The 115,343-nt window shown below is 45.6% G+C and carries 92 protein-coding genes and 2 tRNA genes (1 of these 94 only partly in view); 49 read left to right on the top strand and 45 right to left on the bottom strand.

The genetic code is table 11. From position 1 onward, the window contains the following. The first annotated feature begins 107 nt into the window (after window positions 1-107). From HB364_RS04865 to HB364_RS04845, 5 genes are all read left to right on the top strand, one after another. Entirely contained in the window at window positions 108-1,274 is a 1,167-nt protein-coding gene (locus HB364_RS04865; protein ID WP_167286751.1) for a Gfo/Idh/MocA family protein, read from the top strand. A gap of 12 nt (window positions 1,275-1,286) precedes the next feature. Then, complete coding sequence (locus HB364_RS04860; protein ID WP_167286750.1) at window positions 1,287-2,339, top strand: sugar phosphate isomerase/epimerase family protein; 1,053 nt, start codon at window positions 1,287-1,289, stop codon at window positions 2,337-2,339. A gap of 57 nt (window positions 2,340-2,396) precedes the next feature. Continuing rightward, window positions 2,397-2,771 carry a c-type cytochrome gene (locus tag HB364_RS04855; protein WP_167286749.1) on the top strand — a complete coding sequence of 125 codons (375 nt, stop codon included), beginning with the start codon at window positions 2,397-2,399 and terminating at the stop codon, window positions 2,769-2,771. A 270-nt stretch (window positions 2,772-3,041) separates the two neighbouring features. Further along, a complete protein-coding gene (locus HB364_RS04850) occupies window positions 3,042-3,779 on the top strand; it encodes a 3-keto-disaccharide hydrolase (protein WP_167286748.1) in 738 nt (245 codons plus the stop codon). 417 nt (window positions 3,780-4,196) lie between these two features. Continuing rightward, on the top strand, window positions 4,197-4,985 hold the full coding sequence (locus tag HB364_RS04845; protein WP_167286747.1) for a 3-keto-disaccharide hydrolase: 789 nt from the start codon (window positions 4,197-4,199) through the stop codon (window positions 4,983-4,985). A gap of 71 nt (window positions 4,986-5,056) precedes the next feature. Here HB364_RS04845 and HB364_RS04840 read toward each other — a convergent pair whose 3' ends face one another. From HB364_RS04840 to HB364_RS04825, 4 genes are all read right to left on the bottom strand, one after another. After that, entirely contained in the window at window positions 5,057-6,388 is a 1,332-nt protein-coding gene (locus tag HB364_RS04840) for a Gfo/Idh/MocA family protein (protein WP_167286746.1), read from the bottom strand. A gap of 30 nt (window positions 6,389-6,418) precedes the next feature. Beyond that, window positions 6,419-7,291 carry a sugar phosphate isomerase/epimerase family protein gene (locus HB364_RS04835; protein ID WP_167286745.1) on the bottom strand — a complete coding sequence of 291 codons (873 nt, stop codon included), beginning with the start codon at window positions 7,289-7,291 and terminating at the stop codon, window positions 6,419-6,421. 69 nt (window positions 7,292-7,360) lie between these two features. Beyond that, window positions 7,361-8,035, bottom strand: a complete 675-nt coding sequence (locus tag HB364_RS04830; RefSeq protein ID WP_167286744.1) for a hypothetical protein — start codon at window positions 8,033-8,035, stop codon at window positions 7,361-7,363. Continuing rightward, on the bottom strand, window positions 8,022-8,504 hold the full coding sequence (locus HB364_RS04825) for an RNA polymerase sigma factor (protein WP_317170690.1): 483 nt from the start codon (window positions 8,502-8,504) through the stop codon (window positions 8,022-8,024). Before HB364_RS04825 ends, HB364_RS04830 begins: the two co-directional genes overlap by 14 nt. Window positions 8,505-8,738: 234 nt before the next feature. Here HB364_RS04825 and HB364_RS04820 point away from each other — a divergent pair, with 234 nt between their 5' ends. After that, window positions 8,739-9,092 (top strand): arsenate reductase family protein, encoded by a 354-nt coding sequence (locus tag HB364_RS04820; RefSeq protein WP_167286742.1) that lies wholly within the window; start codon window positions 8,739-8,741, stop codon window positions 9,090-9,092. A gap of 102 nt (window positions 9,093-9,194) precedes the next feature. Here HB364_RS04820 and HB364_RS04815 read toward each other — a convergent pair whose 3' ends face one another. Beyond that, a complete protein-coding gene (locus HB364_RS04815; protein WP_167286741.1) occupies window positions 9,195-9,791 on the bottom strand; it encodes a transposase in 597 nt (198 codons plus the stop codon). Window positions 9,792-10,057: 266 nt separating this feature from the next. On the opposite strand from HB364_RS04815, the gene HB364_RS04810 reads away from it, so the two are divergent. Next, window positions 10,058-10,657 (top strand): hypothetical protein, encoded by a 600-nt coding sequence (locus HB364_RS04810; protein ID WP_167286740.1) that lies wholly within the window; start codon window positions 10,058-10,060, stop codon window positions 10,655-10,657. Between the two features lie 354 nt (window positions 10,658-11,011). Next, entirely contained in the window at window positions 11,012-11,365 is a 354-nt protein-coding gene (locus HB364_RS04805) for a hypothetical protein (RefSeq protein ID WP_167286739.1), read from the top strand. Between the two features lie 104 nt (window positions 11,366-11,469). Here HB364_RS04805 and HB364_RS04800 read toward each other — a convergent pair whose 3' ends face one another. The 4 genes from HB364_RS04800 to HB364_RS04785 are packed head-to-tail and all read right to left on the bottom strand — an operon-like array spanning window position 11,470 to window position 17,763. Beyond that, complete coding sequence (locus HB364_RS04800; protein ID WP_167286738.1) at window positions 11,470-12,540, bottom strand: DUF4421 domain-containing protein; 1,071 nt, start codon at window positions 12,538-12,540, stop codon at window positions 11,470-11,472. 27 nt (window positions 12,541-12,567) lie between these two features. Beyond that, window positions 12,568-14,289 carry a ComEC/Rec2 family competence protein gene (locus HB364_RS04795; protein WP_167285853.1) on the bottom strand — a complete coding sequence of 574 codons (1,722 nt, stop codon included), beginning with the start codon at window positions 14,287-14,289 and terminating at the stop codon, window positions 12,568-12,570. Window positions 14,290-14,296: 7 nt separating this feature from the next. Then, on the bottom strand, window positions 14,297-16,459 hold the full coding sequence (locus HB364_RS04790) for a gluzincin family metallopeptidase (protein ID WP_167286737.1): 2,163 nt from the start codon (window positions 16,457-16,459) through the stop codon (window positions 14,297-14,299). Further along, window positions 16,456-17,763 (bottom strand): patatin-like phospholipase family protein, encoded by a 1,308-nt coding sequence (locus HB364_RS04785; RefSeq protein ID WP_167286736.1) that lies wholly within the window; start codon window positions 17,761-17,763, stop codon window positions 16,456-16,458. Before HB364_RS04785 ends, HB364_RS04790 begins: the two co-directional genes overlap by 4 nt. 664 nt (window positions 17,764-18,427) lie before the next feature. Here HB364_RS04785 and HB364_RS04780 point away from each other — a divergent pair. Continuing rightward, on the top strand, window positions 18,428-19,177 hold the full coding sequence (locus tag HB364_RS04780) for a murein L,D-transpeptidase catalytic domain family protein (protein ID WP_317170675.1): 750 nt from the start codon (window positions 18,428-18,430) through the stop codon (window positions 19,175-19,177). 53 nt (window positions 19,178-19,230) lie between these two features. On the opposite strand, the gene HB364_RS04775 is transcribed toward HB364_RS04780, so the two are convergent. Next, window positions 19,231-20,865: a L,D-transpeptidase family protein gene (locus HB364_RS04775; protein WP_167286735.1), complete on the bottom strand. Its 1,635-nt coding sequence runs from the start codon at window positions 20,863-20,865 to the stop codon at window positions 19,231-19,233. Between the two features lie 74 nt (window positions 20,866-20,939). Here HB364_RS04775 and HB364_RS04770 point away from each other — a divergent pair, with 74 nt between their 5' ends. From HB364_RS04770 to HB364_RS04760, 3 genes are all read left to right on the top strand, one after another. Next, a complete protein-coding gene (locus tag HB364_RS04770; protein ID WP_167286734.1) occupies window positions 20,940-21,515 on the top strand; it encodes a peptidylprolyl isomerase in 576 nt (191 codons plus the stop codon). A 792-nt stretch (window positions 21,516-22,307) separates the two neighbouring features. Continuing rightward, window positions 22,308-22,454 (top strand): hypothetical protein, encoded by a 147-nt coding sequence (locus HB364_RS04765; protein WP_167286733.1) that lies wholly within the window; start codon window positions 22,308-22,310, stop codon window positions 22,452-22,454. 132 nt (window positions 22,455-22,586) lie between these two features. After that, window positions 22,587-22,937, top strand: a complete 351-nt coding sequence (locus HB364_RS04760; protein ID WP_167286732.1) for a DUF3127 domain-containing protein — start codon at window positions 22,587-22,589, stop codon at window positions 22,935-22,937. Between the two features lie 87 nt (window positions 22,938-23,024). Here HB364_RS04760 and HB364_RS04755 read toward each other — a convergent pair whose 3' ends face one another. Then, complete coding sequence (locus HB364_RS04755) at window positions 23,025-23,168, bottom strand: hypothetical protein (protein ID WP_167286731.1); 144 nt, start codon at window positions 23,166-23,168, stop codon at window positions 23,025-23,027. 178 nt (window positions 23,169-23,346) lie between these two features. Between HB364_RS04755 and HB364_RS04750 the strand changes: the two genes are divergently transcribed. Beyond that, complete coding sequence (locus HB364_RS04750) at window positions 23,347-23,829, top strand: hypothetical protein (RefSeq protein WP_167286730.1); 483 nt, start codon at window positions 23,347-23,349, stop codon at window positions 23,827-23,829. Window positions 23,830-24,006: 177 nt separating this feature from the next. On the opposite strand, the gene HB364_RS04745 is transcribed toward HB364_RS04750, so the two are convergent. Together HB364_RS04745 and HB364_RS04740 are read right to left on the bottom strand one after the other, a co-directional pair. Beyond that, the gene (locus tag HB364_RS04745) at window positions 24,007-25,023 is read right to left on the bottom strand and encodes a hypothetical protein (protein WP_167286729.1); all 1,017 of its coding nucleotides are present in this window, start codon (window positions 25,021-25,023) and stop codon (window positions 24,007-24,009) included. 69 nt (window positions 25,024-25,092) lie between these two features. Beyond that, on the bottom strand, window positions 25,093-25,851 hold the full coding sequence (locus HB364_RS04740; RefSeq protein ID WP_167286728.1) for a hypothetical protein: 759 nt from the start codon (window positions 25,849-25,851) through the stop codon (window positions 25,093-25,095). A 590-nt stretch (window positions 25,852-26,441) separates the two neighbouring features. Between HB364_RS04740 and HB364_RS04735 the strand changes: the two genes are divergently transcribed. The 5 genes from HB364_RS04735 to HB364_RS04715 all read left to right on the top strand — a co-directional run bounded on the left by HB364_RS04735 (window position 26,442) and on the right by HB364_RS04715 (window position 32,566). Further along, window positions 26,442-27,218 (top strand): HNH endonuclease, encoded by a 777-nt coding sequence (locus tag HB364_RS04735; protein WP_167286727.1) that lies wholly within the window; start codon window positions 26,442-26,444, stop codon window positions 27,216-27,218. A gap of 28 nt (window positions 27,219-27,246) precedes the next feature. Continuing rightward, window positions 27,247-28,134 carry a DNA cytosine methyltransferase gene (locus HB364_RS04730; RefSeq protein WP_208419852.1) on the top strand — a complete coding sequence of 296 codons (888 nt, stop codon included), beginning with the start codon at window positions 27,247-27,249 and terminating at the stop codon, window positions 28,132-28,134. 240 nt (window positions 28,135-28,374) lie between these two features. Further along, window positions 28,375-30,798 carry a hypothetical protein gene (locus HB364_RS04725; protein WP_167286726.1) on the top strand — a complete coding sequence of 808 codons (2,424 nt, stop codon included), beginning with the start codon at window positions 28,375-28,377 and terminating at the stop codon, window positions 30,796-30,798. A gap of 2 nt (window positions 30,799-30,800) precedes the next feature. Further along, entirely contained in the window at window positions 30,801-31,328 is a 528-nt protein-coding gene (locus HB364_RS04720) for a GIY-YIG nuclease family protein (RefSeq protein ID WP_167286725.1), read from the top strand. Continuing rightward, entirely contained in the window at window positions 31,325-32,566 is a 1,242-nt protein-coding gene (locus tag HB364_RS04715; RefSeq protein ID WP_167286724.1) for a DNA sulfur modification protein DndB, read from the top strand. The genes HB364_RS04720 and HB364_RS04715 overlap by 4 nt, the downstream gene beginning before the upstream one ends. Here the strand turns inward: HB364_RS04715 and HB364_RS04710 are convergent. The 3 genes from HB364_RS04710 to HB364_RS04700 are packed head-to-tail and all read right to left on the bottom strand — an operon-like array spanning window position 32,559 to window position 37,765. Further along, on the bottom strand, window positions 32,559-33,665 hold the full coding sequence (locus HB364_RS04710) for a phosphoadenosine phosphosulfate reductase family protein (RefSeq protein ID WP_167286723.1): 1,107 nt from the start codon (window positions 33,663-33,665) through the stop codon (window positions 32,559-32,561). The genes HB364_RS04715 and HB364_RS04710 overlap by 8 nt on opposite strands. Further along, a complete protein-coding gene (locus HB364_RS04705) occupies window positions 33,658-36,903 on the bottom strand; it encodes a hypothetical protein (protein WP_167286722.1) in 3,246 nt (1,081 codons plus the stop codon). Before HB364_RS04705 ends, HB364_RS04710 begins: the two co-directional genes overlap by 8 nt. Further along, entirely contained in the window at window positions 36,884-37,765 is an 882-nt protein-coding gene (locus tag HB364_RS04700) for a DUF4007 family protein (protein ID WP_167286721.1), read from the bottom strand. Before HB364_RS04700 ends, HB364_RS04705 begins: the two co-directional genes overlap by 20 nt. 752 nt (window positions 37,766-38,517) lie before the next feature. Here HB364_RS04700 and HB364_RS04695 point away from each other — a divergent pair. Then, window positions 38,518-38,889, top strand: a complete 372-nt coding sequence (locus tag HB364_RS04695; protein WP_167286720.1) for a hypothetical protein — start codon at window positions 38,518-38,520, stop codon at window positions 38,887-38,889. 107 nt (window positions 38,890-38,996) lie between these two features. On the opposite strand, the gene HB364_RS04690 is transcribed toward HB364_RS04695, so the two are convergent. Continuing rightward, the gene (locus HB364_RS04690; RefSeq protein WP_167286719.1) at window positions 38,997-40,400 is read right to left on the bottom strand and encodes a tetratricopeptide repeat protein; all 1,404 of its coding nucleotides are present in this window, start codon (window positions 40,398-40,400) and stop codon (window positions 38,997-38,999) included. A 5-nt stretch (window positions 40,401-40,405) separates the two neighbouring features. Next, window positions 40,406-42,484, bottom strand: coding sequence for a hypothetical protein (locus HB364_RS04685; RefSeq protein ID WP_167286718.1), 2,079 nt, complete (start codon window positions 42,482-42,484; stop codon window positions 40,406-40,408). 193 nt (window positions 42,485-42,677) lie between these two features. Here HB364_RS04685 and HB364_RS04680 point away from each other — a divergent pair, with 193 nt between their 5' ends. After that, entirely contained in the window at window positions 42,678-43,274 is a 597-nt protein-coding gene (locus tag HB364_RS04680; protein WP_167286717.1) for a hypothetical protein, read from the top strand. 8 nt (window positions 43,275-43,282) lie between these two features. On the opposite strand, the gene HB364_RS04675 is transcribed toward HB364_RS04680, so the two are convergent. Next, on the bottom strand, window positions 43,283-46,078 hold the full coding sequence (locus HB364_RS04675; protein WP_167286716.1) for a T9SS type A sorting domain-containing protein: 2,796 nt from the start codon (window positions 46,076-46,078) through the stop codon (window positions 43,283-43,285). A gap of 76 nt (window positions 46,079-46,154) precedes the next feature. Here HB364_RS04675 and HB364_RS04670 point away from each other — a divergent pair, with 76 nt between their 5' ends. Next, window positions 46,155-46,721, top strand: coding sequence for a DUF6934 family protein (locus tag HB364_RS04670; protein ID WP_167286715.1), 567 nt, complete (start codon window positions 46,155-46,157; stop codon window positions 46,719-46,721). A 43-nt stretch (window positions 46,722-46,764) separates the two neighbouring features. Further along, on the top strand, window positions 46,765-46,926 hold the full coding sequence (locus tag HB364_RS04665; protein ID WP_167286714.1) for a hypothetical protein: 162 nt from the start codon (window positions 46,765-46,767) through the stop codon (window positions 46,924-46,926). Window positions 46,927-46,970: 44 nt separating this feature from the next. On the opposite strand, the gene HB364_RS04660 is transcribed toward HB364_RS04665, so the two are convergent. Beyond that, window positions 46,971-48,179: an outer membrane protein assembly factor BamB family protein gene (locus HB364_RS04660; protein ID WP_167286713.1), complete on the bottom strand. Its 1,209-nt coding sequence runs from the start codon at window positions 48,177-48,179 to the stop codon at window positions 46,971-46,973. 79 nt (window positions 48,180-48,258) lie between these two features. Here HB364_RS04660 and HB364_RS04655 point away from each other — a divergent pair, with 79 nt between their 5' ends. Next, window positions 48,259-49,665, top strand: a complete 1,407-nt coding sequence (locus HB364_RS04655) for a DNA recombination protein RmuC (RefSeq protein ID WP_167286712.1) — start codon at window positions 48,259-48,261, stop codon at window positions 49,663-49,665. A gap of 5 nt (window positions 49,666-49,670) precedes the next feature. On the opposite strand, the gene HB364_RS04650 is transcribed toward HB364_RS04655, so the two are convergent. From HB364_RS04650 to HB364_RS04635, 4 genes are all read right to left on the bottom strand, one after another. Further along, a complete protein-coding gene (locus HB364_RS04650; protein ID WP_167286711.1) occupies window positions 49,671-53,102 on the bottom strand; it encodes an ATP-binding protein in 3,432 nt (1,143 codons plus the stop codon). After that, a complete protein-coding gene (locus tag HB364_RS04645) occupies window positions 53,086-53,667 on the bottom strand; it encodes a DUF4194 domain-containing protein (protein ID WP_167286710.1) in 582 nt (193 codons plus the stop codon). The genes HB364_RS04650 and HB364_RS04645 overlap by 17 nt, the downstream gene beginning before the upstream one ends. Continuing rightward, the gene (locus HB364_RS04640; RefSeq protein WP_167286709.1) at window positions 53,664-55,139 is read right to left on the bottom strand and encodes a DUF3375 domain-containing protein; all 1,476 of its coding nucleotides are present in this window, start codon (window positions 55,137-55,139) and stop codon (window positions 53,664-53,666) included. The genes HB364_RS04645 and HB364_RS04640 overlap by 4 nt, the downstream gene beginning before the upstream one ends. A 194-nt stretch (window positions 55,140-55,333) precedes the next feature. After that, window positions 55,334-56,023, bottom strand: a complete 690-nt coding sequence (locus tag HB364_RS04635) for an arylesterase (RefSeq protein ID WP_208419851.1) — start codon at window positions 56,021-56,023, stop codon at window positions 55,334-55,336. Window positions 56,024-56,192: 169 nt separating this feature from the next. On the opposite strand from HB364_RS04635, the gene HB364_RS04630 reads away from it, so the two are divergent. The 3 genes from HB364_RS04630 (at window position 56,193) to HB364_RS04620 (ending at window position 60,801) form a co-directional block, all read left to right on the top strand. Then, window positions 56,193-56,873 carry an ABC transporter ATP-binding protein gene (locus HB364_RS04630; protein WP_167286708.1) on the top strand — a complete coding sequence of 227 codons (681 nt, stop codon included), beginning with the start codon at window positions 56,193-56,195 and terminating at the stop codon, window positions 56,871-56,873. 63 nt (window positions 56,874-56,936) lie between these two features. Next, a complete protein-coding gene (locus HB364_RS04625) occupies window positions 56,937-59,498 on the top strand; it encodes an ABC transporter permease (RefSeq protein ID WP_167286707.1) in 2,562 nt (853 codons plus the stop codon). A 256-nt stretch (window positions 59,499-59,754) separates the two neighbouring features. Further along, a complete protein-coding gene (locus HB364_RS04620) occupies window positions 59,755-60,801 on the top strand; it encodes an LLM class flavin-dependent oxidoreductase (RefSeq protein WP_167286706.1) in 1,047 nt (348 codons plus the stop codon). 221 nt (window positions 60,802-61,022) lie between these two features. On the opposite strand, the gene HB364_RS04615 is transcribed toward HB364_RS04620, so the two are convergent. The 7 genes from HB364_RS04615 to HB364_RS04585 form a co-directional block, all read right to left on the bottom strand. Continuing rightward, a complete protein-coding gene (locus tag HB364_RS04615) occupies window positions 61,023-61,919 on the bottom strand; it encodes a DUF1266 domain-containing protein (RefSeq protein ID WP_167286705.1) in 897 nt (298 codons plus the stop codon). Between the two features lie 86 nt (window positions 61,920-62,005). After that, a complete protein-coding gene (locus HB364_RS04610; protein WP_167286704.1) occupies window positions 62,006-62,473 on the bottom strand; it encodes a hypothetical protein in 468 nt (155 codons plus the stop codon). A gap of 22 nt (window positions 62,474-62,495) precedes the next feature. Then, on the bottom strand, window positions 62,496-62,837 hold the full coding sequence (locus HB364_RS04605) for a hypothetical protein (protein WP_167286703.1): 342 nt from the start codon (window positions 62,835-62,837) through the stop codon (window positions 62,496-62,498). A gap of 97 nt (window positions 62,838-62,934) precedes the next feature. Further along, entirely contained in the window at window positions 62,935-63,507 is a 573-nt protein-coding gene (locus HB364_RS04600; RefSeq protein WP_167286702.1) for a hypothetical protein, read from the bottom strand. Between the two features lie 86 nt (window positions 63,508-63,593). After that, window positions 63,594-65,525, bottom strand: a complete 1,932-nt coding sequence (locus HB364_RS04595; RefSeq protein ID WP_167286701.1) for a histidine kinase — start codon at window positions 65,523-65,525, stop codon at window positions 63,594-63,596. Window positions 65,526-65,541: 16 nt separating this feature from the next. Continuing rightward, window positions 65,542-66,276: a LytR/AlgR family response regulator transcription factor gene (locus HB364_RS04590; protein ID WP_167286700.1), complete on the bottom strand. Its 735-nt coding sequence runs from the start codon at window positions 66,274-66,276 to the stop codon at window positions 65,542-65,544. Window positions 66,277-66,346: 70 nt separating this feature from the next. Then, window positions 66,347-66,772, bottom strand: a complete 426-nt coding sequence (locus tag HB364_RS04585) for a VOC family protein (protein ID WP_167286699.1) — start codon at window positions 66,770-66,772, stop codon at window positions 66,347-66,349. 257 nt (window positions 66,773-67,029) lie between these two features. Here HB364_RS04585 and HB364_RS04580 point away from each other — a divergent pair, with 257 nt between their 5' ends. The 5 genes from HB364_RS04580 (at window position 67,030) to HB364_RS04560 (ending at window position 72,734) form a co-directional block, all read left to right on the top strand. Continuing rightward, a complete protein-coding gene (locus tag HB364_RS04580; protein WP_167286698.1) occupies window positions 67,030-68,325 on the top strand; it encodes a T9SS type A sorting domain-containing protein in 1,296 nt (431 codons plus the stop codon). Window positions 68,326-68,547: 222 nt separating this feature from the next. After that, on the top strand, window positions 68,548-69,420 hold the full coding sequence (locus tag HB364_RS04575) for an AraC family transcriptional regulator (protein WP_167286697.1): 873 nt from the start codon (window positions 68,548-68,550) through the stop codon (window positions 69,418-69,420). Between the two features lie 82 nt (window positions 69,421-69,502). Beyond that, a complete protein-coding gene (locus HB364_RS04570; RefSeq protein WP_208419850.1) occupies window positions 69,503-70,366 on the top strand; it encodes a nuclear transport factor 2 family protein in 864 nt (287 codons plus the stop codon). Between the two features lie 305 nt (window positions 70,367-70,671). Continuing rightward, on the top strand, window positions 70,672-70,809 hold the full coding sequence (locus HB364_RS33635; protein ID WP_208419849.1) for a helix-turn-helix domain-containing protein: 138 nt from the start codon (window positions 70,672-70,674) through the stop codon (window positions 70,807-70,809). Between the two features lie 116 nt (window positions 70,810-70,925). Then, a complete protein-coding gene (locus HB364_RS04560; protein WP_167286696.1) occupies window positions 70,926-72,734 on the top strand; it encodes a serine hydrolase in 1,809 nt (602 codons plus the stop codon). Window positions 72,735-72,820: 86 nt separating this feature from the next. Here the strand turns inward: HB364_RS04560 and HB364_RS04555 are convergent, their stop codons facing one another. From HB364_RS04555 to HB364_RS04545, 3 genes are read right to left on the bottom strand one after another with little or no spacing between them, the layout of a single operon-like run. Next, window positions 72,821-73,522 carry a family 16 glycoside hydrolase gene (locus HB364_RS04555; RefSeq protein ID WP_246228316.1) on the bottom strand — a complete coding sequence of 234 codons (702 nt, stop codon included), beginning with the start codon at window positions 73,520-73,522 and terminating at the stop codon, window positions 72,821-72,823. Between the two features lie 32 nt (window positions 73,523-73,554). Then, window positions 73,555-76,239 carry an ABC transporter permease gene (locus tag HB364_RS04550; protein ID WP_262889745.1) on the bottom strand — a complete coding sequence of 895 codons (2,685 nt, stop codon included), beginning with the start codon at window positions 76,237-76,239 and terminating at the stop codon, window positions 73,555-73,557. Next, window positions 76,236-76,565 carry a PadR family transcriptional regulator gene (locus HB364_RS04545; RefSeq protein ID WP_167286695.1) on the bottom strand — a complete coding sequence of 110 codons (330 nt, stop codon included), beginning with the start codon at window positions 76,563-76,565 and terminating at the stop codon, window positions 76,236-76,238. The genes HB364_RS04550 and HB364_RS04545 overlap by 4 nt, the downstream gene beginning before the upstream one ends. 344 nt (window positions 76,566-76,909) lie before the next feature. Here HB364_RS04545 and HB364_RS04540 point away from each other — a divergent pair, with 344 nt between their 5' ends. The 3 genes from HB364_RS04540 (at window position 76,910) to HB364_RS04530 (ending at window position 80,064) form a co-directional block, all read left to right on the top strand. Beyond that, window positions 76,910-77,965: a Fic family protein gene (locus tag HB364_RS04540; protein WP_208419848.1), complete on the top strand. Its 1,056-nt coding sequence runs from the start codon at window positions 76,910-76,912 to the stop codon at window positions 77,963-77,965. A gap of 57 nt (window positions 77,966-78,022) precedes the next feature. Beyond that, the gene (locus tag HB364_RS04535; protein ID WP_167286693.1) at window positions 78,023-78,442 is read left to right on the top strand and encodes a DUF4145 domain-containing protein; all 420 of its coding nucleotides are present in this window, start codon (window positions 78,023-78,025) and stop codon (window positions 78,440-78,442) included. A 518-nt stretch (window positions 78,443-78,960) separates the two neighbouring features. Continuing rightward, window positions 78,961-80,064 (top strand): DUF4238 domain-containing protein, encoded by a 1,104-nt coding sequence (locus HB364_RS04530; protein ID WP_167286692.1) that lies wholly within the window; start codon window positions 78,961-78,963, stop codon window positions 80,062-80,064. A 196-nt stretch (window positions 80,065-80,260) separates the two neighbouring features. On the opposite strand, the gene HB364_RS04525 is transcribed toward HB364_RS04530, so the two are convergent. Next, window positions 80,261-80,334, bottom strand: a tRNA-Asn gene (locus tag HB364_RS04525). Between the two features lie 285 nt (window positions 80,335-80,619). Between HB364_RS04525 and HB364_RS04520 the strand changes: the two genes are divergently transcribed. Both HB364_RS04520 and HB364_RS04515 read left to right on the top strand, forming a co-directional pair. Beyond that, a complete protein-coding gene (locus HB364_RS04520) occupies window positions 80,620-83,601 on the top strand; it encodes a PAS domain S-box protein (protein WP_167286691.1) in 2,982 nt (993 codons plus the stop codon). A gap of 263 nt (window positions 83,602-83,864) precedes the next feature. Beyond that, window positions 83,865-85,022, top strand: a complete 1,158-nt coding sequence (locus tag HB364_RS04515; RefSeq protein WP_208419847.1) for a glycosyltransferase family 9 protein — start codon at window positions 83,865-83,867, stop codon at window positions 85,020-85,022. On the opposite strand, the gene HB364_RS04510 is transcribed toward HB364_RS04515, so the two are convergent. The 6 genes from HB364_RS04510 to HB364_RS04485 form a co-directional block, all read right to left on the bottom strand. Beyond that, window positions 84,951-86,633: an ArnT family glycosyltransferase gene (locus HB364_RS04510; RefSeq protein ID WP_167286689.1), complete on the bottom strand. Its 1,683-nt coding sequence runs from the start codon at window positions 86,631-86,633 to the stop codon at window positions 84,951-84,953. The genes HB364_RS04515 and HB364_RS04510 overlap by 72 nt on opposite strands. Window positions 86,634-86,635: 2 nt before the next feature. Further along, entirely contained in the window at window positions 86,636-87,238 is a 603-nt protein-coding gene (locus HB364_RS04505; protein WP_167286688.1) for a phosphatase PAP2 family protein, read from the bottom strand. A 142-nt stretch (window positions 87,239-87,380) separates the two neighbouring features. Next, entirely contained in the window at window positions 87,381-87,737 is a 357-nt protein-coding gene (locus HB364_RS04500) for a Rieske (2Fe-2S) protein (RefSeq protein ID WP_167286687.1), read from the bottom strand. A gap of 13 nt (window positions 87,738-87,750) precedes the next feature. Beyond that, window positions 87,751-88,938 (bottom strand): GTPase HflX, encoded by a 1,188-nt coding sequence (hflX, locus tag HB364_RS04495; RefSeq protein WP_167286686.1) that lies wholly within the window; start codon window positions 88,936-88,938, stop codon window positions 87,751-87,753. A 144-nt stretch (window positions 88,939-89,082) separates the two neighbouring features. Next, on the bottom strand, window positions 89,083-89,835 hold the full coding sequence (locus HB364_RS04490) for an outer membrane beta-barrel protein (protein WP_167286685.1): 753 nt from the start codon (window positions 89,833-89,835) through the stop codon (window positions 89,083-89,085). 101 nt (window positions 89,836-89,936) lie between these two features. Next, window positions 89,937-90,010, bottom strand: a tRNA-Ile gene (locus tag HB364_RS04485). A 178-nt stretch (window positions 90,011-90,188) separates the two neighbouring features. On the opposite strand from HB364_RS04485, the gene HB364_RS04480 reads away from it, so the two are divergent. The 13 genes from HB364_RS04480 to HB364_RS04420 all read left to right on the top strand — a co-directional run bounded on the left by HB364_RS04480 (window position 90,189) and on the right by HB364_RS04420 (window position 108,894). Then, window positions 90,189-90,761 carry an RNA polymerase sigma-70 factor gene (locus HB364_RS04480; RefSeq protein WP_167286684.1) on the top strand — a complete coding sequence of 191 codons (573 nt, stop codon included), beginning with the start codon at window positions 90,189-90,191 and terminating at the stop codon, window positions 90,759-90,761. 394 nt (window positions 90,762-91,155) lie between these two features. Then, window positions 91,156-92,286: a FecR family protein gene (locus HB364_RS04475; RefSeq protein ID WP_167286683.1), complete on the top strand. Its 1,131-nt coding sequence runs from the start codon at window positions 91,156-91,158 to the stop codon at window positions 92,284-92,286. 249 nt (window positions 92,287-92,535) lie between these two features. After that, on the top strand, window positions 92,536-95,823 hold the full coding sequence (locus tag HB364_RS04470; protein ID WP_208419846.1) for a TonB-dependent receptor: 3,288 nt from the start codon (window positions 92,536-92,538) through the stop codon (window positions 95,821-95,823). Window positions 95,824-95,844: 21 nt separating this feature from the next. Further along, window positions 95,845-97,332 (top strand): RagB/SusD family nutrient uptake outer membrane protein, encoded by a 1,488-nt coding sequence (locus HB364_RS04465; protein ID WP_167286682.1) that lies wholly within the window; start codon window positions 95,845-95,847, stop codon window positions 97,330-97,332. Between the two features lie 68 nt (window positions 97,333-97,400). After that, window positions 97,401-98,270, top strand: a complete 870-nt coding sequence (locus HB364_RS04460) for a LamG domain-containing protein (RefSeq protein ID WP_167286681.1) — start codon at window positions 97,401-97,403, stop codon at window positions 98,268-98,270. Between the two features lie 163 nt (window positions 98,271-98,433). After that, window positions 98,434-100,113: a glucoamylase family protein gene (locus HB364_RS04455; protein WP_246228312.1), complete on the top strand. Its 1,680-nt coding sequence runs from the start codon at window positions 98,434-98,436 to the stop codon at window positions 100,111-100,113. 79 nt (window positions 100,114-100,192) lie between these two features. Beyond that, window positions 100,193-101,590: a glucoamylase family protein gene (locus HB364_RS04450; RefSeq protein WP_167286680.1), complete on the top strand. Its 1,398-nt coding sequence runs from the start codon at window positions 100,193-100,195 to the stop codon at window positions 101,588-101,590. Window positions 101,591-101,605: 15 nt separating this feature from the next. After that, the gene (locus HB364_RS04445; RefSeq protein WP_167286679.1) at window positions 101,606-102,772 is read left to right on the top strand and encodes a Gfo/Idh/MocA family protein; all 1,167 of its coding nucleotides are present in this window, start codon (window positions 101,606-101,608) and stop codon (window positions 102,770-102,772) included. Window positions 102,773-102,794: 22 nt separating this feature from the next. Further along, window positions 102,795-103,622, top strand: a complete 828-nt coding sequence (locus tag HB364_RS04440; RefSeq protein WP_167286678.1) for a phytanoyl-CoA dioxygenase family protein — start codon at window positions 102,795-102,797, stop codon at window positions 103,620-103,622. A 17-nt stretch (window positions 103,623-103,639) separates the two neighbouring features. Beyond that, the gene (locus tag HB364_RS04435) at window positions 103,640-105,424 is read left to right on the top strand and encodes a family 43 glycosylhydrolase (RefSeq protein ID WP_167286677.1); all 1,785 of its coding nucleotides are present in this window, start codon (window positions 103,640-103,642) and stop codon (window positions 105,422-105,424) included. A gap of 28 nt (window positions 105,425-105,452) precedes the next feature. Then, window positions 105,453-106,202 (top strand): GDSL-type esterase/lipase family protein, encoded by a 750-nt coding sequence (locus HB364_RS04430; protein ID WP_167286676.1) that lies wholly within the window; start codon window positions 105,453-105,455, stop codon window positions 106,200-106,202. 62 nt (window positions 106,203-106,264) lie between these two features. Next, window positions 106,265-108,532, top strand: a complete 2,268-nt coding sequence (bglX, locus tag HB364_RS04425) for a beta-glucosidase BglX (protein WP_167286675.1) — start codon at window positions 106,265-106,267, stop codon at window positions 108,530-108,532. 146 nt (window positions 108,533-108,678) lie between these two features. After that, the gene (locus HB364_RS04420; RefSeq protein ID WP_167286674.1) at window positions 108,679-108,894 is read left to right on the top strand and encodes a DUF3185 family protein; all 216 of its coding nucleotides are present in this window, start codon (window positions 108,679-108,681) and stop codon (window positions 108,892-108,894) included. A 62-nt stretch (window positions 108,895-108,956) separates the two neighbouring features. Here the strand turns inward: HB364_RS04420 and HB364_RS04415 are convergent, their stop codons facing one another. The 4 genes in view from HB364_RS04415 to HB364_RS04400 are tightly spaced (at most 39 nt apart) and all read right to left on the bottom strand, a layout consistent with a single transcriptional unit that may run on beyond the window. Beyond that, complete coding sequence (locus tag HB364_RS04415) at window positions 108,957-109,784, bottom strand: hypothetical protein (RefSeq protein WP_208419844.1); 828 nt, start codon at window positions 109,782-109,784, stop codon at window positions 108,957-108,959. Between the two features lie 39 nt (window positions 109,785-109,823). After that, on the bottom strand, window positions 109,824-111,257 hold the full coding sequence (locus HB364_RS04410) for a glycoside hydrolase family 30 protein (protein WP_167286673.1): 1,434 nt from the start codon (window positions 111,255-111,257) through the stop codon (window positions 109,824-109,826). Between the two features lie 21 nt (window positions 111,258-111,278). Further along, entirely contained in the window at window positions 111,279-112,676 is a 1,398-nt protein-coding gene (locus tag HB364_RS04405) for a RagB/SusD family nutrient uptake outer membrane protein (protein ID WP_167286672.1), read from the bottom strand. Between the two features lie 23 nt (window positions 112,677-112,699). Further along, a protein-coding gene (locus HB364_RS04400) for a TonB-dependent receptor (RefSeq protein ID WP_167286671.1) crosses the window boundary here: on the bottom strand, window positions 112,700-115,343 show its 3' portion. 602 nt of this gene lie beyond the right edge of the window; 2,644 of the gene's 3,246 nt are visible here — the last part of the coding sequence; its start codon lies off the right edge, out of view; the stop codon is at window positions 112,700-112,702.

Here is a 115,343-nt window from a genome sequence, read left to right as displayed (position 1 = left end):
TTGCGGGTTATTGAATAAAATTCAATATACGGTCGTAAATGTAAATTTTTTATTTTTAAAACCGATTCTTCTTTTAACAATTTATAATACTTTCTAATCATTTTTACATGAACAGAAAATTACGAATGGGAATGGTAGGTGGCGGAAAAGACGCCTTCATCGGTGCCATTCACCGCATTGCAGCCAATATGGATGGTCTCATAGAACTCGCTGCAGGAGCGCTTAGCATCAATCCCGACATTGCAGTGGAGTCCGGAAAAGCTTTATTCCTGCCCGAAGATCGTACCTACCTCAATTATGAGGACATGATCAAAAAAGAAAGCCAGCTGCCTGCCGACAAACGCATTGATTTCATTACCATTGTTACGCCCAACTTCGCACACTTTGCACCTGCTATGATGGCGCTCGATCATGGCTTTCACGTAGTCATCGAAAAGCCCATCACCTTTACACTCGATGAAGCGAAACAACTAAAAAAGAAAGTAGACGAAACAGGTCTCATACTCGCCCTCACGCATACCTATTCCGGCTACCCGCTTGTAAAACAGGCGCGCGCCATGGTGCAGGAGGGTGTTTTCGGTAAGGTCCGGAAAATATGGGTGGAATATCCCCAGGGCTGGTTAAGCAAACTCAGCGAACGCGAAGGCAATGCCCAGGCCGCCTGGAGAACAGATCCCAAAAAATCAGGCAAGAGTGGTTGCATGGGCGATATCGGCACCCATGCTGCTCACCTCGCAGAATACATCTCCGGCTTGAAGATCACGCACCTCTGCGCCGACCTCAACGTCATGGTGCCGGGTCGTGCATTGGATGATGATGGCAATGTACTCCTGAAATTCGACAATGGCGCTGCCGGTGTGCTCATGGCTTCCCAGGTAGCAGCAGGAGAAGAAAATGCTCTTAAGATCCGCATCTATGGTGAAAAAGGAGGAATAGAATGGGCGCAACATGAACCCAATACCCTGCTGGTAAAATGGTTGGATCAGCCTACTCAGATACTGCGCGCTGGCGGTAACTACGCCGACCGGCTCTCCAGCTTTGCCACACACAACTGCCGCACGCCGGGTGGTCACCCCGAAGGGTATCTCGAAGCATTCGGCAACATCTACCGCAACTTTGCACTCACCTTATCTGCCCGCATCGATGGTAAAGAAGCTACCAAAGAAATGCTCGACTTCCCCCGTGTGGAAGAAGGTATCCGCGGCATGGCATTCATTGATAACGTCGTAGAAAGCAGCGCTTCTACCACTAAATGGACTGAATTTAAAGTATAATTGCTAAGCTATATGAAGACAATCAAAGGACCTGGTATCTTCCTCGCCCAGTTCATGGGCGATAAACCGCCTTTCAATTCGCTCAAATCCATTTGCCAGTGGGCAAAAGGACTGGGTTTCATCGGCGTGCAGATCCCTACCTGGGACAGCCGCTGCATTGACCTGCAAAAAGTGGCCGAAAGCAAAACCTTTGCCGATGAATACAAAGGGACCATTGAAGAAACCGGCATGCAGATCACTGAACTGTCTACGCACCTGCAGGGACAGCTCATAGCTGTGCACCCTGCTTATGATACCTTGTTTGATGGCTTTGCACCCGAAGCAGTGCGCAACAATCCCAAAGCAAGGACCGAATGGGCCGTGCAGCAACTGAAATGGGCTGCCAAAGCCTCACAGAACCTGGGACTCAATGCACATGCCACCTTCAGCGGTGCACTCCTGTGGCCTACAGTTTACCCTTGGCCACAACGTCCGGCCGGACTCGTGGAAACAGGGTTCAAAGAGCTGGCCAACCGCTGGCTGCCGATCCTCAATCATTTTGATACTTGCGGGGTTGACCTCTGCTATGAAATACATCCCGGCGAGGACCTCCACGATGGTATCTCCTATGAAATGTTCCTGGAGCATACCAACAACCATGCAAGGGCCTGCCTGCTCTACGATCCTTCACACTTTGTATTACAATGCCTCGATTACCTCGAATACATTGATAACTACCACGAACGCATTCGCATGTTCCATGTAAAAGATGCCGAATTCAATCCCACTGGCAAACAGGGGGTATATGGTGGCTACCAGTCCTGGATCAACCGGGCAGGACGTTTCCGTTCCCTGGGTGATGGACAGGTAGACTTCAAATCCATTTTCAGCAAGCTCACTGCCTATGATTATGCCGGCTGGGCTGTCATGGAATGGGAATGCTGTATCAAACATCCGGAGGATGGTGCTGCCGAAGGGGCGCCCTTCATCAAGGACCACATCATCCGGGTAACAGAAAAAGCATTTGATGACTTTGCGGGTACCGGCAGCGATGAAAAATTTAATCGCTCAGTATTGGGTTTGTAAAGTAAATTGCGCCCGCTTGCGTCATCTAATCGTCATAATTCTAAATTTAGTTGCATAATGAAAAAGCTGATCATTGCTTTTTTGATCTCCGGCACCATCGCAGCCTGCGGCGGAGAAGAAAAAAAGCCTGCTGAAGAAAAAAAGGAAGAGAAAAAAGATGCCTTGGCTGTTGAAAACCAAAAAGGTCTTGAGCTCATTGGTGCCAGTGACTGTACTACCTGTCACAGGATCAATGAAAAAAACATCGGCCCTGCTTATATAGATGTAGCTGCTAAATATGAAGCCACACAAGCCAACATTGATACGCTGGTAAATAAGGTCATCAATGGCGGACAAGGTGTTTGGGGCACTGTTGCCATGACACCGCATCCTACAATCAGTAAAGAAGACGCTACAGAGATGGTGAAATACATCCTCTCGCTGAAGAAATAGAAATAACAGAACACCAGGCCAATACATTTTCACAGGTTTTGCCGTATGCCAGTGCCCTCACCCGCATACCGCAAAACCTGTCTCTTTACCTACCTTATGCTGGCGCGACTTGTCCCGCTCCGCGGAGCCTGTCCCGTTTTACGGGAAAGTATGCAGCCCAGCTCTGCGCCCGGCGTACTTGTGCCAATGCAGCAAATTCTTAACAAACACTCCCATTATTTTAATCCGCAATTCGTAATTTTCCCGTACTTTCAATCCAAATTTTTTCCAATGCTCAAACGGTTTTGCTTACTGCTCGCCATATCCGGCGCTATCGCCTGCAGCTCCTCTAAAAATACCACCGGCACCCCAGCCCTCAACACCCTCTCTAAAGCAGAGAAAAAAGACGGCTGGCAACAGCTCTTTGATGGTACCTCTAAAAATGGCTGGCATATCTATAACAACCGTACCGATGGTTCGGCCTGGAAAGTGGAAGAAGGCGCCCTCTACTATGATCCGGCTGCCCGTGGCCCCAAAGGAGAAGGCTCCGGTGAACTCATCACGACCGACTCTTTTGAGAACTTTCACCTCAAATTGGAATGGAAGCTTACGGAAGGCGGCAATAGCGGCATCATCTTCCTGGCCCGCGAAGACGCCAAATACCGTTACGCATACATTACCGGCCCCGAAATGCAGATCATAGACAACGACAAGCACCCGGATGCCAAAAACATCAAGCACCGCGCCGGCGACCTCTATGATTTTATAACTGCAAAACCCGAAAACGTAAAGCCCATTGGCGAATGGAACCAGGTGGAGATCGTGCTCAACAAAGGCAAACTCGACCTCTACCAGAATGGGGTCAATGTTGTATCCACTACCATGTGGGATGCTAACTGGGAAGCCATGAAGGCGCAGAGCAAATTCAAGAACACGCCCGACTTTGGCGCCTTCCGTAAAGGCCACATTGTTCTACAGGATCACGGCAACAAAGTTTTCTTCCGCAACATAAAAATCAAGACCCTCTAAGAGGTCCCCCAAAGCATAAAAAAGAGCGGCTGTTCCCGTACCAGGAGCAGCCGCTCTTTTTTGTCAATAACTGCTATTTTGGCACAAGGCTGAAAAAGTAGCCCCCAAAATCTATCGATCAGATAGGGCAAGCGGCGGGATAAAGGCAGCTTACAATATAGATACTATCCAGATACTGTATCTAAAAGCTAAACGAAAGCTAAACTTAAGCTAAACCAAAGCTAAGCGGACCACTTTTTTGAGTTGATGTTAGGGGAGTTGTTGCTCCTGGACTCGGAGACAGAGGGAAGAAACGCAATTGGTATAATAGACCAATTTTCATGCTTAAATATACTGACAAAATATCAGTTTAACTTCATTTACCCATTAAAAATTATCCGCAATCATGTATCTTCAGCACACAAAAAAATCACATTTATGCGATTCCTGCCTGTTGCATTTCTCCTGGCATTGATTTTTAGTGCCTGCCAGTCAAACGAACAATCAGCCTCAACCGACGCTACTAAAAAAGATACTATGGCGGCATCTCCCACCACGCCCCCTGAAAACAATAGCTTAACCGTAACCGAACAGGCCAATGGCTGGCAGTTACTCTTTGACGGTACTTCCAAAAGCAACTGGCATGTCTTTAAAAATACGTCCGACGGCTCCGCCTGGAAAGCGGTGGATGGTGCGCTTCACCTCGATCCCGCACAGAAAAAGGATGATAAAACAGTGGGTGGTGGCGACCTGGTGACGAATGAGGAATACAGCAACTTCCACCTGAAGCTTGAGTGGAAAGTAGACTCTGCCGGCAATAGTGGGATCATGTTCTACGTGAAAGAAGACCCGAAAATCGAAAGGACCTTCCATACCGGCCCCGAAATGCAGGTGCTGGACAATGCTGCCCATCCCGATGCAAAGATCAACAAGCACCGCGCCGGCGATCTTTATGACCTCATCAGCAGCTCACCGGAAATAGCAAGGCCTGCCGGCCAATGGAATGAAGCAGAGATCATCGCCCAGGACAGTACCCTTACATTTTACCTCAATGGCAGCAAAGTAGTGACCACCAAAATGTGGGATGACAACTGGCGCAAAATGATCGCACGCAGTAAATTCAAAGAATGGCCCACCTTTGGCGCCTTTACAGCAGGCCGCATCGCTCTCCAGGACCACGGCGATCCCGTCTGGTACCGCAACATCAAAATCAGAAGACTGAAATAAACAAAAACGGTGGGTCGCCTTTCAAAGGCGGCTCACCGTTTTTGTTTTGCTCTGCGACGGCTTGTTGCCTCTTACACCTTCGGCAACTTATACCCATTCTGATACTCCTTCACCAGGTAACTCTTATTCACCTTCCCATCTGTAAACTCACCCTTCGCCTTATCCCAGCTCAGCTTCTGTCCGGTGCGGAAGGCAATATTACCCATTTGCGCCACCGTAGCTACATGCGAGCCTGCCTGGATAGAGCAGTGCAGGTCTTCCATCTTGCGCGACTTCACCACGGCCAGGAAATTCTCAAAATGTTTATTTAAGCCATTATCGGAAGATTTCACCAGTGGTTTGGATACCTTATTCTTGCTTTGCTTTTCTTCGATCACTTCCCATCCGCCACGGTCCAGTACCAGCGTACCATTATTACCAATAAAAGCAATGCCGTGATTACGGCCATAAGAACCGTTATCAATACCCATCGCTGAATCCCATACCAGGTTAAAGCCGTCAAACTCATACAAAGTAGTCAGTGTATCAGGCGTCTCCTGGTACAGGTCAGGGTAGGCAAACTTACCGCCCAATGCAGCAATCGTTTTGGGCGTTTCGGCCTTCATACCCAGTAATGCATAATCCAGCAAATGCACGCCCCAGTCGGTCATCAGGCCGCCTGCATAATCCCAGAACCAACGGAAATGAAAATGAAAGCGGCTGGCATTAAAAGGTCTTTTGGGAGCAGGTCCCAGCCAGGCGGCATAATCTACGCCGGCCGGTGGTTCACTGTCGGGGCGTACAGGCTCGGGGCGCATCCATCCCTGGTAGCACCAAACCTTCGTGGTGCGGATATTACCAAGCTGACCGCTATGTACAAAATCAACAGCATCCCGGAAATGTTGCTGGCTGCGTTGCCATTGACCGGCCTGCACCACCTTATTATAGCGCTGCTGGGCGGCAACCATCGTTCTGCATTCCACAATAGAATTGCCTACCGGCTTTTCTACATACACATCCTTACCGGCTTCACAGGCATGTATCATCTGCAGGGCATGCCAGTGGTCGGGTGTGCCGATAATCACCACATCAATGTCTTTTTGTTCCAGCAGCTTACGGTAATCGGTATATACGCTCACCTTGGAAGCATCCACATTCATCTTGGCCAGATCTGCCTTGCGTTTGTCCAGTACGTTCTTGTCTACATCACAGATCGCTACCAGGTTTACGCCCGGCACCTTTAAGGCGGCATTCACATTGGCCCAGCCCATGCCATTAATACCAATGGCGCCTATATTAACCTGGTCGGCTGGTGAAATACGATGGCGGAAAATGGAAAACGTCCGGTTGTCAAAAGAAGATAATACAGTGGCCCCCGTAACCAGGGCGGCTGTTTGCTGCAGAAACTTTCTGCGATGGCTCATAATCGTTGGTTTTTATAAAAAAAGGGAGGTTTACTTCAGTACATTACCATTCAAATAAGCAATGCTCTTCGCAATGCTGTCAAACGGTGAACCGGGGCATACGTCCTGCTCCACAAAAAAATACTTCATGCCGCTCAGCTTCGCTTGCTTGAAAATAGACTTAAAATCAATCACACCACTGCCCACTTCTGTAAAGAATTGCTTGGGTGTATTATCCATATCCTTCACATGCCACATACAAATGCGGCCGGGGTGTTGTGCAAACAACTTTACCGGGTCATGCCCTGCCTTCACCGCCCAATACAGGTCCAGTTCAAAATACACCAGCTTGGGATCTGTATCCTTGGTAAGGATATCAAAACCCGACTGGCCATCCAGGGCAGCAAACTCAAAATCATGATTGTGATAGGCCACCTTCATCTTGCCGGCCTGGGCAATCTCGCCGGCCTTATTCAGGCCTGCGGCAATCTTCTTATAATTATCAGCGCTATTGCGGTACGATTCTTCCAGCCAGGGGATAGTAATAAACTCCTGGCCAAGCGCTTTGGCGTCTTCTACAGCTCTTTTCCACTCATCTTCCCAGCCATCTTTCAGGAAAAAGCTGCCGGGATAAGTGTGGCCGCTCGGTGAGCTAAGGCCATTATTTTTTAAAACAGCGGATAATTCAGTGGGAGAGAGGTTGAACCACTTGCGGTTGCCATAACCAAATGTTTCTACCTGCTTATAGCCCAGTTGAGCTACCTTTTCAAGGGTGCCCCTGGCATCTTTGGCAATCTCATTACGGAGCGTGTACAATTGTACGCCAACAGGTTTCTTCTTCTTAAAGAGGTCTTCTTTATCCAGGAAAAAGCCGGCAGCAAGCAGAGAGGATTGTTTGATAAAATCGCGACGGGTAGCAGGCATCATATAAAAATTAAGATGCTCAAATTACTAAAAAATAACACGTCGCCGGGAAAGCAATACTTTTTTAACTTACTCCCCTTCTTCCATTTGGTTCAGCAAATTCTTCAGCTTATTAATATGCCTGCCATATAACCGGTTCACATACCAGATATTTAAAAAATAACTCCCTATGGCCAGCGCCACACCGCAAACAGTAAACAATACAAAATAATCCTGGCCGGTAACATGCGTAAACATAGGAGGCATCTTATCATCAGTAGCGCGGGGAGGTGTCTTGAAGAAAACGATAAGACCTGCTACAAAATAGGCGGCAGGGGTAAGCACCGTGCCGGAAACAAAATAAAAACGTACATATTTCTCCAGGGTATGCAGCCGCTTCTCCAGGTTCAGTTTCACCTCACTATCCACCAACTGCATTTCCTTCAGTAACTTATTCTTGCGGAAATAATACACTACAAAGGAAGTACCGATAATGCCCAGCAAAATAGCGATCTCCCAGTACTGTCCATGCCAGGCCGTGATATAATACCACATCGTAACCGAATACAACACAATAATCACAGCCAGCTCCCATCCCAGGTTACGCTTGATCTTGGCAATCGGGTTTTGGGATCGTTTCCGTAAAATAGCTGCAATCTCTTCTTCATGCCTGTGCACAACAGCATCTCCCGCTGCTTTATGGGCAGGATAAAAGTCCTTCTCATCCAGGTCCTTCCATATCTCTTTCAGGTTATCCAAATCCATGTTCTACAACTTTAGTGAGTTTACGTAATTTTTCCTTGATCCGGTTCATCTTTACCCGCAGGTTGTTTTGGTTAATACCCAATATATCTTCCATCTCTTCATAACTCTTGTCCTCCAGGTACAGCATCACAATACCCCGTTCAATTTCAGGAAGCTGATGAATGGCTCTGTACAACTGTTGTAATTTTTCTTCTTTGTCTTTATTATACTGAATATCCTGTATCTCGGTTGGTAACTGGTCGGGTTCTACACTTTGAATATGCTTCTTCTGTTTACGGAGGTCAGAAATAGCGGTATTCAATGCAATGCGGTATAGCCAGGTGCCAAACTTGGAATCGCCCCGGAATCGTGGATAGGCTTTCCACAACTGGATTACGATTTCCTGGAAAAGGTCCTGTTTATCATACTCTGATGAACAATACAGGTTACATACCTTGTACAACATGCCCCGATGTTGGTTGACCAACACAATAAATTCATTTTGATCAGGCCTGGACTGCAAACTTGGGTGGTTTTAGCGAAAAGATACTAATTGGTCGGCGAATGTCGGAAAATATTACACAGGGAAATCCTGTAATTAATCTAAACATTACTAATGCGCTAAAAATCCTAATCATTTAACTTGCACAACTTTACAGCAACTTTTGGAAGCACCCAGAAAAATCCTTACCGTCTTACCGCCTTCCCGGCAAAAAACACATATATGAAGAAATTCTATCACTTGGGAAATTGCACCACCTGCCAGGCCATCATTAAAGAAACCGGTGTAGATAAAGCAGGGTTTATTATGCAAGACATTAAAACAGAATCTATTACGCCTGCCCAGCTTGATGAAATGAAGAAAATGGCCGGCAGCTATGAAGCGCTCTTCAGCAGGCGCGCCCTCAAATACAAAGAATTAGGATTGAAAGACAAATCCCTCACCGAGAAAGATTACCGCCACTTCATCCTCGATGAATACACCTTTCTCAAACGCCCCGTAGCCATCCTCAACAACAAAATATTTATAGGGAATGATAAAAAGACCGTCCAGGCCCTCAAAGAAGCGATCAGCTAAGCCGCCGCGCGCCCTGGTTCGTGCCCTCTGCCTTGGTTCGTGTCGCGCCGCCTTGGTTCGTGTCCTCACGAACCAACCCTTAGTGTCCCCACGAACCAACGCTCACCTTCCCTTCACCACGCCCCTGATCAACCCCTCCATGTCAATCACCGTCACCTGCACCGGCCCCTTTCGGCCGGCATAATCGCCGGCTGAGCTGTACATATAATCCTCCGGCAGATAAACAATCCGGTCGCGCACCGGGTTTTCATGAATATAATTCAGGTATTGTCTCACCTTCGCTGGCTGTTTAAAATCCAGGAATTCCGGGTTACTGCAGCTTTGCCACACCTGGTACTTTTCAATCTTCTTCAGGGTCTGGCTGCTATGCTCAAAGCGCCCCAGCATCCATTCCCGCCGGAGTTCAGGTTCCATATCAATCGCTTCCAGGATGCGGGTGGCGGTAACACGCTTAAAATCGCGCTCGATCATAGATAGTCCCGTGCCATCCTTGGCTTGTAGTAAAAGGTGCAGGTGGTTCGTCATCAGGCACCAGGCAAATACCGTTAATCCCCGTAGCGTAATAAACTCATTCAGGGTATTGGCAATAAGCTGCTTATACCTGGGCTTGATAAACACATCCACCCAGTCCACCGTATTAAAAGTAAGATAGTGGCATGCATGCTGGTTGGTTACACTGTTCTTTTCATCCTGCTTCATAGTGGGCTCGGTTTAATAAACAATGAAATCCCTGATAACCAGTTAGAATAGTAACCTTAAAATTACAAATACCATTTCGTTTTACCCCGGTTTGTGGAATAGAAAGCAAATACTTAACCTTTGTTAAACGCTTTGGGGCTCTAATTCAACACTTTTCGCAATTCACATATTTGTGCGATTGACCCGCCTTCCATAATCCGGTACGTTTGCAAATAATTTTAACAACCAACCAGGGAAATCGTTAACCTGATAACAACTTTTTAGCCATGAAACAAATAAGTGTATTGGTGCTGGCCATCGTATTAATGGCCGCTACTGTGACCAACGTTTTTGACGACCTCAGCTTTACAGAAGACGATGCGAAAGAAAATGTCATTGCTTCATTTGGTGGTGGGTTCATCTCCTCTTCCTATGAAGTAATCAAAAAAGCCAAAGGCTTGCCGGTGGATCTGAAAGTAGCAGGCACCCGCCAGTTAATTCGCTTTGCCAAAGACTATTCGAAGACATCCGAGTTCCAGAAAAAATATACCAAATGGAGGAATGAGCGGCTTGGCTACAAGAAAAAGAAACTGGGTATTCCCAATCCCATGAAAATGATTGATAATGCCATCGATAAGCAGCTCAACAAAGCCGACGATGAAAAAAGATTCCCGTCCAATGCCAATGAGCTCATCAAACAACGCCTGCAGGAATTTCTCAGCACATCCGCTAGCGTTGATTTCAATGCGCAGCTCAATGGCAGCATGTTTGCCAATCCTGAATACGAAGCCAAAAGCGGCCAATGGAAAATGTGTTTCCGCGCCGGCAAAGCAGTCGTAGAAGCCGCCCGCGAAGAAGCCCAGGCCTGGCTCAAAGAATTAGAATAACGCTCTGCGAGGGCTTGCAGTCTCGCAGTCCTATTTCATTGCTTTCAGCAATGCTTAAATGGAATTCCCCGCAGTGTCTCCCGTAGGGGACACTGCGGCTTCCCAAATTTGCATAAAAAAGGTGCGCCGCTTCAAAAGCGGCGCACCTTTTTTATTAAGCTATCGAAGCAAACGTCCACTCGCCATTTACCACTCGCCTCTTCATCGACAAACATCCTTCGTCGACAATCTCCCCACCCTTTCAGTTATCTGTCATACCAGCAAGCCCGTTAATCCACTTTACATATTCCACGCAATAGCAACGGGTAACTTTGTCTCCGTAACAGCATCATTAAAAAGTATAAGTATTTAGCCATGAAAAAATGCATCAACCTCATTGCCATTTCCTGCCTGTTATTGCTGCATACAGCCACTGCACAGGACGACCAGGAATCAACCGCCCCTGCCACCCCGCGCTGGGTATCTGAAAAAGGATACTGGATCGTAGAGTCCAATGTAAACACGCCCAAACAATACACCGTGCGTTTTTATAACAATGACCACGTAGTGGTGTACACGGAGAAAATACAGGGCGTAGTGCTTCGCCTCAACAGGAGAAAAGTAAAAATGAATTTAAAACGGGTATTGGAAACGGCCATACTCGCCTGGGAAAAACAACCCCGGGCAAAAGAAAACCAGGGATGGGTGGCCAGTGCCCTTCATCAGTAAAGAAAATGATGACAAAATCTCATATATGCATGTTATCATTACCCCTTCCCGTTCTCCGGAAGGGGTCTTCTATTTTACTGGCGGCCAACACTGCCGACTGCCGCTCACTGTGCCACATCAAAGATCTTGATGGTACGCTTCAACTTGGGTCCGGGCTCAAAACGGTAGGCGGCATTCAACCGCACATTGCCGGTCTGAATGGCATACTCTCCTTGTTTCCCTTTGGTTTGCACCGTACTGTTAACCCACATAATACTAAAAGTAGAACGGTCGCTGTTATAGCCAATGCCGATACGCGTAAGCAGATCCGGACTTACTGATAACCGGCTTTCCTTAATACCATCACGCCATTGCTTCTGAAAGCTCAGCGGAAGGCTCATCGTAAGACTGCCCGTCGCAAAAAAATGTTGCTCCAGCACAGCGGTATAAGCATAGCCCACACCAGGGCCAATATCAAAATAACGGATCCTCGTCACACCTGCCTGCTTATAATTGTCTGCTACTGCGCTGGGCACCAGGGCGCTGTCGCCCTTCGTTTGACCATAATAAAACTCACCGCCGATCAGCAACGTACCAGCCGATCTCTTCTGCCATTCATTCTGCAGCATCGCGCTCCGCAGGGAAAACTTCTTCCAGTTATAAATATAATAGCCGGCCGCGCCAAAATGCCGCATCCGGATATCCGGCCGCAAATACCACTGATCTTCCTGCTGTGGCGCCATCTTTTTGGGGTATCCATAAAACCCCTTGTAAAACTGGCCAAACAGATCAATGCTCATCTTGCGCGTGTAAATATGTGATTGCAGGTCGAGATAGCGGGTCTTCCCTTTTGTTTCGTCTGCCCGGTTAAGGAAATCAAAGCCATACGCCAGGTTCAGGGTAAACCAGCCATACGTGGCGCCTACGCCAAAATTGAGGGTCGTATTAGGACGGTATTGCAGGTCCCGCACCCTTTCCGATCCGCGGATGCGGAGTGAGGTATACTTCTGGGAGAAATACAGCCTCGAAGTAATAAGATCAGTATAAGATTCATAATAATCCCGGTCAAACTTATTGGAACTGTCCGTCTGGGCAAAACCCTTCAGGGAGAAGAAAAAGCATACAAACACGATAAATGCTACCTGTTCAGCCTTCCGGGGAGATCCTGCTGCAAAGTGGCTTGCGGGTTGTTCCATATCTTGCAATATATGCAATAATACTGCCTATCCCTTTACCAGGTATTCAACAAACAGGGGCCTGTTCGTTCCTTCTTCTGTAGTAATAATAATAGTAGATTCATGGTAACAACTGTTGAAATCCTGTAGTTGTTGTTTATTAGGTCTGGCGCCATCTGGCAGGCCTTTCGTACCATTGGCCAGCAGGCTGCCTTTGTCAAGTCGTATTATCCGGCTTCTCGTTTTTTCCTGCAACCTTTTATACAAGTCTTCTGCCGGCATCTTCCACCCCTTCTTGCCCTGGCGTTTAGCTACCGCTTCATCCACCGGGATCATGGCCACCAGCTCCTCGCTCGTCATCAGTTCCAGGCCATGTTTGCGTGCCGTGGCATTATGGCTCGCGTGGTGTCCCACCTTATAAAATACCGTACGCTCCAGTAATGTGGCAGCAGTAACAACTTCTTTCTTACCCTTCTTTACTACCTGCCATTGTAAGCGGGGCGCAGGATTGTTAGGGCTTGTCTGCTCAGTCCAGCTAAGCCAGTTGCCGATCTGCGCATCGGCCGGGAACAACAATACCTTTTCACTGTCCTCCAGTTCAATCGCAATCACCAGGCTCGTATTATTAGTATAGGAGTCCAGGTTGAGCGCCAGGGCGCCGGCATTGTGCAGCCAGTCGGTTTCAATGCTGCGCCAGTTATGCTTCTTATCATAATAAAGGTTCCACACATTATCGGCATCCGCCAACTGCTCTTTGGTGACCTCTTCTTTATGCCACCGGTAGCGTTTGTGAAAGGGCGATAAAGCTTCATTGCTGGCTGCATCCTCCCCATCGGCCAGTGCCATAAAAAAATTATCCGAAAGGCCCATCTCCGTCAGGTACATCTCCACATGCTCGGCGTCTTCCATTATCCGCAGCTTGTCATACTCCTTGGGAGGCCCCAGGAAATAAAAATTAATCCCGGGCAATCCCGTTGTTCGAACGTCGGCCAGTTCGCCCGGATTCCAGAAGTTAATATCCGGACTGCCCGTTTCCCGGCTGCGGCTGATAAAATAATCCATTGCCTCCTTCATCGTCAGTCCCAACTCACCGTTATTCGCTGCCAGGCCGGCCACATCCTGCTCATTGATATCAAAAAACTCAAGGATCTGCTGCAGGGCGGTAGCATAGCGTTGCTGGGCCGCATAATAATCCGAACCCCGGTACTCCTTCTTCATCATAGTGCGGTGCTCGGTCTGCCCTATCGAAGTATTATACAACTGTAAAGCCTTGGCCAGTGCCTTCTTCTTCTTCTCTTGTTTCTTCTTCAGTTGGATCGCCAGCTCATCGCCATTCCGGCCGGTATTTTCGGTCCAGGCCAGCCACACATTCTCTACTTCAATTTGATTCCATAGTAACTTATCCTCTTTATCACGCAGGTTAAATCCCGAAATATGGTCCTTATGTTGGTGGGTTTGTACCACCAGATTTAGCTTACCACCACATTCCTCCTTAATATTTTCAATAGCCTGCTTCAGGCGGTTGCTGTCACCGGTAAGCATGCCGCAGTCAATCAGCATCCGGTACACCGGTTCTTCACCGCTCATAAAACTAAGCAGGAAGCAATCGCCAAAACCATGGCAATACATGCGCACACGCACGCCATCTACCTTACCGGCCGGGGCAACCTTCTTTGCCGGCGACGATTTTTTAGCAGCTTTCTTCTTCACTGCTGTAGCGGCTACCTTTTTAGGCGCCGCCCGCTTCACCGTTTTTTTTACAGTAGCCATAAGCTCATCATAAAACTTTATGCATAATGGCAAATGGTTCTGCTTCCAGGTTGCCATAGGCCGTTCCGAAATAAGTGGCGTTCAGGGAAAAATCATTATTATTAAACAGCATCTTGTATTGCCGTTTCATGCGCTCATGATCATCAATATCCTTCTTAATAACATACTTCAGCTTTACCTGGTCCTTGCTGGAAGCATAATTCAGGTCAAAGATCAACGTGCATCCGCCCCTGAAAATAAACCAGCCTTTGGGCAACACCTTTTCACTGCCCTCGCCCGTTAAACCTTCTTCTTTATCGGGATACTTTTGTTTCTTAGGGGCTGCTCCTTCCTTTTCCGGTAATGCATACCACCCTTTCTCCGGATCATCCGCCACAAAAAAACCTTTCACTTCCACATTACCATACTTATCTGTTTCACATACCACGCCACGCCGCTGCGTAAGGGTTACCAGTATCTGGTTCACCACATTCCCGCTTGGGCCTACACGGCTGGCCAGCTTTAAATTATGCACTTCCAGCTTGGGCGCGCCGGGCGTATTCTGTCCTGTTGATCTTCCAATACCCTGCTCATCGATCAATCGCTCATCCAGGAGCAGGCCCGTCAACTTACTGAATTGCTCCACCGCCTCCTTTCCCATAAACCGCACATTCAGCCGTTGATGAAGTCCCATAATACGGTCAGTAGGATTCTTCGTTTTGGTTTGCTGCGCTTGGAACGTTTTATCGCCCAGATCACTGATACTACCTCCTGTAATAAAGATCTTCGTAAGCTTATAAAGCTCTTCCCGGTTGGTGATATAGCTGATCTTCTCCTTAAACAATTTGAAAAACTCGATCAGGTTCGTAAACTGGCCCTCAAACTCTCCCACCTCTTCCTCCGCCTTGCACAGCAGGCTTTCCACGCTCATATTCTTTACATTGTCCGGGAAAATGCCCCGGCGCTGGAAAGCTTCTATAATAGCAATGCGATAATCCAGGTTATCTTCCTCTACCAGGTCATAATCAGAAGTGATCATCGCCCGCAGGTAATCACCAAAATTGATATCCATGGGCGGACAATAATCCAGTGCCCGGATACAGATCTTCAGGATCTGCCCGGCTGTTTTACTCGCTTCCTGCGCCATGCGGTTCACCAGGTCAGGATGTAAGGAACCCGGCGACAACATACCCGTTCCTCCTGTAGCAATGCGCAGCAGGTCGGCCACACGACGCCGGTAAATATTACTGAACATATCAAAAATAGTGGCCACCAGTATGGAGCCACGTTCATGAGGTTCAATGATCCGCTGGTAATCTGCCGGGTCCGGTACATGCGGTTCCCATTTGCCGGTCTTATCATTCATCTTTCCCAAAGCGTCCCGCAAACTGCCATAGTGCCCAATGGCCTTGCCAAACTCCTGGGCCAGTTGGCCAAGCAGGTTTTGGCTGGCCAGGTCGCCACGCGTACGGGCAATCTGGTCCTTCAATACCTCCGGGAAAGTAAAATGCTGGAACAACGCTACAATATCTGCAAAAGCTTCATGAAAGGCCAGGGAGTCGGGATGCGTTGCTTCAATATAACGCCGGTGCATACCGTCCAGCAACGCGTGTGTGATCTCATGCGCTATAATATCATGGCTCAGGCAGGTAAATACAGTACCCCCGGGCATCAGTAAACTGGGCGTGTCGGGTGCAGCACTGAAATAACCAAACAGCAGCGCTTTCTTCTGCGGGCTATAATACGCGTTCGCTTCCCGCAGGGCATGCGGGTAAATACGTAGCCGCTGCACATAACCTGCTGAATAACCGCTCTTATCACGGTAAGGGCTCCATAAGATCCTGCGCCCCAGCGCCCGCTCAAAATTCTTAATCGTGATCATAGATACCGCATACACCATTTGCTGATGGAACTGCGGGTTACTCTCTGCCGGCTCCAGTCCATCCTGCGCCAGCGTATAGGGATCATCCAGGTTTACCGGTTTATAAAAACAACCACTGGCCGGATCAAAATCCACCACCTCAATATATTCTCCTACCGGCCCCGGTTGCAACGGTTCCCAGGGCACCTTATAAACAATATTATTGATCACGTTCGTATCCAGCTTCAGCGACAAGGAGGGGTCGAACGTATAAGCCCGCAGCTTGCGGAATGCAGGTTTTAATGTAGTAATATTGACGCAGTCTTTCATCTCGGTTGCGTTAGTGTGGGGCAATACAGCCTTACCTGTAGCTCTGTAAGGTTGGCCGCCTGTATAGCAAGATAAGTAAGTTCTTCCTTAGATAAAGGGGTCAGGTTAGTGCCTACACTACGGGCAATAGTAAGTTGCGGTGGCTTCAGGTTATGCTGCAGGATCTTCTTATAATCCACTTCATTCTCCAGGTAAGTCGTAAGCTCCTTGCGGTACCGCTTCGGATCTGCCACCCATTCCGGCTTGAACTGGTGGGCTTCCATCACTTCCTCCGTGATCTTTCCTCCGATCAGGTTATCAATAAACCTGGGGATGCACTCCTCCAGGTTCCATCCCAGCGACAGGTAGGCGATCTGCCGGTTGGCCGTCGCCGCATTGGCATAAATATCCTGTGTCATCTGGAAATTCTTGATCCGCGCCATAAACACATCCATCGTCCGGATCAGCAAAATCAGCAGGTTATTATGCGAACCCTCAAAGGGTAGCTTATTGCCGGCATCACTCGTAATAATAATATCACAGCCATACATACTGTTTGCCTGCGTGATCTTATGGATACCCTGGTTATCATACACGCCGCCATCTACCAGTTGCGGATTTACCCGGATAACATCTGAGGACGATTCATAAAAATCTTTATCGATAGGTACAGGTGTAAAAGCAAAAGGCACACAGGAAGAAGCCATCACCGCCCGGGCTACCGGAAAGGCATCATGCTTAAAACGGACGGGCGTGTCCATAAAAGCATATACCGAATCTTCCATCTTCAACCGGGAAAAAGTAAAAGGCCTCGCTGTTTGCAGGTTCGTGGAGCCGATAGCCAGCAATGGTTTATTGGTTAACTGTGATAAAGTGGCCTCCTTATAAAAGAACTTGTCGTATGCCCGTTCCACCTCTTTGCTCACGGGAAAAATGGCAAACTGAAAACGGACAAACAGGTACAGCATCACAGCGATCAAAATGGGCGATAGCCAGGCATAAGGGGTAAACAATACATAAATCGCCGGCGCCAGGAATACCAGTAAGAACAGCACAGTCCTGATAAAAGTAAATGAGAGAAATACTTCTTTAATAACATTCTTATGGCCCAGCGCCTCCAGCATATGCTTTTCAAATGCTTCATAGTCCTTATTGTTCAGGCAATAATAAGCGCCGGTAATAGACCCTCCGGATATGGTAGACAGTACGTCTACCTGGTGTAAAATGCCCATCTCATGCAACTTCCGGAGTGTACCCAAATGAAAGGCAGCAGCCCTGTACCCTCCACCGGACAAGGATAAGCCGATTTTTTTTTCAGCAGCCATAATGATCGTTTACAGTTATAGGTATAATGACATGGTAAAGTAGGAGTAAGGAAACAATGGTTTTGCTAAACTGACGCTTTTTTAAAACACGGGCAATAGTATAAGTACCTAATCTTTAAAGCACTATGCCCGTATTGGGTCAATAAAAGGAAGGAAAAGCTGGGAATGACAAGATTTAGCAGGCATAAAAAGCGAAAAGTGCATTCCGTAGGGAATACACTTTCCATCGAACGTCTATTCCTTTTTCTTTCCATCTTCCATCTTTTTACGGATGGTTGATTTCTTTCTTGAAGGAAATCACCGTTCGTTCAGCCATATAAGTATAAACTTCATGCCATAAAATAACCACCAAATGCTCTCTTGTATATCAGTTAGTTAAGATAAGAGCTTATTGGCTTCATCATTTTTGGGGTTATCATTCCACACCACAGAAAGAAGCAGGTGTAGAAACAATTCCCATCTGCATCAGCCACGGCTTTCGCTACATCGGTCACCCTTTCTATAAAAATACCTTCACCTACTGAATATCACTTAGCGGCCTTAATGACAAAGTGTTAAAGTTCTTTTAACCAGCCATCCCGGTGAACTAACCGCTCCCGGAAAACGTCTATATGGTCGGTAAACGGTCTTAGTAAAAATTCATCATTTAAAATCCTTGAAATCTGTGACAAAACCATTTTTATTCATCTTCGCTTTGATCATTGGTGGCATAACAGTAGCATTGGGCACATCGGCCATTTCAGGTCCTGCCACCAAACGCATGGACCCCGCTCCGGCAGCCGTCCCTGTTGCTGCTGAAAGCAAAGCCGTATTATATGACAGCCTGCGGCTGGATACGCTCGCCCTTTCACGCGATGCATTCAGCTATGCCCTCCAGGGATATAAAACCCTGCAGGCTGCCGGTGAATTAGCCAATCAACGTATCCTTACTATTATAGATTTTAGCCTGCCTTCTGCTAAAAAGCGATTATTCGTCGTAGACATGGCAAGCGGAAAACTCTTGTTCAATACCTGGGTATCGCATGGCCGCAACTCAGGGACCGATATGGCTACCCGCTTTTCCAACAGGAATGGAAGCTTGCAGAGCAGCCTGGGTTTTTATATTACAGGCGATACCTACAATGGAGGCAATGGTTATTCACTAAAGCTCGACGGGCAGGAGAAAGGCATCAATGACAATGCCCTGCTGCGTAAAATAGTAATGCACGGCTCTGCTTACGTAAACGAACGCGTTATAGCAGCCAAAGGATATATTGGCCGCAGCCTCGGTTGCCCGGCTATACCCGCACCACTCACTAAAACCATCATCAACACCATCCGGAATGGAAGCTGCCTTTTCATCTACAGTCCCGATAGCAACTACATAACAAGATCAAAGATCCTGGCGCCAGTCATAACCGATACCCTCAGCTAATCTTATCCTCGGTGCCTTGCTGCCTTTATGCCTTGTTGCCTCAATACCTTTCCTCACCGGTTAGCCAACGTTTCTCCGGTAGCCGGTTGCATAAACAGCTTCTTGGCCATTCGTGCATCATGCCCGTAAATATCCTCCCGGAACTGTAACTGCTTATGATCATCCGCCCAGGCCGTATAATAATAGATCAGCACCGGTACCGGATCTTTTACACGTACATACTTCTCCTTGCCGCTGTTCATCGCGCTGTCTATCTTCTCATGTGTCCACTGCGGCTGATTGATCAGCAGGTATTCTGCCAGCTTTACCGGCTCACGCAGGCGTATGCAGCCATGGCTGAAAGCACGCTTATCCCTGTTGAACAACTCTTTGAAGGGCGTATCATGGAAGTAAATATTGAAACGATTGGGGAATAAGAACTTGATCTTGCCCAGTTGATTCTTGTCGCCGGGCAACTGCCGTATCACCGGCAAGCCGTCTTCTTCTTCTCCGGTGATCTCCATATCATTTTCAGCCAGGTAATTGTTATTCTTTTCCATGGCTGGCAACACCTCATTCCTGACAATATTTTCCGGCAGGTTCCAGTAAGGGCTGAACACCACCTGGTTCAGCTTGCCCGAGAACATCACTGTACTATGCCCCTCTTTTCCCACCACAATATCCATATCAAACAACTGCTGGCTGCCATCCTGCACATACAACTTAAAAGCAGGTATATTCACCCAGATAAGATTACCGGAAGGCTCTGCCGGCATCCAGCGCATCCGTTCCAGGTTTACCAGCAACTGGGCGATTCTCTTTTCAGCAGGAACATTCAGTTCTTTAATCAGGGCAAGGGAGATCGCTCCGTCTGCAGTAAAACCATAGCTCGATTGTACGGTTTTAATAGCGTTCAACAACTCATCATTGAAAACTGTGCTCGTATCTGCGGCTGGTAGCTGTCCGGTAACCTGCAATCTTTTTTTGATAAACACAATAGCCGTATCAATGCTTCCTTTCTTAAGTTTCTTCTTGAGTGTCGGAATAACCGGCCAGCCTCCTTTTTCCTCAATGACTACATAGGCCGCCAGTTCTTGCTTCAATGCCTTATAATTTTCATTGGGAACATCATCATGTTTCAGTTCAGCCTTTGCCAGTTCCATAACAGGATACTTTTTGGCCGGCACCAAATGTACCAAAGCGGCCATGCGCTCTTTGCGGCCATTATAATTGTCCCATACATAATTCACATAACGCCAGGTAAGCAACAACTCCGTTTTGCGGATATCGGCATCATCATCGTTTACCCGCAGGCTGTCCTGGGCCATCAGGTTTTCCAGCTTCCTGTCCAGCTTTTTATGCGTAGTGCCGCTGTCCTTCGTGTAGTCATACAAATTCCGGAAGGCAAGCGCCTGTTCGGTAAGGCCATCGCTGGCAAACCAGGCATATTGATAATTGCGGGTGTTATAAAAATTACGCATCCCGGTGCTTACCGTATCATTCAGCTTTTGTTCTGTAATAAACCCTTCCACGGTCATACTGTCCAGGAACAGGTCACTATAAGCATTGGCCTTCGTAATACTTAAATCACGGGGTAAGAGATCTTTTTCTTTGTTGGCTGTACCTCCTCCTCCTTGCCTGGATTCATCATTACAGGCAGTAACAGCAATAAGAGCTAATGCGATAAACGCGACGGTTATTTTATGCATACCGTATGCTCTTCAAAACCTATGCCTTTGGCCGGCAAAACATTTAATTTTGCCCCATCATTTACCCATTAAACATGACAATCAAGAACTTTCTCATCGCAGTTATTGCACTACTCGCCGCCTGCTCTCCCAACTACAAAAATCCCCATGTGGAAATAGAGACCAGCATTGGCGATATAGAAATAGAACTTTATCCCGATCAGGCGCCCAAAACCGTGGCCGCTTTCTTATCCTACATAAAAGCCGGTTATTACAAAAACGCCAACTTCTACCGCGTACTGAATGCTGATAATCAGCCCTCTGATGCCCCTAAAGCAGAATTGATTCAGGGGGGCCTATATGGCTCAAAAAGACCTGAGCTGCCGGGAATTCCCCATGAAACCACGCAACAAACAAAAATCCTGCATAAGGATGGTACCATATCCCTGGCCCGCCTCGAACCCGGAACAGCCAATACAGAATTCTTCATCTGCCTCGGCGATCAGCCGGGATTCGATTTCGGAGGTGAAAACAATCCCGACAAACAAGGCTATGCTGCCTTCGGAAGGGTAGTAAAAGGGATGGATATCGTTCGTCGTATCTACAACATGCCCGAAGACGATCAGCGCTTTGATCCCCTGGTGCCAATATATAACATAAAGAGATTATAAGTTTAAAATGGCCATTATTAATTAAATGTTAACTAAGTGTAATGTAATTGTGTTTAATCAAGCTATTTCATGAATTCCTTTTTTAGACTGATATACAATAGTTTACATAAACTTAATTTTTCCCCCTTCCCCGCAGTGTCTCCCGGAGGGGACACTGCGGCATAAATTCAATCAAATAGTAATAAAACTAATTTGATGCCCAAAAAGCGTTGGACATGAGGGATAAAATCCCCTGAAACCCTTATCCAGTAAGGGTTTTATATTTTCTTTAAGACCTTTGAGATCATTAAAATGGCAAAAACTTGATTTACACCCTTGAAAAACGCGCCTTACTTTTACATCAGAAACGGAGACGATAGGTAAGCAAAGAGAAAAAGAAAAGAGGAGATAAGAAAAGCTTAAGCAAGGCAGCAAAGAGGCTGCTACTCAAAAAAGATTATTACGTTTTTTCATATGGCAAGCAATCGTTAGAGGTCAGCTGTTTCTACAGGTGACCATTTTTTTTACCTTGATTCCTGAAAGGATCATGCTCAAACACATAAGCTGCCAGAAACACATAGCTGTTATACACTCCCACTATTGCCGATTGCTGTTTACTCACGGATTGTTTTGTCTGCACACACGGTTTGTTTGCATCATCAGGTAATGCCTGTTTCCATTTGCCAACGTTTGCATGGTCCAAAGAATGCTTTGGTCTGCTGAAGGACGCTCTCGCTGGAGAGAATCCGGCAAAGGCAATCTATTGCCTGGGCAGGTTCAATTTCTGTAAAACATATCTAAAAATATAAAATCATGAAAGCATTAATTAAACAACTGTTCTTCGACAACGAACTCGTAGGCCGCATCAAAAAAACAAAAACCAACAAAGCTGTTTTGTACAGTGCTTTATTGGATGGCCGTATTACACTGGCCGAATACATTGCTGCTACAACAGCATAACGGTAACCGTCCGGAAGCCAACATAATAGAGGTGATATCTTTCATTTGTAGGGGGTTATAAAAGTGTATAACTCCCCAAAGATTTAGTGAACAGGCAATGGTACATTTTCATACATTTGCCCAAAATCACTTATGGACATCAGCGGAAAGATCTTACAACTGTTGCCCTTGCAAACCGGTCAGGGTAAAAATGGTCAGTGGAAAAAGCAGGAATTCATCCTCGAAACGGCCGATACATATCCCAAAAAAGTCTGTATTGCCGTATGGGGCGATAAAATAGATATGAGTGGCGTAACGCCTGGTGCGCAGGTAACGGTATCCTTCGATGTGGAGAGCCGGGAATTCAATGGCCGTTGGTATACCGATGTAAAAGCCTGGAAAATTGTAGCAGGTTCCAAAGCTGGCGGCAGTACGCCTGCTTCCGAGCCAGCCCCCACCTTCCACAATGCTCCCGGTGGTGCAGATGATGACCTGCCGTTCTAAGACTACTTTCTGTAAAAGAATAAATGAAAATGCCGGCTATAACATACTTGTTATGGCCGGCATTTTTTTGGCAGCGCCCTGGCGGGATCAAGGGGTAATCTTCTTTGCCAAAGCGTTGCCGGGTACGGGTCGTTGTTTTTGGGTATCGGAGGTAAGATCATTAGATTTGACGAGGCAGATGTGGATCACCACAAAAGCAATAATCAACATGGTTTTTATAGGACGACTCATTTAAAACGGTTTAAAGGGAGCTTGCGGTTATTACCTTACCAGCGTTCTGGCTGGGTTACAACGTAAAGGTATAATGGCAGCAGGCCCGTTTACAACTAAAACAGCCTGCCATTTAAAAGGATGCGGAGAACCTTATACCCGCCCTAAGTGTTTTTTTGGGCAGGCATACACGAAAAGCATGAAAGCAGCTACGGTACACGAACTGAAGGATGAACTACAGCAACTGCCGGTAAAGGAACTGGTAGAACTTTGCCTGCGCCTGTCGAAATTTAAAAAAGAGAACAAAGAGCTGCTTACCTACCTCTTATTTGAAGCGCATGACCTGCCGGCATACATCACCGTTGTAAAACAGCAAATGGAAGAGGCTTTTGAGGCCCTCAACAGTTCGCAAATGTTTCTGGCTAAAAAGACCATCCGGAAAACCCTGCGTATTGCCAACAAGCATATCCGGTTTACCGGGAGTAAACTGGCCGAGGTGGAGCTGCTCATCCATTTCTGCAGCCTGCTACAAAGTGCCGGGCTCAACCTGCAAAAAAGTACGGCTATGCTCAATCTCTACCAGGCCCAGCTCAAAAAGGTCCATGTGGCACTCAAAACCATGCATGAAGATGAGCAGTATGACTATAAACGGGTAGTGGAGAAATTAGAAAATAAGGTATAAAGCAAAGGGACAGCGTTGCCTTTGCACGCCGTCCCCTTTATATCGCCGCTTTCCTATAGCCTGGCTTTATAGACCAAAGATAATATTTACGGGAAAATATAGGTAATGCCGTTTTATAATATTTCATTATATAGGCAGAAACATATAGTAAGCAGCTTATAGCAGGGGCTTTGTTTATTAATGGGTATTCCTCACGGAAAGGGAGCGCAGCATGGGCAGCACCTCCTTACGGTAATAGGGCTCTTCTGTACACCAGAAAATATACGAAAGTTTTAAATAGCTGGTGGCAAAATCCATGATTTCCGGCAAGGTTACAGGCTTACCCGTTTTGGGATTTATAACGCTGTAATTGCCTTCCTGAACGGCTACGCCGGTAGGGGCAATGCCGGCCATATCCCTGATCAGCGGATAGCTATTTATCATCTGGAAAGGACGGTACACCTTAATATCAGGCCCGCCCATAGCCAGTTTTATCTGGCGGGCATATTGGTAAACAGCCTCCAGATCAGCCTTGGAATCACTCCCGGAATCGCCCGGCATAAAATTCGCGTATAGCAGCGGTACCGACTTCTTAAAACTGCTTTTCAACACCTGCATATTTTGCTTAATGGCTGCTACATAACTGGCCCTGGTAAATCCGGACGGTCGAAGCTCCCCCGTCTCCGGGAGATCAACAGACGTTTCAGGAAGATTAATTCCTTCGATCTTACCATCAAACTGCCTGGCCAGTTGTTGCAACAGCAAGTGAAAGCGTGCTGCCACGGCAGGGTCCCAACGGCGGGCTACCCAGCCTGCTTTCACAGGCCGGCCATCAGGGGTGAATCCATACTGCGCATTGGCGCCGCCGTTATAAACAGGATCTTTCAACAGATAGGCCGGTATGTTCAAACGTGTACTGTCAAAAGTCACGTCCTGCACTTGGATAAACAGCTTCTTCCCATGAAGCCGGAGAAAAGCAATATCTTCTTCAATCTCCTTGAAATTGTATTCGCCTTTAGACGGCTCCAGGGTTTTCCATGGATACGTGATCTGCGCCCCGGCAATGCCCGGATGCTTATAAAAAGCCGAATCATGTATCCCCTCCCTGTCACGGGAGAAAAAAATAAAATGCTTTATAGCCGTTTGGGCATAGCCTGAATGGAAACAGGCTGTACACGCTGTAATCAGGATGAAAACCACACTGTAGAACTTCATGAATAAAAGGTTTATGATGTCTCTAACGTCAATCCCGGCAAAAACTATGGGAAAGAATAGCCAAACTGATCATACTGCTGTCTCCATTCGTGCCGCCTCCAAAATTTGTACAGCCCCACCCTTTACCAGTACTTCTTTTCCTTTATCCAACCTATAAAGCTGAATGCCCAATACCTGCACCAAAACATCGCCCGACTTGGCGTTCAACGCATGCTCCAGGTAAATCGGTCCGGGCGTTTTCCGGCTCAGGGGCAGCAGGTCACTTGTTTGGATTTTACTGCAATATTCTTGCTTGTCAAAATTCACTGCTATGCCAACGCTCAGAATACGGAAGTGCGTGGCTTCTTGGCGAAAAGCTCTTCTTTTATAGGCAATAAAGGAAGGTAATTGAACCTTCATAAGGCCTGTAGCGGCATCCAGACTTTGTTGAATCTTTACAGGCAGGGCTGTCGCGAGCGTGAGGTTTTGGTTAAAGTCAAAACCTGTCAGCACGCCCACATCGCCTGCCGATGCGCAGCGGCTGCCCAGGTCGCTGGTAGGGTCCTGCCGGGACACTGCGCGGAGTAACCCATGCATATCACCGTTTAGGGTAGTGCAACGTACGCCATCCAATAGGCTGCCCAGGGCACGACGCAACAGGGTAGCATCCTTGACCGCCTGCTTGAATTCATGGGCATAATGGCGGGTACGTGCAAAATTTTCATGCGTTAAGACCTTTTCGCGTGTCGGACCGGTTTTTGCTCCTACCACCTTACCTTCTGCCGTTTTGCGGAATGTCAGGTCGTCAATCGTTCCGCGAATGGTAACAATACTTTCATATTTTGCCATAAGATTGGGTTTTAACCAAACTTACAACAACGCATACCCCATTTCCAAATGTGCATGTCCCATTTCGGTCTAAACCTGCACAAATGGCCGAAATGTCCCTTTTTGTATGTCTTATTTGACTTTATTACGTCCTAAAATAGCTATACAATCTTAAACATGCAATAAGTCCTGGTCAAAGTCAAGGTGCTTTATAGATAAGGTCAGGATGCCTTATCCCACAAGTACCATGGTGATAAGCCAGAGACAAGCCAGTGATACGCTAATAGTAAGCCAATAGTAAGACGGGAAGCCTCAAATGCAGGCGGGACGCGGATTTTTGCTCAGATGAGGTTGAGCGGCTGCTGTATGCAGACAGGTAGAAAGAAGATCTAAGTCTTTGTTATTCATATAATTTTGAAGATACGAAAAACAAGTATTATTCTACTAAAAATGATTGTTGGATTACTTGACATTTGAAAAAACGTGACTTAAAAGCAAATGTGTGTATAACAAAAATAACTAAAATTGTGTCCTGAAGAATACAGCTTCGTAGCAACAAGATTATTACTTTTAATGCGCTAACGGCTACGTAATTTAACAATATTTAATTTATGAAGGAAGGGAATAAGCTTTGGGCAAGGGATGAACTCATTCTTGCTCTCAACCTATACCTAAAGCTGCCCTTTGGCAAAATGCACTCCCGCACGCCAGAGATCATGCATCTGGCTAATCTTATAGATCGTACGCCTAACTCCGTAGCCATGCGTCTGACAAACTTTGCCAGTGTAGACCCCTTTCATCAACAACGTGGAGTGAAAGGACTGGAGGGCGGTAAAAAGCAGGTTCAGCCAATTTGGAATGAATTTATCAATAATAGGGATGAATTACTTTTTGAAAGTGAAAAAATATTGGCCGCCAAAGAGCATACTGTTATAGAAAATAAATATGCTGAAGCTTTACAGGGTACGGAGAATATGAAAGGGGAGGACAAATTTAGAGAAGTAAAAACAAGGGTAAATCAAAACGTATTTCGTCAAATAGTAATTGCCAATTATGCTGGCAAATGTGCCATTACCGGGATTGACATACCGGATCTGTTGATTGCAAGCCACATCATTCCATGGTCCAAGAGTGAGCAGGAAAGACTGAACCCAGAAAATGGCATATGCCTTTCCCCTTTATATGACCGGGCTTATGATAAAGGTTATATAGGTATCAATGAAGATTTTGAAATTCTCTTGTCACCTAGGCTAAAAGAAAAGCATACATTAGAATACCATGCAAAACACTTTGCTGTATTGACCGAAACAAAAATTAACTTACCACAAAGATATCATCCTAAGAAGGAGTTCTTACAATATCACATGGATACAGTTTTCCGTAGGTAGCACCTTAAAACAAAATAACGATTGCTATATGTATGTGCCAACAGCTAAAGGTTACTTCTCCGGATGCGGAGGTATGGAAATAGGTATCATGCAGGCTGGGGTAAAAGTGATCCAATCCCTCGATCTTGATATAGAAGCCACTAACTGCATGAAGCTAAATCCACATTATTTTTCTCATGCCGTACTTACAGCAGATATAAAGGATAAAACAGTATTGGAACAGCCGCCAACCGACATTATTGTGGGCACCTATCCATGTACAAAGTATTCCACCATTGCAGATATTCATGGTACTCGTACGGGCGATGATCTGTTTTTGCATTTCTTTCGTCACATTGCTATTGAGAAACCGGAAATGTATGTGGTAGAAAACGTACCCGGAATGAAGAAGTTTAAAGTGGTGATGGAGGCCATGACCAAGTTGCCCGATTATTATGTACAAGTTTTTTGCCCAGTGGATGCAGCTAACTGGCTACCGCAACGGAGAAAAAGACTTATACTCTTCGGCACAAGAAAGCCATTTAATATCAGTGCTCCCAATAGCATCAGAAATAAGCCACGCTTAAAGGATATATTAGAAAAAGACCCAGTGGTGGAAATGCCAGACTATGTAATAAGCCGTATCAAAGGAAAGTATAGGGATAAACCAATAATTGTAGATCCTGAACAGCCGGGTGCTTTGGCGCCTACCTGTGTAGCTCATTATGCAAAGGATTTGGGTACAAGGCTGGTGAAAGACCGGAAAGCTAAATATGGCTTACGCCCCTTCTCAATCCGCGAATACGCCCGGCTGCAAGGCTTTCCAGATGATTTTGCTTTTGAGAATAAAAGGAGTGCCTATAAACTTATCGGTAATGCAGTGCCAGTACAAATGGGCAAGTGGGTGGGAGATGTGGCGATGAGGTATTTTAATTGAAGTACGGCTATCTATCACAGGAAAGCCGGGTGAATAATTGATGTGTAAGTTGCTTAAAATCATGTATTTATGTTTTTATTAAGGCCATTGTGTTTATCTATGTCCATTCCTGTTAAAGTTAGATGAATCAATGTTGATTGACATCAAGGGTTTCAATAGACTAAGTAGTTAATTCCTGACGTTTAATTATTCGTGTTAGCGATATGGAAAACTTTTGTATATTGAAAATATCTTCATTTCATGCCAACCAAACCATCTAGTGATTTCAAAGCATTGTTTATAGACCTTTATTTTGCCAAAACTGAAGAAGAAGTCGATAAAGTAATTGCCAAGAATTTGACACTATTTGTAAATAAGAATTGGGTTCCTATTGGAAACAATGATAGCAACTATGGAATTATCGAAAATCAGCAGTCAAATCCAATTGCTGCTATAGTCGAAAAAGTGACTAATTCGATTGACGCTATTCTAACAAAAAAATGTTTAGAAAATGGCATCGCTCCTTCCGATAGAAAAGAGGCGCCAAAATCGATGGCTGAAGCTATCAAGCTTTTCTTCCCAGAATACAAACAATGGGAACTTCCAACTTTTAGAAGGAAACAAGCTGAAGAAATACAGATTCTGGCCGATGGGCCTCCAAGAAATACCTCAGTTATTATATACGATAATGGGGAGGGCCAACATCCACAGGATTTTGATAAAACTTTTCTTTCTCTCGTAAGAGGAAACAAGAACAATATTATGTTTGTCCAAGGCAAGTATAATATGGGTGGTTCCGGAGCTATTGTTTTTTGTGGAAAAAAAGGCTATCAATTAATTGGCTCTAAGAAGTTTAATGGGAAGGGTAAATTTGGATTTACCTTGGTGCGGGAACATCCTTTTGAAAAAGGGGAAGAAGATATAAAGAAAAATACCTGGTATGAGTATCTCGTGATTGATGGAGTGATACCGGCCTTTGATTTAGAAGGAGAATTAGATCTTAAATTGTTAAATCGTAAATTCAAAACTGGAACTATTGTTAAGCTCTATTCTTATCACTTTCCTCCTGGCTATTCTGGTTTCGCTCAAGATCTAAATCAAAGCCTAAACGAATTTTTATTTGAACCAATACTTCCTATTTATACCATCGATAAAAAGGAACGATATCCAAATAACAAAGTGCTGGAGATGGATTTATTTGGTTTGAAGCGTAGGCTGGAGGAGGATAGTAATTATGTTGACGATATGTTTTCTGAAATCTATACGGACGAAATGATTGGAGAAATGAAAGTAGCGTGCTATGTGTTTAAGGCAAAAGTTGGTGAAAATGATGTAAAGAAAACCAAAGAAAATATTCGACGCTTTTTCTTTAAAAACAATATGTCAGTGATGTTTTCTGTCAATGGACAGGCGCATGGACATTATACTTCTGAGTTTGTTACGCATCAGTTAAAATTCAATTTATTAAAAGATTATTTGTTGATACATGTTGATTGTACTAAAATGAAATATGAATTCAGAAAGAAACTGTTCATGGCCTCGAGAGATCGCTTAAAGGGTGGCGAAGAAGTACAATACCTTAGAGATTTTTTAGGAAAGAAATTACGAAAAAGTAAGCTTGATGATATTAATAAAAAGCGTAAAGAATCTATAGGTCTTGATAGTGAAGATACCAATGAATTATTAAAATCTTTTGCCAAAAACCTTCCCAAAGATTCTGATTTATTTAAACTTCTACAGAATACCTTGAAGCTGGAGGAAAAGAAACAGGAAAATACAAAGAATGATAATCCAAAAGTTGAGAAATCCAAAAAAGAACGAGAGCCCTTTAGCCCAAAGCGGTTTCCTTCATTCTTCAAGCTCCGTAATAAAAGTAATGGTGAAAAATCAGTTTTATCCATTCCCCAGTCCGGCGAAAAAGTGATTAAGTTTGATACAGATGTAGAGAACGGATACTTTGACAGAATTGATGAACCAGGTCAATTGGAATTAGCAGTAGTATCAATAAAGCGAAATGAAGGAAATGGAGGAAATCAAGAAGGCAACGAACATGAATTAAACCATCTTTTGAACATTGCTAAAAGTAGCCCTAATGAGGGTACAATCAAGGTTTCTTTAAATCCTACTAATGAAATGAATGTCGGCGATGAAATAGAAATCAAAATAACTTTGACCAGCCCATCCGGACCATTCGAAGAAATCCTATTGGTCCAAGTCAAGGAAAAGGAAATAAAGCCAACTGAAATACCAAAGCAAGAGGATGATCTGGATAACATAGGGTTGCCTAAACTGGAAAAAGTAAAAGAAGAAAACTGGTCAAAGCTGGAAGAGGGCGGTGTTTCTATGAATATTAGTACTGTTATGCATCCGATGGGAGAGGGGAATAAATTAGATGTTATTTATATTAACTTGGACAGTAGCGTTTATCTACGATACAAGGCCAAGTTAAAAACAGAAGATCAAATTACCATAGCTGAAAAACGCTATTTGGCTTCTATCTATTTTCATACTTTGTTCTTATACATGATAACAAAAAAGAAAAATTATAAACTTCAATTAAATAAGGAAGGTCAAGACGAAGATAAAACGGTTGATGAATATTTGCGGGATATTTTTGATAGTTACTACTCGGATTTTTTATTAAATTTTGGAATGGAACAATTGATAAACTCACTAGAAGATTAATTATGGATTCTACCGCCTTTTCTTTAGGGGAACAGTTAGATAAACAAAAGGTTAAGTACATTTTGCACAAAAGTTTATGGGATAAGTTTGATTATCCACACTTGGATTTAAATTTTAACAATTGGACTTCTATAAAGTATTTAAATGCTGATGCTACCAATTTTGGCAATGATATTGAGGTAGTGCCGAATAACAAGGGAGGTCTCTATTTGTTTTACGTGAAGTGTGATATATTAAGCGGCATTTCTGAGTTCCCGTTTTATATTGGGAGAGCCCAATTAACAGATAATCAAAACTTGCGGAAAAGAGTAAAAGAATATTTTCAGAAGTACTCCAATAATGATGAAAGGCCAAAAATCTATCGAATGATTCATTATTGGGGTAAAGAGTTATATTTAGCATTCTATCCACTTGATGATAATGAAGAAATAAAAAATATCGAAAGGGATATTATTAACTCATTAGTTTTACCGATGAATGATTTAATTCCTGATAAAGTAATTAAACAAGCAATTAAAGCATTTGAATGATGAAAATACCTGCGCTTAAAGCAAAAATTGGTTCATGGGACTATTATGTGACAACACTGACATTTAAACAGGTGAATGACTATGTTTCAAAAATTGATGATCAACTTCATAAAAGTGAAACGTTGAGAGATTTGATTCAAAGAAGTATAACTGGCAATTATTTAAGTATAAAGGAGTATATCCTCAAGCAAGGGGAACTTTTTTTTAATTCATTAGTTCTTGCCGTTTATGATGATTATCCTAATTGGCGAGAAATTGAATTCAAGTATGATGAATTGGAGACTTATAAAATGGGCCTTCTGGAGTTCCCTGGTTCACATAAGATATTTCCGGTAGATGGACAACATCGAGTGGAAGGGATTAAGGCTGCCTTATTGGAGAGACCCGATTTGTCAAATGAGCAAGTTGGCGTTATTTTTATTGGGCACAAGAATGATGAGCATGGAAAGAAAAAGACTAGAAGGTTGTTTACTACTTTAAACAGGTATGCGAAACCTGTAAGTGATGATGACATTATCGCATTGGATGAAGATGATTCGGCAGCGATTGTAACCAGGGAGTTGCTAGATGAATATGATTTATTTACAGGAACCCGGGTTGTTTATGCAAAACAAAAAGCAATTCCAAATAATAATAAAGATGCTATAACATCAATTATAACGCTATACCAAGCAAATGTTGAAATTTTCAAAAACTTTATGTTTATTAAGAGTGGAACAAAAATCACAAAAGAGCGGTTAGCAGAACTTCTCAAATTTCGGCCTACGGATGAGGTTTATAACTCATTCAAGAATTATTGTATCAGTTATTGGGATTCTTTCAAAACTTTAACAGTAATAAAAGAATACTTAAGAAAGAAAAAAGACTTTTCCGATGATTTTAGAAACGGTGAAACCGGAGGTAATCTATTATTTAGGCCAGTAGGATTTCTTCCTTTCATCAAAGCCTCATTACGAATTAATAATCAGCATAACATTGGGTTTAAAAAAATATTTGAAAGATATAATAAATTCAATTTCGAAATTCATAATAGACCCTGGGTTTACGTATTATGGAATCCTATCGAAAAGAAAATGGTTATGAATACTTCTTCTTTAACAGAATTGATTTTATTGTATCAATTTGACAATGACATATTGACAAAAAAAGAATTAACAAAGTTAAAAGAAGGATATGCTTCAAGCTTAGCAATTGATTCTCCTTCTAAGGTTAGATCAATTTTACGATTACTTAAATAAAGCATGCTGCGCATCCTTCCGATTCTGTATCATCCAGAATATCCAGCAAATAAGGAGACTTAGTTTTAGTTTTGGGTTTGTTCAAATACTCTTCTTTAATGATATCAATTCTTTCCGGTTGTATTAGGTCAGATAGGCTTTCATTTTGGTTCCAAGTAAACCCCTCCTTTTCATTTTCATATTGCATAGCAAGTTTAAATCGTTCAGGATGTTGCTCGTAAAGCCATACCCATTCAATTTTTTGTTGAAAAAAACAAAAATAACAGCCAGAGCGGCTACGAGCATATTCACCAATCTTACCGTTATGCTTAAAAACTATTTTCTCATAGTAATTGGGGACGCCTACGCCGCTTTCTCGTAAGATTCTGAAAATATCATCTCTTACTAACACATCCTCATTCTCTAAAAGGGGAAAATGCGGGGTGTTGGCTAATGGGTAATTAGTTGTCTTTAAAAACTCATGAACAGCCTGATTAAAGAATGTAATATTTTGGCCTAATAGCAAATCGAGTTTCTGTTCTTGATTGAATTTAAGCGAAAGGGGTTCGTTGATAATTTCAAGACATCTTCTTATTTTATCTTTTGGGAAGTAGAAACTATATATCTCACTAAGCGTAGCAATATTGTCATTCTTTATTACTTTGCTTATAACATCTTCACTCCATATGTTTCTCCTGAAAGGAAAAATGGATTGAATATTCGGCTTTCGGGAAATATAACCTTCTCTGTCTTCATCTCCTCTTATTCCTACGTAGGAAACTACAGGCGCATCGCCAACAAAAGTTTCGAAAGGATCCAATTTGAGATACTTTGTACACCAGCGGGCATTAGAAGAAGGGAGATATCCGCCGAATAAATTGTAAAAGTGATCAAATGGCTCCTGGCTGCTCTTGGCTGCAGCTTTTAATCTATTAATTGTTTTGCCTAAATAATTTTCTAAATTATCTACAAGTGTATAAGTTTCTGCCAATTCTTTCCCAGTATCACAGAAATAATATTCAATATCAAGTTCTGGGTAAAGATTATGTAAATAGATAGCTAACGCAGCGCTATCCTTTCCTCCAGATATCCCTAATACGTGTCTAACCTTCTTATTCATGGTTCAGCAACTCCTGTAATAGTTTAGCTAATATGGTTACATTAATCTTTTTATCCGCTCCTAAAATTCCCTTTATTTCGGTTACCTTATTATCAACCTCTTTTGTTTTTGTTTTCGGAATCCGGATAAGATTTTTGTTTAGCCCTTGCACAAAGCTTGTGACTTCAAGTTTTAATACCTCTTCATTATCCTCATTAATGTCTGCTTGGCTTATTTCACAAAGGTTATCCAGTTCATATACCAGATCTTTTAATTTATCATATAATAATTTCTCTTCCTCATCAGTTATCGATGTCAATGGTTTACCAATGCAACTCTGTGCAATAGAATTTAACCACGCTTTCCTATCATCTAAAGTGGATTGTACGCGTGTATAAAACGACTTTTGGTGATTAAGCAATAAATGCGCTTTTAGCTTTTTGAATCTTGCTTTTATATCCTGTTTATAATCGGGAAAGGGTGAACTGCTGCCTATTAACTCCTTTGTCAAATAGTTTTCAAATCTGTCTACCACTGCATCGAACGAGGTTCTAAGCTCACGAATAGCCTCTTGCATATCTTTAATAAAAGCTTCAGCCTGTATTGGGGACTTCTGTAATTCTTGTAGGCTATACCCTAGGGCAGTAGGGAAGTCATTAAAAAATGCCTTTTCTGGATCTTTCGCACTAGCTATTACCTGCCTTAATGCAATCGTTTTTTTATCTAATCTGTTAGTTTTCTTTGAATATTCAGGTAAATCCTTATAAAAGATTAAGAAAGGCTTAATAGTCTGAATAAAAGTTTTGTTGGTAGGTTTTTGATGTTCCACTTGATTTAGCAACACGCGGTATCTATTAAACAATTGTAGTTTAACACCAGCAACATCAAAAGCCTTTAATTGAAAGAAACTAGGACGCTTGTTGATTAATTCTAAAATATCTGAAGTAAGTTCAGGTATATAGCTGCCGCTTTCAAACAAAGCATATTCATCATTGTTAACTAAAAGAAAGACCGGAACCCAATAATCTATGAAACCTTGTTTTAACTTAAAAGGGCGTTTAGATAAGAGGGAAATAAGTTCTTCAAGATTTCTTTCCTTCCCTTTCGTACTTAGCATAAATTGAGCACAAGCGTCCCAGAGTTCTGTAAATGACGAGTCTATTGGTTTTTCCAAAACACCAACTCCTTCGAGAGCTTGATGTATTCCAGTACTTCGTAAAAGTGTCAAATAGATAGACTTCTCTGGTGGGAATTCAGATTCTTTAAATCCTAGATTTTCTTCTTGTACTTGAGATAAAAGCTTTTCAATTAATCTTTTTCTCGCTGTAGCTATCTGCCCGGATATTTTCGTTTTATTGATTAACTCATTCTTATAAATAGGTGTATATGGGTATATCTCTTCACAAATCTTCGAAAGCTGCTGATTAAAATGTTGTCGGCTATTTAACTTGATTTTCTTTCCTTTAAAAAACCAAGTGATGGTGCCTTTATCTGTATATAGATTGTCAAAGACATAATGATTAAGTAGCTTAATTTTAATCGACAATTCTTCATTTAAAAGTTTTATGGCAGTTCTGTCATCTTGATTGTTTTCAATAACTTTTTTTATTTTCTGAATCTCAAATAATATAGTTTTAATGTCAGCAGTATTTTTATAATAGCCATATAAAATAGCTTCTTCACACTTGGATGAAATGTCTTCTATTTTTTTGATAATTTTCGAATCCTCTGAAAAAAGAAGATTTATGAATCCGTCAACCTCCCCTTCAGGAATTAATTTAATAGGCTCATCTGTCAATTTGAATTGAAAGAAGCGAGGAGTTCCTATTTCATAATAAACTGATTTAGCAGCTATAAAGGGAAACTCAAAATATTGGTTGAGATGATCAACCACATTAGTCAATTTCTCTATCAATCTTCCTGCATCATCTATTGCCAATTCAATATCAAGATCCGTACCCTCAAATAAAATATACCTAAGGCTATGATTCACATATCTGACGATTTTTTTGCTTTCCAATTCTTTTAAAAGGCCTTCAGGATTTTTTAGGCCCATAGCAAGCTTGGCATAATTGTAATAAAACCGGCGTTCAAGTTTGGCTGAGGCCGGAGAAAAGATATTGAGTAAACCGATGAGTTTTACTAAATCGCCGGCCTGTTTTTGCGAAAGCGTATCTGTAAAGAGGCCTTCTAAACGTTCTTGCGCCTTTCTAATAGCAGACCATTGTGTATAATGCGGATTGTATTTTGTGGTCAGAAAGGAGTAATAACCGTTTAATAAATAATCATAAACTTGGGATATGCTGAAGTATGTTTTATTTTTTGAACTAAACTCATTGATCCCTAAATGATCGTTAGATTCAATAAAAGAAAATAGGCTTCTTTCATTTTGTCCATATTTTTGTAAAGCGAGAGTCAATACGGCGGCTGAGAGTATATCAAATGGGTATAACTTTTGTGCAAATTCCTTTTCCAGGTAATCCTTTAAAGGAAAAGCTTTTGCTTCTTTTATGCAGTCAAAAAGTTTATCAAAATTCTTGTCAAATGATTTTGATGGAAATTTTTCATTGATGCGCTCTGAAGCTAAATAAAGTAATTGCTCTACAGGTTCGTTGAAAGCAACATCTTTCAAACGACCTTTCACCTTATCCCATTCCTGTCTTTGTAATTTATTTAAGTGTAATGCGTAAGCGCTAAAATCTTGGTGTAGGGTTGTTATTAGTAGGGTATCATTATCACTATCATTGACCCATTCAGCCAAAAGCTGAATAAAGTATAACTCGGATTCAGGGTTGTTTTTAGCTGCAAATTCTAAGAACTTGCCAAATTCATCCACTATAATCGCCAATCCTTTACCTTTCTTCTTAATAGATTTAAAGTGCTTGTCTAATGCTTTAATAACGTCATTGGCGGTATACCCTTTTCCTAAATTAAATTCTTTGGCGAAATAGGATTCAAGGGATAAAAACTCTCCTATTACGGGAAAGAATTCATACTTAGGGACTTGCTTTATTAACTTATCGAATCCTTTAAAATGGACCTTATTCCCTTCTAACGTTTGTTTAAATGCCAGTAAAAATGATGACTTTCCTGTTCCAAATGAACCAATCAAGACGTGCGACTTAATCCCTGTTATTGCATTGTTTAGGATAGTGTTGAATGATTGGACGGCATTAGGTGTTGGAATGTAATTAATTAAATAATTACTGTCTCGAATGATATTAACGGAAGGTGAAAATTTAATTTTTGAAGTAGCCATGCAGTATTTCCCACTTATTTAGTGTTCTTTTAATTTGGAGTTCCCTTATTCCTGCTGTTTCAGTATAAACTATACCCTTATAATCCTTAACGATCGTCTCTATTTTATTGAATAAGCCTTCTTCACTTAATGCAAATACAACTCCTGGGGAATTATCACCTACTAGCAGTTCTTTAAAAGGAATAGATTTTCCATACATTTCATTGTCCAATATTGCAAACAGCACTATTTCTGAAGGTAAGTCAATCTGTAACTTATTCTCAATTTGAAACCAATCTACTATTCTACCTTCAGCATTTTCTGATTTAAATGAGCGTATTAAATCTAAGTCAATAAGCAGCCCTGAGAAATCTTCTTCGATGTCAATTTTGGTGTCTTTATACGTAGGGTTTAAATAATTTCGGATAAAGACACTGAGATCCGATCCCACCGTTTTTTCATTAAAACTCTGTTCATCATCTTCCATTCTTCTTTTGATGAAGTTTAGGAATTGTTCTTTGGTAAAATCCACCCTGCCCTTACGGAATTCATTAAAAAAAAGAGTATAAATTGAAGCTTTACTGGTTTTTAGTAATGAGTAATGTAATAGCCAAATAGTGGCTAAACTTTCGATATATGGATCTACGCCCTGTTTGTCATGAAAAAGAAAATCTCCCAATTGGGTAACTTGGGATTGATGATCCACTATTCCAAATGATTTTAACCAATAAGAAATAGAGGTTACCATGTTCTTACCAACGCCTAATTCAATAACAGCAGATTCGGCATTAAAATTTCCTTTCCCAATGACAAAATCATACCCCTTTTTAAGCCAAAAGTGTTTGCAAATAAACGATTCGTGCCCAGAAAATTGAAGTTTCATATCAGTTAAGATAGTGACAAAATTAATCTATAAAAAGTGTTGCTACTAAACAAATTAGAAATGTGCAGAAATCCCTAAAAAATGTGACTTATGTCTTTAATTGCGATTGTTGCTTCAAATAAGCATGTTTTCAGTCGGGTTATATCCAACGCAATTTTCATAATGGACGAAATCCTAACGTGAAGCAATGTACACGAAATTTGAAAATTACCCAATAATGGTGTATTTATCTTCAGAAAAGATCCATTGTTCAAGCTGAAAAGATGATCGGTCAAATGTTTTAGAGCCCCCTTGCCTATGAAAATACTATGGGCCTGATGAACGGGAAGATACGATGGTATGTGTTAGTACCTATGGGTACTTGCCAGGCCTCCTACCTGTTGCTGGAAACTAATAAAACAGAGTTTACTTAAATGCAAAAGAAATAAAATGATCGCACCCCATCTACATTCTGCTCAATCAGACTGTAAGTCGCCTGCACGCTTCCAGGAGAAGCTAATTGTCCCCGTAGAACGGCCAACCACTATACAGGACAAATACGGCCTAAATGACGCCTTGTTCCTCTAAAATGGAGTAAATTCCTCTATCCTCCACACTTACAAATATTTATTTCTCCTGCTGGATTCGTTTTTTGCCGTATTTATACGCACCTTTGCAGTAGCTGCACCTATCCTGAAAATGCTCTCTGCGCCCTGCCGCACCCAAAACGCCTGCCTGCCAGCATGCTAAACAAGTAAAAAACAACGAATAGAATGTACACACAAGTTTGGGCTAAGTACCTGCCTATCATTAAGATCCTGCTGAAAAAATCCATTACGGCCGACCAGGAACTGGCGCTCAACCGTATTGATTTTGAAAAACTGGGCATCGCCCGGAAAGCCGGGTACAAATTCACTATCATCTTCGAAGAGGGTAAAGCCGGTAATACCATCGGCGGCATCCAGCTCGCGCGCGACCTCGCCTCCGTACTCCTGGAGAATAATGATACCAAATACCTCTTCAAACACAACACCTACGAGATTACCCTCACCACCAAATTTGTACTGCTCATCACCAACAAAACCAAGCACCCCGTACCATTACCCACTGCGGAACCGGAAGAAAACAGCCCTGTAGAAGAATAATACAATCAAAATAAGGATGGAAAGCGAAATAGCCCCTATAACATGCTTATCCGCTTTCCACCCCTCCTGAATCTATACCGCAAAGTGCTTTAATATAGGTCGTTCTTTCAGAATTGGGTTGTATAGTACAAGGCCGCCTCTTTCACATGGCCCAGCGCCAAATGTGATTTAAATAACAAATACCGCTTTACAGGCGCATCCATAGCCTTCCCCTTTTGTTGCAATACCTGGGTGCCATCAATAGCCGCAATGACCTCTTTATAATCTTTCATCCGGTACAGGATGGAAAGCAATAACAACCGATAATCTTCATTGCCCGGCGAAGTCGCCAGCGCTTTATCAATAGCCTCCCTGGCCTGGGCATAATGGTTCAGCGACAAATAGCCTATCGCTAACAGGGAAAACAAACTGTCAGAAGGCTGTCCCCCTGCCGTCTGATAGTCCTGCAACACTTTCAGGGAATTGGTATAATCCTGTACAGAAAGGTAAAGCTTCCCCAATTGATACAAACTGGTAGTGGTATTCGTAGTATCCATGGCCTTATAAATGCGTTTCATTTCGGTGATGGCTTCTCCGTAGGCTGACAGCCATTGTTGATAGCCTTCCATACCAGCCGCCGCACCCGCAACATATACTTCCAGCATATTCTTATGTTGACCCTGTGCCGCCAGTACATTGACCAGCTCATCATAATAAGTAGTATTGACTGCCGGACTTAAGGCAATGGCCTGTTGCAGGGCCGGTACGCCATTGGCTGTATCCCCCAGGTTCAGGTAACACCTGGCCAGGTTAAAATAATCCACATCTCCGGCCAGCGTATCGCCCATCTTCTTTTTCAACAGCACCAGGGCCTTGTCAAAGGCATCCACTTCCAGGTACCCGTACACCAGCGTACTGCGTGCCTCCTTATCTGTTGGGTCCATAACCAGGGCTTTTTCCAGGTAGCGCAATGCGGTAGCTACATTACCTGCCGGATAAGTAATGGCGTACATCTTTTTAAGATAAACCGAATTGGTGCTGTCCAGGAGCCAGGCCTGGGTAAAATGATAATTGGCAGAATCAACCGTGTTCCGCACCTCATGCAGCCCGCCCAGGAAATAATGTACGTCTGGCTGACTGCTGTACAAGCCAAGGGAGGCATATTCATAGCTCATGGCTTTTACCGTATCCCTTCTTTTCAGCATTACCAATCCCAGGTCCGAATATACCTTGTAAAGTTCCTTGCCGGCTACCTCAATGGCCTTACTATACAACTTATCCGCATTGGTTCTATCGTTCCGTAACTCGTATACACTGCCCGTGAGCAGGTAATTGCCGGCAGTAGGATATAGTTCGCTCAGCTTTTTACCGAAATACAGGGCTGAATCCAGCTTCCGGCCGGTTACATAAGCCGCCGCTCTTTGTTTCAAACTGGCCTCGTCAGTGGAGGTGCCCTGTGCCGGGGCAATCATAGAAACGCCGCAGGCCAATAAAGTAAATATTGTGCTCAATAGTGTAATAACCTTGCTCATACAAATTATTTTTTAGTAAATACCAGACTTTTAGCACCCCAGGAAGGCGACAACAATACCTGTTGGTTAAGCGCTTCCAGGGGAATAGAGGGGATCTTGATGGAAAATGCTTTCTCTACATCCACTACATACCTCCCCAGTAAGGCAAGGTTCAGGTAAATCTTAAACTTTTCATTACCGGCAAGTGCCAGCACCGCCGTAACAGTAATGCCCAGCCCTATACTGAATCCGCAATTCACCGACAACATGGGATGCCTGAGTATCTCCAACAGTAAAGGCTCGGAAAGTTGGATGGGGATAGACATTTTCTGGAAAGTGAAGGTGAGCTGGCAATTGTCTGCTGCCAGGGTCTGCCTTTCAATGGCAGACCTTAATTGGATGGCCTGGTTCACGGTAATATTATTCAGCCGGATCGTTTCATTCAGTGGGAAGAAACAAATAAGATGACCAAGAATGCCTGATGGCGTAAACCTTATACCTACCTCCGCATTTGCCCGGGCATTCAACTGGCCATTTAAGCCTAAACTGCTGATGCCGCCGGGAACCACCTCACTGATCGTACCATTAATAGTACCATTGGCTTTGGCAAAGCCGCCGAACTTGCCCACATCCCTGATAAGATTATCGTAAATAAAAATACCTGCGATCTCGGCAAAGCACAATGTTTTACGGGCCACCAGCTCACCCGCACACCAGGTAGCCTTGGCGGCATTGGATGCCTGGCAGGCTGCATACTTCACGCCATTTAATGCCTGGCAGGCCGCCCAGCGTGCCTGGCAACCAACATTATACCATTTACAACTTCCGCAATTGCTTATTACATTGGAGCAATTATTAAAGTTGCACTGAAAAGTGATCGCCCCGCAGTCGGGCTTGGGGATCTCACCCAGGTCAATAGTTTGTTCTTTAAAAGGAGCATCTATATTCAACGAATAACGAAGTCCAAATTGCGCATCCCTGAAAAGCTCATCCGTTATCCTCGCAAGCACATGGTAAGAAAGTGCTACAGAGCTGTTCATGGTACCGGCATCGGGCAAAGCATCCAGGTGACCATTCCAGGACGTAGTAAATGCTTCATCAAAGCGGTTGAACAGATCATCAAATTCAGTGGTAGTGACCTGGCTGCTATTAATACGGGCTATAGATATTAACTGTACATCGTTAGCGTTTCCTGGCAGCGCGGCTGCCTTGGAAAGACCAGCCCGCTGTGCACTAACTGCTGCTGCACTACGGTTCACCATAATATAATTAGGTTGGGGCACTTCCGGTAATGCAGTCCTGGCAACCTTTAGGCTATTGGCGGTGATCGCTCCTGCTTCTTTCTTTTCATCCACACCCGCTAAAATATTAATACTGCCGGGTTTTATAAGTATTACCGGATGCAGGGTTTTTCTCGACAGCTTAAATGTGTAATCATTCGTCACCGTGAGGTGTTCATCCTGCCCTACCAGCGAAGAAAGAGGCACTTCAGGAAAGGGCGGGTAATTAATCTTAATAGCGAAAGTTTTTAATTGCCCGTTGATATTATTCATGAAGCTGGCGCATAAACTGTTAACGGCTTGCTTCGCAACACGTCCCAGGAACAAACACCTTTTTAATTTCAGTTTGGAGATAAAGATCTTACTGAAAGAAAGCTCCAGTTTTAAACTATCCTTATGCATGGAAGGCGATACCTGCCCGCTAAAATCAATCCATACATGCTTTACATACTTGTTTTCCTGTGGTGTAAATTGTAAAGAAAGGCCTACAATAAGTTCCTGTTTGCTGAGCGTAAAATCCGGAGGCCGGACCAGTTCTAGCTTTTCAATCTGGGGAATACCCAGATCAGGGATGGCAGAAAAACGGGTACGGAAATAACTATTTAACAAAGAATCCAGGAAAACCTCGTCCAGCCGCACACCCAGGTCTACAGCCGGCAATCTTTCCAGTTCCTCCAAACTATTTTTTACAGAGGTAGTCGCTTTTTCAATAGAAGAAACCGGTGGATACTTTTCATTCACAAACTTTTTAATGGCCGGGCCGCAGGCCGTTAACTGTAATAATATGACTAACAACAAAACGAAAATTGAAAACGTATTGCTCATAGCTGGTTGGTTTAGCTGCCACAAAATTTCTTCAATCAGCATGCTTTTACAAGGTGGTTATAACGCTTTATGGATAGGTGAATTCACCTGGATCGCTTCGTAAATCTCAACTCATGACGGTTTTTTGCCAGCTCATCCACCCCCTGCAACGGCCACCTGTTTTTCATTGTTAATTGCATAAAATAATATAGTCATGAAATCAGTAGTGTATGCATTGGTGCTGGCCGCCTTATCACTGGCAGGCTGTAAAAAAGACGGCGCTCCCGCGCCTTCCAAACCCGTCAAACCCCAACCCGAAATGATCTATACCGACCTGCAAAACCGTGAACTTAAATTCCAGCAGGCGCAGGTAATTGACCTCAACAAGGATGGAGCTGCCGACATTGGCTTTTCCACCTGGTATATTGGTGATCCTGTAGAGCGTGAGGATGAAGTATTATTCTTTGCCGGTTCTTACATCCATAGCCTATTATTAGTGGACGATGCCAATGGGTCGCCGGCTTTTAAATCGGGCGATGTGATACCGGTAAGCAATTATCCCGGTCATACCTGGTACCAGGTAGCGCAGGTGGAAATGGCGATGAAAAACACACCGGAAAGCGGTCAGCCTTACTGGGAAGGCGCTTGGAAACAGGTTAGTCATCAATACCTGGCCATCCAGGTCGTCAAGGAAGGCAAACGGTACAATGGCTGGATAGAAGTTTCATTCGATACAGCCGGTGAAAAACTCATACTGCATAAAGCAGCCATCTGTAAAGAAGCTGAGAAAGCAGTCGTGGCAGGCAAATAAGGGAGTCTTTATTCCTTTACAAACAGTTTGATATACTGGCCCGACTTCCCGATGGCCTGCAGTACATAAATGCCCGGAGACAGGCTACTGGCTGGCAGAGGAATCAACGTTTCAGGCCCTGTCACCTTTTTCACCTGTTGAAGTACCTGACTTCCCTGTATATTATATAAGGAAACAGTAAGCACTTCACCAGGTTGGTGTTTAACGATCTTACAGATCAGTTCTTCCTTCACCGGGTTAGGATAGAGCGTCATGTTTTTTGACAGGTTCGCTATGTCGCCAACACCAGTAACTACAGGCGCTCTTTTGGCAAAAGTAGACCGCACCGTATTGGTGATTACTGGTGGATTATAGTCAAAATAAATGGCCGCTTTGTTATAAATACTGTCTGTGAGTGTTACCCCTGCTACCGGCTTAATGCGGAAACGTACATATCCATGGCTGCGACGCTCATTCGTAGTGGAATCCGGCAACAGGATATTGGGGAAATAAAAAATAGCTGTACGGGGAGATTCCCATTGCACCTGCATGGGATGGGAAGCCGATACCAACTGGAAAGTGTTCAGGTCAAGCTTGGGCCCTAAGGTATCCTTAATGGCAATAGTGAAAGCAGTGTCATTACCCGTATTCTGGAAGCGTATCACATATTCCAGGTACTCTTTCTGCACAAAGGCCGAATCATGGTCCACAGCAGTAAAAGGAAATACCTGCTTATCGTTGGGATCGTAAGAAGTGCGCACTGGTATGAAAGTACTGTCCTGGTTATTGCCGGGCAATTCACCGGCAGTGCTGCTTTGAAGCGCTGCTCTTATAACAAATGTATCAGTAAGCGTGGCAGTCTGACTTACTTTCCAGTCAATGAGATTAGCAGTCTCTGTCAGCGCCGGCAGGCTAAAGCTGTAGGTTAGGGTATCTGCCTGCACACTTGTCGGGGCTACGGCACTTTGAACATAGCTTAGCTTATTGGTAGCCTTACTTACCCGGTAACTGCCCGAAAGTGGCGTAGTACCCGCATTATTAATGACCACCTTCGTAGTAATGTTGCCATTGGGTCGCGGTATGCCGTAATAGGTAATAGACAACTTTCCGTCAGCGACTGATTGTGTAGCTTGAAAAGCAAAATTCTGATTGGCAAAATTTCCGTAAGTGCTGAAATGTGTATTATAGCTGGCAGGCGTAACACTGAAATAGCTGTATTCTCCATTCGGTTTCCTGACAGTAAACGTATGGGTGCCTAAGCCTGGCAATTGAATAAAAAACCAACCCTGCCGGTCAGTGAAAGTGTACAGCGTATCTCCGCTGGCGCTGCTGATGGCCATATTAGCTCCCGCCGGTTCATCTGTATCGTACACATTATTCTTATTCAGATCAAAATAAACATACCCGCTCATGACATTCACCGAGTCTGCAATACGCGCCAGCAGGTATCGTGGGGTAACGGGTATCATAAAACTTTCGCTGCCCAGCAGCAACTTGGAACTGCCCGATTCTGAACTGGCATCCACAATCACCGCTCCCCCGCGATAGCCGTAGCTGAATGACTGAACCCGCGTAGTAGGCCGTGGACCTGAATACAATATTTGCTTTTTCCAGGTGGGTTCAAACAACGGGTTATGCTTCCTTAATTCGAAAATACCGGTAAAATTGGTCAGGTCATTTGAAGTGGGAAATACCGAACCGGCTGAATAAATATTATTATTACTATCCTTAGCCAGGTACGTGATCGCGTATAGGTCATTATTAAAAGCGCCCAGATTGCTTACCTGTACAGTTTCACCGCTCGCATCCAGGAGGCAGCTTTGTGAATACGCACTGACCGTAGCCCGCGGGGCATTTAGTGTATCACGTTTCCCGGAAGTAAAAAAAGCGGCATAACCGTTATCCAGCAGCAACCCACCCCGGTTAGGGAAATTAATAGTATTACTGTAGGAATTAGGTGTTACCGCAAGGGTATCAAATGGAACTATCCGGGCCCACACCACATTTCCCGTAAGGCCATCCAGCACAGAAGCAAAAAAGATCTCCGTCTTGCATACCGGTGAATCAATTACCAGCTCATTATCTATATATAACTGGCGTACACTACTCGCTACACAGGTAAAAAGTACCTGCTTGTTTTTATTGATGCTGAGGTTGATCGGGTACGTCCCGGTACTGCCACACAGGTTGCTGGCGGGAACATAAATGCGCTTCACCCATTTTGTGTGACCTGCTGTATCGAGTGCAAAAACAAAACTGGTTCCCCGGTAGCTGTTATTACTGGCATAAGTAACGCCTTCATAACTAATGTCGGCATCCGTCTCTGCAGTAAAAAACACCTGGTCACCCTGCACCTCCAGTTTGCGTGATAAACCTGCATTCTCGTCCATGGTTATCTGCTTACTCCAGATAAACCTTCCCAATGGACTTAATTTAGTAAGCGCATAAGGCTCCGGCGTACCGATAGTCGTTGAATCAATTTTGAGGATGGGACGGGACAGTATGTATATATTATCCTGGCCATCCAAAGCAAATTCCTGCATACTTACTGCTTCCGCAGAACTGGCGCCTGTGAGCGTTCTCTTCCATTGGAGTCCGCCAAATTCATCAAACATCCAGAAAATACCCTTATTGCCAAACCCCTCAAATGCCAGGGTATGCCCTTTGCTGGTAACGGCCGTTCTCAAAAAGAAGGCAGTAGTGCCTCCTCCTACCACGGGCGAGCGGCCCCATTGCCATACTTGTGCATGAGTGATAGCGCTAAAAAACAGGCAAATAATAAGGGTAACAGTAGCACGTTGGCAGGAATAGGTAAAAAGGGACATAAGAGGTCATTAAGTGTCTAAATTTAATTAAAATTATTATGTTCGCATATACCATTGGCTTACCAAAAATTTATCTATGGCCGCTTCTCCCAAAATAGATTTCAATAACCTATATGAAATTGATAACATATCAGAGGACCTGAGAGTCAGCTCTTTTAAAACAAAGCTGGACAGTGGCCGGTCTTTACCCTTGCTGGTGAAGATCAGCAACCAGTCGCATGCGCTGCTGCCCAATGTCTACAACCTTTCCTTCGGGCCACAAAATTCCAAAGGGAAAATTGACGATAAAGCCGAGCTTACACACACCGATTATTCAAAAGTATTTTCCACCATCTTATTCTCTGCCCTCGCGTATCTAAGAACCAACCCCGATCATTATTTGGGCATTGATGGATCGGATAATGCCCGCGCTTACTTCTACTACCGGGCCTTGCAAAGAAATTTTAACTACCTGCACCAACACTTCCGCATGTTTGGCGTTAAATACTTTGTGCGCATAACCCGCTTTGGTAAAACCCAATATGACAATCCTTTTGATTTTGAGGACATCATACCTTACCCCTTCAGAATTGAGAAAGGAGCGCTGATATCCCAGGACCACATGTACAACTACTTCATTTTCAATCTAAAACAACCGCAGTGACGGCAGTGTAAAAAACCAGAAAAACTCCGTAAATTTGAAGATCATGGAAAAGACAATAGAACGAAAAGTAGCGGCACTTACCAGGAAAGCCAAATCAAGTGGCAAAAAGGCCGAAGCCAAGGTGGCGGTAAGTTCTTCCCTGCACCAGGTAATAAAAACCAAAGAGCAGGCTGCCCTATTTATGAAACTATTGAAGGAAGCATAGACCCAACATACATTATTATACCAACCCGCTGTAAGGCGGGTTTTTTATTGCCGCCTATCCTCATCTATCCGCACCGCATACAAATGCCCATCGGTACTTCCGAAATATAACACTCCACCCTTAACAGCCGGAGTGGATAGGATTGCCCCCAGCCCCATAATCTTTTGCTCAGAAGCCAGGGTGATTGAATCGTTGCCATATAAGGTAAAATCTTTTCTGAAATGCCCGGTTGAATCAAATACCGTAAAATAATTCCTGCTGCTCCCCGCTGTCTGAAACCGCCATTCAATTTGTCCGCCTTTTTCACCAAACCCATAGAGGCAGCCATCATAACAGCCTGAAAAAATTAAAGTATCATAAGCTACGGGCGTATTGTACGATCGTAAAGGTAGCCGGGCTTTCCATTGTACCTCGCCATAGAAATTATTCAGCGAATAAAACGCATGCGAGTCAGAAGTGCCGAAGAATAACTTGCCGCCCTTTTCCATGGGGGTAGCAATAACCCAACTGCCATACTCCTTCATATTCCACAGGCCTATACCTGTCGACTTATTGAGTGCGTAAATATTATAATCCCTGCTGCCGAAATAAACAGCATCTTTTGTTACAAGAGCTGCTTTCTGTATTTCTCCTTTGGGAAAGAAACGGTCTCCGATAGTCTTAAACTTCCAGATCAATGCACCGGTTGCTCCATGCAATGCATAAAAGTTTCCGTCAAAACCGCCGATAAATAGTGTGTCATTACTTACTGCCGGGTCAGCATGTACAACATCTCCTGTAGCATAATGCCATAATTCCTTGCCATTCCTGGCATCAATGGCGTATACATTGCCATCGCCACTTCCTACATATAGCCTTCCTTTATAATAAACGGGTGAAGACCGGTAATAGTCCCACAGATCATAACGGCGTTCACCTTTGGTGGCAAACTTCCATTGTAAGATGCCTTTATGGGCGTCCAGAGCGTATACCCGGCCATCTTCACATCCAAAGAATACTTTACCGGCTGCAACGGTAGCTGACGACCGGATGGGCTGTCCTGTAGCATATTTCCATAACAAGCGCCCATCGCTGATCGAATTACAATAGAAATAACCATCCTCACTGCCATAGTAAACAAAAGTGCTATCCACAAAAGGAGTGGTTACAACCTTGTTTTGGGTAGGGTATTTCCAGAGTAACCTTCCGGTTTTAATTTGCGCCTTACAAACGATAACGGGTAGCAGGCACAGGAATAAGATTCCTTTTTTCATAAACAGCAACGTTGAGGATATTTGTAAATATATACGTTTAAAAACGTAATATCGTTGAATCCAATTGAAATTACTACCAATGACAATCACCTGGATACTCCTCGCAATAGCTATAGGCCTGCTGATCATCGTTATCATACTGCTATTAAAAGCAACCGGTTCCAAAGAGAACAGCCAGCTTTCCGACATCCGTTATAAAATGGATGCGTTTGCCGGGGAGGTTGGTCGCATAGAAACTGCTGTAAAAACAGAGATCAGCGTCAACAGAACAGAAGCCAATGCCACCAACAGGGATACCCGTGAAGAACTCTCCAAAGCATTGCAGGCTTTCGGCGATCAGTTGTCAAATTCCATGAAAGAAAATGCCGCCCGCCAAAAAGAGCAACTGGAGGTTTTCTCAAGGTCCCTGACCGACTTTAACACTACCCAAAAAGAGAACTTCTTTGCACTCCTTAATAAGCAAGCCGATCAGAATACCGCCACCTCGCAAAGATTGGATCAGCTAAGAGAAACGCTGGAAAAGAAACTGACCGAGCTCCAGTCCGGCAACGAAAAGAAACTGGAAGAAATGCGCACTACGGTGGATGAGAAATTGCAGAAAACACTCGAAAGCCGCCTCGGCGAATCATTTAAACTCGTCAGCGAACGACTGGAAGCCGTGCACAAGGGATTGGGTGACATGCAGCAACTGGCTACCGGCGTGGGCGATCTTAAGCGGGTACTTTCCAATGTAAAATCCCGTGGTGTGCTGGGCGAATACCAGCTCGAAAGTATCCTTGATCAGATCCTTACGCCCGATCAGTACGCCAAAAACGTAAAAACCAAAGAAGGATCTAACGCACTGGTGGAATTTGCCGTTAAACTGCCCGGCAAGGGAGACAAGGAAAAAATAGTGTGGCTGCCTGTTGATTCCAAATTCCCTAAAGAAGACTTTGAGTTGTTATTGGAAGCATACGATAAAGCTGTGCCCGAATTAATAGAAGAACACCGTAAGAGTTTTGTCAAAGGCATCAGGAAATGTGCGCTTGATATTGCTTCCCGGTACATAGACCCCCCTAATACTACTGATTTTGCTATCCTTTTTCTGCCTTTCGAAAGTCTCTACGCAGAAGTATTACGTACACCTGGATTGTTTGAGTCCTTACAGCGGGAATATAAGATCATCATTACTGGCCCCACCACTTTATCAGCTTTGCTGAACAGCTTCCAGATGGGCTTCCGTACGTTGGCTATTGAGAAGCGGTCCAGTGAAGTATGGCAACTCCTCGGAGCCGTCAAAACAGAGTTTGGCAACTTCGGCGGCATACTGGAGAAAACGCAAAAGAAACTACAGGAAGCCAGCAACGTCATAGAGCAAGCCGGTGCCCGCTCCCGCGCTATCGAAAGAAAGCTTCGCAATGTCCAGGAACTTCCCAAAGACCAATCCTCCGGCCTTTTAGGGGATGTAATGGATGCTACTACCGGAGAAGAAGAAAACGAACAGTAACGCTATTAATTACTCACCACTTTCTTCTTACTCATATACTTCTCCCTATTCTCCTGAAACTGCATAATACTCATATCATACACCACACTGTCCCGGTGATTTCGGCGGTACACAAAATGCACTTTGGAAATATAAGGCTCCACAATCTTCACCTCATCCGCCTTGGCAGGCGATACTACCATTAGTTGCAGGTGAAGCTGCCGGCAAAGGTCCATCAGATAGCGTGCTTTTTCTTCATCCTGCCTGCTGAAGGCCTCATCCACACAAATAAACCGGAATGAGCGGGTTTCATATCCTTCACTGTGAATGCCAAACTGGTGCGCAATGGCCGAACCAAGGATCGTATACGTAAGCTGGGCCTGCTCACCACCGCTCAGCTTTTCGGTGCCGGTATAGCTGCGATGTACCGTTTGTTTGTCTTCGGCCTTAATCTCTTTGGCGGTAAACTTCAGCCAGTTCCGTACATCCAGCACTTCACGGCGCCAGCTTTCCTGCTTCGTAAGATCGTCCAGTAGGGTTTTTATCTTCACAAAACTGTTTTCCAGGATACTGTCATCCTGTGTGCGCTGGTATTCTGCCAGGTTGGGCTTCCAGTTATTAAGCTGGTACTTGAAATCCTTGATCTGTTGGTTCAGCTCTTCCTTGCAGTCAAGCTGTATAAACGTTTGCGGGTTTTGCCGGTAAGTGATATTCTTCAATGCCTGGTTCAGCTTACCGATATTGTCCTTGATCTTGGCGGCCTCTGCATCCAGGTTTTCCTTAAAGCTGCTCATCCGGTTGATCATTTCCTCATTCAGGTACTTCTTGAACCGTTGCTGCTGCTCTTTCAGTTCTTCCTGTTGCAGTTTATGCAGCAATACAATATACTCAGCTACAAATTCAGCGCTGTCACTCAGGGTAAACGTACTGTTCTTCCAATCGGGGAATTGTTGGTGCAAAGCGGCATCATCCGGGTTCTTGAATTTTCGCATGGCTTGTTCCAATTGGCGGGTAACCGTTTGCACATCTTCCGTGTATACCTTTGCTTTATTGCGGATGGCTGTCCGCACCTGGTTCTGCACTTTGTCCAGTACATCCAGGTCAATGGTATAGTCAATCTCTTCCTTTACATAATGCTCCACCAATGGCAGGTATTCTTGAATATCTGTGGCCGCATAGCGTCGTTGGATATCCTCCGAGCGTTGTACTGCCAGGTTCCAGGCTTCCACCTTATTCTTTAAACCACCCATCTTCTCTGCCAGGGCTTCATTTTCCTGTTTCAGTTGCCGCAGTTCCTCGCGTAATAACTGTTGCTGCTTGCGTAAGGCATCCAACGCCTTATTGCCTTTCTGTAATTCCTGTAATTGTTTGGTTTGTTGCTGTATCGTTGTGCTGGTGCTTTTCCAGTCTATTGCTTCAAACTCCTTAATGCTTACAATTTGACGCAGCATTCCCTGCTTTTGCTCCAGCTCCCTGATCTGCGCTTCCAGCTTCTTGCCCTGCCGCTTGCTTTCCTCCATATTTTTTTCCAGTTCGGCCAGGTCCTTCACCAGCGATTTGATCTTGGCGGTATTGTCCCAACCCAGTACATACTGCTGGCGGCGCTTTGCTTCCGGACTGTCATTCTTTTCATGCCGGTGCTTGTTCTTGGTAAGTCCCTGCATCGTAATGGCCCGGTCATATTGCTGCAACTGCTTTACATTTTGTATAGCGGCATAATTGTAAGATTGTAACAGTTGCTCATATACCCAGTTGCCATAGGGCGAATCTTCTTTTATTTCCAGCTTATGCAGAATGCTTTCTTTATCGGCCTTCATCATCCGGCCCAGGCCTTCATCCTTATGATAATGGTGATATACAATGCGGCCCCGCAGGTCATTCTCATTAATAAAGCTCGTAGCCTGCTGGTAATATTGTGTGGGGATGATCATGCGCAAGGCAAAACCATGCAGCAGGTTTTCCAGTGCCGGTTCCCATTTGCTTTCTTCGGGCAATACCTGTATCAGTTCTCCTATAAAAGGGATTTCATCTGCCGAAGCGCCACAATGCTCCAGTATCTCTGCCCGTATCTGCGCTACCCGTCCTGTGATATTGTTCTTCTGGCGGCGTAATAAGTCAATCTCTTTTTCAAGCTGGTCATATTCCCGTTGTTGTACCGCTACCACATCTTCCGCATTATACAACTTTCGCCGGGCTATGGCCAGGTCATTATCCAGCGACGCTTGCTGCTGCGCTGCCTTTTCCTTGTACCGGTCCAGCTCCAGTTTGGAAGGATTTACACCAAACCCTGCCGTGCGCAGCCATTCATTCAGTGCTTCACTCTGTTCCAACTGTTGGGCTTTCTTTACTTCCAGCAGGCGCAGCTCCCGCTCCATGTCAGCAATTTGCCGGCCCGTATCGCTATTGCGGATATCGCTATCAATCTTTCTTTCCCGCTCATCAGTTCCCGCAATATGATTGTCCAGCTCCTGTTTCTTCTTTTTGGCGGTGCCAAGCTGCTGGTTCGCCTCTTCTATTACACCCGTCAATAGCTTGCTTTCCAACGCAGCAAAATAATAGGGCTGTATTTGTTGCAGGTTCTCGTAATAATCAGATTGCTTTTTTAACTCCTGCTCTTTCTGGTGCAGTGTTTGCACCGGTTGCAGCAGCTCGATCTGCTTTACGGTTTTCTCGATGGCTGTATGCGTATCACTAAGTGTTTTGAACTGCTCCTTCAGATTGAGAAACTCTTGCTCCATATCATTCTCTTCCAGCATCTGGTTACGGATGAAATCATCCAGGCTACCCAATATCTTCAGGCTGATCGTTTGGTTGAACAACATTTGCGCCTTCTCACTCCGCATACCGAAATAATGCCGCACCTTCTGACTATACTCCTTCGGACCATCAAAAAATTCGATCAGGTCCCTGCTGCCCCGCTTGGGAAAACGTTGCCGCAATACCTTCTTCCAGTTGCCTTGGGCATCAAAATGCCGGAAATCTTCCTGTATATTCAATTCCGCATGGGCGATGATAAAACTCTTCTTTAACTCGGCGCCACTGAACCAGCGGCATTGCACCAGGGTCACAAACCGCTCTTCATTCTTAAAAGTGCCCAGTACAATAGAATAAGTCTTTGTTTTGTCATTGCGTAGCCGCTGGGCTGTTTGTATACCAGTTTCGCCGTCCGTTTCCTCCCCATACTCACCCAGCACATAGCTTTCCTCACTTCGTTCGTTCTTGGTCTTCCCTTCAGCGCTTTGGTTAAAAGAACGCATCCGGCGTTCCGCTGCCAGTAAAGTAAGCATGGCATGCACCAGTGTGGTCTTGCCACTTCCATTGGCGCCCGTCAGCAAACTGTTTTCACTTTCCGGGCTGATCGTATAAATGGAGCCGTCAAACGTGCCCCAGTTGTACAATTGCATCTTATGCAAACGGAAACCAGCCTTGCCGCTATCAGTACTAAACAGACTTAACATCTTCTTTCAGTTGATTTAAAAAATCCAGGCATACATCATTGCTAAACCGCGCCTTGATGATCGTGCGCACTTCAAACGTATCCTCATCCCGGTATTGCTCATCATTTTCCGTTACCTTGATATAACCCAGGTCCAGCACCTGGTTAATATAACTGTCCAGGTCCTTCAGCAGCTTTACCTTATTGCTCTTTTCTTTGAAAAAAGTTTCCAGCTCGGCCCGTAGTTGCTTTCGCTTCAGGTAAAAACGTTTATTATCGGTATTGCTGATCTCAAAATCGTCCAGCAGCTTGCGCAGCAGCACACACAACAGGCTCACTTCATACGTCAATGGCCGGCGGCTGATCAAACCAATCGTTGTGCCTTTATCATCCAACTCTGCCTGCCGGATAAAAGCATAGCCATCTTCTTTCTGGATCACCGTATCCAGCCCCAGCCCGCTAAAATGCTGGGTAATTTCCACCTGGTATTTCAGCAGGCTGTTCCAGTATTCCTGGTCATCACTATATACCGGGCCTCTCAGCAATTGCACAATGGCCCTGGCATAGGGTAGTAATGTCACACTCATTTATTGAATATAATTTGAGGTAAGCGTAAATGTTTCTTCTGCGCTGCATCGAACAGGATGTCTTCTGTTGCCTCATCGCTCACGGCATGCTTGTCATACTGTTGTATCAGCGTAATATAAGCCAGCAACTCGGCCAGCCCTTTTTTCAACGGATAGGTTTCCACTACCTGCTTCAAAGTCACCTGCGACTGTTTTTTCAACAGTGCCTGTATGTTTTGCAGCAACAAACCTTTGTCAATCATCTCATCACCATACAATCCATTCAATGCTGTTGCTGCATCCAGTTGCAGGGTGGCTACTTTGGGTGCTGCATCAAACTTGCTTTCTACCGGTTTCTCGCCAGGCTTTCTTTCCAGCGGCATCTTAATTTCCGGACGGTCATCTACGGTAATATAAAAGGCCCTTTCTGGTACCGGCTTTTCAATGCGCTGGATGGCCATCTGGAAGATCTGTTGCAGGGTTTCCTTTAAAGCTCTTCTATCTGCCTGTTCTTTTTCTGCTACGATCCTGCTCAGTTTATAGCCCAGCAGCTCATTCGTATCCAGCACCTTCCTGGCGGCATAGTGCAGCCGCGTTTTCAGCTTGCGCAGACTTTGATGTTCTGTTGTCACCTGGTGTGTTTCCAGCACCCGGTACACGGCATCGGTCAACTGGTTCAGTTCTTCCTGCTTCTCATCATTCATCAAAAACATCCAGAAGGCATAAAAGCTCTTGCCTTGATCATTATTCCTTAATTCATCCAATGCATCAAAAGTCAGCTTCAGTAACTGGCCCTTGGTCAGCTTTGCGTCTGCATGTTCCAGGCTGATCTGCCGGTAAATATTCTTGAAATTATCCTCTACTTCCTTGAAGTCACCAGTCAACTCATTGCTCAATCGCACAATCTCTTCCCAGCGGCTCTTTACCTGGTAGCCTTCAAAAGTGGCGGCAGTATTGCTGCGGCGTATTTCATTGATCTGTTGCTGCAGCTCCTTCTTCTCTTTTTCTAACTGTAGAATGCGCTCATCAGGATTGCTGTTGCTGTTCGTTACCAGTTCCTGCAACTTGCGGAACAGGTCCTCAAACTTGCTTTCCGTTCCTACAAATTCTCTTTCCTGTAAAAGATCATATATCTGGAAAGCCTTTACCGTATGCCGGCTCAGTTGATACATCACCTGCTTGCTGCCATCATCTATAAAATTGTGCAGGTAGGCCTCATCTGTCCAGCGGTTAATATAACTGCGGGCTTTGTCTTCATACGAATAGCCCAGCTCGCGCACCGCTGTTTCCTGGTCAGCATCTGTATAATCAATCTCTTGCAGGTAATTGGCCAGGTGCTGGATCAGGTCGGCATTGCTGATATAGATCTTATCAGCATCTTTGAAAGCAGTATGTAAAAAGCTGAGGATCAACGACGCGTTACCGGTTCGCAACAACTTCAGCGTCACAGTATCCTTAATGAATTTCTGATAGGTAAAAAACGGATGCGTCATTCACAAATGGTGTAGCGGCAAATCTAAGCATGTATTCGGAACGGCAATCAGCCGTGGACAAATGTGGATTTTATGCTATTAGCGGTGGGGAAAGAAAAATAGTTGTGTAACCAACCGGTTTCTTTGTATTTGTAGCCAAAGGGCTCTAAAAGGGTGTTTCTCTATTGCCTTATTCCTGCGGGATGACACCCATATCATAGCATCACCTTCAGCATTTCCCACACATTCTCTGCCACGATCTTATGCCCCCGTGCGGTAGGATGAATACCATCCGGCTGGTTCAGCTCCGGAATGCCACCCACCCCTTCCAGTAGAAAGGGTACTAGTGGGAGCTTATTCTTGTCGGCCAGCGAACGGAACACTGCCCTGAACTCGCCGGCATACTTGCTGCCCATATTGGGTGGTACCTGCATGCCTGCCAGTAGTATTTTGGCCTGGGGGTATTTTGCTTTTACCCGGTCAATAATGTCTTGTAAATTCTTGCCGGTCTCACTTACAGGTATACCACGCAATCCATCATTACCGCCCAGTTCCAGTACAAACACATCCAGCGGCTGCTGCAACAGCCAGTCAATCCGGCCTTTGCCGCCCGCTGTAGTTTCACCACTCAGCCCGGCATTGACTACCTTATAAGGCAGTTTCAACGAATCTATCTTTTCCTGTATCACAGCGGGAAATGCTTCCGAAGGGTCCAGGCCATAACCTGCTGTAAGGCTATTCCCAAAAAACACAATGTGTTTGGCTGAGTCGGGAGCCGCTGGGGCAGTAGCTTCCGTTGTTTTTGAGGAAGCAGGGCCGGTAGTATCCTTTGCGGCCGGTTTGTCCTTACAGCCCGCGAATGCCAGCATACCCGTAAAACCGCTTATCAGCAATATTTTCAACATATAATAATTTATCGCCCGAATTAGGATTCCGTTAAACATGTACTGCTCTTTTATGTTCGTTTAATGGTGTATTTTCAGAGCCCACAGTGATTCCTCAATAACAATGCCTGTAAATTTTGTATTCCAACAGTAATATAAATCTGGCAGGCACGACTATATAAACAAACTTATGGAGACTATTCTGAATATCCGGAATTTAAGCAAAACTTACCAGGGTGGCGGCCATACCCTGCAGGTATTGAATGATATTAACTTTTCTGTGGAAGCAGGGTCTACTCTATCCATTGTGGGGCCTTCCGGCAGTGGAAAAACCACCCTGCTTGGCCTATGCGCTGGCCTCGACCGTGCCAGTAACGGGGCTGTGGAACTCAATAATATCCGGCTCAATGAGCTAAGTGAGGACGAACGTGCACAGGTGCGCAACCGCTATGTAGGGTTCATTTTCCAGAATTTCCAGCTATTGCCCACCCTGACCGCCCTCGAAAATGTGATGGTGCCACTGGAATTGCGGGGCGAAAAGAATATACGCCCACGCGCTGTTGAGCTGCTGGACAAAGTAGGTCTGGCCGATCGCATACACCATTACCCTACGCAGCTTTCAGGTGGCGAACAGCAGCGTGTGTCGCTGGCCCGCGCCTTCTCCAACAATCCCCGCATATTGTTTGCCGATGAACCTACCGGTAACCTCGATGCGGAGACGAGTGATAAAGTCATCAAGCTGCTCTTTGACCTTAACCAGGAAGCGGGTACTACCCTCATTATTGTTACCCACAACCTGGAACTGGCCGCCCAAACAAAACGGATCATCAGGATTAAAGGTGGCCACCTTGTGGGCGATGAACGGAATTAAGGCATCCTGAAACCAGTCCGAAGGACTCCTTCGGAGTAATGTTCAAATTCTGAAATTCAAATAATGGATAGAGAAAGATTTATCTATAAAAAGAAGCTCAATCTGAGGTGGCTCCTCCTGATGGCCTGGCGGGATAGCCGCCGCAACCGTTCCCGCCTGCTGCTCTTCATCTCCTCTATCATATTGGGTATTGCTGCCCTCGTTGCTACCTTTTCCCTGGGCGATAATGTGCGTAAAGACATTGACAAACAGGCGCAGACCCTTGTTGGCGCCGATCTTGTAATAGAAAGCAACAAGCCCATCAATAAGAACATCCGTCCCTTACTGGATTCATTGGGCGACCAACGGTCTGAAGAGCGCACATTCGCTTCGATGATCTATTTCACCAAAAGCCAGGGAACCCGCCTCGTACAGGTCCGCGCACTGCAGGGAGATTTCCCGTATTATGGAGCCCTGGAAACCACGCCTGTTGCAGCCGGCAAAAGATTCCGGGCACAACAGCAGGCGCTGGTAGATAAAACCCTTATGTTGCAGTTCAATGCAAAGGTGGGCGACTCCATACTGATTGGTGATGTGTCATTTGCCATTGCAGGAACACTCAATAAAGCACCGGGCCGCACAGGCCTCTCCACCACTGTAGCGCCGCCCGTCTATATTCCCCTGAAATACCTGGATCAAACGGGGCTCATACAAAGAGGCAGCCGTGTAGGTGTTAACTTCTATTATAAATACAACCATCCATCACAGGTACCCACAACAGTAGAATCTATAGAAGGCCGTCTTGAAAAGGCAGGGCTCGATTACGATACGGTGGAAGAGCGCAAAAGAAATACCGGCCGCTCTTTTGAAGACGTGAATGAGTTTCTTACCCTCATCAGTTTTATTGCCCTGTTACTGGGTTGCATTGGTGTAGCCAGCGCCATTCATATTTATATACGGGAAAAGATCAGCTCTATTGCCATCCTCCGCTGTTTGGGTGTAAACTCTGGCCAGGCATTTCTTATTTACCTTATTCAGATTGTGGGTATTGGTATCATCGGATCTATACTGGGCGCCATCGTTGGTACGCTCATTCAGCAGGTATTGCCCACGGTACTGGAAGACTTCCTACCCATTGAAATAACGGCCGGCATCTCCTGGCCATCCATCGGAAAGGGCATTGCCCTCGGCGCCATTATAGCAGCGCTCTTTGGACTGCTGCCATTGCTTTCGGTCCGTAATGTATCGCCCTTGTATACGCTCCGGTTATCCTTTGAGCCTACACGTTCTTTCCGCGATCCGCTCAAATGGCTGGTGTATATCCTCATTCTTTCTTTCATTGTAGTGTTTACCTGGTGGCAGGTACATAGCTGGATGCAGGCCATCGTGTTTACCATCAGCATACTCACGGCCTTCCTGGTGCTGGCAGGGATTGCGCGACTCCTTATGTGGCTCGTTCGTCGCTTCTTCCCTGCTTCCTGGAGCTACCTGTGGCGACAAGGCTTTGCCAACCTCTATCGTCCCAATAATCAAACGATCATTCTCATCACTACCATCGGGTTAGGAGCACTCTTCATCAGCACGCTGTATTTTATTCAAAGCATGCTCATCAATCGCGTCAGCCTCACTGGTAGCGGCAGTCAGCCCAATATGGTACTGTTCGATATCCAAAGTAGCCAGAAAGATTCGGTAGCTGCTTTGGCGAAACAATATCAGTTGCCTGTTCTGCAACAGGTGCCTATCGTTACCATGCGTATTGAAGCCATTAATGGAAAGACCGCTGCAGACGTTAGAAAAGATACCGCTTCCAAAATATCAGAACGTGCTTTTGAATGGGAGTTCCGTGTTACCTACCGGGATTCGCTTACCGACTCTGAAAAGCTGACGGCCGGCAAGCTTTCGGGTCCTGTTAAGTTTCCCGGCGAGGTAGTGCCGATCTCCATGGAAGAGCAATATGCGCAACGCATCAATGTAAAGATGGGAGACAGCATACTCTTCAATGTACAAGGCACGCTGGTGCCAACAGTGATCGGCAGTATGCGGAAGGTAGACTGGCAACGGGTGCAAACCAATTTCCGGGTAGTGTTTCCGCCGGGTGTGCTGGAACCTGCTCCGCAATTCCATGTGCTCATTACACGGGTACCTTCACCGGAAGTATCAGCCCGTTTTCAGCAGGCCGTTGTGCGCCATTATCCCAATATTTCCATCATTGACCTGCACCTGATATTAAAAGTGCTGGATGATGTGCTCAGCCAGATCGGTTTTGTGATTCGTTTTATGGCCGGCTTTAGCATTATCACGGGATTAATTGTGCTCATTGCTTCCGTACTCATCAGCAAATACCAGCGTATGCAGGAAAGTGTGCTGTTGCGCACACTGGGCGCCAGCCGTAGGCAGATACTGGCCATCACTGCCCTGGAATATTTCTTCCTGGGAGCACTGGCAGCTGCTACCGGCATCCTTTTATCACTGGCGGGTAGCTGGGCGCTGGCGCGCTATAGCTTTAAAACACCTTTCTCACCCGATTGGTGGCCGGTTATTATCCTGTTTGTGGCCATTTCGCTGCTTACCATTCTCATAGGGATCTTTAACAGCCGCAGTGTGGTGAACAGGCCGCCGTTGGAAGTGCTGCGAAGGGAAGTGTAATCCTATAAGAATCAACATCTTTGTAGAGAGGTGGCAAATGGGTGCGAACAAAATACAGCTTGAAGCGTTAATTAATTAAAGGTCGCAACCAAATAAATGCAGTTGCATCATAAAAGTTTTATCGTCGGCTTATTGATAAAAACAAATAGATGGAGTCTTTATGGCTCCATTTATTATTAATAGCAACACTACTGGCATAACAATTTAGCGCTACAGGTGTTATTACAGCACCTCAGCAGCAGTCAATATAAAAACTATGGAATTAGGTATTTGCACATTCGTAGATAATCTCCCCGATCCGGTAACAGGCAAAATGATCAGTGCTTACCAGCGTATGCAAGACCTCCTGGAAGAAGTGGAGCTTACCGAACAGGTAGGGCTGGATGTATTTGCGATAGGAGAACATCATCGTGTAGAATACCTGGTTTCTTCTCCTGCTGTGGTATTGGCCGCCGCTGCTGCCAGAACAAAGCGCTTAAAGCTTTCCAGCGCCGTGACCGTTTTAAGTTCAGATGATCCTGTGCGTGTGTTCCAGGATTTTGCTACCCTTGACCTGCTGTCGGGCGGCAGGGCCGAGATAATGGCGGGCCGCGGCTCCTTTATAGAATCATTTCCGCTTTTTGGATATGATCTCAGGGATTATGATGAACTGTTTACCGAAAAGCTGGACCTGTTGCTTAAACTGAATGAAAAAGAGAAGATCACCTGGAAGGGGAAGCATCGGCCTGCTATCAATAATCTTGGTGTATATCCCCGTCCATACCGGGATAAACTGTCCATCTGGATAGCTGTAGGCGGTACGCCCGAATCCATTATGCGTGCAGGAAACCTTGGCGTACCACTGGCCCTGGCCATTATTGGTGGTGAACCGCATCGCTTTGCGCCACTGATACAGCTTTACAGGGATACTGCGCAACAGGCCGGGCACAGCCCGGAAACGTTGCAGGTAAGTATTAATTCGCATGTGTTTATTGCAGACACTTCACAGCAGGCTGCCGATGTATTCTTTCCTTCTTATGCGGATATTATGAGCCGGATAGGTCGGGAAAGAGGATGGGGCCCCATGTCACGCGGACAGTTTGAAGTCATGCGTGGTAAACGTGGTTCTTTGCTGGTAGGCAGTCCACAGGAGATCATTGATAAGATCATGTATCAGTATGAACTCTTCCACAATACCCGTTTTCTGGCACAGATGAGTGTGGGTTCAGTACCGCACAAACAAATGATGCGTTCCATTGAGCTGTTTGGTACACAGGTCGCGCCGGTCATCAGAAAAGAGTTGGCTGCGACCCCCGTCAAATAGCAGCTTCCCGGCGCTATCCTTCTATAAACCTTGTGTCATCCTTGTGCCAACCATGTGTCAAAAGGGTACTTTCTCCAATGAAAGACACATGTTTCACACATGGTTGACACATGCTTTGAACGAGTTTTGAAAAGGTTCACTTTTTTCTAAATTTTTTCCATAAACGGAAATGATTGAAAGCCTGTTCATTATGTGAATCCCTTCTTGACGAGCCATTTATCTCACCACGGCATTTTCACCCAGGGGCTATTGGGATCGGTAAGCAATACCTCCATACCAGCCATCATGTCTTCAAATATGTCTTCATCAACCCCGTTCCAGACACAGCGGGCAAACTGGTAGGAAACCGATAGTTGTTTCCAGGAAGTATACATTTTCCGGATGGGTTCCACGCAGCGCAGGATAATGTCGAGGGCTTCTTCGCGGGAGAGATAGCCGGCATCAAAACTGCCCCTGGAAAGATTGATGATGCGCGCATAATCCCAGATCAGCATTTCAGGCTGCGTGCCTTTGCCGATCAATTCATGTTGCTGGAAAAGTTCGATGGCGTCGCGCATATTGCGAAGACGTTGCATGGCAGCTTCTTCTTCCATTTGATTGGCCACCACATGTTCCCGCAGAAAGGCCTTGCTTTCCTTGATAGAGACCGCATTCATGGCCTGCCAGATGATATCATATTGTATACGGTGGCCTTCCTGGAACAACCAGTTGATCATATCGAGCACTTCTTCTTTGCTGTCAATATCCCACCATTCGGAGAGCAGCTCCCGGCATTCCTGTTTTGTAAAGCCGGTAGTAAGATCATTGAGGTATTGCCCGTTCAACAGGGCAAGATCAGCGCCACAGGCGATGGCCCATTGTTCTTCGGGTGTGAGTGTGCTGTCGGGGTTAAGCAGGAGGGTCTGCGCATCGGCGGGAGCGTTGTCATCGCTGTTATCGCCGGTAAACATCGCATTGAACTGCTGGATGTTTTGGCCAAACTGGTTCAGTTGACTGGCCCACTGGCTGGAAAGCTGCATGGATTGTTCCATCTGCTGGCGGTACATAGCGATCGCTTCGTCGCTCAACCCCATGGCTTTCAGCGACTGTAAATATTGCTCAATGGCGTTTTGATTCATGACTAATGGTTTGTGTTGGAAGGCAAAATCCATACCATACAGATTGACCATATCTGTTGGGAAGTTGCCTGCCGGTTATATAATCTTTAGACAAATAAGAGGTCATCACCCGGCTTTGCATATACCAGGGCATGCTCAAAATTGGTGTAGAGTTGATACAGGGTTGGTTCAAATATGGCTTCCAGCCGTTGTTGTACGGCCTGTTGGCCCAATAAAGTGATCCGGTAATCCGGCATGCCTACTACCATCATCGGCTGATCAAGTGGGTGATACCACAGGTACTGGAAATGCGCCAGCCTTAAAGAAGCAACGCGGTATACATAAGCGCCCGCATGCGTCGCCAGCCATTGTTTTCGGTCAATGGTGGCGGCGCTCACACGGGCTTCCCCAACGATGGTATCTATAAGGTACAGACTCTTGTACTGGTAGTTAAGCTTTTCCCCGAACCGTTCTGCATAGAAAGCCCTGAAATCTTCTGCCCGCCTGTTGATAAGTGAGGCGAAATCATGCGTTGGAGCCAGGGGCTTTTCTTTCTTTCTAAAAAAGGAAAACATACCGGTTCGGGGAGATAGGGTATCAGGATAATTTTTCGTTTAGTACATCGGCTACTTCTGCTTCCAGTTTGTTCCAGGAAGATACCAGCAGTAACCGGGTGATAAAGTTGCCAAAAACCACCCTGTCCAGGATCTGGTTGGGAACAATGCCGTCTACATCAACGATTTTCTTTTTTTCGTTCACAAAAACGCCCACGCCGATCATGCCCGATTTTTTGATCAGCACACATTGTTTAGGCCCGGAAAAATTGAGCGACCAGCGGTCGTGCACCACATCACAGGTGTATTTTCCGTCGAGGTGCTTTTTGATGATGGTGTGCAGCTCATTGACAGTAGGAGTTGCACCGGAGAGTTGTAAGGTCATAATTGGAAGGATTTAAGCTTTAAAAAAGCGGCAGGGCTGTAGGGGGTAAAAATTTTACGGCTATACTTTGGCTGTATACCTGGCTGTATGGGCAAGATTAGTACAACATCTTTTGGAAATTCCCGGTATTGTCGAAGATCATGGTAAACTTCGTGCCGCCATTGGGAGGCGCGCAATTGATCAGGTAGCGTAGTTTATCTTCAGGGCTATTGATCCTGCTTGGCGCACTCACATTCACGCTCTCTACCACTACATCAAAATTCTTCTCTTTCTTTATCTTGTCTACGGACAGTTTCACCATCTCAGGTACCTTCTTCAGGTTGTCTACATCTTTCAGGGTAAACATGAAGTCAGACGGTTTGGCATCCCCTTCAATTTCGAGGGTGATCTCTGAACGGTCTTCCCAACCTTTATTGGCTCTATGTTTTTCGATCAGTTTTTTGGAAGCCGGGTCCTTGGTGCCGGTAGCTGAGACCATCGTACCAATGTCTTTATGATAGCTGAGAATTACGCTGGTGTAACTGGCATCTTTTCCAAATTCATCGTCGAGCTGGCCGGTGATATCCGCCATTCCCTCCGTTGTTTCAAAGGCTTTGCCGCCACCGGAGCTGCAGGAGTAGAAAACCATCATGCAGATAGCGAGCAGCAGGCTGAGCGTGTGTTTTTTCATATTTGCGTTTTGTGGTTGATTGATAAAGCAAACATACCACAGCACAAAAGCGAAAAAACGGAGAATTCAGAAACGCCTGTACCTTTTTAAAATTCGCTGGCTTTTTCACGCGATCCGCTGAATGGTAACGTTTTCCGGAAGGGAATGTGGAGCACCACGCGGGTGCCGGGAGATTGTTCCTGGCTTTTATCTATAATGGAGATGCTGGCGGGTTGCCTGGTTTGCCTGCTGAGGATGGCCAGTCTTTCCTGCGTGATCATGGTAGATAGCGAGCGCTTCTGTGGCGGAACCGGGGATGCTTGTATACCTGCTCCGTTATCATCAATCACACAACGCAACACATGCAGTTCCCTGGAGATGGTCACTTCTATATGTCCTTTGCGGTTAAGCTGTTTCATACCATGCAGGATGGCATTTTCAACAAAGGGCTGCAGGAGCATGGGGGGTATCATAAGTTCATCTTCTTCGTACCCGTCATATACATGAACGTGGTAATCAAAGCTTCCTTCAAACCGCATCGCCTGCAGGCTCAGGTAGTTTTCCAGCGCAGTTACTTCCTCTTTCAGAGGGACAAAGCTTTCCCGTGAATTTTCGAGTGTAACCCGCAGCAGTCTGGCAAACTGGTTGAGGTAACGGATCGCTTTTTCGCCTTCGTTGTTCCGTATAAAGCTTTGCAATACGGACAAAGTATTGAAAATAAAATGCGGTTCCATCTGGCTGCGCAACAGCCGCTGTTCGAGGGATGTTTGTTTTAACTTCTCCGCGAGCTTCCGGCGGCGCCAGAACATAAAGCCCAGAATGCCGAGTAATGCAAAGGCACTGGCGAGGATTATAATGATCCATTGCTGTTGCCGGCCAATCTTCCGGTTGGCCTCGTTGGAGAAAGCCAGTGTGTGTATTTCATCATCTTTCGCTTTCACGGCGTACTGTGTTTCCAGTTCGCGGGCTTTGGTGGCCAGTGAAGAATCTACTTCCAGTTCATAATGGGTATAGGAAGAATCGAGTGCATCGAGTGCTTCGCGGTAGCGTTGCTGCATGCTGAGGTTGCTGGACCTGCGTCGCCAGATGGAGGTAATCGTCTCCAGGTCTTTTTCTTTCGTGGCAAGTTCCAGGGCCTGATCGAGGTAGGTGGCTGCCGTGTCGAACCGGTGCAGCTTACTATAAGTTACGGCGGTATTAAACAGGGTGGCGCCATCCAGCCGGTCCAATTTGCGGTTGATCGCTAAAGCTTTGAGCTGGTATTGCAAACCTTCTTCCAGCTTGTCTTTCCGCGTAAGCTGGATACCAAAGTTCTCGTATTTTATGGCGTCGTACCAGGAGTTGGATAAGCTGGAATCGTTCTCTACAAAATCTTTATAAAACTGCAGGGAGGAGTCTGTTTCCCTGAGATTATCATAATAAGTGGCAATATTGTTGGCAAAGGCCAGGCGGTATTTGGGTTTATTGGCGCTTAATCTAAAACCTTCAAAGAGATAATTGCGCAATGCCGCCATATCACCGATATCAAAATAAACAGTAGTTAATTTCAGGAGGATCATCGGTAGTCCGCTGGTGTCTACCTTCTTGGCGAGGTAATACGCCTCCCTGGCATAAACAAGTGCTGAATCAAGCTGTTTTCTTTCCTTAAACAGTTCAGAGAGCTGGGTTTTGGCGGCCACCACTTGCTTAAGGGTGGTGTCTTTCTCAGTAGCTATGGCCAGCGCCTGCCGATAATTGATCAGTGAGCTGTCGTATTTTTTCTCCAGCAGGTATTGCATGCCCATAAAGCGCAGCCAGGCACAGGTAAAGGAGTAATGATCATATTGTTTTACAACAGGAGCCAGGCTGTCGAGGATCCTGCGGGAGGCGGATACATTTTCGTCAACGAAGTGCGGGTTGATGGTGGCGTACATGAACTTGACCAATGAATCTGCTGCCGCCTGCCGGGATGCCGGCGGTGTTGGGTAGGAGGCATTACGGCAGGCGGCCGCCAACAGGCATAGACCAATGGAGGCAATGATGGTGCGAAATATATTCATAAGGGTTATAATGGCATTAGCGAACACCGGTGAGGTATTCAATGACAAAATCTTTGCGACGGGTGGATACGGGTATTTCGGTATTGTTCCTCAATACGAGGTATCCGTCTTTATGATAGGTATCAATAAAATGGTGGTTGACGAGGTAGGACTGGTGCGGACGCATAAAATAGGCCGGCAGCAACTCTTCGTATTCCTTAATGGATTTGGATACCACGATCTTTCGGTCGCCGGTGAGAAAGAACGTGGTATAGCCGGTATCGCTGTGGCAGTAAATGATCTCTTCGAAGGGCACTACTTTCAGGTATTGCTGGGAGCGCAGCACGATGCGGTTGTGTAGTCCGCCCTGCTGGAACGACTGTCGTGCGATGGCAAGCTGGTCGGGCTGCGGCTGGCTGATACCGGATTGGCGTACTTTTTCAAGGGCTGCTTTGAGCTCTTCTTCATCGAGGGGCTTCAGAAGGTAGTCGAGCGCCCCGTATTTAATAGCCTTGAGGGCATAATCATGATAAGCGGTGATAAAGATAACTTTGCAGGGCGATTGCAGGGACTGGAGGATATCGAAGCCGGTGCCGTCGAGTAATTGTATATCGAGCAGGAGCAGGTCGGGCTGTGTAGCCGGGATGATGATGTTGGCTTCCTGTACACTACCGCAGGCGGCTACTACCACAAAATCCGGCTGTTGCTGCAGCAGGGACTGGGTATCTTTACGGATAGCCGGTTCATCATCAATGATCATTACCCGGATCATAAGGTTGGTGGAGTTTTCTGGGCAATGGTAAGAAAAAATCGTACCACTTTGGGGTGGGGGTTACAGTCAGTTACGGAAACCTGTTTAAAGGCGACCTGTCGCCAACCAGCCATATATGTCCAAACGGATCAATAAAACCTCCTTGCCTGTGAGTGCCCCAGGGAGCTTCATGATTTCTAACAGGGTCCCGGCTACCATTGGCTCCTGCCTGCACGGCACGTTCAATAAATGTGTCTGGGTCATCGCAAAATACCTCTATCCGTGTTGTTGTAATACCCAATTGGGCAGGACTCTCCCAGCCGTTATTAGCGGGTTCCCCCAGGAAAAAAGTGGCACCCGCCACCTCCAGGCCTGCCACTGAACCTAAGCTCCACAACAGATTTGCACCAAGCGCCTTTTGGTACCAAACTACTGCCGCAGGCACATTGCTCACTGCCAGCATAACCGAGATGATCAGGGATCCGTTTTTAATTTCAGGGTTGTTTTCTTTTTTCATTGGCGGGTCTTTACCTAAAATTAGCTATCAGGCCGTACAGAATACATTTTTATTCTGCATAATCTATTTGCTTACTGCTTAGTTAACATTCTTTGCCCTTTTTCCGGCGTGATTGAGTTTGCCAGTCATTTTCTCTAACAGGGACTTTCTTTCCAAAAAAGGGAGCATTTGAGATAAGTGCAAACTTTTACTTATATGGTTTTTAATGTATTAGATTCTGGCAGCATATATGCTGATTGGTGCCCAAATTGCAAGTGATGATCCGTACCCGTTTATCCGTTACGCTTACCCTTTTGTTGGTAGGTATTGTTTTACAAAGTTCTGCGCAGGTCGTTTTTAATGAAACCTTCGGCCAGACAACTACCCGGCAAACTTCGCCATATATGCCTTCTGGCTCTTATACCTGGGCAGATCCCAATGGCACCACCAACCAAAAACAGATAGAAAACAATTGCTATGCAGTGATTGCTCCGGCCAATATACGCGACGCATGGCCTGTACCCGGCTGGTGGTTCTGGACCGGACCCGAACCCATCGGTAACACCTGGGGTGGCGCCAACAATCCTGCTACGCCCAATGGCAATGCAGACCATACAGGTGACCTGAATGGAGCTGTGCTGGCAATTAATGCAGGAACCATCCTGGACGGTTTCTATCGCCGGACAGCCACCCTGACTCCCGGTAACACGTACCGTTTATCGGCCTGGATGTACCTCGTGAATCCTTCCTCGATGGTGTCTATGCAGCTCCTTGATCCGGAAGATGCCGATATCTTGGGATCGTATACTTCTCCCTTTTTTGGTTCCGCCGGAAGCTGGCAGCAGATCGTGTACGAATTTACCTTTCCTGCCTCCTGCGCCAGCATGGGCCGGGATGTAATTGTTTATATGGCTAATGGGCTCAGCAACAACAGTGGCAATGATTATTACATTGACGATATTGTTTTGGAAACGATCCCTTTCACGGGCGCCAATGCGATCGCCTGTCCCGACGTACTGCTGGCATTAAGCCGGATTGATCTGGTGGCCAGAGTAAACACTGATGAAGTAGCTGTTTCCTGGACCGTGGATGACGAGTCGGATGTACTGTATTATGAAGTGCAGAAAAGCACCAACGGGACCACTTTTGAAACGATTCATAAAGCAACTGTCACAGCGGTGAACCAGTCCAGAACTTATAAGTACAACGACCTGTTGTACCCATCAATGATGGGCTATACAACCAACCGTGTGTATTACCGGATAAAGGCAGTTAAGCAAACCGGTAGTTACCGGCTAAGTACCATTGTTCCGGTAACGATCGGAAAAAGCAATGATGGCATCGCCATTTATCCGCAGCCCGCATCCAGCACAGGTACTGTGTATATTGCCTGGGCGAACCAGGCAACCATGACCATCCGGATTGTTGATATGTCGGGCAGGGTGGTCAAAGTAATCAACAATGCTGGTGGTAGCGGCGTCGGAATAAGTGACCTTAAGCGTGGGATGTATGTGGTAGAACTGACAAATACCAGTACCTACACAGTGACCAGCCAGAAGTTGCAGGTCAGGTAAAACATTGGGATACCGATTTACATAGTAGCATATTGCACTCGCCCAGTAGAAAGCCGCCGGTTATTAACCAGGCGGCTTTTTTGTTGGTAAGCCCGTTCCATGGTTACGTGGGCGGGTACAGCGAAGCGCTATCTTTCTGTTTAATGTTCCGGAATAATCTAAGCAGGTGCAAAAAGTTATATATATTGCTGTGATAGCGGTAATTGTAGAAGCAACCTGCGAATGACTACAGAAATCAAAACATACAACTTCAAAAAAGGACTTCCACAAGAATTTGAAATTGTGGACTTGTCTAAATTCTACAAACGAAACTTCGACATCCTAACCACCGTACACCGCACCGGGTTCTATCAAATAATTTGGTTTCAAAATGGCAATCCAACACTTTGGGTCGACTTTAAAGCTGTCCATATACAGCCAAACACTGTTTTGTTTTTAAATAAAGACGTGGTAAAACAATTGGCCGACAAAACACCTTTTGAAGGTATTTCTATCCTGTTTACCGATAGCTTTTACTGTCAAACAGAAATAGACACCAGGTATTTGAGGAATACTATTTTGTTTAACGACCTGCTTTCAGTGTCGCAAATACAGGTTCAAAAGCAAATACAATTGTTTGCCGGTTTAGTGCAGCAAATGATCGGGGAGCTCAATCACACAAAAGACAATTTTCAGGAAGACATCTTACAAAACCTGCTGCATAATTTCCTTTTGCATGCAGAAAGAATAAGGCGAACACAAGGATTTACTGAAATTAAAAAAGGTGCTGACCTTGATTATGTAATGTTGTTTAAAGACCTTTTGGAAGCACATTATAAAGAGCAAAAACAGGTCAGTTATTATGCCAGACAGATCCTTATTACAGAGAAACGCCTTAACCAGGCTACAACAAAGGTTTTGGGTAAAACACCAAAAGAAATAATTGATGACAGAATAATGCTGGAAGCCAAAAGACTATTGGCACATACCAACGAAAGCATAAAAGAGGTTGGCTTTTCTTTGGGTTTTGAAGAGCCGACTAACTTTATTAAATACTTCAAAAAACACGCCCTGACGACGCCTACTGAATTTCGGGAGAATCTCAGGTTGGACTAAAAGTATCATTCAAAGGACCATTTCTACCTTTTCCATCCTTCATTACCATGGCATCTTTGCGTTGTAATTAAACATCAACAACGTGAAGAATATACTAATAAGTGCAGCTGTGATAATAATAGTTTGTTTAGCTGCCTGCACGACCACAAGAAAATCCGTTTCAACAACAAAAAACTTAAATCAGATGGGAAACAAACAAAAAGTAGTTGACCTTTTAAAGTCAATTGAAACAGGAGCAACGGAACCTGTAGGTTACATCAATCCTCACAAATACATTCAGCACAATTTAGCAGCGGAAGATGGGTTGGCAGGCTTTGGCAAATTGTTACAGCAGCTTCCCCCTAAATCAGCAAAAGTGAATACAGTACGGGTTTTTGAAGATGGGCCATTTGTTTTTGTGCATACTGAATATAATTTCTTTGGCCCTAAGATCGGCTTTGATATTTTTCGTTTTGAAGATGGAAAGATTGTAGAACATTGGGACAACTTACAGGAGAAACCTGAAAATGCAAACCCCGGTGGCCATACAATGACCGATGGACCAACAGCAATTGCTGATTTGAATAAGACCGAGGAAAATAAAACGTTGGTAAAAAATGCAATGAGCATTTTGGTCTCCGGCCAGGGAATGGGAGAGTTGGCAAAGTTCTTTGATGGCGACAGATACATAAACCATAACTCTAAAGCAAGTGATGGTTTATCCGGATTAGCAAAAGGAATGGCAGAAAGAGCAAAACTGGGTATTATAACGAAATACGAGAAGGTACATAAAGTACTTGGTGAGGGCAATTTTGTACTAACAGTAACCGAGGGTTCAATTTCAGGGAAGCCGACTTCCTTTTATGATCTCTTTAGAGTAGAGAATGGAAAAATAGCAGAACATTGGGACGTAGTACAAGAAATCCCTGCAAGGGAAGATTGGAAAAACAACAATGGGAAATTCTAACGAATTAGGTCTATTTAAACAAAGTCATTCTCACTCCTATTGGGTAATACTGTTATTTTTTGCCATGTCAGATGAAATAAATCCCTTTGCTTCAATGGCTTGAAGCGTTGGCCAAATTGAAGAAGAGTCTTTCCGATACAGAATAGCCATGACCTGTGCTTATAACAAAGCTGCACCATAAGGGGCGGCTTTTTCAATAAATAAGGGATCCTAGTTTAGTGAACCCCTTTTTATTAACTTAACGTTTCTGGCCACCGGCTGTCCCGGATGCTGAATGACAATCTGCAAAAGAACTTTACCTTTTTTTGAATGAATACCGGGTCAATGCGGCCTGCAAAATGCTGCCGGAGCAGACAAATTTTACCATAGAGGCCGTTGGTGACGCGGTGGGATTTAACTCGAAGTCGACCTTTTTTGCCGCCTTCAAAAAAATAAAGGCTTGACAACCAATGCGTACATACAGGAAATCTGTCCAGTTTTATAAATCCGTACTAATGTCTTAGGCCTTTAATTCCTCATAAAAACGGGAAACCGCACCTTTGGCTAAACTGAAAATTCGATGAAGAAAATAGCCCTGATTTTTAGCTTGGTTTCCGCCTGTTTTCCCGCACGCTCGCAAGGACCATATACTGAAAAACAACTGATTGAAAAGACGATCGAGCTTTACTTTGACGGCTGGGCAACCGGCGATACGGTAAAGGTGGGCAAGGCCATGCATGCGTCCTGCCACCTGAAAAACTACGGGGGCGGGAAATTCACGGAATACACAAGGAACCAATACCTGGCATTGTTCAAGCCACATCCAAGGCCCAAAAATCTGGCGACCCGCATCGTATCCATCGATATCACCAACAATATGGGAAGTGCCAAGGTGGAGATCGGCACGGAAAAGGACCTGTTTACGGACTATTTCAATTTGATGAAAACGGACGAAGGCTGGATGATTGCAGACAAGGTATCGACCCGGACACCGAAAATAATGGGTGACGAAAATGTCGAGGCCGGGAGGAAAATAGATTCGCTGTTCGCATCCTATAATTGGCAAACGCCCGGCGCGGCGGTCGCAATCGTAAAGGACGGGAAAGTTGTATTCAGGAAAGGATATGGAATGGCCGACCTGGATCATGACATACCCATCACGCCACAAACCGTTTTTAATATCGCTTCGGTATCAAAACAATTTACAGCTTTCGCGATTTACCTGCTGGCAGATGAAGGCAGGATCTCGCTCGAAGATGATGTGAGAAAATACATTACTGAATTACCTGACTATGGCAAAGTAATAAAGATTAAACATCTGCTCGCACATACAAGCGGCTTACGCGACCAGGCTGCAGTAGGATCATTAACAGGGAACAAGTCGGGCGACATTTCTACTACAGAACAAATTCTGAAACTGGTGATCAGGCAGAAAAACTTGAACTTTGCGCCGGGCAGTGCATTCGGCTATTGCAATACGGGGTATACTCTGCTCGCTGAGATCATTCACCGGGTAACAGGCAGATCATTTGCCGCATATACAAATGAAAGAATATTTAAACCGCTTGGGATGACGAGTACCGGGTTTTGTGACAACCATGAAACAGTGGTAAAGAATAAAGCCGAATCCTATGAGTTGATCAATGGAAGGTATCACCATAAACCATTGAACACTTCCAATCCCGGCCCTTCCAATTTGCTGACGACGGTGGAAGACCTGGTAAAATGGCAATTGAATTTTGAAACTCCTGTAGTGGGAACACCTGCAATGATGAAAGCCTTCAACGAAGTATCCTACCTCGACAATGGCCAGAAAGTAGTATTGAGGGTATTTGGTGATGGAGATACAGTCTTTCACGCGAAAGGACAAAATTTAAGCAGTCACAAAGGAGTTCCTATGATCACGCATGGTGGGCATGCTGCCGCTTTCCGGACATTCATGGGTCGTTTCCCTGACCACCGTCTTGCCATCATTGCCCTGAGTAACGATGAACACAACGAAAGATTAAATGCGAGGTGGCAGATCGCTGAATTTTATATAAAAGACAAGTTGATAGAGGAAAAGCCATCTGCTCCTGCACCCAACCAATCAATAGTCAAACCTATAACGACGTACCCCGATAACCTAAAGGACTTTGCCGGCGGGTATTATAGCGATGAACTAAGCGCCAGCTATACGTTCGTTGTACGCGGCGATGCACTTATCATGACCCATCTTAAGTTGAGCGATATTGAATTGAAGCGGGTGGGCGACAATAAATTTTCAGGTTCAGGCCCCGAAACCTTTGCATTTGAAATAGAGTTTCTGAGAAATGCAAAGAAGGCCGTGACCGGCTTCACCATTTCAAATTTTGGGGTTAAAAATTTGAAATTCGTAAAAGTGAAGTAACCAGGGTCAACGTGTCGGCTGATATTCAAGGATAAGAACGCCGTTATCGATCGCGCGTGAGTGTTTCAGTGCGAATACGGTTCAAACTAATTTTCTTTTACCACTTTAATATCCCGGAAAAAGGCATCCGTACCCCCATCTACCCAAAGACCAATGGCGCCGCTGTTGACCGCGCCCAGCTTTAAGTCGTTCACGATCAGGACCGGCTGCGGGTTATCGTTCAGGTAAAGTTTGGCCTGAGCATCCTTTACCACAATCTTCATTTTGATCCACTCATTCAGTCCCATGTCGGCATAGGATTCATATTTTCCTTCTGCTTCTTTTCGAAGTCTGTCAAACTTATAATCAGGGTAGGAAAAATATTGCGTGGAATGGTTTCTGCGAAGCTGGTCCTCTGCCCTTCCGTTGGTGGGCCTGATGTAAATGGATTCAAACCGGCTGTTGTCCTTATTAATCCTGAATGCCAGACCGATAAAGCCTCTCGCATTAACACCCGCGATGGGCAGCAGCCGGCTTAACAGCATTACTTCAATGGTCCCGTTGCTGAAATTATCAGTGCTGGTGAGTCGCGCGAATGTGGGCAGATTGGCTCCCCCCTGGGCAGCTGAGTCCCCTGATACCCTTACCGCTTTCTTGCCATCGATGGTTGTAATCGAAATATTCACCTGCACCGGTTCCAGGCTATGGTTTTCGAAAAGCGTTTGCTGGGCAATCAGCAGGCAGGAAGAGAACGATAGCAATATACCCATGATCGTGCCGCGCAGCAGGGAGAACGTTGATAAAAACATAATAATCGTTTTGAATTATATAATGATGTTTTTTATTCGGCCCTGAGGCTTTTGGTGGGATTGGCGATTGCTGATCGTGCCGTGTGGAAACCGATTACCAGCAATGCAATAACCAGTGACAACAAACCTGCCGATGCAAATATCCACCAACTGATATCAATACGATAAACAAAATCCTGCAGCCAAAGATGCATCATATACCAGGCAACAGGTGAAGCGATGATGATCGCGAGCAGCACCAGTTTGATAAAATCCTTCGACAGCAGCAATACGATGCTGGTTGCGGAAGCGCCCAGCACTTTTCGTATGCCGATCTCCCTGGTACGCTGGGTAGAAGTGAGCAACGATAACCCGGATAATCCCAAACAGGCAATCAATATGGCCAATGCTGCAAACAGGCTGAATACTTTGCCGAACAGATAATCGTTGCTGTATTGCCTGTTGAACTTTTCATCGAGGAAATAATAATCAAAAACATTCCCGGGGAAATAGCTGGCATATACTTTCTGAATGGCTTCGATCGTTTCGGGTAAATGCTGTGGATCTACTTTTACGGAGAACTGGCTGTACCGTCCCAGCAGGTTGGGCAATAGCAATACCGGTTCAATACCGCTTTTCAATGATTTTTGGTGAAAGTCTGCTACAACACCAATAATCTCCCATGTGCGGTTGAATGCCATTACCGATTTACCGACCGCTTCCTCGGGCGACGCAAAACCCAATTGCCGTAAAGCGGTTTCATTGATGATCAGGTTATCCAGTTTGGCGAAGTCTGCATTATAATCCAGTAGAGAAAAATTCCTGCCTGCCAGCAACTTCATCTGGTACAGGTTGATGAAACGCAGGTCCACACCCATATTTGCCATGGTGCCCTGGCTTTTCACAGCAATATCCGTCCTGCTCACATTGTTGATCTTAAACACTTCGTCCCCAGGTATTCGGCCTGAAACGGCAGCACCTTTCACATGCGCAAGCTGTTGCACCGTATTGATAAATCCATCCGCATGGGTCATGAACGCTTCCCCCGCATTGCTCAGTACCGGTTTTCGAAGGATCAGCATCTGCTCCATATTATATCCCAGCGATTGGCTGGTCATGAACCGGAGTTGCCTGTACACAACAAAAGAACCAATCATCAGCAATATGCTGATGGCAAATTGTGTAGTAACCATGCTTTTCCTGAGAAATACACCAGAAACAGATCGTGTAAACTTTCCCTTCAATACTTTCATCGGTTTGTACGCAGACAGGACAAATGCAGGATAAAATCCGGATAAGAAAATACCTGCAACTGAAAACAGCACAAACAGGGTGGTAATGCCGGTATTGGCAGTTTGTTTTGAAAACAGCATACCGATAGAAAGTTCACGGTTCACCAATTCGTTAAACACATTCTGCAGCAACAGGGTAAGGCAAACCGCTATGATTATCGCAATGATGTTTATCAACAGTGCTTCGGTCAGGAATTGCTTGATCAGTTCCAGCCTCGACGCACCTGTCACTTTCCTTATACCCACTTCTTTTGCCCTTTCCATTGACCTGGCAGTAGACAGATTGATATAGTTCATCCAGGCCAGCACCAGTATGAACAATGCGATCACCAGCAGGCTCCATACAATACGGTAATTGCCCGTTCTGCCGATCTCATATTCAAAATCGGAATAGAGATAGGCTTTTTCTAAAGGTTGCAGGTAAAAAACTTCTCTTATACCGGAGGCGGCAGCCTTGGGAAAATATTTTGTGTTTAGCCCCGCCCATTTCCGTTCTACTGTTTTATGATCGGCGCCTTCCTTCAACTGGATGTATTGCCAGAAAGAAGGTCTTGTAAAATCATGATCGGCTTGGGTAAACTGGTTGTTGCCGCTCTGGCTGTATAGTGAAACATACGATAGCAGGAGATCGAAGTGCAACTGTGAATTACCGGGTATGTCCTTGCTGATACCTGTTATTTTATAGGGAAGAGAATCCGTATCGAATACCATTATCTGCCCAAGCAAAGATTGCGGCTCTTTCACGCCGAGCTGTTCCCTTGCCATTTTTTCCGAAACAATGATACTGTTGGGTTCCCGCAAAGCGCTCTGCGGATCACCTGCAAGCAGCGGGTAGGTGAACATGGAAAGGAAAGATGCATCCACTGCAATGGTGCGCTGGTCAGCTATTTTTTTATCCGACCATGAAATAACCTCCACCCTGTAAGGCGTCACACGGCAGTATGTCTCTACTTCAGGTATCTCCTCTTTCATGGCCTTACCAATTCCAGAATAAGTCATGGCGCTGTGCTGCACCCGTGAACCCTGCTGGTAACGGTCATTCACCACCTTGTACAGCTTATCCAGTTTTGTATGGAAACGGTCAACACTCAGCTCCGCATTTACATACTGGATGATCAGCATACAGACGCATAACCCGATGGCAAGTCCTGCAACAGAAATAAAAGAAAAGAATTTGTGTTTAAGCAGGTTTCTCGAGCTTACCTTTAAATAAGTGCGGAACATATCACGGGAATTAGTTTGTTTAGCAAGCCTGAATGGTTTTATAAATTCCAGTCTTAAATGGCGGATAACATTCCAGGTGAATTGTCGTTTAGCTTTGCCCGGTGATTGCTGGTACTGGCGATTAAACAGTTCAACGATATCTCCTTCTATCTCATCAAGGTAATCTTCGCGACAAAACCAGCGAAGGAACATTAACGGACCTTTTGGAGGAGCGGGCTTCATCGGCTAAAGGAAATTTTAGGAATTTGATTATAGATACTGGTACGAAGCTCGTATTGATTATCGAGTACTCGTTTGCCCAGGGCGGTAATCACGTAAAACTTCTTTCGCCTTCCACCACGATCTTCTGTAATGCCGCCAAACCTTGATTTAACAAAGGCCTTTTCCTCGAGACGTTTTAATGCAACATGAATAGCACTGATATTTACTGTCTTTGATGATTTTAATTCGAGATTTTCATGAATGCTGACGCCGTATGCTTCATCGTGCAGCGCAGCTACCATAAGAAGAACGAGCTCTTCGAATTCACCTAGGGAATGATGTTTCATTGTTGATTTACTTAACAAAAGTAAAGATAATGGATTTAATCCACATTTGTTAAGTAAACATACCGTTAAATACAACAAGCAGTTACAAGCGAATAGCGTGTAGCTGCTTGTTTGCTTGCTCCCCTAACCGGACAGTTATTGAACCAGTTGGCTAAGGATTTAGAGGCTTTTGCTGATTTGCCGGAGATGGCAAATTGACCAATTGGGTCAATCCTTAGGGCAGAGGCCTGTTTTTATATAAAAAAACTGTGCATTTTAATATTGACATTCTAATCGCTTCCCCCAATATGGATATTTATGGATAATTTTATGGATATTGATTGACTTTATGGATATTTATGGGTATGAATATGGATATTGAATCCCTGAAGATCACACCTGAAATTCTTTCTCTTATTGCGGAGATCGATGAGTTTAAAGGAGCCTGGCGAGCTTTGGGCCAGCTTGCACCTGAGCAATTAAGCGCCTTGAAGCAAGTTGCAACTATTGAAAGTATCGGATCTTCCACTCGTATAGAGGGCAGTAAGCTCAGCGATAAGGAAGTTGAAAAACTTTTAAGCAATCTATCTATCCAGCAATTTTCGACACGGGATGAACAGGAAGTTGCCGGGTATTCCGGTGTAATGACGCTGATCTTCCAAAATTATGATATTATCCCACTCTCCGAAAGCTATATCCAGCAATTGCACGCAGAATTACTGCAATACAGTGAAAAAGATGAATGGCATAGGGGGCGATATAAAAAATCACCTAACCATGTCGAAGCCTTTAGTCCCGATGGCAAAAGCCTCGGGATCGTATTTGAAACTGCCAGCCCTTTTGAAACGCCCTTGCGCATGGAAAAATTGATAAGCTGGGTAACGGAGACCTATTCAGAGAAAAAATTACACCCTTTGCTTATCACATCAATTTTTGTCGTGGAATTTTTGGCAATCCATCCGTTCCAGGATGGCAATGGTAGATTGTCACGGGTTTTGACAACTTATCTTCTATTGAAATACGGCTACGCTTACGTGCCATATAGTTCCCTTGAGGCCGTGATCGAGCAGAGCAAGGAGGGCTATTATCTTTCCCTTCGCCAAACACAAGGAACACTCAAATCCGAAAACCCCAACTGGCAGCCCTGGATATTGTTTTTCCTGCGTGCCTTGCAAAGACACAAACAGCGTCTTGAAGTGAAATTGGAACGGGAAAAACTGTTAATGGGCCAATTGCCTGAATTATCTGTACAGATTCTCGAACTGGCCAAATCAAGGGACCGCATCACCGTAAAGGAAATCGTTGCATTTACGAATGCAAACAGAAATACCGTTAAAAAACATCTGGAATCGTTGGTTGAAAAAAACTATCTGCGACAAGAGGGCGAAGGCAAAGGCACATGGTATGCTACTAAGGCCTAAAGAAAGCAAGCGTGATCAGAAAGATATTTAGAAAAAAAGAATTAAAAAAATATAACAATGTTATTAGAGTGTGATACTTGTTCTGCAGTGGTAAAAGCAGAAGTGCTCATTTCTTACGTCGATGAAAATCCATACGATTGGGTTGATTCGACTCAATATACGTTCTGTAAATGTCCTCAATGTCATTCTCCTATTTTAGCCAGTCAGGAATATGGTATGAGTGCTGGGGAAATTGATTGGAGCAGCCCTATTAAAATTTACCCGGCTAACTTATTTTATATTAACCCAGTTATACCATTTAAGATTCTAGATTCCCTCAAAGAATGTATTCAATGTTATAAATCTGGCTCGTTTACTGCGACAGTAATTATGTGCAGAAGAACACTTGAAGGGTTTTGCATTGAGAAGGGTGTGAAGGAAAAAAATCTCGATAGAGCAATAAAAAAGTTAAAAGAAGAAGGAGCAATAAATGAATAGTTATATGAATGGGCTAATCAACTCCGCTTGGTGGGAAATGAAGCTGCACACAATATCGATTCTAAATTCTCTGAAATTGATGCGAAAGACATACTCGATTTTACTATAGCAATTTTAGACTTCACTTTTTCATTCAAGGACAAATTCGATAAATTCAAGGAAAGGATTGCAAAAAGTAAGGCTCAATAGAAATCCGAAACAATATTGTATCTATCTGTAAATTTTACCTTGCAAAATCAGCTCTTGTAATTTCTGCATCTCCAATCACTCCTAAATTTGGGGTAAAATAAAAAGGCCGCCGAAGCGACCTTTTAACTTGTAGACTACCTGGCTCTCCTAACTGGACAGTTGTTGAACCAATTAGCCCAAGATTTGGAGGCTTTTGCCGACTTGCCTGAGTAATATGATCATTGCCTTCATCTGTAATTAATCTTTAATTAATTGAGTAATATCAGTCTCTATATTTGTTATTATACATCTTTCTCCGGACCTTAAATAAATGAAAACCAAAATTTAAAATGGGATCAGACTATCGTAATCAGCACTACACCCCCAAATTTTATCTCAGAAATTTCTCTTTAAATAAAGAGGGTAAGCAAATTGGCGTATTTGTAACAAGTAAGGAGCTTTTTATACCAAGTTCTAAACTCAAGACACAAGGGACTAGCCCCTATTTTTACGGGAAGGATGGGAAAATAGAGAATGCATTAGGAGATATTGAATCCGAGACCGCGCCAATCCTTCAGCAAGTTATAAGTAGTAAAATGATCCCGAGGCATGGAGCCAAGGAGCATTTTACCATTCTATATTTTGTTACATTAATGACTCTTAGAAATCCTATTGAATCATCTGGAATTTTGGCGAGCGGCAAAAAACTTAGAGAAACACTCCATGAGATGAGCGATGGACGTGTAGAAATTGAAACCGATCAGATGACAAGTAAAGAAGATGCCATTAAAATGGCCTTAAGTCATTTAGATATGTGTTATGAGGCTTGTGTAGATCTCAAATTAAAGCTACTCATCAATAACACGGATACTCCATTTCTATCGAGCGATAACCCGATTGTTAAGTATAATCAATTTCTGGAGCAAAAAAAATGGAACGGCGCGATTACTGGTTATGGATTAGTCGGGCTGCAACTTTTTTGGCCACTTGATCCCACTATCATGCTGCTATTTTACGATAACTCAATCTATAAAGTTGGCGATAAGCGAGACAATTTTCTTTCTATTGTCAACTCAAAAGAGGTAGATGAGCTTAATCTTCTTCAATTTCTAAATTGCGACTCACTAATATTTTGTAATGAAAGAGTAAGTAAATCCTATTTAGAAAAAATATCTAAAGCTTCTTTCAGATTCGCAAAAGCAAACCAACCTATATCTGGTATTTTTCCGCTTACGATCAAAGCTAATAAAGATGAACAAGAGGGACAACTTATAAGACAAGGTGAAACGGAATGTAAAATCAGGCTGGAAATTAGAAATATTGGCATTTCAAAAAAGGGGGAAAGTTATCAATTCACAGATCGGGCAGTACAAGTAAGGCCGGGAGTAGAGGCTATTCTTTCTAAATTCGGCTACGATCAAATAAAAAAATATCAACTGCCAGTGAAGCGCTAATCTAAATATGGCAGTGTTGCAATCTTAGTATTTCACGGCTACAAGTACATTTTTTGTTCAATGATTTGTAATTCCGATTTGGCAATTTATAGCCCAGAGCGATGCCCATAATGCTATTTACAACGTTCTTCCCCGAAGTGTTTGAAAATTAAAAGGCTACCTTTCGGTAGCCTCTAAACTTGCTGATTATCAGTTGCTCCCCCTGCTGGACTTGAACCAGCGACCCTCTGATTAACAGTCAGATGCTCTAACCAACTGAGCTAAGGAGGAATATGTCTTTGCCAGCTTATTTTCGCCCTGGCTGGCGCCCGCTCCGGGGATGACTGTCAGGAGTTTAGCTCCCTTCCTGTTCATCTTCCCTAAGGGGTTGCAAAAATAGGGAATTTTACTTTTCATCGCACCCATTATAGAAATTTTTTAGCATTAATTATTGCAGGGCATTCGCCCCTTTCGGCCTAAGTATTTTTCCCTAACCTTCTCAAAAACAGATTACAGTAAGTTTTTATTTAATACCTTTCCTATAGCTTAACATAACCTCTGACACACAATATATCCATGAAGACATACAGGCCAATACTGTTTGTGCTCTCCATCGTCCTCGCGGGGGTAGCATTCTTTATTTGGTCTGCCTGGAAGGACCGCCTCCGCGCCCGCGACTCCCAGCAGTGGCTCTCCCACAACAATGATGTCATCAAAGCACTGGACAGTGTACAGATCCTCATCACCTCCAAAGAATCCGCCGTCAGGGGGTATACCATCACCGGCGATTACGTGTTCATCGCCCACCTGCCCAATTACAACAAAATCATACGCTCCAGCCTGGAACAGGCCAGCCGGCTCCTGGCCGATAATCCCCAACAGGTGGTCCGGCTACAGCAACTCAGGCAACTACTCCATGAAAAAGAACAATTCCAGCAACTGATCGTCCATGCACGCAAAGTCTCCTACGACAGCGCCATGCAGCTCACCGCCAGCCTCAAAGGCAAAAACATAATGGACAGGATCTCCGTCGTGCTGGAACAAATGAAAGCCGATCAACAGAAACTACTCGGCGCCAGCATCGTCCGCAACCAGGAGGCAGGCCATCAATCTGTACAAACAGCCATCATCGGCGCACTCATGGTGCTCGTATTCATCATCATCCTGCTCGTTCGCCTCAACCGCGACATCCTGCTGCGCCGCAAAGCAGAGGAAGAGCTGCAAAAGAGCGAGACCAGGTATCGCCAGTTTGTGGAAAATGCCGGTGTCATTACCTATACAGCCGATATCCAGGGCAATTTTACCTTTATCAGTCAGCAGGTAAAAGCGTTGACGGGATACTCCCCTGAAGAATTGCTGGGCAAGCATTTCTCTGTGCTGATACCACCCGATTGGATCCCGAAGGTGGCAGAGAAATACCGGCAACAGTTTGTCAACCGTATACGTGAAACCACCCTCATTTTCCCCATACAATTTAAAAACAATGGTACCCGCTGGGTGGAGCAGGACGTTATATTGCTCGACAAAGACGGCCGGGTACAGGGCTTTCAGTGTGTGGTGAAAGATGTGACGGAGCAGGAGTTGGTGCGGCAGAAATTGCAAAAAATAGAAGAAGAACAGAAAGAATACCAATACCGCATACAGGCCATCCTCGATAACGCTCCGCTCATTATTTATGTAAAAGACCTGCAGGGCCGCTACCTGCTCGTCAATCGCCAGTTCCGGCAGATATTCGGCCTTACCGATGAGATGGTCATTGGTAAAACAGTAGCCGATATAGATGGAAAGGAAAGCTCTACGGAGCGATACATCGCCGCCGACCGGCAAGTGATTGAAACCCGTAAGCCGGTAGAACTGGAAGATGTATTGCACCTGCCCGATGGCGACCATCACCTGCTGACCATCAAGTTCCCGCTCTTTGACCAGGACAACCAGTTGCTGGGGGTGAGCGGATTCATGAAAGACATTACAGAAATGGTGAAATCGCGGCAGGACATGATTGCTGCCCGGCAAAAAGCAGAGACGGCCGAAGCCCTGCAGGAGCAATTCCTGGCCAATATGAGCCATGAGATACGCACCCCCATGAATGGCATTATTGGCATGACCAGCCTCCTGATGCAAACCCCTTTACAGCAGCACCAGCAGGAGTACGTACAAATGATCAAACAGTCGTCCGACAACCTGCTCGTGCTCATCAATGATATCCTCGACCTGTCTAAGATCAAAGCCGGAAAGATCAGTATTGAAAAAATACCGTTCCACCTGGAAGAGATCATAAAAACACTCAATACCGCCTTCAGGATTAAGGCATCGGAAAAAAAGCTCAGCTTTTCCACGCTCCTGCATCCGGCAGTGCCGCATCACCTCACCGGTGATCCGCACCGGTTGAGCCAGATCTTAACCAACCTGCTCAGCAATGCCATCAAGTTTACGGAACATGGATATGTAACACTCGAAATAAACGTACAGGAGCAAGCCCCCCGGCGGGTAGTTCTTTGTTTCCAGGTAAGCGACTCAGGTATTGGTATAGATGAAAAACAGCTACCGCTCATCTTTGAAAGTTTCTCGCAGGCATCCTCCGATACCACCCGTCGCTTCGGCGGTACGGGCCTTGGCCTGGCGATTACCAAACGGCTGGTGGAATTACAACGTGGCAGCGTACATGTTACCAGCAAGCCCGGCGTGGGCACCACTTTTTCCATTTCACTTCCCTTTGGTATCAGCACGGAAAAAGAGGTCGTGCACGGAGGGGAAAAACCGGCAGCAGAGTCGCATACACGGGAGGATTACACCGGCAAGCATGTGCTCATTGTGGAAGACAATGAAGTGAATCAACGGGTATTGGAATACAACCTGCAGCAATACAATCTTACCGTATCGGTAGTGGGCAATGGGAAAGAGGCTATTCAGTGGCTGAAGAAAAATACCACCCACCTCGTCCTTATGGACCTCCACATGCCTTTGATGGATGGCTTCCAGGCTACCGATTATATCCGCCGGCAACTAAAACTAACAGTACCCATCGTCGTGTTAACGGCCAGTGTATTGCGCAATGAAAAACAACGTTGCCTGCAAATCGGCGCCAACGATTATGTAGCCAAGCCCTTTGCACCGGAAGAACTGCAGCGTTGCCTGGAAAAATACCTCCTGAGCAGGAAAGAAGCAGTGGATGACCAGCAGGCTGTCATTACGGCTGAAGCGGATCATCCTGTCTTTGACATTTCCATGTTGCTGCAAATAAATGATTCCAAAGTCATCGGTGAAATATACAGGGTCTTTGAAAACACCGTGCCTTCGGGACTGGAAGAGCTAAAACAATTATCCATCAAGGAAGATTGGGAGGCTGTCTACGAATTAGCCCATAAGCTCAAAAGCAGTCTGGGCATTATCCGGGTGAAAGACCTGCATGCAAAAATGGCGGCTATCGAAAACAATGCCCGCACACAAAAAAAACTACAGGACGTGCTGCCCATGATCAATGAATCCATAGCGGCCTACTACCATGTAGCGCCGATGATCAAAATGGAAATAGACAAAGAGAACGTAGCCCATCGTTAACAATTCTTTAATAACACATCGTATCATCTATCATAAGATAATAATCTTATAATCTACCTGCCCGCTCCCCGGCAATCAGGCGTACTAATTTTGTGCTTTGGGAACTGCTGCTTGATTAACAGAATGTTTCTATGAAGATAGATACCATGCGAATCATTGACATAAGGGCAGGCATCCCCTTATGTTTTATAATCAGTCCCTTTGTTTGGATCACTGATCTCTTGCGGAGGCCCCGGCGGGGTAAGCCTGATATCCGCAGGGTCTTGTTCATCGAATTATCCGAAATGGGCAGTGCAGTCATTGTAGATCCTGCCATGCGCAAATTGCAGCAGGAAGGGGAGGCGGAACTCTACTTTGTTATTTTTAAGAATAATGTCAAAAGCCTCAACATCCTCAACACCATACCGGCCGGTAATATTTTTACGATGGACCCCGGTAATTTCTACACACTTCTCAAAGATATTATCCGTTTTATTGCCTGGTGCCGTGCAAAGAAAATAACAACCGTTATTGACCTGGAGCTATTTTCCCGTTTTACAGCACTGCTGAGCTTTTTTAGTGGCGCCCTCCACCGCATTGGCTTTGCCAGCTATCACGATGAAGGGTTATACAGGGCCAACCTTATCAACAGGCCGGTGCGGTACAATGCACATGTGCACATAGCAGTTAATTTTGTTTCGCTGGTCAATAAGGCATTAGACCGCTATTCAACTCCTTACGCTACACCACCGGTATCCAAAGATGAATTAAAGCTCACACAGGCGGCAGTTGAAAGCAAGGCGCTTACGGCCGTGCAGGAAAAGATCAGGAACTTGTACCCTGCCTGGAATGGAGAAGCCATTGTTTTATTAAATGCCAATGCCTCTGATCTGTTACCGCAGAGAAGGTGGCCGCAGGAAAATTTTGCAGCGGCGGCGCGCGAACTGCTGGCCAGCTTTCACAACGTATTGATCATTGCTACCGGCGCGGCAGCTGAAAAAGAATATGTGCAACAGGTAGTAAATAAGGTGGGTCATGAAAAGTGTGTCAATTCAGCCGGCATCTTCCTGTTTGAAGAACTGGTTCCCTTGTATACCCTCAGTACTTGTATGCTTACCAATGATTCAGGCCCTGCGCATTTCGCTTCGGTAACACCCTTAAAGATATTTGTATTGTTTGGCCCTGAAACGCCTGCCCTGTACGGTCCGCTGGGTAATGCAGAACCCTTTTACCTGGGCTTACCCTGTTCCCCCTGCGTCAGCGCGGCCAATCACCGGAAAACAAGTTGCACCGACAGACCCTGTATCACAGGTATACAACCAGCGTGGGTGAGCGCCCGCCTGCGTCAATACCTTACGGAAAAAGGAGCTTCAGTAAGGCAATACCCTGATCAGGTATTGTTTCCTCAGTTCCCGGGTTCGCGTATTTTTATTAATGAATGACAGGGTGAGACGGGTTACGTGGAAATAATCCCACGCTTTAAGAATTTCATAACGATAATTATGCTGTTGTAACAGCGTCAGGTCCTGTTGCGACAGATACCACAAGCCATGCTGCGTACGGGGCGACGAAGCCTTAACAGTAGCCGTATCTTTCTTGATAAAAGAATTGTGTACATAAAATTCCAAAGCACTGGGAAGTGGATCGAGGCTTACTACAGCACTGTCGGGGAAGTTTTTATTCAGGTAAAAAGCAGCTTCACTGCTGGCTTGGTAATGTAAAAGATCAGGATAGAAAAACCAATTCAGGTAGAGGTTCAAAATGATAATGCCCAATCCGCAACGATACAACAGCAGCTTAAACTTGGTTGTGTGAAGCCAACGTGGAAGGAAAAACAAGAGCCCCGGTAAAACGACAATAACAACTGCCAATCCCCAAAAAGGCATGGCCGGCTGGTAAAATACCTGCAAGGCGATCATCAACAATACCGATACCACCAGTATGATGTACTGCGTAATGGTAAAGAAGCGAATTGCCTTTGTTGGTAACACCGGCAGGTATTGGGCCGTAATGATAGCCAGTAAAGGGAAAATAATATTGGCATAATGTGGCAACTGGAACCTTGAGAAAGAAAAGATAAGCAGCAGCAGCAAGCTGCCTCCCAGCGTATAAAACTCCACCGGTTGCTGTGGGTCTTTTTTCCAGGTAGTTTTTATCTTCCGGAATAGAGCATAATACATCAGTAACGACCAGGGCAGAAAAGCCCACAGTAAGGTGTGCACAAAGAAAAAAACATCACCGCTACCTTTAATGGGGCCTGTATTCATGAACCGGCCAAACTGGCTGTCCCAGAAAAAGAATCGGATACCCGAAACGCCGGTCTGTCCAAATACCACCTTCTCCGGATGCGCATCAAACTGATACCAGAGGCTATACAATTCCGGGAATAGAAAAATGAAGGTCAGGATAACAGCAGCAACCCACTTTAGGTGAAAGAGTTGTTTCCATTGCTTGCAAAGTACCAGGTGCACGATGACAGCTCCGCCGATTGGGATCAGCGTAAATGGCCCCTTGGTCATCGCCGCACAGGCGGCAAAAAAGCTTCCTGCCACCAGGTGCCCGAATCCTTTGGGTACTGTTGCCTTATAAAAATGATAAATGGCCGCCATGATCAGGCCCGATAAGAAGGGCTCGGCCCGCACATCATTATTGGAGAGAATAATATGTTCGGCGGTGAGAAAAATAAAAACCGACCACCAGGCGATCGTCTCATTGAATTGTTCACGGGCAAAACGCCAGGTATACCAGGCGCCTAGCATGACGAATAAAATGCCGGGCAATTTGTATGACCAGGTATGAACACCAAAGACTTTAAAGAACAGGGCGGTGACCCAAAAGGGAAAGTGCGGTTTGTCGAGCCAGTCATTACCCTCTAAAAAGAGCTCCCAGTAATTATTGCGTAACAGCATGTTCTTTGAAATAGCAGCATAGATTGCCGCATCGGGCGCCATGATTGTTACAAAGAGGCCGCTGAAGTTCACCAATACTGCCAGTGCAATAAAAAAGGATAACCACTTTTTTTCAAGTGCGGGGAGCGCCGGGAGGTTCGCCATCATCATTGATTAGATTGGAAACGGAAGGTAGTAAAGCTTTGCGGAAAACACCACACCTGGAACAACCTGGCCAGCAGTCCCCCGCTGATGATGCCCATAACAGCGCCTCCCACAATATCCAAAGGATAATGCTTGCCTACATACACCTGTGCATAGCCGATCATAAAGGCCCATCCCCATAACCAATGCCATCGTTGACCACGGATGAGCTGAATACTATAAAACCAGAACATAGCCAGTCCAAAATGATTGGCTGCATGTGAAGAAGGAAACCCATACCGCCCTCCGCAACCTACCAGGTTACGCATCACCAATGACAACTCAGCGTCATAACAAGGTCTTGGCCGCTCAATCCACGGTTTCAGCACCTTGGCGCTCACGAAATCATTAAAGGCGAAAGTGATAATGGTTAACAATATGAATTGCCAGGCGTAAGGCCTGCCAAATCGTATCACCCAATAAACCATAAAAGCATAGAGTGGTATCCAGACAGGAGCATTGCGAAGCAATTTCATAAATCCGTCGAGCCAGGGTGCGGATGCGGCAACGTTTATAAAGGTGAAAACGTTTTTATCAATAGCCTCAAGGATCTCCCAGAAACTCATAGACCTGTTTTTGTGATGAGCACTTCAAAAATCAGGTATATGTATTAACAGAATGTCACCGGTAAATTAAGGTGCAGTTAAAGGCCGTTGGTAATGAGGAAAGATAGCAATAAGGTAACGCTGGGTTAATGTAGCACAGAACTCACCACAGATTGAACAAGCCCTGATCGGGGAGACCGATAAACAAACCATCTTCGCGCTGTTCAATGGGATATGTTTTGAGATAATATCCTTCACCGCTGGTATTGCGGCCGTTCTTCAGACTGAATTTATAACGGTGCAGCGGGCATACCACATTGCCCGCTGCATCAATATAGCCATCTGCTAAAATACCACCTGCATGTGGACATTTATAGGCAAAGCCAAACCATTCCTGCTGATGTTTGCCGATGCAGATCTTTTTTCCTTTCACTTCTGCTACGGCAATATGATGATCACTCATCACCAGTTCCGCCTCACTCTCCGCAATTTTATGCCAGTTGTATTTTTTCTCCACCATGCTCAGGTATGAATCATAAATACGTAGTCTTATAAGGGTACCTTATCTGGTACAATTCCTTCACCTTGTTCAGGATCGTGGTCCGCAGCTCTTCCATGTTTCTTCTCTCCAGTGCCGAAATGAAAACACAATTGCCCTGCAGGGTATTTTCCCAACGCTCTTTTAGTTCCTTAACGATCTCTACCTTCACCTCATCTTCCAGCCAGGGATCAAAAGTATTTTTCTCATACAGGTCCATCTTATTGAAAATGGTGATCACCGGTTTATCATAAGCGCCCAGCTCCTGTAAGGTAGAATTTACAACGCCGATCTGGTCTTCGTATTGAGGATGGGAAATATCCACCACATGCAGCAGGATATCTGCTTCGCGCACCTCATCCAGGGTGCTTTTAAAGCTTTCCACCAGGTGGTGCGGCAGTTTACGGATAAAGCCAACCGTATCACTCAGCAGAAAGGGCGTGGTTTCAAACACCACCTTGCGGGTGGTCGTTTCGAGGGTGGCAAACAATTTATTTTCGGCAAATACATCGCTCTTGCTGAGCAGGTTCATAATGGTCGACTTGCCCACATTCGTATACCCCACCAGAGATACCCGTATGAACTCTCCCCGGTCTTTGCGCTGTACAAAAGCCTGTTTGTCTATTTCGCTCAGCCGCCTCCGCAGCAGGGCGATCTTGTCCTTTACGATCCGGCGGTCCGTTTCAATTTCCGTTTCACCGGGTCCCCTGGTACCAATACCACCACCAAGACGCTCCAGGTGTTTCCACATCCCTTTCAGGCGGGGCAGCAGGTATTGGTATTGCGCCAGTTCCACCTGTGTTTTCGCCTGGGCTGTTTTGGCCCGGCGGGCAAAAATGTCCAGGATCAGGTCCGACCGGTCAATCACCTTAATGCCGAGTGCCTTTTCAATATTCGTGATTTGCGAGCCCGTAAGCTCATCATCAAAAATGATCAGGTTAATATCACGCCCGGTAACAAAATTCTTGATCTCTTCCAGTTTCCCTTTTCCGAGGAAAGTCTTGCTGTCGGGATGGGGCAGCTTCTGTATATAGCGTTTAACAGCCGTGGCGCCGGCTGTTTCGGCCAGGAAGGCCAGCTCTTCCAGGTACTCTTTCACCTGTTCTTCCGTCTGGGTTTTATAGACCAGTCCGGCCAATACTGCTTTCTCCTCTTTCTGAATAATGTTCTTGTTCTCTAGCAACGATTAAAATATTTGTGTGCAAAAATAGCCATTATAATGGCTGGCGACTTGTCCTGAAAACAAAAAAGGAAACAGCTTTCACTGTTCCCTTTAAATATATTAAGTTATGTGTGTGCAGCGAAATCTTCCGGTTTTCCGGCGCTTTTACAATCCGCTCAAGGTCAGGCCAATCTGGAAAGGCCGAACATCGGGGCCATAACCCTCTTTTACAAAGGCATTCACCTGGTAGCTGCCATAGAGGCCCAGGGCGCCATAGCCTATCCGGCCGGTAACACTCAGGCGGGTACCGTTGAAATAGCGCTTGGATTTCTCTTTCATCGTATAAGCGTTGATGGTATTGCCGCTGCTGCTCTGTAAAGTCTTCCCTTTCACATGAGCGCTCAGCAGTGTGCCCACCTTACCGCCAATGGCAATCTTCCAGCTTCTGTTCGAATTTTCAGGATTGGCAACAAAACGCAGCTCAACCGGTGCTTCCAGGAAAGTCGTGTTCAGTTTATACTTCTTAAAATGGTTGGTATCCGACATGTCCCTGAAGCCAAGCTCATTGGCCCTTCGGCCGGTAATATCAATCTCCATCTTGTCCAAATACATATTGTCAGAGCCTATACCAGCGCCAATACCTACGCTGAAGCGGGGATCGGTCTTAAAGGGCAGGTCGAACATGAAATACATGTTGAAGCTGCGGGAAAGACCTTTTGTATTGATCGTATCTGGTATTTGTGACCAGCCATTGTATCCCAACTGCAGCATAAAATGGTCGTTTGGCCGGTTGGAAAGGCTCACTTTACTCCAGTCCCTTTTCTTCTTTTTGGCGGGCGCGGCAGTAGTTGTGGAGTCCTGGGCCATAACAGCAGTCATAGAGGCCAGGGCAATAAAAAGCGTCAGGATTTTTTTCATACCGAGAATAAATAATTGGTCAAATGTATCCTACCAGTGGTTAATGAAAGGTTAAGGTTAAAAAAATGCCCATAGCATATGCCATGGGCTTTGTAGCAGTGTGGGCCCTGTTGGTATCGAACCAACGACCCCCTGATTATGAGTCAGGTGCTCTAACCGACTGAGCTAAGGGCCCTCCTCTTACGAGGCAAATATTATGAATAAAAGAACTATCCTGCAATAACCGGTATTTCCGGCGAGTGGCAAAATTAGAGAAATTCAGTAACTATGGGGAAGAAATCTGCTTTATTTTTTGATTTACCTTGTGTAGGCAGCGATACTGCGAAACAGGTAGTCTTTAAATAGCGGTTGCTATGTCTAAGCTTGCATACATCAGGGAAATCCAGCGTCGTATAGCCCTCTACGACGACGAAGCTGCTTATAAAGAGCTGTTCTGCCTGTTTTATAAACCCCTGCTCCGGTTTGCCAATACCTTTTGCCATTCCAATGAAATGGCCGAGGAAATCGTCTCCGACGTCTTTATCAGCATCTGGCAGCGGCGGGCCACCCTCGAAGAGATCAATAACCTGAAAGTATACCTCTATATAAGCACCAAAAATGCAGCCCTCAAATACCTGCTTAAACAGCAAAAACAGGTAGCCATCACCATTGACGAGCTCCATGTAGAGCTCGAAAGCCAGTACAACAATCCCGAACAGCTCATGATGACCGCCGAAATGATGGCCCGCGTGGAACAGGCCATCAGCCACCTGCCCCCCCGCTGTAAACTGGTGTTTAAACTCATCAAGGAAGACGGCCTCCGGTACAAGGAAGTGGCCGAAATCCTCGGCATTTCTGTCAAAACCATTGATAACCAACTCGCCATAGCCCTCCAGAAAATTGGCAAAGCCATCAATGTGAACCTGAAAAAGGTCATCCGCTTCTGATCTTAATGGTCATCCTCTCACCTGCCAACCCTTAGTAAGTGCGCCTTTACCTCGGTGCATAGTCGGAGGAAAGCCGGCACATAAGGTAGTTGAATGCTCAGAGAATGGTCTGAGATAGCGCTGAGATAGTTCTGGAATAGCTCCAAGATAGTACTAAGGCTGTACCATTCCCTGACCACTCTTAGACCATTCCCTGACCATTCCCAGGCACTTCGTTGAGCATACTGTGACATACCCCCGCCCACCGGGGTGCCCGCCTTCCCTCCCGTTCGGGGTGTTCCCTGCCAAACTTATCCCGCTTAAATTTTTTTTCCCCGCCTTTTAGGGGATTCTCCCAAATCCCGGCTCCTTAATTAGATAACAACTAAAAAACCGACAAGCAACCAACCGCCTTATGTCTACTGAACGAATTTGGGAATTGATGGCGCGGAAACTCGCGGGCGAAGCCTCTGAAGAAGAATTGGGGGAACTGGAACAGCTATTACGTACCCATCCTGACTTACATGTCTCTATCCAGACCATTGCCGACCTGTGGCAATATCAGGCGCAGTCACAGGACCAGGCATCCCTGGATACCAGTTACCGGCAACATATTGCCCGTATGCAGGAAATGGGTATCCCGATCGGTCAGGCGCCGGATGATAATGCCTTATTACTGGAAGGATCGCGTAAACCTTCCAGGCGCCGGTCCGTGCTGTTAGCAGCGGCAGGCGTAACCATGATCGCTGTGGCATGTTTTTTTTATTGGTGGAAGTCTCCTGCGTCCACAAAAATGACTGCCTTGGCCGAAAAAAGCCCGCCCAGTGAGATCATCACCCGGCAGGGCTCCAGGACCCGCGTGCAACTGCCTGATGGCACCCATGTATGGCTCAATGCCGGCAGCAAACTTACCTATGATAAAGAATTTAACGGCTCCAGGCGTGAAGTAACGCTCACCGGTGAGGGATACTTTGATGTAGTGAGGAACGAAAAGAAACCTTTCATCATTCACACGGAAAAAATGGATGTAAAAGTACTCGGCACACGGTTTAATGTGAAGTCATATCCCAATGACAAGGCCACCGAAGCCGCCCTCATTCATGGTAGTATTGAAGTATCGCTGAAAGACAGGCCATTGGAAAAGATCATCCTCAAACCCAATGAAAAAATAGTAGTCGCCAACAGGGATACTTTCCTGTCTGTGAGCAATGGCCCCCGCTCACAAAAAGCAAGCCTGGAACCCCTGGTGGCTATAAAGCACCTGACCTATCAGAAAGAGGATAGCTCCATTGTAGAAACTTCCTGGCTCGATAATAAGCTGGTATTTGAAGATGAAGCTTTCAAAGACCTCGCGCTGAAAATGGAACGCTGGTATGGCGTGTCCATCATTTTTAAAGAAGAGAAAACGGCCACGATGCGCTTTACCGGGGCATTTGAGAGCGAAACGATAGAAGATGCGATGCGGGCGCTCAAAATAACCGCTACTGTCAACGCCAATACATTCAATTATACATTTCAGGGCAAAACAATTATCATATCCCGATAACAATTACTAACGAAAAACAACGCTGCCAATGCTCCCGATCAACAGTACATAAGAAAACTGCATAAAAGCAAACAGGACTCCGTTGGCGCGGAATCCCGTTTGTGATTGAAAAAAGTCTCGGTATGCTAACAACCCTCGGAAAGTTGCAGGTACCATTTAATAACCCTTTTCAATGCTTAAAGTATGAAAAAAATAAGGACTTTTCCCGATTTCTTCGGGGAGCCTAACCTTTTAAAGCTTGCATTTATCATGAAATTAACGGTTGCCATTCTCCTGGTCAGTTGCCTGCATGTGTCAGCCGGTGTTTATTCCCAATCCCGGGTCACCCTAAACATGCAATCTGCCGACATTAAAAAAGTACTGTCGGCCATTGAAAAAAAGACCAGCTATCGTTTTCTATACAATCAAAGTCTGCTCCCCTCAGATCAGAAAGTAACTATTACTGCTGTCAACGAAGAGGTTTTATCCGTGATAAACAGGATACTACAAAATACCTCTTTAACCTATGAGGTACTGAACACCAACCTCGTAGTGTTGAAACAGATGAACACCGTCATATTGCCCGCCCAGGTTACCGGTCGCGTTACCGACTCTACCGGTACTGCCATAGCAGGTGCGTCGGTACGGGTGAAAGGCAGTAATGCAGGCACCTCTACTGATGCTACCGGGGCCTTCTCCATCACCGTGCCCGACAATGCCACCCTTATTTTCTCTGCTGTGGGATATATTTCCCAGGAAATTGCGGTCGCGGGACAAACGGTGATCAATGTAGAGTTGAAATCATCCAATGCCCAGTTGGAACAGGTAGTGGTCATTGGTTATGGTACTGCCAGTAAAAGAGACCTCGCCGGTTCTATTGTTAAAGTAGCGGGTAAAGAAGTGGCCGATAAGCCCAATACCAACCCCGTAGCCTCCCTGCAGGGTAAGGTGTCGGGTCTTTCTGTGGTAAACAATGGCAGGCCCGGACAAGAGCCGGATATAAGGATACGGGGTACCATCAGCCGCTTTCAAACAAAACCGCTGTATGTGGTAGATGGACTGTTGAATGATAATATCAACTTTATTAATCCTTCCGACATAGAATCCATAGAAGTTTTAAAAGACCCTTCCTCCCTGGCCATCTTTGGGGTCCGCGGTGCCAATGGTGTGATCATCGTTACTACCAAAAAGGCAAAGACCGGTGTAACTACTATTAATCTTAACTCTTCTATAGGCTTCAAGAAAATAGTAGATAAGATTGAGCTTACAGATGCCAATGGATTTAAAACACTCTTTAATGAGCAGCGGTCTTTACAGGGAACGGCGCCTTTCGCTTATTATGATAGGTTTACCGGCAACTCAGACTGGATTGACCTGATCTCAAAAGATAATCCCATCATCACCTCCAATAACCTCAGCATCAGCAGCGGTACAGAGAAGAATAAGTTTTACATGGGCATCGGTTATATCCGGGAAGAGGGATTGATCAAATACGAAAAGCTGGATAAGATCCTGTTGAACATAAGCGACGAACTAAGAATATCAAAAGCGATCAAAGTTGGATTTAGTTTAAATGGTTACAGGGCAAGCCTGCCTCAACTGCATGATTATTCGGCAGCCGTTAATGCAACGCCGATTGTAGAGCCGTTTAATACAGAGTACGGTGTTTATAACAAGTTGCCCAATGAGATCGGCGGCCCTCAGATCGGGAATCCCCTGCTGATAGATGCTTATAAATACACCGATATTTCCAGGGAATACAGGGCGATCGGAAGTGTTTTTGCTGAAATAAACTTCCTGCGTTATTTAACATTCAGGGCTACTTTCTATGGCGACCTCGGCTTTAATGATCAGCGGAAATACACGCCTATCATCAATGTATACGGTGCAGAAGATACCTCTGTGGCTCCTTACGCCGGATTTACGCAGTCAGAAGTATATCAAAAGGAAAATAAGTTTTCCAAATACCAGCAGGAATACCTGCTGACCTTCAAAAAGAATTTTGGTGATCATTCTTTAACAGCCATGGGAGGTTTCACCACCTACTTTAGCAGCTATTCGGAAACAAATGGCCGGGTAAAGCAGCCAGCCAATGGAACGCCCATACCTTATGACAAGCGGTTCTGGTACCTGGATAACTTCTTTGGCGACGCCGCTTCCAGGGTTTCAGGCATATCTCCTGGTGATGACATATTTGGCAATCCAAAACCCCTGCAATGGGAGCAGGCCACCGTGTCCATGTTATTCAGGGCGCTGTATAACTATAAGGGAAAGTACATGCTGAATGCTTCTTTCCGCAGGGACGGTTCTTCAGAGATCTCTCCAGATAACAGGTACCAGAACTTTATTGCTGTAGGAGCTGCCTGGGAAATGAGCCGCGAAGATTTCATGGCGGACCAGAAGATATTCGACTACCTGAAAGTAAAAGCTTCCTGGGGCGTATTGGGGAACCAATATGTGGATGTACATTATCCATTTTATCCGCAATTAATAAGCGGTGCGACTGCTGTATTTGGAGGTAACCTGATCCCTGCTTATACGCCGGCCTATTTAGCTGACCCGAATTTAAAATGGGAAACGGTTACTTCGATAGAAGGCGGCGTTGAATTTACAACACTGAAGAACAGGCTGCGCGTGGAGGCAAATTATTTTAATAAGCTGACCAAGAATTTATTGACCATATTCCCGGGTATTGGGGGAACTAAACCTGGCATCACCAATGCAGGAGAGGTGCAAAACAACGGCATAGAAGCATCCGCATCCTGGAGCGACAAACTGTATAACAAGGTCGGATATACTATTAGCGGCAATATTACCACCCTTAACAACAAAGTTAAATCACTGTATAAACCAGGGTTTGAGATCATTGACGGGGCTTCCAGAACTACGGAAGGATATCCTATCGGGTATTTCTATGGCTATGAAGTAGAGGGGATATATCAGTCTTATGCTGATAAATTAAAGTCGCCCGTGGCTTCTTCTTTGGGCGATTATGGACCTGGTGACCTGAAGTTCAAAGACCAGAATAATGATGGTGTAATTGATGATAAGGACCGTGTACAGATCGGTAACCCGACACCTGATTTTATCTATGGCTTTTCGCTGGGTGCCGATTACAAAGGTTTTGATCTGGGTGTTGACTTCCAGGGCGTATATGGGAATGAGATCTTCAGGGCATGGGGAAATGGAAGCACTTTTGCACCCTTCAATTATCGGTCAGACCGTCTGGGCCGTTGGACAGGGGAAGGTACTTCCAATTGGGAACCGGCGCCTACAGGGCATAGCATTAACCTGCAAAACTCTAATTACATGATTGAAGACGGTAGCTATTTAAGGATACGGAATATCCAGCTCGGCTACAATTTCAAACCCTCTACATTGGCAGGAGTAAATATTAAAGCTTTACGGGTCTTCATCAATGCTCAAAACTTAGTAACGTTCAAAAATAATTCAGGTTTCACACCCGAATTTGGTGGGTCAGCTATTCGTTTTGGCGTAGATGATGGTTCTTATCCGGTACCTGCTGTTTACTCTGCAGGCTTTAATGTTACATTCTGATAATGATTAAAACATTTTTATATGAAACAATATAAGGTCATACTATTTCTTTTTGCACTGGTACTGGTGCTGGTAGGTATCGGCGGGTGTAGTAAGTTCCTGGATAGAAAACCGCTTGGAACCGGTACAGAAGATGACATTGTGCAGGGAGGCGTGGAAGGAGAGGTGTTTGGACTGTATGGATCATTGCGTACAACGGGCGGCATGACCAACTGGCCTACCATCTGGTTTAAGAGCATCCGGTCAGACGATGCCATGAAAGGAAGTACACCGGATGATTCAAAACCAAACGGAACAAGATTTGATGAATTCAAATATGATAAAATAAGTGATGGAAACGTGGCGGCTGATTATTGGAATGGCCATTATAGCTTTATTGCACTTTGCAACAATGTTATTCATAAAATTGACTCCCTGAAGCTCACTGATGCGGCCAGTATGGCCAACATGGGAGAAGCGAAGTTCATGAGAGCATGGGCTTATTTCGACCTGGTGCGCGACTATGGTGCAGTACCTGTAATAGATTTTAAGGTCTATGAAACTTCGCAGGCAAATGTGCGCAAAAAATCCGTTGATTCAGTATATCTGCTAATTGATGCGGACCTGCAATTCGCAGCAGCGAATTTGCCGGTATCATGGGACGCTCAATTCATTGGCCGGGTGACAAAAGGTACGGCTAACACGCTGATTGCAAAAACAAAGTTGTATCGCAACGATTGGGGCACGGCATTGGCGAAATGTGAAGAGGTGATCAATTCCAAACAGTATGCACTCCTTGACTCGTATGCTGAGTTCTTCACAGAAGACGGAGAAAACACCAGTGAATCTATTTTCGAGGTGCAGATGTATGAAAATACGAATGGTTCAGTGAAATATGGAAATGATTACAACCAGGTGCAGGGTGTACGTGGAAGCGGCGACTGGGACCTCGGCTGGGGCTTCAATGTGCCCACCACCAATCTCATCAATGCTTATGAACCCGGCGATCCGAGGAAAACGGCAACCATACTTGCTTCAGGAGGTCCGGAAGGAGTTCCTGCATCGCTTGCCGCTATTCAACCAAATTGGAATAAAAAAGTATATACTGATCCGGCTCGCCGGAGAGCTACCGGCGACCGTTTCGGCTATTGGCTTAACATCCGGTTGCTGCGTTATGCCGACGTGCTGTTAATGGCGGCTGAAGCGGCCAATGAACTGGGTGGTACCACCAATACGACTAAGGCCTTAGATTATCTTGAACAGGTAAGGGCCAGGGCCAGGGGCGGTAATGCCGCTGTGCTGCCTAAAGTAACAACCACCGACCAGGCAACCTTACGTACTGCTATTCATCACGAAAGAAGAATAGAATTTGCCCTGGAAAATGAACGTTTTTATGACCTTGTTCGTTGGGGCGAAGCTGATGCGGTATTGGGACCTTTAGGCTATCAACCAAGAAACAGGTATTATCCATTCTTACAGGCGGATATAGATAAGAGCGGAGGTGTATTGGTACAAAATCCTGATTATTAATAAGCCCTTATTGCATGATTGTTCATGCTGTGAATCGTTTAACACTAACATTATTAAAACTTAAGACAATGAAACGAGAATATAATAAGATAGCTTATGCTATACTTTCTCTTGTATTCATTATAGCAATATCTTCTTGTCAGAAAATGGGGCGGCCTGGTTTGGGTGAATACCCGAAAGATGCGAACCCTCCGGGAGGCCCGTTAAAATTCTATACAGCTTTTGATGGAACTTCTGCCGACAAGTTGATGAATGCAGTGGATAGTATTAAGGCCACATTTCCTGCTGATAATCCTTTGACCAGCACGGATGGCATAAGTGGGAAAGCATTAAGCGGTGAGAGTAAAAAGTTTGTAAAATACCCCAAGCCCAATGACTGGGCAGCCCTTTCAAAAAGCTTCACCATCTCTTTTTGGGAGAAAAGAAACGGGCAAACAAAAAACAATACCGGCACCAATGGACCGGAATACCCCTTTAGCTTTAAATCCAGTAACGGGCATTGGTCAGGCGGTAACGTGTTCCTTTTATTTGAAGGCAACAATGCAGCCTGTGCGGTAAAATTTGTTATTGTTGATAAGAATATGGGCGATAATTGGTTTACCTGGGAAGGCGGTAATATGATTGCCGGCTTATTGGATGACACCTGGCACCACATAGCCCTGGTCTATGATGCCGCCACCAGCGGAATGACTTTATATGTGGATGGCGTTGCTAATAGTATTGTGCCTAAATGGGTTCCTGCATCGGGTCCTCATGGCGACATCAACATTGACGATTCAAAGATCAGTGAGTTCAGGATAGGAGCCGGCCCCCTGAATAGCTTTGATACCGATGATTGGCTGTCTTCTACCTGGAAAGGCTCTTTGGACCAATTCAGGTTTTACAATACTGCTTTACCTGCGGCAGAAGTAAATACACTCTTTAAAAACAAACAATAGGGTTCTTATTTATAAAGATGCATCAGGAAACAGGAGCCGAAGTAAGTTCAGCTCCTGTATGCCTGGCGCATATATTCACCCTGCCAATGTTATTGACCGGAACAACCCCTGGTTTTATTGATCTGAGCACTAAAAATTATTCTTCTAAATATTGTTTGCGCAAATGATGATCAGCATTCGTACCATAACCACTTGTTTACTCATAACCCTTGTGTTTTTTAATTGCGGAAAAAAATCGTCCGACCCTGTAACGCCTCCGCCGCCGGCCCCGGTCAACTTCAATATTTCCTCATGGACTGTAAACAGTATGCCAGGCCTTACCAATTATTATGGTGTAATTACCAACCCCACCATAAAATTTAATTTTCCGGCAGCCATCAACCGTAATAGTGTTACAGCTAGTATTTCGATCAAAGAAAGTACCGGGACTGTTGTTAACTATACTATTTCGTATGAAAAATCAGATAGTGTAATTGTGCTGCAACCTGCCCAGCCTTTCAATAATCTCAAAAAATACACAGTAGCTGTTTCCGCCCAATTAAAATCTACCAGCGGCGGTAGCCTGATAACCGCTGTTGGAATAAATCTTATTACAGCTATTGATGCGGCTGACAAATTCCCCCGCATCACCGATGAAGAGCTGCTCACCAAAGTGCAGCAACAAACCTTTAAATACTTCTGGGATTTTGGTCATCCGGTAAGCGGCCTCGCCAGGGAACGGAATGCTTCGGGTGACGTTGTTACCTCCGGCGGATCCGGCTTTGGCATTATGGCCATCCTAACGGGTATTCACCGCAACTTCATTACCCGCGCTGAGGGGCTGGCCCGCCTGCAAAAAATAACAGGCTTTCTCAAAAACAATGCGACCGTGTTTCATGGCGCCTATCCCCACTGGCTCAATGGCGCTACCGGCGCTGCGGTACCTTTCAGTACCAAAGATGATGGCGCCGACCTGGTTGAAACATCCTACCTCATACAAGGCTTATTGTGCGCCCGCCAATACTTCAGCGCAGCCGATGCAGCCGAAACAACGTTGCGCAATGACATCAACACCATCTGGAACAGGGTAGAATGGAGCTGGTTCCGGAAGAACAATGAAAACGTGTTATACTGGCACTGGAGTCCCAACTACAACTGGGATATGAACATGCCCATACGCGGCTGGAATGAATGCCTCATTACCTATGCGCTCGCTGCCTCCTCAACCAGCTACGCCATACCCAAAGCGGTATATGACAATGGCTGGGCCAACAATGGCGCTTTCCGGAACAACAATACTTATTATAATATTCAATTGCCCCTGGGGCCCGCGTATGGCGGTCCGTTATTTTTTGCCCACTATTCTTTCCTGGGTATCAATCCTGTTGATCTTACCGATGCATGGGCCAACTATTGGACACAGAATAAAAATCATACCCTCATCAACTACAACTATTGCAAGACCAACCCGCAAAACTACTTTGGCTATAGCGATTCCTGCTGGGGACTTACTGCCAGCGACATTCCCAACGGCTACGCCGCCAGTTCTCCTAACAATGATAAAGGGGTAATTGCACCTACAGCAGCATTGTCATCCTTCCCCTATACACCTGTAGAATCCATGCAGGCTCTGAAATTCTTTTACTATAAACTCGGCGATAAAATATGGAAAGATTATGGTTTTGTAGACGCCTTTTCTTTAAAGGACCTTTGGTTTGCCGACTCTTTCCTCGCCATCGACCAGGGACCCATTATTGTTATGATCGAGAACCATCGCAGCGCTTTGTTATGGGATTTATTCATGAGTTGCCCTGAAATAAAAACAGGCATGAAAAACCTTGGCTTCCAGAGCCCCCACCTGTAGAATAACAATAAAATGTCATCCAAAAACAATGAAATAAAGATCAGCTATACACCTGCTTAACTATAATAAAATAAGTCGAATGAAAAACGGCATCCTGTTAATTGTTCTCCCCATTACCTTATATGCGGCATGCGCTTCCGGGGAAAGTAAACCTGCGGACGGTAAAAGGGATACGGCCAAACAGGCCGAAGCGCCTTTACCCGACACCGCCTTGTTCCGCCTGGTGCAGGAACAAACTTTCCAGTACTTCTGGGATGGCGCCGAGCCTACCAGCGGCATGGGCAGGGAACGGTTTCATGCAGACAACATATACCCGCAGAATGACAAGCACATTGTAACAAGCGGAGGAAGCGGCTTCGGCGTTATGGCCATCCTCGTAGGTATTGAAAGAGGATTTATTACCCGGCAACAGGGAAGGGAACGGCTGGAAAAGATCGTTCGCTTCCTGGAAACAGCCGATCGCTTCCATGGCGCCTGGTCGCACTGGATCAATGGGGAAACAGGTAAGGTGCAACCCTTTGGAGAAAAAGACAACGGAGGTGATCTCGTAGAAACCTCCTTCATGCTGCAGGGATTGCTGTGCGTGCGTCAATACTTCAACAAGGAAGAGGAAGCAGAAAAGCAACTGGTGGCCAGGATTGATAAACTCTGGAAAGAGGTTGACTTCAACTGGTACCGGAATGGTAAGAATGTATTGTACTGGCACTGGAGTCCCAATTATAAATGGATCATGAACTTCCCCGTACATGGTTACAATGAATGCCTCATCATGTATGTACTGGCAGCATCCTCTCCCACACATGGTATACCAGCCGAAGTATACCATGAAGGATGGGCCGAAAATGGAAAGATCAAAGCCGATCCGCCCATTAAAACAGGAACAGGAGATACTTCCTTTCCCTACCAGTTGCACCTTCGCCACCAGGGCAACCCGCCCAACGGAGGCCCTTTATTCTGGGCGCATTATTCTTACCTCGGCCTCGATCCGCGCGGACTGAAAGACCGTTATGCCGATTACGGGGAAGAAACCAAAAACCAGGCGCTCATTAACTACCAATGGTGCGTAACCAATCCTAAAAAATACAAAGGGTATGGCCCCAACAACTGGGGACTGACCGCCAGTTATTCCGTGAAAGGCTATGCGGCCCACGCGCCCGATGCGAAGAATGACCTGGGTGTGATATCGCCTACGGCTGCCCTTTCTTCTTTCCCCTATACGCCCGAACAATCCATGGCAGCCATGAAGCATTGGTACTATGATATGAAAGACAAAGTATGGGGCCCTTATGGTTTTTATGATGCTTTCAGCGAAACCGACAATTGGTACCTGCCCCGCTACCTGGCCATTGACCAGGGCCCCATTGTAGTGATGATGGAAAACCATCGTACGGGCCTCTTGTGGAAACTGTTTATGAGCTGCCCGGAAGTAAAAACAGGATTGAAAAAATTAGGGTTTGAAAGCCCGCATTTACAATAAAGACAAACAAATTATATGGCCCACAATCTTTCCCGCCTTGAATTTTTGCAGCGCACGGCGATGGCCGGTGTGGGGCTGCTGCTTTCTTCCCTGGAAGGATTTGCGCTCACGCATCCACAAAAGAAAATCAAAATAGCAGTCATTGGCTGCGGCAGTGTATCCGGACAATACCTGCCGCACCTGTCCAAATCGCCCTATGTGGAACTGGTAAGTACCTGCGATATTATTCCGCAGCGGGCAATTGACAGGGCTACAGAATTTAAAGTGCCCAACCATTACCCGCATATAGATAAACTATTGGCCGGCGCTCCGTTCGACCTGATGGTGAACCTAACCGATATGCAGGAACATGGCCGCCTTAATAAACAGGCGTTGGATGCGGGCAAACATGTATGGAGCGAAAAGCCCATGGCCAATACCTATAAAGAAGGAAAGGCCTTGTTCGACCTGGCGCAAAGCAAAAAGCTGCGCATCTGGGGTGCTCCTGCGGTAGTAAACAGTCCGCAATTTGCTTTCATGTCCAAAGCCATACAGGATGGCAGACTGGGCAAAGTAGCAGCGGCGCATGCCCATTATGGACACCTGGGGCCTACTTGGTCGGCCTTCTTCTATGAAAAAGGCGGCGGCAGCCTGCCCGATCTTGGTGTGTATAACCTTGCCACCCTTACCGGTTTGCTGGGCCCTGCCCGGTCGGTAGTGGCGATGACAAGTATTATCACCCCCGAACGTACCGTTGACAACAAAGGCAAAATAAAAGTGGAAGCAGAAGACAATGCGATGGTGATCATGGACCATGGCCAGGGCACTTTATCGCATGTACAATGTGGCTTTAACTACTTTGATCCGTATGGGCACGAAGGCAAGGGACAGGACAAACCTACCATTACCATCTGGGGTACTAAGGGCAATATGGGCCTGGTGGGTTATGACTGGGCGCCCTTTGGTGTTGACCTGGCCGAATCATTCACCGAACCACCAAAGCGGCATGTGCCCGATCCTGGTACTTATGTATGGCAACAGGGCGCTTCGGTAGTGGCAGAAGCACTGTCCACCAATATAGAACCCCGCATTGCTGCCGAACATGCCTTGCATGTGCTGGAAATTATTGAAGCGGCCCGGGCGTCTGCAGCCGGGGGAAAGAAAATACCTTTACAGTCCACCTTTAAATGGCCCATGGTATAACTAACAATTAAAATGGCTTGCTATGGCACACTTTCAATTAACACCCGAACAAATTGCCGCCTATAACAGGGACGGCTATGTCATCGTTCAAAACTTTTTATCGGCACCCGAAGTAGATAAGCTCTACGGTATTGCCACAGGGGATGAAGCAGTAAAAAAGCATGCTTTTGACCTCAATGACCAGTCCGGCAAAAAAACAAAGCTCACCTTATGGTATACGCCGGGTAATGATGCTTACGGACTGCTCACCAAAAGCAGAAGAATGGTAGAGTCGGTAGATTGGCTGCTGGATGGTGATGCCCCTGTTTGTCATTTTCACTCCAAGCTCATGCAAAAGGAGCCGAAAGTAGGTGGCGCCTGGGAATGGCACCAGGATTATGGCTATTGGTATAAAAACGAATTCCTCTACCCCGATCAGATGATGTCGGTCATGATCGCCATCACCGAAGCTAATAAACAGAACGGATGTCTGCAGGTAATAAAAGGCTCCCACAAAATGGGGCGTATTGAACATGGTTTTGCTGGTGAACAGGTAGGCGCTTCCCAACACTATGTAGACCTGGCGCTGAAAACAATGGAACTGGTATATGTTGAGATCCAGCCCGGCGATGCCTTGTTCTTTCACAGTAACCTGTTGCACCGCTCCGAAGCCAACCTCTCTGATAAAGCAAGGTGGTCGTTGATCTCCTGCTACAACAGGAGCTCGAATATACCGTACAATGAACCGTCTCAATCCAGTACCGTTCCCTTAACGGTAGTACCGGATGAGGCCTTGCTGCAGGCGGCTTCGGGAGGACTGGAAGAATCATCCAACTTCCTGGAAAAAGAAAAAGATGAAGCATTAAAATGATCAGAAAAAGTATCCGGATGAATAAAAGATTCTCCGCAGCGTCTCTATCTGCGTGGCTGCTGTGCGTGGCGATAGGACTCTGCGGAACAGTGAAGGCTCAAACAAAACAGGCCACCTACTGTAATCCCATCAACGTTGACTACGGCTACACGCCCATTCCCAACTTCAGTGAATGGGGCAGGCACCGCGCCACCGCCGATCCCGTCATCGTCACCTACAAAGGTGATTACTACCTCTTCTCCACCAATCAGTGGGGCTACTGGTGGAGCAGCGACCTCAGTAACTGGAACTTTGTAGCGCGTAAATTCCTCAAGCCCTGGCATAAGGTATATGACGATCTGTGCGCACCTGCCGTATGGGTCATGGGCGATACCATGCTGGTCTTTGGCTCCACCTATTCCAAAAACTTCCCCATCTGGATGAGCACCGATCCCAAAGGCAACCAATGGAAGGAAGCGGTGGACTCTTTTGACATAGGTGGCTGGGATCCTGACTTCTTTTTAGATGACGATGGAAAGCTGTACATGTACAATGGCAGCAGCAACAGGTATCCTTTATATGGCGTTGAAATAAACAGGAAAACCCTGCAGCCCATTGGTACGCGTAAGGAAATGTACCTGCTGGAAGACTGGCATTATGGCTGGCAGCGCTTTGGTGAATACAGTGACAATACCTTCCTCGATCCTTTTATAGAAGGTGCCTGGATGACAAAACACAAGGGGAAATATTATTTGCAGTATGGGGCGCCTGGTACCGAATTCAGCGGTTATGCAGATGGAGTGGTGGTAGGCGATCATCCATTGGGGCCTTTTACGCCGCAGCCTGATCCCTTCAGCTATAAGCCCGGCGGCTTTGCCCGTGGCGCCGGCCATGGCAGTACCTTCCAGGACAACAACAAAAACTGGTGGCATACTTCCACGGTGGCCATCTCTGTAAAAAACAACTTCGAAAGAAGGATTGGTATATGGCCTGCCGGCTTTGATAAAGACGGCGTCATGTGGTGCAATACAACATTTGGCGATTATCCTCATCACCTGCCTGCTTCTGCTGGCGGGTCGGGGGCCTTCACCGGCTGGATGCTCCTCAACTACAACAAACCCGTCACCGTATCTTCTACCCTCGGTAGTTATTATGCCAACTATGCAGTAGATGAAAACATCAAAACTTACTGGAGTGCTGCCACAGCCGGTAAAGGAGAATGGATCCAGACCGATCTGGGCAATACCAGTACCATCAATGCTATACAGATCAACTATGCCGATCAGGATGTAACCTTTCCAAAGGAAATGGACACCGTTTTCCTGGGGAAAACCATTGGGCTATACCATCAGTACAAGCTCTACCATTCAATAGATGGAAAAAAATGGAAACTGCTGACAGATAAAAGCAACAACAAAACCGATGTGCCCCATGACTACATAGAATTGCCGCAGCCTGTACAGGCCAGGTTCATCAAACTGGAGAACATACACATGCCCGCAGGCAAATTTGCGGTCAGTGGTTTGCGGGTCTTTGGCAATGGCAACGGCCATAAACCCGATACGGTTAAAACCTTTATGGTACTGCGCACAGAAAAAGATAAACGCAGTGCCTGGATCAAATGGTCGCCGGTAGACAATGCCTATGCTTACAACATTTACTTTGGCACCGGGCCCGGTAAATGGTACAACAGCATCATGGTGCACAATGCCAATGAATACTATTTTAAAGGCATGGACAAAACCTTGCCCTATTACTTTTGTATAGAGTCTGTCAATGAGAATGGGGTTTCCAAAAAAGCCCATATCATAAAAGTGGAATAACAACCAAAAGGTCACATAAAAAATAAACATGCAACAGGTAAAACGATCCCTGCTCCCTTCATTAACTATTCACCGCAGCGTCTCTTATTCTATTCCCCGAAGAGTCTCCCGAAGGGGACTCTGCGGCTCAGGAAAATTGTTTCTTCTTCTTACTTTCTTCATAGCCACTGTGCAGCTTCACGCACAAGACGCATTCTGGAATGAAATAACAGCATTTAAAAAACAGGACAGCCTGCAGCCGCCCCCTAAAAATGCGATTCTCTTTGTAGGCAGCTCTTCTTTCCGTTTATGGCCCGACGTACAGTCCTGGTTTCCCGGTTACACCATCATCAACCGGGGTTTCGGCGGCTCTACCTTGCCCGATGTGATACACTATGCGGATGACATCATCTTTCCTTATCAGCCCAAAGAGATCGTCATCTATTGCGGAGAGAATGACATCGCTTCTTCCGATACCATCACTGCCAAAACAGTCTTTACCCGTTTCGAAAAACTATTTACCCTCATCCGCCGGAAAATGCCGAAGGTACCGGTGGTATATGTAGCCATGAAGCCAAGTCCCAGCCGGACAAAGTTTCACCAGAAACTGGTACAGGCCAATCGCCTGATTAAGAACTATCTCGCCAGGCAACGTAAATCAGCGTATGTGGATGTATTTAAACTAATGATGGAAAACGGCAAGCCCAACGAAAGCTTATATGTAAATGACAAGCTGCACATGAATGCCAAAGGATATACCATCTGGCAAAAAGCCATACAGCCTTATTTAATAAAATAGTGCAGCCCTATAGCCCGGCCCTAAAGGGCCGGGAAAAAAATAAAAATGCTAAACCAAATTATATGTTCAGAAAATTATTAGCAATAGCTGCACTGGTAACAGGTTTGCAGGCCAATGCACAGGTAGCACAGGAAGTAAAAATGAACCAGTTCATCACCACCCTCATGCAGAAAATGACGCTGGAGGAAAAAATTGGTCAGCTCAACCTGCCTTCCGTAGGGTTCGATGTTACAGGCCCTCTCTTAAGCCAGGGCGTGGAAGAAAAAATAAAGAAAGGACTTGTGGGTGGTGTATTCAACACCTATACTCCTGTGGCGGTACGCAAGCTGCAGGACATGGCGGTGAAAGAAACGCGCTTAAAAATTCCTTTGCTCTTTGGGTATGATGTGATACATGGGCACCGCACCATCTTCCCCATCTCGCTTGGCCTGGCGGCCACCTGGGACCCCGCGTTGGTAGAACGCACCGCCCGCGCTGCTGCTGATGAAGCCACGGCCGATGGATTAAACTGGGCCTTCTCTCCCATGGTGGATATTGCCCGCGATCCCCGCTGGGGCCGCGTAAGTGAAGGAGCCGGTGAGGATCCCTGGCTGGGCGCCCAAATGGCCAAAGCCATGGTAAGAGGCTACCAGGGTACAGACCTTTCCAAAGACAATACCTTACTGGCTTGTGTAAAACACTTTGCTTTATACGGCGCTGCTGAAGCAGGAAGGGATTACAATACCGTAGACATGAGCCGGCTTAAAATGTACAATGAATACCTGCCGCCATACAAAGCGGCTGTAGAGGCAGGCGTGGCCACCGTAATGACGGCTTTCAATGAAATAGAAGGTGTACCGGCTACAGGCAACAAATGGTTACTGACCGATCTGCTGCGCAAACAATGGGGCTTCAAAGGCATGATCGTGACCGACTATACCGCCATCAATGAAATGATGGCGCATGGCATGGGCGACGCCAAAAAAGTAGGTGAACTCTCTCTGAATGCAGGGGTTGACATGGACATGGTGGGTGAGATCTTCCTGCAGCATGGTATTGGCCTCGTAAAGTCGGGCAAAGTACCGCAAAGCATCGTAGATGCCGCTTGCCGCCGTGTGCTCGAAGCCAAATACAAACTGGGGTTATTTGACGATCCTTACCGTTACGTCAATGAAACGCGCAACAGTACGCAGATCATGAGTGCAGAGAAACTATTGCTCAGTAAGGAAGCGGCTATCAAAAGCATGGTGCTCCTGAAAAATGCCAACCAGGTACTGCCCCTCAATGCAGCAAAGAAAATTGCATTCATTGGTCCCCTCGTAAAAGACCAGCGTAACCTCATTGGTAGCTGGAGCGGCGCGGGCGACTGGAAAAAAGCCATCAGCATCTGGTCGGCGCTGGAGCAGAAATTTGGCGCCGGTAAATTCCTTTATGCCAAAGGCGCCAACCTGGTAGATGATCCTGCACTGCGCAAAAGGCTCAATGATCATGACGGACAAATAGCCTCCGATGAAAAAACACCCGATCAGTTAATAGCCGAAGCAGTACAAACGGCGCAGCAGGCAGATGTGGTAGTAGCGGTATTAGGAGAAGCATTTGGCATGAGTGGCGAAGCGGCCAGCCGCAGCATGATCGGTTTGCTGGATAACCAGCTTGAACTGCTGAAGGCGCTCAAAAAAACAGGCAAGCCCATCGTGCTGGTAATAATGAACGGCCGCCCCCTCACCCTTTCCTGGGAAGATCAGAACATGGATGCCATTCTCGAAACCTGGTTTGCCGGCACACAGGCAGGCCCTGCTATTACAGAAGTGTTATTTGGTGAAGCCAACCCTTCCGGTAAGCTCACCATGACCTTCCCCCGGAATGTAGGACAGGTACCTATCTACTACAACGCAAAGAATACAGGCCGTCCCTTTGATGAGAACCAGAAATACACCACCAAATACCTCGATGTACCCAACACGCCCTTATATCCTTTTGGATTTGGGCTAAGCTACACTTCATTTGGTTATAGTGACATAAAACTGAGTAAATCGTCCATCACGGCGGCCGATAAATTACAGGTCACGGTTACAGTCTCCAATACCGGCAACTACGATGGGGAGGAAACCGTGCAGCTTTACATCCGCGATATGGTAGGCAGCATTACAAGGCCTGTAAAAGAGCTGCGCCGCTTTCAGAAAATAGCGCTTAAAAAAGGAGAAAGCAAAGAAGTAAGCTTTACCCTTACGGTAGAAGACCTCAAGTTTTACAATAAAGACCTTAAATGGGTGTCAGAGCCCGGCGACTTTCGTGTGTTTGTAGGCACCAATTCACAGGAAGTGAAAGAAGCAGCACTTACCCTGAAATAAACGGGCAGGGTATTGCGCAATGACAAAGAGGTGGCTCCTTGCAAAAAGGGTCACCTCTTTTTGAAGAAGGTGGGTCGTACATAAGGCCATGATGCATAGTGCTTACCGGGGTACGTGTTTTGCATCACATGGGTAAACTTCAGCTTATGCGTAGCATATTAGGTATCGTATTGCTGGTAGGAGGGATCCTGCTTGGCTACTTCGGTTACCAGAAATTAGACAACAACAAAGCCGATATAAAGATCGGTGACCTTGAGATCACAGCTAAAGACAAAGAAAACACTACCGGCGCCTACATCATGATGGGAGCAGGCGTTGTTGCCATCATTGCCGGTGCTGTAACCCTTGCCCGGAAAGGTTAACTTCTATCACCTCACTCGCTCGCCTCCGGCGAGTGAGGCTATTGCTGGGCCTCTGGCCCATTCTACCATCCTGTAACTAATAACCGCGAAGCGGCTTTCACACCACAATGCTGGTAACGGTCATAGGCCGCTGCGGCGCGTTGCCGTATCTGTGCCGGTGTTTCCTGGGCCAGCCATCCGGCAATACTGGCTTCCAGTGTATAGGCTTCCGGGCTCATTAAACCGGTACTCCAGATCAACGGCGTAGCGCCTGCCTGCCGGATACCCTCACTGAAAAACCGTTTGCTGATGCAGGCCAGTATAATTGTTTCCCGTTTCGTGTCATGTAATTTGGCAGGGTAATCGGGCAGGGAAAAATCCATCAGTCCGTCATGCCCGGTATAAGCAATCAATTGGGCCGACCCGCCAATGCCAAGAGTAGTACCCTGTACCGCTAAGGATTGGTTATTCCTGCCGGCGGCAGCATTGAAAAAATCAATAGTACAGGCTTTAATAGCGGCGCCATCATAAGCATCGGCCACGATATACGCATTATAACTGGTATGTTTAAAAACACACCGTTCTAAAATAATACTCGAAACAGACTTGGTGGTGCTCATCAACTTCCAGTTTGGCTGCTTTTTAAAATATCCTTTCACACCACCGGCGCAGCCCCAGTACAGGTTACTGGCGGCATCCTGCCCGTTACCGATTGTTTTTGGTACCGGTACAATACCCTGGTTTTTATTATCACAAAGGGCTACAAACACATGGATCACCTTCGCGGTATTGGGGATCAGGGTATCTGTTTTGGAGTTGGCCGTAGAGGCCCCCAAAGGATGGCCTGCAGCAACCGGGTTTTCCGGGTCATTGCAGGCCATCAGTAATAAAATAGGGAATAAGAGTCGCATCCCTCATTAGATGCAGATCCCGTTAAACTTCATAAAGCCTCACCACACATACGTCGCCACCGCGCCCGGAGCCAGTGAATGGGTCACCCACTTTCCTTTAAACCGGATATTGAAAGTCTCCGGGGCATTGCCATCATTCGATACGATCAGCACCTTTTTGCCCTGCGGGGTCAGGAAAGCCACATTCTGTATGCTGCCGGTAATATTACTGGCAATCCGTACAGAACCTGGGGGAACAAACTTGGAAGCGTGGGCAATAATATAATAAGCCACATTGCGGGTAACAGTTCCACCGATCGTCAATGCTCCTTTACAGGTGGTGCAGCCGCCTTGTGTATGAGGACCGAAACTGGCATCATTGGCCAGGTTCCATTCCAGGGCTGTTTTACTCCAGTTGCGGGTAGCGCCAATCACCACATTCTTTAAGTGCCACTTCAGGTCGCCATCAAAATTGCCATTGGAGGCTGTGTATTGCTCGGTAAAATACACTTGCTTGTCGGGATGGGCATTATGCACCTGTGTCAGGGCGTTGATATCGCCTGCGTACAAGTGAAAAGCAGAACCATGTACAAAAGCTTTGGCGGCGGCATCATTTAAAATAGCCAGTGGATAATCCGGCCGGTCGCAATTATGATCATACACAATAATCTTTGTGGTGATGCCGGCTGCCTGGAAGGCTGGTCCCAGGTGGTTCTTAATAAAATCAGCTTGCTGGGCAGCCGTCATATACAGGCTGGGATTATTGCCCGCATGTAGCGGTTCATTTTGCGGGGTGATGGCATCAATCGTAATACCTTCCGCCTTCATCTGCTGGATATACTTTATAAGATATTGAGCATACACGCCATAATACTCCGGTTTCAGGCTGCCGCCAACAGAGCTGCCATTATCTTTCATCCATACTGGTGGGCTCCATGGACTGCCCAGGAACTTAATAGCAGGATTGATCGCAACGATGGCTTTCAGCAAGGGGATCAGGTCAGTCTTATCAGGGTTAAGACTAAAATGGTCCAGGTTCACATCTGTCTGACCTGCGGGCATATCATCATAACTGAATACCGAAGCGCTCAGGTCAGAGGCGCCAATGCTCAGGCGCAGGTAGCTCACGCTGATCGCATTCTCTGTATTGCCAAACAACTCCTTCAGCAGGTTGGTTTTTGCAGTAGCATCCAGCCGGTTAATAACATACGCGCTGCCGCCGGTAAGTGTATAGCCAAATCCATCTATGCTTTGGTATTGCTGGGTACTGTCTACATCAATAAAGGGATACACATTGGCGGTAGTACCAAAAGAAAGCACCACAGTTTGTTTTTGCAACAGGGCCATCTGATCACCGGTAGTCATCCAGGCGGCCACATCAGGATTGCCGGCCGGCGGATTGGGAGGAGGATTGGTACCTCCATTATCATCTCCCTTGCCGGAACAACCGCCCAGCCAGGTAAGCAGTAGGAGAAAAAGGATTCGGGATTGCATGTATACTATAAGGTTTATTCGCTACTTATTAATATTCGGGTTCCTGTCAATCTCATCCTGCGAGATCGGGAAATACAACTCATCTTCCGTTACATTATAATTCAATGGGTTTCCATTCCCGTCTACCTGCGCATTCATCACCGCTACAGCGCGGCCTGTACGGATAAGGTCAAACATCCGGTGGCCTTCAAAAGCCAGTTCCAGTTGACGTTCCTTTTCCACGGCCAGCCTTAAGACAGCCTGTGTAGTGGCGGGTGTTGGGCCCAGGCCTACACGTTGCCTTACCTTATTCACATAAAACTGGGCGCCGGTAGCATTGTCCAGTTGGTTCAATTCTGTCAATGCCTCTGCTTTCAGCAACAGGACATCGGCATACCGCAGGCGGAAAGTATGGCTCTTGGCATCCGGGTCACGGTATTTATAGATCACGGGTATTGGTTTAGGCCAGTGGTCATCCGACCAGGAAGGTGTTACATAAGTAATGCTGGCATTCTTTCTTACATTGTCACCTTCTGCATCCCAGGCTTTCACTACGGTATGCGAAGGAATATTAAACTTCTTCCAGTCGCCCCACATAAAAGGGGTATTCATTCCTGTAAGCCAGTTCTGGCGAACAGTGCCGTCATACTGTGTTTCCCAGATAGCTTCCACACTATTTGTGGTAGCTGTCAGGAACAGGTCTGCATAATTAGGGATCAGGTCATAGCCCAGGGCAGTTACTGCATCACAATACTGCACCACCTTACTCCAGTCGGGGTTGGGCTTCTGTGCATACACCTTTGCCAGCAGTGCGTTCACAGCTCCTTTGCCAATAAGTGTTTTATTGGGCACCGTTTCGCGCACCTTCGATAAGGCAAACTCAAGGTCCCTGATAATCAGGGCGTATACCGAATCGGCTGGTTTCTTGGAAGGGAACATCTCATTCACGGTGCCGGGAACATCCAGGATAATGGGTATCTCTTTCCAGCTCCTGATCGCATTAAAATAATACCAGGCCCTTAAAAAAGAGGCTTCGCCCAATATCTCCTGGCGCCGTGCTTCTGTCAATGATCGGTCTGTGATCTCCGGTACATAAGACAGCACAATATTGCAGTTCTTAATATTCGTAAACAGGTAAGTCCAGTCGCGCTTCACATTACCATTATTGGAGTTTACGGTATATTCATCAATACTGAAATTAGCGGCATTGTCGCCGCCTGCATAAGCATTGTCGGCCATCACATCCCCGTTTACCAGGAAGTCAAGCGTGAAATACTCATCATAAATACCCGCATAGGCGCCTTCCAGTAAAGGCTCTGCGGTGATGCCCGACGGAATAGCATCGGAAATAGGCTTTTTATCCAGGAAATCTTTTGTGCAGGAGGTGAAGCTGGCCATGCCAACCAACCCTGCTGCTATATATAATGAAAAGCGTTTCATAGCTCTTGCTTTAATAAGTTAAATTAAAAATCAGCGGTCACGCCAAAAATGAAGGAGCGGGATTGAGGATACGTTCCGTAATCAATACCCATCGCTGGCCCGTTGGGACTGTTCTGGCTCACTTCAGGATCAAAGCCTGAATAATTCGTGATCGTAAACAGGTTCTGGGCGGTTATATAAACACTCATACGGCTCATGCCAACCTTTTGCAACAAATTATTGCCAAACTTATAGCTCAGCGTAAGCGCTTTCAATCGCAGGTAAGAACCATCTTCTACAAAACGGGAGGATACGAATGTATTATAGTCGTTTGAATAATCCGGGGGCGCTCCGGCAGAACCACCGGTAGCACGGGGTATATCAGTGATCTGTCCGGATGCGGTCCAACGCCTCAACACCTTTGTGCTCTGGTTCTTTGAATCATACATACCCTCTGTTTCTATGCGGGAGGCATTGAAAATATCATTTCCCTGTATGCCCTGGAAAAACACATTCAGCTCAAAATTCTTATAGCTTACTGTATTGGTCAGGCCATAAATAAAATCGGGTTGGGCATAACCAATATAAGTACGGTCGCCATCAGAAAGACCGCCGCTCTTGTCCAGGTCGGCATACTTCATCATACCATTCGTGGGGTCCACTCCTTCTGATACATAACCATAAAAAGAGCCTAATGGCTTGCCGGCTTCTGCACGGATCGCATTGCCGCGTTCATACACACTGCCATAAGGAATGCTCGTGGTGAATTCACCAAGGCTGGTAACCTTATTACGGTTGAAAGAAATATTACCGTTAACATTCCATTTCACACTTTTGCCATTCACAGCAACGGCATTCACGGCCAGCTCCACACCTTTGTTTTCAATAGAACCTACATTATAAGTCTGGCTGCCAAATCCGGAAGAGGGTGGCGGTTGCACAGCTACCAGCAGGTCATTCGTCTTTTTAATATAACCATCAATCGTAACATTCAGGCGGTTATTCAAAAAGCTCGCATCTATGCCCACATTCGTTTGCGTGGTCTTTTCCCAGGTAAGCTCATCCTTGGGAAGATTGTCGAAAGTAAATCCACCGGCGCCATTGGGGGTAAACAGGCCATAATAATCATAATCGCCAATGGCATCATTACCGGTTTTACCCCATCCCAGGCGCAGCTTCAGGTCGGAGAAAAAAGTATTGTTGGCCATAAAATCTTCATTGCTGATACGCCAGGCTACGGCTACGGAAGGGAACAAGCCCCAGCGTTCATCGGAAGGGAAGCGGGATGATCCGTCATAACGCAGGTTGGTGGTTAGTAAATACCTATCCCCGTACGAATAATTCACCCGTGCCAGGTAAGAACGCTTGCTCCATTGCGATTCGGTGGTAGGCAGGCTGATCCTTAACCTGGCCGCATTCAACGTACGTACCGATGCATTGGGGAAATCACGGCCTTCTGCATAACTGTACTTATAATCGGATTCCTGCATCGTGTGGCCCACCAAAGCGGTTAAACTATGATCACCAAATTGCTTGGTATAATTCAGGGTATTCTCAAACAGCCATACAAACCGTTGAGTGGAAGAACTATAAGCCACTCCTTTTACACTCCGGCCATAATCGGTCATATAGGGGTCCTGGAACTTGTCCCAACGGTTGCTTTGTGATTCGATGCCAAAATTGGAACGGAAATTCAAACCCGGTATAATCCTGAAGTCAGCCGCTATATTGCCCAGCACACGGTTATCAATACTCTTCTGATCGGCGCCAAAAGCCATGGCAACCGGGTTTTCCCAGCTACCCTGGTTTACATTCGAAGTATAAGTGCCATCTGGTTTATAAATGCCCAGGGTGGGAGGTGAGCTAAGCGTGGAAAGGATCGTACCACCCCTGGCGCCACCGGCATTATCAGTAATGTCAACGAACTCTGATCTTAAATAAGTCAGGTTCGTAGTTACATTCAGCCAGTCCTTCACCTTATTCTCCAGGTTGGCGCGTACTGAATAACGGTCATAATCGGCAGGGGCTACCACACCTTGCTGCTTTTGATAACCGCCCGATACATAATAACGGTTGCCGGCATTGCCACCGGAAACGGCTACCTGTACATTGTGTTCCTTACCGGTTCCAAAAGCTACATCCTGCCAGTCGGTATTATTATTGTTAGGATCAGTATAACCCATAGACTGTACCAGGGCCAGGTATTGGTCCCTGTCCAGCACATCAATCTTCTTGGCAAAATTGGAAAAGCCGGTATAGGCATTCACGGATATCTTGGCCTTGCCTGATGTACCTTTTTTGGTAGTGATCAGCACCACACCATTAGCGCCGCTGGCGCCATAAATAGCGGCCGAAGACGCATCCTTCAACACAGAGAAACTTTCAATATCCTGTGGGTTAATAAAATCAATGCTATTCACGATCACGCCATCTACTACATACAGCGGATCATTCTTGGCGGTCAAGGAAGTATTACCACGCACACTCACGGTAAGGCCCCAGCCGGGTTTACCGGAAGAAGCAAATACATTCACGCCGGCAGCTTGTCCCTGCAATCCCGCAGCAGCGCTCACGATCGGCCGGTTTTCAAAATCGCTTGACTTGATCACCGAAACAGCGCCGGTAATATCCTTCTTGCGCTGGCTGCCATAACCTACCACCACTACCTGGTCCAGTGGTTTATCGGAA

Origin of the sequence: Paraflavitalea devenefica (assembly GCF_011759375.1) — a bacterium.
GTDB classification, from domain to species: Bacteria; Bacteroidota; Bacteroidia; order Chitinophagales; family Chitinophagaceae; genus Paraflavitalea; species Paraflavitalea devenefica.
This window is presented reverse-complemented; position numbering and strand designations above follow the sequence as displayed.

Coding starts and splice junctions, on each gene's coding strand:
- HB364_RS04865 (WP_167286751.1), top strand. CDS start 108: ATGAACAGAAAATTACGAATGGGAATGGTAGGTGGCGGAAAAGACGCC.
- HB364_RS04860 (WP_167286750.1), top strand. CDS start 1,287: ATGAAGACAATCAAAGGACCTGGTATCTTCCTCGCCCAGTTCATGGGC.
- HB364_RS04855 (WP_167286749.1), top strand. CDS start 2,397: ATGAAAAAGCTGATCATTGCTTTTTTGATCTCCGGCACCATCGCAGCC.
- HB364_RS04850 (WP_167286748.1), top strand. CDS start 3,042: ATGCTCAAACGGTTTTGCTTACTGCTCGCCATATCCGGCGCTATCGCC.
- HB364_RS04845 (WP_167286747.1), top strand. CDS start 4,197: ATGCGATTCCTGCCTGTTGCATTTCTCCTGGCATTGATTTTTAGTGCC.
- HB364_RS04840 (WP_167286746.1), bottom strand. CDS start 6,388: ATGAGCCATCGCAGAAAGTTTCTGCAGCAAACAGCCGCCCTGGTTACG.
- HB364_RS04835 (WP_167286745.1), bottom strand. CDS start 7,291: ATGCCTGCTACCCGTCGCGATTTTATCAAACAATCCTCTCTGCTTGCT.
- HB364_RS04830 (WP_167286744.1), bottom strand. CDS start 8,035: ATGGATTTGGATAACCTGAAAGAGATATGGAAGGACCTGGATGAGAAG.
- HB364_RS04820 (WP_167286742.1), top strand. CDS start 8,739: ATGAAGAAATTCTATCACTTGGGAAATTGCACCACCTGCCAGGCCATC.
- HB364_RS04815 (WP_167286741.1), bottom strand. CDS start 9,791: ATGAAGCAGGATGAAAAGAACAGTGTAACCAACCAGCATGCATGCCAC.
- HB364_RS04810 (WP_167286740.1), top strand. CDS start 10,058: ATGAAACAAATAAGTGTATTGGTGCTGGCCATCGTATTAATGGCCGCT.
- HB364_RS04805 (WP_167286739.1), top strand. CDS start 11,012: ATGAAAAAATGCATCAACCTCATTGCCATTTCCTGCCTGTTATTGCTG.
- HB364_RS04800 (WP_167286738.1), bottom strand. CDS start 12,540: ATGGAACAACCCGCAAGCCACTTTGCAGCAGGATCTCCCCGGAAGGCT.
- HB364_RS04795 (WP_167285853.1), bottom strand. CDS start 14,289: ATGGCTACTGTAAAAAAAACGGTGAAGCGGGCGGCGCCTAAAAAGGTA.
- HB364_RS04790 (WP_167286737.1), bottom strand. CDS start 16,459: ATGAAAGACTGCGTCAATATTACTACATTAAAACCTGCATTCCGCAAG.
- HB364_RS04785 (WP_167286736.1), bottom strand. CDS start 17,763: ATGGCTGCTGAAAAAAAAATCGGCTTATCCTTGTCCGGTGGAGGGTAC.
- HB364_RS04775 (WP_167286735.1), bottom strand. CDS start 20,865: ATGCATAAAATAACCGTCGCGTTTATCGCATTAGCTCTTATTGCTGTT.
- HB364_RS04770 (WP_167286734.1), top strand. CDS start 20,940: ATGACAATCAAGAACTTTCTCATCGCAGTTATTGCACTACTCGCCGCC.
- HB364_RS04765 (WP_167286733.1), top strand. CDS start 22,308: ATGAAAGCATTAATTAAACAACTGTTCTTCGACAACGAACTCGTAGGC.
- HB364_RS04760 (WP_167286732.1), top strand. CDS start 22,587: ATGGACATCAGCGGAAAGATCTTACAACTGTTGCCCTTGCAAACCGGT.
- HB364_RS04755 (WP_167286731.1), bottom strand. CDS start 23,168: ATGAGTCGTCCTATAAAAACCATGTTGATTATTGCTTTTGTGGTGATC.
- HB364_RS04750 (WP_167286730.1), top strand. CDS start 23,347: ATGAAAGCAGCTACGGTACACGAACTGAAGGATGAACTACAGCAACTG.
- HB364_RS04745 (WP_167286729.1), bottom strand. CDS start 25,023: ATGAAGTTCTACAGTGTGGTTTTCATCCTGATTACAGCGTGTACAGCC.
- HB364_RS04740 (WP_167286728.1), bottom strand. CDS start 25,851: ATGGCAAAATATGAAAGTATTGTTACCATTCGCGGAACGATTGACGAC.
- HB364_RS04735 (WP_167286727.1), top strand. CDS start 26,442: ATGAAGGAAGGGAATAAGCTTTGGGCAAGGGATGAACTCATTCTTGCT.
- HB364_RS04730 (WP_208419852.1), top strand. CDS start 27,247: ATGTATGTGCCAACAGCTAAAGGTTACTTCTCCGGATGCGGAGGTATG.
- HB364_RS04725 (WP_167286726.1), top strand. CDS start 28,375: ATGCCAACCAAACCATCTAGTGATTTCAAAGCATTGTTTATAGACCTT.
- HB364_RS04720 (WP_167286725.1), top strand. CDS start 30,801: ATGGATTCTACCGCCTTTTCTTTAGGGGAACAGTTAGATAAACAAAAG.
- HB364_RS04715 (WP_167286724.1), top strand. CDS start 31,325: ATGATGAAAATACCTGCGCTTAAAGCAAAAATTGGTTCATGGGACTAT.
- HB364_RS04710 (WP_167286723.1), bottom strand. CDS start 33,665: ATGAATAAGAAGGTTAGACACGTATTAGGGATATCTGGAGGAAAGGAT.
- HB364_RS04705 (WP_167286722.1), bottom strand. CDS start 36,903: ATGGCTACTTCAAAAATTAAATTTTCACCTTCCGTTAATATCATTCGA.
- HB364_RS04700 (WP_167286721.1), bottom strand. CDS start 37,765: ATGAAACTTCAATTTTCTGGGCACGAATCGTTTATTTGCAAACACTTT.
- HB364_RS04695 (WP_167286720.1), top strand. CDS start 38,518: ATGTACACACAAGTTTGGGCTAAGTACCTGCCTATCATTAAGATCCTG.
- HB364_RS04690 (WP_167286719.1), bottom strand. CDS start 40,400: ATGAGCAAGGTTATTACACTATTGAGCACAATATTTACTTTATTGGCC.
- HB364_RS04685 (WP_167286718.1), bottom strand. CDS start 42,484: ATGAGCAATACGTTTTCAATTTTCGTTTTGTTGTTAGTCATATTATTA.
- HB364_RS04680 (WP_167286717.1), top strand. CDS start 42,678: ATGAAATCAGTAGTGTATGCATTGGTGCTGGCCGCCTTATCACTGGCA.
- HB364_RS04675 (WP_167286716.1), bottom strand. CDS start 46,078: ATGTCCCTTTTTACCTATTCCTGCCAACGTGCTACTGTTACCCTTATT.
- HB364_RS04670 (WP_167286715.1), top strand. CDS start 46,155: ATGGCCGCTTCTCCCAAAATAGATTTCAATAACCTATATGAAATTGAT.
- HB364_RS04665 (WP_167286714.1), top strand. CDS start 46,765: ATGGAAAAGACAATAGAACGAAAAGTAGCGGCACTTACCAGGAAAGCC.
- HB364_RS04660 (WP_167286713.1), bottom strand. CDS start 48,179: ATGAAAAAAGGAATCTTATTCCTGTGCCTGCTACCCGTTATCGTTTGT.
- HB364_RS04655 (WP_167286712.1), top strand. CDS start 48,259: ATGACAATCACCTGGATACTCCTCGCAATAGCTATAGGCCTGCTGATC.
- HB364_RS04650 (WP_167286711.1), bottom strand. CDS start 53,102: ATGTTAAGTCTGTTTAGTACTGATAGCGGCAAGGCTGGTTTCCGTTTG.
- HB364_RS04645 (WP_167286710.1), bottom strand. CDS start 53,667: ATGAGTGTGACATTACTACCCTATGCCAGGGCCATTGTGCAATTGCTG.
- HB364_RS04640 (WP_167286709.1), bottom strand. CDS start 55,139: ATGACGCATCCGTTTTTTACCTATCAGAAATTCATTAAGGATACTGTG.
- HB364_RS04635 (WP_208419851.1), bottom strand. CDS start 56,023: ATGTTGAAAATATTGCTGATAAGCGGTTTTACGGGTATGCTGGCATTC.
- HB364_RS04630 (WP_167286708.1), top strand. CDS start 56,193: ATGGAGACTATTCTGAATATCCGGAATTTAAGCAAAACTTACCAGGGT.
- HB364_RS04625 (WP_167286707.1), top strand. CDS start 56,937: ATGGATAGAGAAAGATTTATCTATAAAAAGAAGCTCAATCTGAGGTGG.
- HB364_RS04620 (WP_167286706.1), top strand. CDS start 59,755: ATGGAATTAGGTATTTGCACATTCGTAGATAATCTCCCCGATCCGGTA.
- HB364_RS04615 (WP_167286705.1), bottom strand. CDS start 61,919: ATGAATCAAAACGCCATTGAGCAATATTTACAGTCGCTGAAAGCCATG.
- HB364_RS04610 (WP_167286704.1), bottom strand. CDS start 62,473: ATGTTTTCCTTTTTTAGAAAGAAAGAAAAGCCCCTGGCTCCAACGCAT.
- HB364_RS04605 (WP_167286703.1), bottom strand. CDS start 62,837: ATGACCTTACAACTCTCCGGTGCAACTCCTACTGTCAATGAGCTGCAC.
- HB364_RS04600 (WP_167286702.1), bottom strand. CDS start 63,507: ATGAAAAAACACACGCTCAGCCTGCTGCTCGCTATCTGCATGATGGTT.
- HB364_RS04595 (WP_167286701.1), bottom strand. CDS start 65,525: ATGAATATATTTCGCACCATCATTGCCTCCATTGGTCTATGCCTGTTG.
- HB364_RS04590 (WP_167286700.1), bottom strand. CDS start 66,276: ATGATCCGGGTAATGATCATTGATGATGAACCGGCTATCCGTAAAGAT.
- HB364_RS04585 (WP_167286699.1), bottom strand. CDS start 66,772: ATGAAAAAAGAAAACAACCCTGAAATTAAAAACGGATCCCTGATCATC.
- HB364_RS04580 (WP_167286698.1), top strand. CDS start 67,030: ATGATCCGTACCCGTTTATCCGTTACGCTTACCCTTTTGTTGGTAGGT.
- HB364_RS04575 (WP_167286697.1), top strand. CDS start 68,548: ATGACTACAGAAATCAAAACATACAACTTCAAAAAAGGACTTCCACAA.
- HB364_RS04560 (WP_167286696.1), top strand. CDS start 70,926: ATGAAGAAAATAGCCCTGATTTTTAGCTTGGTTTCCGCCTGTTTTCCC.
- HB364_RS04555 (WP_246228316.1), bottom strand. CDS start 73,522: ATGTTTTTATCAACGTTCTCCCTGCTGCGCGGCACGATCATGGGTATA.
- HB364_RS04550 (WP_262889745.1), bottom strand. CDS start 76,239: ATGAAGCCCGCTCCTCCAAAAGGTCCGTTAATGTTCCTTCGCTGGTTT.
- HB364_RS04545 (WP_167286695.1), bottom strand. CDS start 76,565: ATGAAACATCATTCCCTAGGTGAATTCGAAGAGCTCGTTCTTCTTATG.
- HB364_RS04540 (WP_208419848.1), top strand. CDS start 76,910: ATGAATATGGATATTGAATCCCTGAAGATCACACCTGAAATTCTTTCT.
- HB364_RS04535 (WP_167286693.1), top strand. CDS start 78,023: ATGTTATTAGAGTGTGATACTTGTTCTGCAGTGGTAAAAGCAGAAGTG.
- HB364_RS04530 (WP_167286692.1), top strand. CDS start 78,961: ATGGGATCAGACTATCGTAATCAGCACTACACCCCCAAATTTTATCTC.
- HB364_RS04520 (WP_167286691.1), top strand. CDS start 80,620: ATGAAGACATACAGGCCAATACTGTTTGTGCTCTCCATCGTCCTCGCG.
- HB364_RS04510 (WP_167286689.1), bottom strand. CDS start 86,633: ATGGCGAACCTCCCGGCGCTCCCCGCACTTGAAAAAAAGTGGTTATCC.
- HB364_RS04505 (WP_167286688.1), bottom strand. CDS start 87,238: ATGAGTTTCTGGGAGATCCTTGAGGCTATTGATAAAAACGTTTTCACC.
- HB364_RS04500 (WP_167286687.1), bottom strand. CDS start 87,737: ATGGTGGAGAAAAAATACAACTGGCATAAAATTGCGGAGAGTGAGGCG.
- HB364_RS04490 (WP_167286685.1), bottom strand. CDS start 89,835: ATGAAAAAAATCCTGACGCTTTTTATTGCCCTGGCCTCTATGACTGCT.
- HB364_RS04480 (WP_167286684.1), top strand. CDS start 90,189: ATGTCTAAGCTTGCATACATCAGGGAAATCCAGCGTCGTATAGCCCTC.
- HB364_RS04475 (WP_167286683.1), top strand. CDS start 91,156: ATGTCTACTGAACGAATTTGGGAATTGATGGCGCGGAAACTCGCGGGC.
- HB364_RS04470 (WP_208419846.1), top strand. CDS start 92,536: ATGAAATTAACGGTTGCCATTCTCCTGGTCAGTTGCCTGCATGTGTCA.
- HB364_RS04465 (WP_167286682.1), top strand. CDS start 95,845: ATGAAACAATATAAGGTCATACTATTTCTTTTTGCACTGGTACTGGTG.
- HB364_RS04460 (WP_167286681.1), top strand. CDS start 97,401: ATGAAACGAGAATATAATAAGATAGCTTATGCTATACTTTCTCTTGTA.
- HB364_RS04455 (WP_246228312.1), top strand. CDS start 98,434: ATGATGATCAGCATTCGTACCATAACCACTTGTTTACTCATAACCCTT.
- HB364_RS04450 (WP_167286680.1), top strand. CDS start 100,193: ATGAAAAACGGCATCCTGTTAATTGTTCTCCCCATTACCTTATATGCG.
- HB364_RS04445 (WP_167286679.1), top strand. CDS start 101,606: ATGGCCCACAATCTTTCCCGCCTTGAATTTTTGCAGCGCACGGCGATG.
- HB364_RS04440 (WP_167286678.1), top strand. CDS start 102,795: ATGGCACACTTTCAATTAACACCCGAACAAATTGCCGCCTATAACAGG.
- HB364_RS04435 (WP_167286677.1), top strand. CDS start 103,640: ATGAATAAAAGATTCTCCGCAGCGTCTCTATCTGCGTGGCTGCTGTGC.
- HB364_RS04430 (WP_167286676.1), top strand. CDS start 105,453: ATGCAACAGGTAAAACGATCCCTGCTCCCTTCATTAACTATTCACCGC.
- bglX (WP_167286675.1), top strand. CDS start 106,265: ATGTTCAGAAAATTATTAGCAATAGCTGCACTGGTAACAGGTTTGCAG.
- HB364_RS04420 (WP_167286674.1), top strand. CDS start 108,679: ATGCGTAGCATATTAGGTATCGTATTGCTGGTAGGAGGGATCCTGCTT.
- HB364_RS04415 (WP_208419844.1), bottom strand. CDS start 109,784: ATGCGACTCTTATTCCCTATTTTATTACTGATGGCCTGCAATGACCCG.
- HB364_RS04410 (WP_167286673.1), bottom strand. CDS start 111,257: ATGCAATCCCGAATCCTTTTTCTCCTACTGCTTACCTGGCTGGGCGGT.
- HB364_RS04405 (WP_167286672.1), bottom strand. CDS start 112,676: ATGAAACGCTTTTCATTATATATAGCAGCAGGGTTGGTTGGCATGGCC.